General features: G+C 58.5%; 85 protein-coding genes and 1 other RNA gene (2 of these 86 cut by a window edge). 41 read left to right on the top strand and 45 right to left on the bottom strand.

Going from position 1 to position 115,343, the window contains the following annotated elements; genetic code table 11:
• A protein-coding gene (locus tag ETAA8_RS31835; RefSeq protein ID WP_145098690.1) for a hypothetical protein crosses the window boundary here: on the top strand, positions 1 to 196 show its end. Its footprint begins 200 nt before the window's first position; the window shows 196 of its 396 coding nt (coding positions 201-396); its start codon lies beyond the left edge, outside the window; the stop codon is at positions 194 to 196.
• Positions 197 to 287: 91 nt separating this feature from the next.
• Here the strand turns inward: ETAA8_RS31835 and ychF are convergent, their stop codons facing one another.
• On the bottom strand, positions 288 to 1,376 hold the full coding sequence (gene ychF, locus ETAA8_RS31840) for a redox-regulated ATPase YchF (RefSeq protein ID WP_145098692.1): 1,089 nt from the start codon (positions 1,374 to 1,376) through the stop codon (positions 288 to 290).
• Positions 1,377 to 1,674: 298 nt separating this feature from the next.
• Between ychF and ETAA8_RS31845 the strand changes: the two genes are divergently transcribed.
• The 3 genes from ETAA8_RS31845 (at position 1,675) to ETAA8_RS31855 (ending at position 3,964) form a co-directional block, all read left to right on the top strand.
• Positions 1,675 to 2,085: a DUF2721 domain-containing protein gene (locus ETAA8_RS31845; RefSeq protein WP_145098694.1), complete on the top strand. Its 411-nt coding sequence runs from the start codon at positions 1,675 to 1,677 to the stop codon at positions 2,083 to 2,085.
• Positions 2,086 to 2,175: 90 nt separating this feature from the next.
• Complete coding sequence (locus ETAA8_RS31850) at positions 2,176 to 2,919, top strand: hypothetical protein (protein ID WP_145098696.1); 744 nt, start codon at positions 2,176 to 2,178, stop codon at positions 2,917 to 2,919.
• A 199-nt stretch (positions 2,920 to 3,118) separates the two neighbouring features.
• Entirely contained in the window at positions 3,119 to 3,964 is an 846-nt protein-coding gene (locus ETAA8_RS31855; RefSeq protein ID WP_145098698.1) for a hypothetical protein, read from the top strand.
• A 64-nt stretch (positions 3,965 to 4,028) separates the two neighbouring features.
• Here the strand turns inward: ETAA8_RS31855 and rpoN are convergent, their stop codons facing one another.
• From rpoN to ETAA8_RS31880, 5 genes are all read right to left on the bottom strand, one after another.
• The gene (gene rpoN, locus ETAA8_RS31860) at positions 4,029 to 5,516 is read right to left on the bottom strand and encodes an RNA polymerase factor sigma-54 (RefSeq protein ID WP_145098700.1); all 1,488 of its coding nucleotides are present in this window, start codon (positions 5,514 to 5,516) and stop codon (positions 4,029 to 4,031) included.
• A gap of 46 nt (positions 5,517 to 5,562) precedes the next feature.
• The gene (gene recR, locus ETAA8_RS31865) at positions 5,563 to 6,162 is read right to left on the bottom strand and encodes a recombination mediator RecR (protein WP_145098702.1); all 600 of its coding nucleotides are present in this window, start codon (positions 6,160 to 6,162) and stop codon (positions 5,563 to 5,565) included.
• 102 nt (positions 6,163 to 6,264) lie between these two features.
• Entirely contained in the window at positions 6,265 to 8,145 is a 1,881-nt protein-coding gene (gene dnaX / locus ETAA8_RS31870; RefSeq protein WP_145098704.1) for a DNA polymerase III subunit gamma/tau, read from the bottom strand.
• Positions 8,146 to 8,215: 70 nt separating this feature from the next.
• Positions 8,216 to 8,310, bottom strand: an RNA gene (gene ffs, locus ETAA8_RS31875) — signal recognition particle sRNA small type.
• A 90-nt stretch (positions 8,311 to 8,400) separates the two neighbouring features.
• The gene (locus ETAA8_RS31880) at positions 8,401 to 9,522 is read right to left on the bottom strand and encodes an inorganic phosphate transporter (RefSeq protein WP_145098707.1); all 1,122 of its coding nucleotides are present in this window, start codon (positions 9,520 to 9,522) and stop codon (positions 8,401 to 8,403) included.
• A gap of 163 nt (positions 9,523 to 9,685) precedes the next feature.
• Between ETAA8_RS31880 and ETAA8_RS31885 the strand changes: the two genes are divergently transcribed.
• Positions 9,686 to 10,501, top strand: a complete 816-nt coding sequence (locus ETAA8_RS31885; protein ID WP_145098710.1) for a TrmH family RNA methyltransferase — start codon at positions 9,686 to 9,688, stop codon at positions 10,499 to 10,501.
• A 6-nt stretch (positions 10,502 to 10,507) separates the two neighbouring features.
• Here ETAA8_RS31885 and ETAA8_RS31890 read toward each other — a convergent pair whose 3' ends face one another.
• Entirely contained in the window at positions 10,508 to 11,524 is a 1,017-nt protein-coding gene (locus tag ETAA8_RS31890) for a dipeptide epimerase (protein ID WP_145098713.1), read from the bottom strand.
• 48 nt (positions 11,525 to 11,572) lie between these two features.
• Positions 11,573 to 12,307 (bottom strand): Uma2 family endonuclease, encoded by a 735-nt coding sequence (locus tag ETAA8_RS31895; RefSeq protein ID WP_202921394.1) that lies wholly within the window; start codon positions 12,305 to 12,307, stop codon positions 11,573 to 11,575.
• A 173-nt stretch (positions 12,308 to 12,480) separates the two neighbouring features.
• Between ETAA8_RS31895 and ETAA8_RS31900 the strand changes: the two genes are divergently transcribed.
• Genes ETAA8_RS31900 through ETAA8_RS31915 form a run of 4 tightly spaced genes read left to right on the top strand, consistent with a single transcriptional unit; the run spans position 12,481 to position 17,849 of the window.
• Positions 12,481 to 14,307, top strand: coding sequence for a hypothetical protein (locus ETAA8_RS31900; protein WP_145098716.1), 1,827 nt, complete (start codon positions 12,481 to 12,483; stop codon positions 14,305 to 14,307).
• 54 nt (positions 14,308 to 14,361) lie between these two features.
• Positions 14,362 to 15,150 (top strand): creatininase family protein, encoded by a 789-nt coding sequence (locus ETAA8_RS31905; protein WP_145098719.1) that lies wholly within the window; start codon positions 14,362 to 14,364, stop codon positions 15,148 to 15,150.
• Between the two features lie 9 nt (positions 15,151 to 15,159).
• Entirely contained in the window at positions 15,160 to 16,578 is a 1,419-nt protein-coding gene (locus tag ETAA8_RS31910; RefSeq protein WP_145098722.1) for a hypothetical protein, read from the top strand.
• A complete protein-coding gene (locus ETAA8_RS31915; RefSeq protein WP_145098725.1) occupies positions 16,575 to 17,849 on the top strand; it encodes a class I SAM-dependent rRNA methyltransferase in 1,275 nt (424 codons plus the stop codon). The genes ETAA8_RS31910 and ETAA8_RS31915 overlap by 4 nt, the downstream gene beginning before the upstream one ends.
• A 21-nt stretch (positions 17,850 to 17,870) precedes the next feature.
• Here the strand turns inward: ETAA8_RS31915 and ETAA8_RS31920 are convergent, their stop codons facing one another.
• Positions 17,871 to 18,449 (bottom strand): NADPH-dependent FMN reductase, encoded by a 579-nt coding sequence (locus tag ETAA8_RS31920; RefSeq protein ID WP_145098728.1) that lies wholly within the window; start codon positions 18,447 to 18,449, stop codon positions 17,871 to 17,873.
• Positions 18,450 to 18,683: 234 nt separating this feature from the next.
• On the opposite strand from ETAA8_RS31920, the gene ETAA8_RS31925 reads away from it, so the two are divergent.
• Positions 18,684 to 19,223 carry a signal peptidase II gene (locus ETAA8_RS31925; RefSeq protein WP_145098730.1) on the top strand — a complete coding sequence of 180 codons (540 nt, stop codon included), beginning with the start codon at positions 18,684 to 18,686 and terminating at the stop codon, positions 19,221 to 19,223.
• Here the strand turns inward: ETAA8_RS31925 and ETAA8_RS31930 are convergent.
• On the bottom strand, positions 19,213 to 20,631 hold the full coding sequence (locus ETAA8_RS31930) for a DUF1501 domain-containing protein (RefSeq protein WP_145098733.1): 1,419 nt from the start codon (positions 20,629 to 20,631) through the stop codon (positions 19,213 to 19,215). The genes ETAA8_RS31925 and ETAA8_RS31930 overlap by 11 nt on opposite strands.
• A 150-nt stretch (positions 20,632 to 20,781) precedes the next feature.
• A complete protein-coding gene (locus ETAA8_RS31935) occupies positions 20,782 to 22,959 on the bottom strand; it encodes a DUF1549 and DUF1553 domain-containing protein (RefSeq protein WP_202921395.1) in 2,178 nt (725 codons plus the stop codon).
• Between the two features lie 565 nt (positions 22,960 to 23,524).
• On the opposite strand from ETAA8_RS31935, the gene ETAA8_RS31940 reads away from it, so the two are divergent.
• Positions 23,525 to 24,424, top strand: coding sequence for an alpha/beta hydrolase (locus ETAA8_RS31940; RefSeq protein WP_145098739.1), 900 nt, complete (start codon positions 23,525 to 23,527; stop codon positions 24,422 to 24,424).
• Between the two features lie 33 nt (positions 24,425 to 24,457).
• Positions 24,458 to 24,805, top strand: coding sequence for a DUF6572 domain-containing protein (locus ETAA8_RS31945; RefSeq protein WP_145098742.1), 348 nt, complete (start codon positions 24,458 to 24,460; stop codon positions 24,803 to 24,805).
• 83 nt (positions 24,806 to 24,888) lie between these two features.
• Here the strand turns inward: ETAA8_RS31945 and ETAA8_RS31950 are convergent, their stop codons facing one another.
• A complete protein-coding gene (locus tag ETAA8_RS31950; protein WP_238397628.1) occupies positions 24,889 to 27,402 on the bottom strand; it encodes a hybrid sensor histidine kinase/response regulator in 2,514 nt (837 codons plus the stop codon).
• A 289-nt stretch (positions 27,403 to 27,691) separates the two neighbouring features.
• Here ETAA8_RS31950 and ETAA8_RS31955 point away from each other — a divergent pair, with 289 nt between their 5' ends.
• On the top strand, positions 27,692 to 28,723 hold the full coding sequence (locus ETAA8_RS31955; protein ID WP_145098748.1) for an alpha/beta fold hydrolase: 1,032 nt from the start codon (positions 27,692 to 27,694) through the stop codon (positions 28,721 to 28,723).
• 1,151 nt (positions 28,724 to 29,874) lie between these two features.
• Positions 29,875 to 31,356 (top strand): hypothetical protein, encoded by a 1,482-nt coding sequence (locus ETAA8_RS31960; protein WP_145098750.1) that lies wholly within the window; start codon positions 29,875 to 29,877, stop codon positions 31,354 to 31,356.
• Between the two features lie 16 nt (positions 31,357 to 31,372).
• Here the strand turns inward: ETAA8_RS31960 and ETAA8_RS31965 are convergent, their stop codons facing one another.
• The 4 genes from ETAA8_RS31965 to ETAA8_RS31980 all read right to left on the bottom strand — a co-directional run bounded on the left by ETAA8_RS31965 (position 31,373) and on the right by ETAA8_RS31980 (position 35,443).
• The gene (locus tag ETAA8_RS31965; protein ID WP_145098753.1) at positions 31,373 to 32,797 is read right to left on the bottom strand and encodes an ABC transporter substrate-binding protein; all 1,425 of its coding nucleotides are present in this window, start codon (positions 32,795 to 32,797) and stop codon (positions 31,373 to 31,375) included.
• A gap of 56 nt (positions 32,798 to 32,853) precedes the next feature.
• Positions 32,854 to 33,108, bottom strand: a complete 255-nt coding sequence (locus ETAA8_RS31970; protein ID WP_145098756.1) for a hypothetical protein — start codon at positions 33,106 to 33,108, stop codon at positions 32,854 to 32,856.
• A 62-nt stretch (positions 33,109 to 33,170) separates the two neighbouring features.
• On the bottom strand, positions 33,171 to 33,818 hold the full coding sequence (locus ETAA8_RS31975; protein WP_145098758.1) for a hypothetical protein: 648 nt from the start codon (positions 33,816 to 33,818) through the stop codon (positions 33,171 to 33,173).
• Between the two features lie 5 nt (positions 33,819 to 33,823).
• Positions 33,824 to 35,443 carry an acyl-CoA carboxylase subunit beta gene (locus ETAA8_RS31980; RefSeq protein ID WP_145098761.1) on the bottom strand — a complete coding sequence of 540 codons (1,620 nt, stop codon included), beginning with the start codon at positions 35,441 to 35,443 and terminating at the stop codon, positions 33,824 to 33,826.
• 332 nt (positions 35,444 to 35,775) lie between these two features.
• Here ETAA8_RS31980 and ETAA8_RS31985 point away from each other — a divergent pair, with 332 nt between their 5' ends.
• Positions 35,776 to 36,888 carry a hypothetical protein gene (locus ETAA8_RS31985; RefSeq protein ID WP_145098764.1) on the top strand — a complete coding sequence of 371 codons (1,113 nt, stop codon included), beginning with the start codon at positions 35,776 to 35,778 and terminating at the stop codon, positions 36,886 to 36,888.
• A 320-nt stretch (positions 36,889 to 37,208) separates the two neighbouring features.
• A complete protein-coding gene (locus ETAA8_RS31990) occupies positions 37,209 to 37,934 on the top strand; it encodes a hypothetical protein (protein ID WP_145098767.1) in 726 nt (241 codons plus the stop codon).
• A 71-nt stretch (positions 37,935 to 38,005) separates the two neighbouring features.
• Here the strand turns inward: ETAA8_RS31990 and ETAA8_RS31995 are convergent, their stop codons facing one another.
• A complete protein-coding gene (locus ETAA8_RS31995) occupies positions 38,006 to 38,437 on the bottom strand; it encodes a bis(5'-nucleosyl)-tetraphosphatase (protein WP_145098769.1) in 432 nt (143 codons plus the stop codon).
• A gap of 47 nt (positions 38,438 to 38,484) precedes the next feature.
• The gene (gene bioD, locus ETAA8_RS32000) at positions 38,485 to 39,264 is read right to left on the bottom strand and encodes a dethiobiotin synthase (protein ID WP_145098772.1); all 780 of its coding nucleotides are present in this window, start codon (positions 39,262 to 39,264) and stop codon (positions 38,485 to 38,487) included.
• 225 nt (positions 39,265 to 39,489) lie between these two features.
• Between bioD and ETAA8_RS32005 the strand changes: the two genes are divergently transcribed.
• The 4 genes from ETAA8_RS32005 (at position 39,490) to ETAA8_RS32020 (ending at position 42,830) form a co-directional block, all read left to right on the top strand.
• A complete protein-coding gene (locus ETAA8_RS32005) occupies positions 39,490 to 39,894 on the top strand; it encodes a hypothetical protein (RefSeq protein WP_145098775.1) in 405 nt (134 codons plus the stop codon).
• A 104-nt stretch (positions 39,895 to 39,998) separates the two neighbouring features.
• On the top strand, positions 39,999 to 41,222 hold the full coding sequence (locus ETAA8_RS32010; protein WP_202921396.1) for a prepilin peptidase: 1,224 nt from the start codon (positions 39,999 to 40,001) through the stop codon (positions 41,220 to 41,222).
• Positions 41,219 to 42,067, top strand: coding sequence for an LOG family protein (locus ETAA8_RS32015; RefSeq protein ID WP_145098778.1), 849 nt, complete (start codon positions 41,219 to 41,221; stop codon positions 42,065 to 42,067). Before ETAA8_RS32010 ends, ETAA8_RS32015 begins: the two co-directional genes overlap by 4 nt.
• A 43-nt stretch (positions 42,068 to 42,110) precedes the next feature.
• Complete coding sequence (locus ETAA8_RS32020) at positions 42,111 to 42,830, top strand: hypothetical protein (protein WP_145098781.1); 720 nt, start codon at positions 42,111 to 42,113, stop codon at positions 42,828 to 42,830.
• Positions 42,831 to 42,836: 6 nt separating this feature from the next.
• Here ETAA8_RS32020 and ETAA8_RS32025 read toward each other — a convergent pair whose 3' ends face one another.
• Both ETAA8_RS32025 and ETAA8_RS32030 read right to left on the bottom strand, forming a co-directional pair.
• Positions 42,837 to 43,211, bottom strand: a complete 375-nt coding sequence (locus ETAA8_RS32025; protein WP_202921397.1) for a c-type cytochrome domain-containing protein — start codon at positions 43,209 to 43,211, stop codon at positions 42,837 to 42,839.
• Positions 43,212 to 43,310: 99 nt separating this feature from the next.
• Positions 43,311 to 45,173, bottom strand: a complete 1,863-nt coding sequence (locus ETAA8_RS32030) for a sensor histidine kinase (RefSeq protein WP_145098788.1) — start codon at positions 45,171 to 45,173, stop codon at positions 43,311 to 43,313.
• Between the two features lie 932 nt (positions 45,174 to 46,105).
• On the opposite strand from ETAA8_RS32030, the gene ETAA8_RS32035 reads away from it, so the two are divergent.
• The gene (locus ETAA8_RS32035) at positions 46,106 to 46,489 is read left to right on the top strand and encodes a hypothetical protein (protein ID WP_145098791.1); all 384 of its coding nucleotides are present in this window, start codon (positions 46,106 to 46,108) and stop codon (positions 46,487 to 46,489) included.
• A gap of 77 nt (positions 46,490 to 46,566) precedes the next feature.
• Here ETAA8_RS32035 and ETAA8_RS32040 read toward each other — a convergent pair whose 3' ends face one another.
• The 4 genes from ETAA8_RS32040 to ETAA8_RS32055 form a co-directional block, all read right to left on the bottom strand.
• Positions 46,567 to 46,884: a hypothetical protein gene (locus ETAA8_RS32040; protein ID WP_145098794.1), complete on the bottom strand. Its 318-nt coding sequence runs from the start codon at positions 46,882 to 46,884 to the stop codon at positions 46,567 to 46,569.
• On the bottom strand, positions 46,884 to 47,885 hold the full coding sequence (locus ETAA8_RS35700; RefSeq protein ID WP_145098796.1) for a DnaJ C-terminal domain-containing protein: 1,002 nt from the start codon (positions 47,883 to 47,885) through the stop codon (positions 46,884 to 46,886). Before ETAA8_RS35700 ends, ETAA8_RS32040 begins: the two co-directional genes overlap by 1 nt.
• 80 nt (positions 47,886 to 47,965) lie before the next feature.
• Positions 47,966 to 48,640 (bottom strand): FHA domain-containing protein, encoded by a 675-nt coding sequence (locus ETAA8_RS32050; protein WP_145098799.1) that lies wholly within the window; start codon positions 48,638 to 48,640, stop codon positions 47,966 to 47,968.
• Positions 48,641 to 48,766: 126 nt separating this feature from the next.
• Positions 48,767 to 51,118: a fused MFS/spermidine synthase gene (locus tag ETAA8_RS32055; RefSeq protein ID WP_145098802.1), complete on the bottom strand. Its 2,352-nt coding sequence runs from the start codon at positions 51,116 to 51,118 to the stop codon at positions 48,767 to 48,769.
• Positions 51,119 to 51,417: 299 nt separating this feature from the next.
• On the opposite strand from ETAA8_RS32055, the gene ETAA8_RS32060 reads away from it, so the two are divergent.
• From ETAA8_RS32060 to ilvD, 5 genes are all read left to right on the top strand, one after another.
• A complete protein-coding gene (locus tag ETAA8_RS32060) occupies positions 51,418 to 53,370 on the top strand; it encodes an exo-alpha-sialidase (RefSeq protein ID WP_202921398.1) in 1,953 nt (650 codons plus the stop codon).
• Positions 53,357 to 54,784 (top strand): outer membrane protein assembly factor BamB family protein, encoded by a 1,428-nt coding sequence (locus tag ETAA8_RS32065; protein WP_145098808.1) that lies wholly within the window; start codon positions 53,357 to 53,359, stop codon positions 54,782 to 54,784. The genes ETAA8_RS32060 and ETAA8_RS32065 overlap by 14 nt, the downstream gene beginning before the upstream one ends.
• Positions 54,785 to 54,787: 3 nt before the next feature.
• Positions 54,788 to 56,608: a hypothetical protein gene (locus ETAA8_RS32070; RefSeq protein ID WP_145098811.1), complete on the top strand. Its 1,821-nt coding sequence runs from the start codon at positions 54,788 to 54,790 to the stop codon at positions 56,606 to 56,608.
• 36 nt (positions 56,609 to 56,644) lie between these two features.
• Positions 56,645 to 58,732, top strand: coding sequence for a transglutaminase domain-containing protein (locus ETAA8_RS32075; RefSeq protein ID WP_145098814.1), 2,088 nt, complete (start codon positions 56,645 to 56,647; stop codon positions 58,730 to 58,732).
• Positions 58,733 to 58,974: 242 nt separating this feature from the next.
• Entirely contained in the window at positions 58,975 to 60,657 is a 1,683-nt protein-coding gene (gene ilvD / locus ETAA8_RS32080) for a dihydroxy-acid dehydratase (protein WP_145098817.1), read from the top strand.
• A gap of 90 nt (positions 60,658 to 60,747) precedes the next feature.
• Here ilvD and ETAA8_RS32085 read toward each other — a convergent pair whose 3' ends face one another.
• From ETAA8_RS32085 to ETAA8_RS32095, 3 genes are all read right to left on the bottom strand, one after another.
• Positions 60,748 to 61,755, bottom strand: a complete 1,008-nt coding sequence (locus tag ETAA8_RS32085) for a WD40 repeat domain-containing protein (protein ID WP_202921399.1) — start codon at positions 61,753 to 61,755, stop codon at positions 60,748 to 60,750.
• A gap of 146 nt (positions 61,756 to 61,901) precedes the next feature.
• Positions 61,902 to 63,386 (bottom strand): shikimate dehydrogenase, encoded by a 1,485-nt coding sequence (gene aroE, locus ETAA8_RS32090; RefSeq protein WP_145098823.1) that lies wholly within the window; start codon positions 63,384 to 63,386, stop codon positions 61,902 to 61,904.
• 100 nt (positions 63,387 to 63,486) lie between these two features.
• Positions 63,487 to 64,566: a class I SAM-dependent methyltransferase gene (locus ETAA8_RS32095; protein ID WP_145098826.1), complete on the bottom strand. Its 1,080-nt coding sequence runs from the start codon at positions 64,564 to 64,566 to the stop codon at positions 63,487 to 63,489.
• A 548-nt stretch (positions 64,567 to 65,114) separates the two neighbouring features.
• Between ETAA8_RS32095 and ETAA8_RS32100 the strand changes: the two genes are divergently transcribed.
• Positions 65,115 to 66,836: an Hsp70 family protein gene (locus ETAA8_RS32100; RefSeq protein WP_145098829.1), complete on the top strand. Its 1,722-nt coding sequence runs from the start codon at positions 65,115 to 65,117 to the stop codon at positions 66,834 to 66,836.
• A 112-nt stretch (positions 66,837 to 66,948) separates the two neighbouring features.
• Positions 66,949 to 68,538 carry a sulfatase-like hydrolase/transferase gene (locus tag ETAA8_RS32105; RefSeq protein WP_145098832.1) on the top strand — a complete coding sequence of 530 codons (1,590 nt, stop codon included), beginning with the start codon at positions 66,949 to 66,951 and terminating at the stop codon, positions 68,536 to 68,538.
• 7 nt (positions 68,539 to 68,545) lie between these two features.
• On the opposite strand, the gene ETAA8_RS32110 is transcribed toward ETAA8_RS32105, so the two are convergent.
• A complete protein-coding gene (locus ETAA8_RS32110; RefSeq protein ID WP_145098835.1) occupies positions 68,546 to 68,992 on the bottom strand; it encodes a response regulator in 447 nt (148 codons plus the stop codon).
• Between the two features lie 204 nt (positions 68,993 to 69,196).
• Here ETAA8_RS32110 and ETAA8_RS32115 point away from each other — a divergent pair, with 204 nt between their 5' ends.
• Together ETAA8_RS32115 and ETAA8_RS32120 are read left to right on the top strand one after the other, a co-directional pair.
• Complete coding sequence (locus tag ETAA8_RS32115) at positions 69,197 to 69,583, top strand: hypothetical protein (RefSeq protein WP_145098838.1); 387 nt, start codon at positions 69,197 to 69,199, stop codon at positions 69,581 to 69,583.
• The gene (locus ETAA8_RS32120; protein ID WP_145098840.1) at positions 69,580 to 70,020 is read left to right on the top strand and encodes a hypothetical protein; all 441 of its coding nucleotides are present in this window, start codon (positions 69,580 to 69,582) and stop codon (positions 70,018 to 70,020) included. The genes ETAA8_RS32115 and ETAA8_RS32120 overlap by 4 nt, the downstream gene beginning before the upstream one ends.
• Positions 70,021 to 70,043: 23 nt before the next feature.
• Here the strand turns inward: ETAA8_RS32120 and ETAA8_RS32125 are convergent, their stop codons facing one another.
• Together ETAA8_RS32125 and ETAA8_RS32130 are read right to left on the bottom strand one after the other, a co-directional pair.
• Positions 70,044 to 70,859, bottom strand: a complete 816-nt coding sequence (locus ETAA8_RS32125; protein ID WP_145098843.1) for a fumarylacetoacetate hydrolase family protein — start codon at positions 70,857 to 70,859, stop codon at positions 70,044 to 70,046.
• 186 nt (positions 70,860 to 71,045) lie between these two features.
• Complete coding sequence (locus ETAA8_RS32130) at positions 71,046 to 71,546, bottom strand: DUF2721 domain-containing protein (RefSeq protein ID WP_145098846.1); 501 nt, start codon at positions 71,544 to 71,546, stop codon at positions 71,046 to 71,048.
• Positions 71,547 to 71,664: 118 nt separating this feature from the next.
• On the opposite strand from ETAA8_RS32130, the gene ETAA8_RS32135 reads away from it, so the two are divergent.
• Complete coding sequence (locus ETAA8_RS32135) at positions 71,665 to 72,978, top strand: DUF1501 domain-containing protein (RefSeq protein ID WP_145098849.1); 1,314 nt, start codon at positions 71,665 to 71,667, stop codon at positions 72,976 to 72,978.
• 17 nt (positions 72,979 to 72,995) lie between these two features.
• On the opposite strand, the gene ETAA8_RS32140 is transcribed toward ETAA8_RS32135, so the two are convergent.
• Positions 72,996 to 76,412, bottom strand: coding sequence for a hypothetical protein (locus tag ETAA8_RS32140; RefSeq protein WP_145098852.1), 3,417 nt, complete (start codon positions 76,410 to 76,412; stop codon positions 72,996 to 72,998).
• 206 nt (positions 76,413 to 76,618) lie between these two features.
• Positions 76,619 to 78,715 (bottom strand): hypothetical protein, encoded by a 2,097-nt coding sequence (locus ETAA8_RS32145; protein WP_145098855.1) that lies wholly within the window; start codon positions 78,713 to 78,715, stop codon positions 76,619 to 76,621.
• Positions 78,716 to 78,882: 167 nt separating this feature from the next.
• On the opposite strand from ETAA8_RS32145, the gene ETAA8_RS32150 reads away from it, so the two are divergent.
• Both ETAA8_RS32150 and ETAA8_RS32155 read left to right on the top strand, forming a co-directional pair.
• Positions 78,883 to 79,941, top strand: a complete 1,059-nt coding sequence (locus ETAA8_RS32150; RefSeq protein WP_145098858.1) for a methyltransferase — start codon at positions 78,883 to 78,885, stop codon at positions 79,939 to 79,941.
• Positions 79,942 to 80,313: 372 nt separating this feature from the next.
• Positions 80,314 to 80,736 (top strand): hypothetical protein, encoded by a 423-nt coding sequence (locus tag ETAA8_RS32155; RefSeq protein WP_145098861.1) that lies wholly within the window; start codon positions 80,314 to 80,316, stop codon positions 80,734 to 80,736.
• A gap of 1 nt (position 80,737) precedes the next feature.
• Here ETAA8_RS32155 and ETAA8_RS32160 read toward each other — a convergent pair whose 3' ends face one another.
• Positions 80,738 to 81,013: a hypothetical protein gene (locus ETAA8_RS32160; RefSeq protein WP_145098864.1), complete on the bottom strand. Its 276-nt coding sequence runs from the start codon at positions 81,011 to 81,013 to the stop codon at positions 80,738 to 80,740.
• A gap of 339 nt (positions 81,014 to 81,352) precedes the next feature.
• Between ETAA8_RS32160 and ETAA8_RS32165 the strand changes: the two genes are divergently transcribed.
• From ETAA8_RS32165 to ETAA8_RS32175, 3 genes are all read left to right on the top strand, one after another.
• Positions 81,353 to 82,813 carry a sigma-54-dependent transcriptional regulator gene (locus ETAA8_RS32165; protein ID WP_145098868.1) on the top strand — a complete coding sequence of 487 codons (1,461 nt, stop codon included), beginning with the start codon at positions 81,353 to 81,355 and terminating at the stop codon, positions 82,811 to 82,813.
• Positions 82,814 to 82,949: 136 nt separating this feature from the next.
• The gene (gene mutL / locus ETAA8_RS32170) at positions 82,950 to 84,947 is read left to right on the top strand and encodes a DNA mismatch repair endonuclease MutL (protein ID WP_145098871.1); all 1,998 of its coding nucleotides are present in this window, start codon (positions 82,950 to 82,952) and stop codon (positions 84,945 to 84,947) included.
• 150 nt (positions 84,948 to 85,097) lie between these two features.
• A complete protein-coding gene (locus ETAA8_RS32175; protein ID WP_145098874.1) occupies positions 85,098 to 85,514 on the top strand; it encodes a hypothetical protein in 417 nt (138 codons plus the stop codon).
• A gap of 14 nt (positions 85,515 to 85,528) precedes the next feature.
• On the opposite strand, the gene ETAA8_RS32180 is transcribed toward ETAA8_RS32175, so the two are convergent.
• Both ETAA8_RS32180 and ETAA8_RS32185 read right to left on the bottom strand, forming a co-directional pair.
• Positions 85,529 to 87,982: a DUF1549 domain-containing protein gene (locus tag ETAA8_RS32180; RefSeq protein WP_202921400.1), complete on the bottom strand. Its 2,454-nt coding sequence runs from the start codon at positions 87,980 to 87,982 to the stop codon at positions 85,529 to 85,531.
• A 138-nt stretch (positions 87,983 to 88,120) separates the two neighbouring features.
• Positions 88,121 to 90,517 (bottom strand): hypothetical protein, encoded by a 2,397-nt coding sequence (locus ETAA8_RS32185; RefSeq protein WP_145098879.1) that lies wholly within the window; start codon positions 90,515 to 90,517, stop codon positions 88,121 to 88,123.
• Between the two features lie 203 nt (positions 90,518 to 90,720).
• Between ETAA8_RS32185 and ETAA8_RS32190 the strand changes: the two genes are divergently transcribed.
• Together ETAA8_RS32190 and ETAA8_RS32195 are read left to right on the top strand one after the other, a co-directional pair.
• Complete coding sequence (locus ETAA8_RS32190) at positions 90,721 to 92,115, top strand: DUF1501 domain-containing protein (RefSeq protein WP_145098882.1); 1,395 nt, start codon at positions 90,721 to 90,723, stop codon at positions 92,113 to 92,115.
• Positions 92,116 to 92,229: 114 nt separating this feature from the next.
• Complete coding sequence (locus ETAA8_RS32195; RefSeq protein ID WP_145098885.1) at positions 92,230 to 94,464, top strand: alpha/beta fold hydrolase; 2,235 nt, start codon at positions 92,230 to 92,232, stop codon at positions 94,462 to 94,464.
• Positions 94,465 to 94,474: 10 nt separating this feature from the next.
• On the opposite strand, the gene ETAA8_RS32200 is transcribed toward ETAA8_RS32195, so the two are convergent.
• From ETAA8_RS32200 to ETAA8_RS32210, 3 genes are all read right to left on the bottom strand, one after another.
• Positions 94,475 to 95,125 (bottom strand): NAD(P)H-dependent oxidoreductase, encoded by a 651-nt coding sequence (locus ETAA8_RS32200; protein ID WP_145098888.1) that lies wholly within the window; start codon positions 95,123 to 95,125, stop codon positions 94,475 to 94,477.
• Positions 95,126 to 95,222: 97 nt separating this feature from the next.
• The gene (locus tag ETAA8_RS32205) at positions 95,223 to 95,921 is read right to left on the bottom strand and encodes an LON peptidase substrate-binding domain-containing protein (protein ID WP_145098892.1); all 699 of its coding nucleotides are present in this window, start codon (positions 95,919 to 95,921) and stop codon (positions 95,223 to 95,225) included.
• A 194-nt stretch (positions 95,922 to 96,115) separates the two neighbouring features.
• Positions 96,116 to 96,694, bottom strand: coding sequence for a Maf family protein (locus ETAA8_RS32210; protein WP_238397629.1), 579 nt, complete (start codon positions 96,692 to 96,694; stop codon positions 96,116 to 96,118).
• A 91-nt stretch (positions 96,695 to 96,785) separates the two neighbouring features.
• Here ETAA8_RS32210 and ETAA8_RS32215 point away from each other — a divergent pair, with 91 nt between their 5' ends.
• Complete coding sequence (locus ETAA8_RS32215) at positions 96,786 to 97,478, top strand: RluA family pseudouridine synthase (protein WP_145098898.1); 693 nt, start codon at positions 96,786 to 96,788, stop codon at positions 97,476 to 97,478.
• A gap of 5 nt (positions 97,479 to 97,483) precedes the next feature.
• Here ETAA8_RS32215 and ETAA8_RS32220 read toward each other — a convergent pair whose 3' ends face one another.
• The 7 genes from ETAA8_RS32220 to ETAA8_RS32260 all read right to left on the bottom strand — a co-directional run bounded on the left by ETAA8_RS32220 (position 97,484) and on the right by ETAA8_RS32260 (position 104,796).
• Entirely contained in the window at positions 97,484 to 98,434 is a 951-nt protein-coding gene (locus tag ETAA8_RS32220) for an amidohydrolase family protein (RefSeq protein ID WP_202921401.1), read from the bottom strand.
• Between the two features lie 3 nt (positions 98,435 to 98,437).
• Positions 98,438 to 99,244: a 3-keto-disaccharide hydrolase gene (locus tag ETAA8_RS32225; protein ID WP_145098902.1), complete on the bottom strand. Its 807-nt coding sequence runs from the start codon at positions 99,242 to 99,244 to the stop codon at positions 98,438 to 98,440.
• Between the two features lie 103 nt (positions 99,245 to 99,347).
• On the bottom strand, positions 99,348 to 100,598 hold the full coding sequence (locus ETAA8_RS32230) for a cysteine desulfurase-like protein (RefSeq protein ID WP_145098905.1): 1,251 nt from the start codon (positions 100,596 to 100,598) through the stop codon (positions 99,348 to 99,350).
• 1,761 nt (positions 100,599 to 102,359) lie between these two features.
• Positions 102,360 to 102,965, bottom strand: a complete 606-nt coding sequence (locus tag ETAA8_RS32245) for a methylated-DNA--[protein]-cysteine S-methyltransferase (protein ID WP_202921403.1) — start codon at positions 102,963 to 102,965, stop codon at positions 102,360 to 102,362.
• 73 nt (positions 102,966 to 103,038) lie between these two features.
• A complete protein-coding gene (locus tag ETAA8_RS32250) occupies positions 103,039 to 103,455 on the bottom strand; it encodes a hypothetical protein (protein ID WP_145098910.1) in 417 nt (138 codons plus the stop codon).
• Positions 103,452 to 104,204 (bottom strand): hypothetical protein, encoded by a 753-nt coding sequence (locus ETAA8_RS32255; protein ID WP_145098913.1) that lies wholly within the window; start codon positions 104,202 to 104,204, stop codon positions 103,452 to 103,454. Before ETAA8_RS32255 ends, ETAA8_RS32250 begins: the two co-directional genes overlap by 4 nt.
• Before the next feature lie 43 nt (positions 104,205 to 104,247).
• Positions 104,248 to 104,796: an SMI1/KNR4 family protein gene (locus tag ETAA8_RS32260; RefSeq protein WP_145098916.1), complete on the bottom strand. Its 549-nt coding sequence runs from the start codon at positions 104,794 to 104,796 to the stop codon at positions 104,248 to 104,250.
• A gap of 570 nt (positions 104,797 to 105,366) precedes the next feature.
• On the opposite strand from ETAA8_RS32260, the gene ETAA8_RS32265 reads away from it, so the two are divergent.
• Positions 105,367 to 108,987 (top strand): hypothetical protein, encoded by a 3,621-nt coding sequence (locus tag ETAA8_RS32265; protein WP_145098919.1) that lies wholly within the window; start codon positions 105,367 to 105,369, stop codon positions 108,985 to 108,987.
• Positions 108,980 to 115,343: the 5' portion of a hypothetical protein gene (locus ETAA8_RS32270; RefSeq protein WP_145098922.1), read on the top strand. Its footprint extends 1,847 nt past the window's final position; 6,364 of the gene's 8,211 nt are visible here — the first part of the coding sequence; it begins with the start codon at positions 108,980 to 108,982; the stop codon falls past the right edge of the window. The genes ETAA8_RS32265 and ETAA8_RS32270 overlap by 8 nt, the downstream gene beginning before the upstream one ends.

Here is a 115,343-nt window from a genome sequence, read left to right on the forward strand (position 1 = left end):
CATTCAAGGTGGTAAGTACGACACAAACCGTGACGGGGGCGGGACCGTCGGTGGCATGCATCGCATCAAGATTGTCGCACCCGACTTCGAATACGAATCAAGCGGAGATATCGATCTGCCCAAATCCGATGGCACGCAGAACTTTGAACTCAAAGCGATTGACGTTCGCCGCATCGTACCTGGCCCACCTGCTTAGTAAGTGGTCCGGGGTCGGGAGTCTTTGGCGAAGAGGGATTCAGCTAACTGGAGTGACTCCCTTCGCCAAAAACTCCCGACCCCTGCAAACATCAATTAAACAGGAAGTGGCAGATATCGCCGTCCTGCATGATGTAATTCTTACCCTCCACGCGCAGACGGCCCGCTGCGCGTAGTTCTTTTTCGCTGCCGTACTTTTCCAGGTCTTCCAGCGAGTAGACTTCGACGCGAATGAAGCCTTTTTCGAAATCGCTGTGAATGACCCCCGCAGCTTGCGGAGCGGTGGCACCGACGGGAATCGTCCAAGCGCGAACTTCTTTCTCGCCGGCAGTGAAGTAACTCTGCAGCCCGAGCGTGCGATAAGCTTCGCGCGCGAGGGCCGCGAGAGCGGGCTCTTTCAGCCCGACGCCCGCGAGCATTTCGCTCCGGTCGGGCTCTTCGAGTTCGGCAATTTCGGACTCGAGCTTGGCACAGACGGGCACGATGCCGGCCGAAATCTTGGTCGCAAACTCGCGGACTCGTTGTACCATTGGGCCCTGGCCGAGCAGGTCCGACTCGTCGACGTTGGCGACGAACAAAATCGGCTTGGCAGTCATCAGCCCAAAACTTTGAATCGCTTCGGCCTCGGGGGCCGCTAGTTTCAAACTGCGCAGCGGTAGCTCCTTCGTCAAATGAGCCAGGCAAGCTTCGATGGCCGCGACGCGCAGCTTGGCTTCTTTATCGCCGGTGCGCCCCGCCTTCTGCGCCTTTGGCAGCGCGATTTCCAATGCCTGAATATCAGCGAGCATCAACTCCATCTCGATCGTCTCGATATCGGAGAGGGGATCGACGTTGCCGGTCACGTGAATCACATCCGGATCGTTGAAGCAGCGGACAACCTGCAGAATCGCATCGACCTGGCGAATGTGGCTGAGGAACTTGTTCCCCAGGCCTTGCCCCTCGCTGGCACCTTTCACAATGCCAGCGATATCGACCAGCTTGAGAATGGCGGGGATGACTTTTTGCGGTGGAATGAACTTGGTGATTCGCCCGAGCCGATCGTCGGGCACGCTGACGATCCCCTCGTTGGGTTCGATTGTGCAAAACGGATAATTGGCCGCCTGCGCACCCTGCGTGCTGGTGAGGGCATTAAACAACGTGCTCTTGCCCACATTCGGCAGGCCAACAATCCCAGCTTCCATCGCAAGTACCTTCTATGAGCGACTCTTCGGGCGCGTGCAGTCAATAAGCATCTCAGTTTCCCGGGTCAGGCCAAAATCGGCAAGGGTAGTGAGCCGCTGCCATCAGAAACGTGTGATACCGGGAAAGTGAAGTAGTAGGCCTGGGGTCGGGAGTCTTTGGCGAGTTCGTCCTAACGACTTCGAAGCGTCCGGTTTCGCCAAAGACTCCCGACCCCGGCAAATTCAGACTCTTGCCCGAAACTCGCCGCTGGCACACACTTCAGGCATTCCCGATTCGCCCCAGCCTGCGGGCCCGTTGATGGACCTGACCACGCCCGCCGTACTGTTCCCGGCCATCAGCCTGCTATTGCTTGCCTATACGAACCGCTTTTTGGCCTTGGCCGCCCTGATTCGCAGCTTGCACGACCGCCATTCTGCCGAACCCAACGAACTGATCGTCGCCCAGATCGGTAACCTCCGCTATCGCGTGCAATTGATTCGCAACATGCAGGCCTGCGGGGTGCTGAGTTTACTCCTCTGCACCATTTGCATCTTCCTGCTGTTCATCAGCCAGGTGCTCATTGCCAAGATTACCTTCGGCGTCAGCCTGCTGCTGATGGTCGCCTCGCTGGGACTGTCACTGCGCGAGATCCAGGTTTCGGTGCAGGCCCTTAACTTGCAACTGCGCGACCTGGAAAAATGGGAAGCAGGCAACTCATCAACTCGCTAGTCGCCAAGTATTCCCAGGCAGGGGTATAATCGCCCGTTCTCGCGCGGCCGTGCTGGTCGTGGAGAATTCGCCATTACTCGGGAGTCTGCCATGAAGAGTTATTGGATGTCGTGTTGCCTGTCTTGCGCTTGCGTTGCTACTGCCTTGCTGGTTGGGTGCGAAGCCAAGGTTGCGGAAATGGAAAAGGCGGCAGAACAAGCGACCGCCGAGATGGAAAAGGCTGCTGCCGATGCTACGGCCGAAAAGGTTGGCGAATTAGAAAAGGCCGCAGAACAAGCGCCAGCCAAGATGGAAAAAGCTGCTGCCGATGCGAAAGCGGAAGTAGAAAAAGCCGGCGAACAGGCCAAGACTCAAGTCGAGACTGCAGGCGAGACTGCCAAGACTCAGGTGGAAGGTATCGGCGAGCAAGCGAAGGCCGCCGTTGAAGCTGCGGCCGAAGGGGCCGCCAGCTTGAAGATTGGCGAACTCGACCTGGGCAAGAATTTTCAAAGTGCCATCGACGCGCTGAAGGGAACCCTCGACGGCGTGACTAACGTGGAATCGGCCCAGGCCGCCCTCCCCAAGTTGGAAGAAGCCAATCTCAAGCTCGATAGCGTGCTGGTATTCGTCGATCAAATTCCCGAAGCTGCCCGGCCGGCCCTCGCCAAGCTGATTAAGAACAGCCAGGCTGGCATCACTCAGTCGATCGAAAAAGTAGTCGCCATCGAAGGTGTCGGCGCGGTGCTGAAACCCGTGCTCGATCAACTGGTCGCCAAGCTCGAAAAGGGTAGCGCAGCCCTGTCTGCCCCTGTTCCTACGCCCACGCCAGCACCAACTGTCGAGCCAGCGAAGTAGCTTGCTGTTCAATGCAAGTCAGAAATCAACCTGGAAATCGGCCCGGAATCGCCCCAGCCACGCCACGCAGCCCCGCTGAAGACGCCAGCTGCTCTTGACCTGAATGGCAGCTTCGCTATTCTCCGCGGCACTTGTCGTGATCCGGGCGTTGGCTTTCGCTGCGCCCGGCTGTTTTTGCCCCGTTACCTGGGCAAGCCAAATGCTTCGTCGGGCCGCCATGCTGTTGTGCCTCACGCTGCTGGTCGGGTGCCAAAACGCACCTGGGCAGTTCAGTCTGTACGCGCCGTTTGGGCCCGCCGTGGTGCCACAACCGGCTCTCTCCCGCGCGAATTCAACTCCCTACTACACGCCCCCTAGCACCCCGTTTGGCGCTGGCTCTACGCCCGCAACCGCTTCCGGGCCCAACGACAATAAACTCTCGCATTACGATCCCCATACGGGCATCCTGGTCCCTGGCAACTTCACACCCCCGGCGATTGCCGCCCGGTCGAGCGACGCCTGGAGCGACAGCACTTCACTGGCTGGTTCGCCACCTCGATTGCGCTCCAGCAACGAAGAAGCAATTCGAGTGGTCGATGCCGATACTTCGCCCCGCGGTTTGACCAGCGCGATTAGCTCTGGCTTTACAGAGGCGACGAACGGCCGCTCTTCAAGCGTGAAGTTTCAGGCCTCACCCCCGAGTGGCGTCGTCCGCACCGGCTCGGCCTTATTGCCGCCGCCGGAGAACCCCATTTCGATTGCTGCTGTGCCAAAGCCAGCTGCGACAACCACGACCGCGCCGACTGTGATTCCCACCACGCGTAGCCCGGCGAGTACGAACCCCATCTTCAGCACGCCAGTACCCGGCTTCCTCGCGCCGCCCCCTTCCGCGCTACCAGCCACGGGTCAGCCAGCGCAGCCCACGATCATTCCCGCTAAGCCCGCCGATGGGCGCAAGCTTTCGCTGTGGGATGATCCTGGTGATGGCTCGCGCGTGATGCCTGCGGCCCATGTCGAGAACGCTGAACCGGCTTCCGCAGCGGCCGGCAGTTGGCGTGCAAGGTAGTCCACACTGCTGAGTCTGTGCGGGAATGTCAATGAGAGACATTCCCGAAGCGCTTAGCGCTGGATTACGTCTTGCTCCAGTCGCGGCGTTGGCGACTGCTAGGAATCGACATCTTTTGGCGATACTTCGTGACGGTGCGGCGGGCCACTTCGAGCCCTTGCTTCTTTAGCTCGTTGACGATTTCGTCATCGCTGAGCGGGCTGGACTTATCTTCCTTGTCGATGATTTCCTGCAGACGAATGCGAATGATGTCCCAGGCGACGTCTTCGCCCCCATCGGTGTGCGTACCACCGACAAAGAACCGCCGCAGCGGGTAAATGCCGCGGGGTGTTTGAATGTATTTGTCGTCCACAGCCCGGCTGACCGTCGTCACGTGTACGCCAACCTTATCGGCAATCTGCTGCATCTTGAGCGGATGAATGTGCTCGGGCCCATCTTCGAGAAACGCCGTTTGGTGTTCGACGATGGCCTGCGCGACTTTCGTCAGCGTGTTGCGCCGCTGCTCGATCGATTCGATGAGCCACTGCGCGGCTTGCACCTTGCGCTTGATGTATTCGCGCTCTTCGGGAGTCGCCTCACCGCTGGCTAGTCGCTCGCGATAGTGCTTGCTGATGAACAACTGCGGAGTCCGGCTCTCTTCGACAATGACTTGCCACTTGCCACCTTCGCCCCGCTGTACCTCCACATCCGGCTCAACTGCCGGCGTATGGACTTCGGAGAACTGGGCGGCCGGCTTGGGGTTGAGCTTGCGCAGTTCTTCCCAGGCTTCTTTGATGCGGTCGATGCTGTAGCCAGTCGCTTTGGTGATCTGCGGCAGGCGATTATCTCGCAGGTCTTCCAAGTGATTGCTGATCAGTGTTTTTTGTTCGTCGTACAGATCCACTTCGGGCTTCAATTGCAGTAGCAAGCACTCGCGCAAGTCGCGGGCACCAACGCCGGGCGGATCGAGCGATTGAACCAGTGTCAGTGCTTGCTCGGCCAGTTGCAGATCGTCGGGTGAGGCATCGGCGGGAAGCAAATCTCGCAGGCTGCTGCGCAGATAGCCGCCATCTTTGGCATCGAGGGCAGAGATAATCCGCTCGGCCATCGCCATGGTCTTGGCGTCGATATCGAGCTCGCCCAGTTGATGCATCAAATAGTCTTGCAGCGATTCGGGCCGCTCGGCGACGTTCGAAATGGTGTCGTGGGCGCGGTCGGAGTCTTCGTCCATCCGATTCGCGCTGCGGCGAGTTGTTTCGTCGAAATAATCGGGCACATCGCGATCGAGTTGCAGCAAACGCTCGAAGTCGTCGGCATTGTTATGGGCTTCGTCGACGACCAGTGGCTTGTCTTCAATGCTCCGTTCGTTCGGCCCATCCAGGTCGGATTGTTCTTCCGGCAAAGTGGGGTCGCGTTCTTGCAGTTCAAGCAGTGGGTTTTCGCCCAGTTCCTGCTCGATCCGTTCTTGGAGCGCTTGCAGCGGCAACTGCAGAATCTCCATCGACTGGATCATCCGCGGCGCGAGAATCTGCTTTTGCAGCTGCCGAGCTTCTAGGCCAAATGAAAGTCGCATGATTGTTGGGTTTGCCTAACGGTTTGAACTCAATCTCGTCATCGAACTACAGACGCTGTCGGCCCGCGAGGGCATCGGCCAGAATCTCTTTGTTCGTGTATTCCAAAATGCTGCCCGTCGTAATACCCCGGGCCAGGCGGGTCATGCTCACCGGAAACTCGGCAAGCAAGTTCGAAATGTGCAAGGCCGTGCCGTCACCTTCCACGGTCGGGTTGGTCGCCATCACAATCTCTTGGAACTCACCCTGTCGCACGCGCTGCACCAATTGCTGCAGCGTGAGTTGATCGGGTCCGATGCCATCGAGCGGAGCGATCCGCCCAAGCAGCACGTGATAGAGGCCGCGAAAGACGCCGGCCTGCTCGAGCGCCATCAGGTCGCGCGGTTGTTCGACCACGCACAATTGAGTGCGATCGCGCCGCGGGTCCGCACAAATGCTGCACAACTCGGCTTCGGCCAGGTTGAAGCAACTGGAACAATAGTGGACGTTCTCGCGCACGTTGCGAATGGCGTCGGCCAGCCCCAGGGCTTCGGTCTTGGGAACTCGCAGAATGTGATACGCCAAGCGTTCAGCCGATTTGCGGCCGATGCCGGGGAGTTTCGCAAACTCCTCGATCACTTTGCTGACGGAATCCGAGACTTGAGCCATACGGGCAGTAACGCGCAATCAGGATGCTGAAGGTGGTAAGTGAACTCTCGTGGAGAAGACTGACATACTGCCGCTGTCAGGCTTCCCTCAGGTTGAGAGTTGCTATTCAGCGGTGGGAGCAACGACGACGTCGGTGGCTCCCTCGGTGGCGTCATCGGCCGAGACCGGCGGATCGATCACATTGACGATCTCAGCCTCGAACGAGACGATGGCCTGCTGCACGAGCAAGTTCCGTTCCACTTCTCGAATTCGCTGCCGGCGGCGAATGGCCGTCTGCGGCGGACGAGGAGCAGCCACAACGGTTTGCGGCTCATCAGGCAGGAGTTGGAACTCCACGCGGATCGGGCGGCCCATGAGTTCGGTAAGTCCTTGCTCAAGCCGCTGGCGACGCTCGGGGCGTTCGCAGGTCTCCTTGGCATGAGTATACGCTTTTCTAAAGCGGGCTACCAGCTGATTTGGCCCAGAAGTTGCAACCGACTCCGCCCGCGAGGCGTAATCAGACGTCATATCTTGAATCTGGCTAAGGACTTGTCGCCAAGCAGAAAGTGCCATTTGGTCATCCCAAGGAACCTCGTCCTGGGGTGCTGCGGGCTCATCATTTAGGGGCTCAGCGACGTCGGTCGTTTTTTTTTGATCGACGGCGGGCTGCGGAGGCGGAACTGGCGGCTGAGGAGCCGGAGTAGGCCGAGCTTGGTTCATTGGCGGTCCGCTTGGCTGCGAATCGCGCGCCACAGGAGCTAAACTTTGTGCCGGCCGAGCTACGGCCGGGGCCGTCGGCAGCGAAATTGGGCCACCACTTTGGAGCTGGGCAATTAAGGCCGGCAGCGACTGCAACTGCTGGAGATTGGCAATTCTTACCAAAGCCAATTCGACCAGCGTCCGCGTCTGCGTGCTCTGCTTCATGCGGACGAGGGCCTGATCCAAGACCTGTGCTGCGGCGAGCACGGTTTCCAGCCCCAATTGATCGCCCAATTGCCGCAGCTCGTCAGCATCCGTCGCTTCCGTCGACAGCAGCAAATCGGTGGAGCAGCCCAAATGCACGGCCATCGCGTCGCGCAAGTAGCCGAGCAACTGCTCCGCGAGTTGCCCCGCGTCGACACCTTGCCGCAGCGCTTCATCCAACAGGCCGAGTGCAGTGGCCGCATCATGATCGGCCAAAGCGCGACTAATTGCTGCTAGTCGACCGGACTGCGCCGTTCCGAGCAGGCGATGCACATCGGCTGCGAGCAACTGTTTGCCACTGAACGAGAGCAGTTGTTCGAGCAGCGACTGGCTATCGCGCATCGAACCATTCGCGCGGCGAGCCAGAATCTGGAGCGCTTGCGGCTCGACGGTCACCCCTTCCAGATTGCAAATATGCTGCAGCCGATCGACGATCGCCTGCGCTTGCAACGGCGCAAAATCAAACCGCTGACAACGCGACAAAACAGTGATGGGGATCTTGTCTGCTTCGGTCGTGCAGAAGATAAACTTCACGTGCTCGGGCGGCTCTTCCAACGTTTTCAGCAGGGCATTGAAGGCCTGCGTCGTGAGCATGTGGACTTCGTCGATGATGTAAATCTTGTATCGCGCCCGGCTAGGACGGACGTTCACGTTCGATCGGAGCTGACGGATTTCGTCGATACCGCGATTGCTCGCGCCGTCGATTTCGAGCACGTCGACATCGCTGCCCGCGGCAATTCCCTGGCAGATATCGCACTCGCCGCAAGGCTCCGTCGTGGGCCCGCGCACACAGTTCAGCGCCTTCGCAAAGATGCGCGCCGTGCTCGTCTTGCCCACTCCGCGAGCGCCGGTGAACAGGTAGGCATGCCCGACTCGATTCGTGTGGATGGCCGTGCCGAGCGCCTGCGAAACCTGGGGCTGACCGACCAGTTGTTGAAAGTCTTGCGGGCGATAACGGCGGGCCACGACAACATAATTGCCGGTGGTCATCGCTTCGGGTGCTGAATCATCCGCGGGATGATTGCCGGTAAGAAGGGCCATGAGTAGGGCGCAGGCGATTCGAAAAACCTGCCTCCGCCAGCGTTACGTGACCAGAGAATGCGGGCCGCTGCCAAAAAGAGGCCCCCGCACAAGAGTACATCGCTTATGGCTGCTCCGATTAAGGCCTGACCAGGTTCACGTTTCCCCCTCGCGAGGGCCACTTTCGAGCAGTGGCCGCGGTCGATTGCTCGACAGTTACGTTGTAGGTGATTCCCCGCCAGTCGTCAAACCGGGGAAGCTGGCCCGAATGGCAGCCTAGGCGAACGTTGTCAGCAGCCAGTAGGAACTGCCACCGATCAGGGCCGCGCAGGGGAGCGTGAGAACCCACGAGAGGAGAATGCCGGAGACAACCTTGTAGTCAGCTTGGCCGGTCGTCACGCCGATGCCGAACAGGGCACCGACGGAAACATGGGTCGTCGAAACAGGCAGGCCAAACAGGCTGGCGCAGATCACGAGCATCCCCGTTGCCAGGTTCGCCGAAAATCCCTGACCATGATTCATGGCGGTAATCTTGTGGCTCATTGTTTCGGCGATTCGCGCGGAGTGTATCAGCCCGCCGATAGCCATCGCGACTGCGACGACGATCATGCTGGTGTGACCGCCTAGGAAAGAAACGATCGCCAGCAGGGCTGCGATCTTCGGCGTGTCGTTCAATCCGCGGGCGAAGCTCACGACACCCGCACTGATAAAGTGAGCGGTGTCCATCAACTGCTGGCAATTCACCCCGCTGAAGGTGCCGGCATAGCGCTCGATGCAAACTCCCTGTTCTGCGACGGTGACGGTCAGCGAGCCCGCGGCCGGAGTTGACGTCATGCCGTCCGTAGCGGGCTGAATCACGTGCAATTCATTTCCCACGCAAACGCAGGTTTGCTTCGAGATTCGCAGTCCCAAGCGAGCCCAATGAAAGACGGCGTAGAGCAGGCCGCCCAGCACGCACGCCATGAGCGGACTGAGCAGCAGTGGCAACATGAAGGCGGTTCCCAGTACGCCTAGCTGCACCTGACTGCCAGCTGCGACTAGTCCGCTGCCAACCATCGCACCCGTCAGACCGTGGGTGGTGGAAATTGGAAAGCCAAACCGCGTCGCCAGAATCACGGTGCAGCCGGCGCCCAGTGCCACCGAGAGGAGGAAATACTCGGAGCCGACAAGTTCGTCCGGCACCAGTCCTTTGCCTTTGAACTTGCTCAGCAGGGCGCTCGCGAGAAAGATCGAGCAGAGCGAGCCAGCTGCGGTGGTGATCGTCGCCCAAGTGAGTGCCGTGCGATAGCTGGTCGTGCGGCTGCCGTAAAGCGATGCAACCCCTTTGAAGTTGTCGTTTGCGCCGTTCGAGTACGCCAGGAAGGCGACGGCAGCGATCAGCAGTAAGGTAATGAACATGGCAACGGGCCGGGCGAGAGGAATTCGAGGGCAGGAGAATAGTGTAAATCACTCGTTTGGCAATTGCGACCGCTTGCGAAGAAACTCGTTGTTGGGAACCATTAGAGCTTCTCCCGGTTTTTGCCCGTGCGAATTCTATACGACACTTCACTGAAAGCCCGTCATGCTCCCGCCGATCACCAGCTTGCAGAATCCGCGTGTGAAGCAAGCAGTACGGTTGCGCGATCGCTCGGGGCGCGACGATCAAGGACTGATCATCATCGACGGCCCGCGCGAGATCGAACGAGCTCTCGCCGCAGGTGTGCGACTGCGAGAACTATTCATCCAGGCCGACATACTGCCTCCCGATGTGGAGCAACAGTTGGCCCATCAGGCGCGGGCCTGCGATGCCGACGTGCTCGATGTGACCTCGGCCGTCATGGAAAAGATTTCGTTCGGCGATCGCAAGGCGGGCGTTGTCGCGACCGCAGAGCCGCCGACACCGACGATGGCCGACTTGCAAGCCAAGTTAGCCAAACTGAAGAAGCCGCCACTGATCCTGGTCCTCGAAGCGGTCGAAAAGCCCGGCAATCTTGGGGCGGTTCTGCGCACCGCCGATGCTGCCGGCATCAACGGGCTGATTGTTTGCGATGGCCGGACGGATTTGTATAACCCGAACGCGATTCGCGCAAGCCTGGGAGCGATCTTCACCGTGCCCCTCGCGACTGCCAGCGCGCCCGAGACGATTGCCTTTCTGCAGCAGCAGAAAATGTCGATCTTCACAGCGCGCGTCGACGGGGCGGTGAACTACACGGCCGTCGACTATCGACCGGCCTCAGCCATCGTCCTCGGCAGCGAAATGGCCGGCCTGACATCTGCCTGGCAAGCCACGAACATGCAGGCCATTCGCCTTCCCATGTTGGGCCAGGTCGATAGCCTCAACGTTTCCGTTACCGCCGCAATTGTCTGTTACGAAGCACTGCGGCAACGCAGTGCGTAACATTTCCTAAGACAGCAGTTGCACACCATTGCCTGGCACATTGGGATAGTGGCAGATGCCCCGTTCGACGCGCACGCCCGTGGCAATATCGCGCGCTAGGAGCACGGCCCCATCCATATCGACATAATCGAGCAGCGGCAGCAATTGGGCGATGGCAGAAATGCCGACCGTCGATTCGGTCATGCAACCCACCATCACCTTCAAGCCCAGCTCACGGGCTTTGGCGATCATTCTGCGCGCGGGAGTCAGCCCGCCGCACTTCACAAGTTTGATGTTGATGCCGTGAAACAACCCGGAGCACCGGGGCACATCACTTTCGACGATGCAACTTTCGTCAGCCATGATCGGCAAGGCGACGCTCGCTCGAACTCGGCGGATTTCTTCCCACTGATTTGCTGGCAGCGGCTGCTCGATGAATTCCACACCGAGTTCCCTTAGCTGCGGCGCATATTTCAGCGTTTGGTCAGCTGACCAGCCGCAATTGGCATCGACGCGGAACGCGGCGCTCGTGTGTGCCCGCAACTCGCGGACAATTTCCAAATCGCGATCGGTGCCGAGTTTGATTTTGTAAATCGGCCAGTCGGGAAACTCCGCCATCTTTTCCAGCATCTTTGGAATCGTATCGATGCCGATGGTGTAGTTCGAAGCGGGAATCTTCTCGGTCGTTAGTCCCCACAGTTCATACACAGGCTTGTTCAGGCGCTTGCCCCACAAATCGTGTGCTGCCTGATCGAGCGCGCAAAGGGCGAAAGGATCATCGGCCAGATGCGGCTGCATTTGCGCCCAGAACTCTTCCGGTGTTTGCCACTTCGCAGTTTCAATCTCCTGCCGCAGCAATTCGAGTCGTTGCGACATACTCTCGACAGTGAAGCCGTAGTAGCGATTCGACGTCGCTTCGCCGAAGCCGCTCACGCCATCGTCTTGCAACTCGACGATGAGAGTCGGCTGCGTGTCGATCGACTCGCGCGAAATGGTGAAGGTGTGACGAAGCGGCAGTTCGTAGGCATGAAGCTTGAGTTTCATAGCCAGCGATTATCGCCGCTTGGGCGCTCGGCTAACAGAGCGCGACGACTACAACTTCTTCTCTCGCAAAAGCTGTTCTCGGAAGGCTGCATGCTCGGCAGTCGCCAGCCCCAGTTGCAGCGTCGCATGAACTCCCTGTGGGTTACCTGCTACCATCGCAGTCACGTTCAACCACAGCCCGGGAAACCGCCGGCTCTTGAGAATTCCATCTTCGGCAACTAGCGGAATGTAGCGCCCGTCTTGCAACACGAACCAGTCGATAAGTCGTTCTTCGGTTCGCCAGACAATGTACTCGGGCACGCCGCTCGTTTGATACAGCTTTAGTTTGAGATGCAGATCGATACTAGCGCTCGAAGCAGCAATCTCGGCGATCAGATCGGGCGGCCCTTCCAAGTAGCCAGCGGAGTTCTCTCTCGCCCCGCTCCCCAGTTCAGGCGGCAGCAGCAAATAAGCATCGGGCTGCGGGACGGTAAACTCGTCGAGCCCCACGCTGCCGTTGTCGCCAAGGCCGATGCCAGGCGTTGCGAGTCGATAACTCCATAGCCAGCCCATGATGTCGCCATGCGGGGCGGAATGCTGACTATGGCGTACTGCGGCAGGCATATACACAATTCCTTCCAGCAATTCCGCCCGCTTGAGATTGGGACTGGCCTCCCAACGAAACAGGAATTCCTCGCGCGTCAAATGGTCGCCATTCTGGAGCGACAATTTCGGGTGCGGCACGGTGGGCAATGCTAAGGCCTGCATTGCAGGCAAGGATTTCGGTGAATTGGCTGTCGACACGGGCTGGTCTCCTTGCGACGATCGTTCCATTCAGTATAGAAGCAACGACTTGCTCAAACCATTCGCAGTGAGGCGATTCCAAGTGGTCTCTTTGGGCAGGGCCGATGGTACACTGGATGTGCTGGTGGGGGCCTCCACTTTCTTAGACGTGACCTGTGCTTTTTCAGCTCCGATTGACGCTTCTTTTCTTGCTGGCTGCCTGCTGCTGCGCGGGTAGGGTTTTCGCAGCCACTCCTGCTGAGTCACTGGAATCGCTCGATCGCCACTTTGCCCAGCAGTTGGCCGTGCTGGCCGAGAAGTGCGATTCGCTCAAGGTGCCGGAGCAGGCTGCCATTACGCGTGAGTGGCAAGTGCCGCGAACTGCGGGCCGACAAACACTGTTCGTACCGACGGTGGCCGATCTGCACCAACCGGCGAAGGCCGCGCCCGATCTCGTCAGCAAGTGGTACGGCAAGTTTCGCGAACTCCGCGCGGAGCAGGCCACCAGTCTGTTTGCGATTGCTGGCGAGTTTCTCAAGGCTGGCGACGCTGCCCGCTGTTATCAATTGCTGCACGAAGTGCTGCGTGAGAATCCAGATCACGAAACAGCGCGCCGAGCGCTCGGCTACGCGCGTGCGAAGGACAAAAAAGATTGGTCGCCGTACGTTCCCGCGCCGCAATCGACCGCCGCGCGAACCGATCATCCCAAGACGGGCTGGCAGGCGGGTAAATACTGGCGGATCGAAACGCCCCATTGGCGCGTCGTCACGAATCACTCAGCCACTGAAGGAATTGCCCTCGCCAAAAAGCTGGAGGATTTTCACCTCCTCTGGCGGCAGATGTTTTTCGACTACTGGTGCACTGCTGCCGATTTGCAAGCGGCGCTCGCTACCGGCGCGCGGCTCCCCGAACCCAAGCAGCCGATGAACGTCTACTTGTTTCGCAGACGCGAGGAGTACGTCACGTTTCTCCAACCGGGTCGGCCCAACATCGGCATTACTCAAGGACTTTACGCCGACGATCAACAGACCGCCGTCTTCTATGCAGGAGACGATACGATTCATGCCACCTGGTATCACGAGGCGGCCCATCAGTTGTTTCAGCAATGGCACGATAGTCCCGCAGGAGTTGGCGAGAAGCACAACTTCTGGATCGTCGAAGGTGCAGCGCTGTACGTCGAGTCCCTGGCCAATCAGGGTTCTTATTGGACTGTCGGCGGCTGGCAAGCAGATCGAGTTCAGTTCGCGCGGTATCGGGCGCTGGCCAACGATTTCAACTTGCCGCTGCAACAACTGGTGGCCCTCAACCGCGGGCAAGTGCAAGCCAACCCAGAGATTCGTCAGCTGTACGCTCAGTTTGCAGCTGTGTCGCATTTTCTGTTCGATCACCAGGATCCCGCGTTTCGTCAGGCCGGTTGCGCGCTGCTGCGCGAAGTCTATCGTCACGAAGACAAGCTCACTTCGCTGGCTGCCCTGACGGGAACCAGCTTGAGCGAACTCGATCAGGCCTATTTGAAATCGCTGCAAGTCACCGACGAAGATCTGCTGCACACGCCGGGTCTCGCGCGCTTGCGCAATCTTTCGCTCGGTCGCACGCAGGTAACCGATCGTGGTCTCGCCGCACTGGCGGAATGTCGCGAACTCCGCTGGCTCGATCTCACTCAGTTGCCGATTACCGACAACGGCTTTAGCGAACTAAAACAAGCGACCAAACTCGAGCAACTCTTTCTAGAAGGAACCAAAATCAGCGCTGCGTCGTTGCCCGGCATTTCACAGCTAAGCATGATCGAAGAGCTCGATCTTTCGAATTTGACGCTCAGCGACGACTCCCTGGCCCCCCTCGGCAAACTCCGCAAACTGAAGGTTTTGTATCTCACTGGCACCCCGATTGGCGATCCCGCGATCGCGCATCTCAAAACCCTCAGCGGACTCGAAACGCTCGATGTTTCCCGCACCAAACTCACTCCAGCGGGCTTTAATCGACTGCAGGCGACACTTCCCAAAACGGCCGTCACGCAGTAAGACAGGTCTAGTAAATCTTCAACTTGAAAACTACCTCTCAAATCCTTCCTTGCCATGCGCCCCTACATCCTCGCCGAAGCCAATTACGCCTATACAAAGGCCAATCCGTATGACGTGGCCGTGTTGCCGCTCGGCGCGACCGAACCGCACAATCTGCACCTCCCTTACGGCACCGACCTGTTCGAAGGAACGATCGTGGGCGAGCACATCTGTGCAGCCGCTCATGCCAAGGGTGCGAAGGTCGTCCTGCTGCCGACCATTCCCTTCGGCACGGAAACGAACATGCACGCCCTGCCGCTGGCGATCAACGTCAATCCGTCGACGCTGTTCCAGTTCGTCACCGATGTCGTCCACTCCTGCATTCGGAGCGGCGTGCGCAAGATCGTGCTGCTGAACAGCCACGGCGGCAACGAGATGAAACCCCTCCTGCGCGAGCTATGCGACAAAGTCGACGGCCACGTCTTCCTGTGCAACTGGTACCACGCACTGGGCGAAGACTACAACCGCCTGTTCGAGCATCGCGAAGACCACGCCGGCGAAATGGAAACTTCCTTCGGGCTGGCCTACTTCCCCACGCTCGTCGCCAAGAATGCCGACGGCACCCTCGCCGCCGACGATGGCAAAATCCAGCGATCGCGGTTTGACGCAATCAACAAAGGCTGGGTCAGCATCACGCGCCCCTGGCACTTGCTCACCAGCAACACGGGCTCGGGCTTTCCTCATGCAGCAACTGCCGAGAAAGGCCAGCAGATGATGCGTTTGCTGGAAGAACGGCTTGGCACGTTCCTCGCAGAATTGGCAGCGGCGAAATTGGACGACAACTTTCCTTTCGCCAGCAAGTAGTGCGCGCTAATGGAAGATGACAAACTAAGTGCAAGCACGACGGGACTCAGTTGGGCAACCAGGCTCACGCTCGGCTGCCTGCTGACTCCGGTGATACTTGGACTGCTAGTAATCATTGGCGGCGTGGTCTGGTATCGATCTTTCGTGGCCGAAGGTCAACGCGCCGTACAGGCAGAAGTCGCGAAAATCCGGGCGTCGGGAAGCCCTTTGACTTCGGTGGAATTGAATGCCTCCTATCAGCCGCATCCAGACCGTGAGGATGTCACCACTGAATTGCTCGCGGCCATCGCCAGCTTGGAACGGCCCGAGATCAAAGCTCAAGCCAAGGTGCTCCCGATTCTCGACAATGGCCCAGAGCCTCCAACACCTGGTCAAAGTTGGGCGCAGCTAGCCGAGGTCGAAGCCTATCTAACGGCAGCTGCCGATGTCGGTAAATTCTTTGAGAGCCTGCCGGCAAGAAATCCCACGGCCCGCTTTCCGGTAGATCTAACGGCCGCGATTGCTGCTAGGTTGGATCACGTCAGTACGATTCGTTCAGCAGCTAGGTTGAACTCACTGCAGTTTCACGCGGATTTGCACCGCACTAATTTTGATCAGGCAGCAGAACGACCTCTTCAGAGTTTTGCCCTGGCCCAATGCCTGGAGGCCGAGCCCACGACCCTATCGCAGTTGATTCGAATTGCAATCATTGGGATGGCGGTCAAAGACACCGAGGAATTACTCCGTCATACGTCGCCAACAGACGACCAATTACTCTCTCTGCAATTGGCTGCCCGCAAGGTTGATATGCTGTCAGGTCTGAAAACCGCGATCGAAGGGGAGCGGGCTTTCGGTTACACCGTTTCAGTCTGTCCGCTTTCGATGCTCAAGGGGGGCAAGTTTACTGCCGACGAGATCAACGAGTTTGCCAAAAGTATGCCGAATCGTCCTGCCGATGTAGCTCTGATTTTGAGTTGGTATCGACGATACCTCGAAGGTGCCAACGATTCCGTTCCGGCAGGGATGAAGGTAGCAGATGAAATCGAACTGGAAGTGAAGGAGTTGGAAAAGTCTCCACTAAAGATTATGTACGTTCAGTCTCTGTTGCTTCTACCGGCTCTGAAGGCTGCTTTCATCGCCGTTGCCCGCACCGAAGCTCAATGCAAATCTCTCGATGCAACCCTGGCTGCCCATCGCTATCGCCAGGCTAACGGCAACTGGCCAACGAAATTGGAAGAGCTTGTACCGAAATATCTTTCTGCGATTCCACTCGATCCGTTCAACGGGCAACCGCTGCTCGTTTCTCAATCCAATTCGGAATTCAAAGTCTACAGCGTCGGTGAAAACCAGATCGACGACGGTGGCAAATGGTCGAAGACCGATCGCTCCGATTACGGCTTTATTGCCACTTGGCACAACCAGGCATCTGAAAACAAAGAACCACAATGAATTCCGCCGAACGTGCTTCCCCGCTGCTGGCTCCGCGTCCCTTGTGGCCAGAACAGCCTGACCGAATTCCGACCATTGAAGTGAAGTCCGCTGGGCAGCATCCGCTGTTGTTTCGGAAACGGATCGAGTACGTCGGCCGCGAAGTGAAGCCTGGCGACTACGTCCGCGTGATCGACTCTGATCGCCGCGTGGTGGGTTATGGCCTTTACAATCCCAAGGCTGAGCTGGCCGTGCGCATGCTCACGTGGGGAGACAAAATTCCCGATAAATCCTTCTGGCAAGAAAAACTAGCGCGGGCCGTGCAATTGCGGCGCGATGTCTTGAAGCTGGATGAAGTGACCGACAGTTACCGCGTGATTCATGCCGAAGGTGACGGCCTGCCGGGGCTCGTCGTCGATAAACTCGGCGATGTCCTCTCGGCCGAAGTCTTTAGTCCGGGCATGTATCAGCGGGCTGAGGCAATTCTCAACTTGCTTGAACCGTTTTGCGGCACGAAGCATCGCTTGATTCGCTGCGGGCCGGCGACCATGCCCCAAGAGGGTTTCGAAGGCCCCGATATCAAGTCCGACGGAACTCCGCCCCGCGTGACGATTCAAGAATTCGGCACTCGCTTTCGGGTCGACTTTGGCGAGGGGCACAAGACCGGCTTCTTCTGCGACCAGCGCGACAACCGTCGTCAGCTTGCCGCCTATTGCAAGGATCGCACGGTCCTCGATGTCTGTTGCTATACCGGCGGCTTCGCCATTCAGGCTAAGAAGCTCGGTGGCGCGTCTGAAGTGACCGGCGTCGACCTGGACGAGCATCCCCTGGCGCTGGCCAAGGAAAATGCCAACCTCAATAACGTCCGCTGCAAATTTGTGCAGGCCGATGCGTTCATCTACATGCGCGATCTGCTCGCAGCCGGCAAGAAGTTCGATGTGGTCGTGCTCGATCCTCCCAAGCTGATTCGTACCCGTCTCGAATACGAAGAGGGCCGCCGCAAGCACCTGGATATGAATCGCCTTGCGATGCAACTGGTCGCTCCCGGCGGCCTGATGCTCACCTGCACCTGCGCGGGACTTCTTCCCGCCGACGACTTCATGACGCTGGTTTGCCTTGCCTCGCGTCAGGCGGGGCCGCAAGTCGAAGCAGCCACTGCCGAGCGTGGCGCGAGGAACAGCCCGCGCCCAATGCAGATTCTCAGCAAGTGCGGCGCTTCGCCCGATCATCCAGTCGCCAGCAACTGCCCTGAAGGAGAGTATCTCAACGGTGTCTGGATGCGCATGCTGTAAGGCAGGGTCCGCACGGCGTCCCTACGAGGACAGTTTCTTGAGTAACTCTGCCAGTTGTGCCCCCACTTGCTTCACGCTGGCCGCTTGCCTGGCGTCTTTCAGCGAACCATCGTCGGCAAAGGCGTCCATGGCTTTGCTAACGGCAACTTGCGTGGGAATCACCAGCACGTTGATGTTGCCGAGCAGCGACCGCAAGTGTACGAGCCCACGCAGGCCGCCGAGCGCACCGGGCGACGCGCTCACGAGGGCTGCGGCCTTGCCTTGAAAGGCAACGAGTCCAGTTTCGCCCGGCGAGCTTCGCGAAACCCAGTCGAGCGTGTTCTTGAGCAGTGGCGTGAACGAACTGTTGTATTCGGGCGAGGCAATCAACAGCCCCTGATGAGCCACGAACAGCTCTTTTAACTTGAGCGCTGCTGCTGGCAAGCCTTGCTCGGCTTCTAAGTCTTGATTGAATAGCGGCAACTCATAGTCGCTCAGTTCCACCACCGTCACTTCGGCCCCCGCTTCGCGCGCACCTGCGACTGCAGTGGTCAGCAATTTGCGGTTGAACGAATCTCGCCGCGTACTGCCAGCAAACGCCAAAATCTTCGGACTAACCATGTTTGCAGTTCCTTCTCGATTCGCAAGAAATGATATCCACCTCAACTGAGCCGCCGCCATGCTCCAGCAAGCGTCATCGTAGCATCACCGGCCACACCTCACGCTCGGAGGAACGACACCCGCGACCCCAAAATGCCATTCCGCAATCCTGCCCGCTCGTGATAATCTGACGCTGCGAACACTCGTGCCAGCAAGCCCAAGAGGTGGCTTGCCGATCGACAGAAGGACTCTCGCATGCATCAGCGCTCCACGAACCGGCTTCGTTGGCTACTTGCCTTGCTGATTCTCGCCTCGTGCATTGGCTGCGATCAGGCCACCAAGTTTGTCGCAACGAAAGCCTTGCAGCCGCAGGCTCGACATTCGTTCTGTGCCGACACGGTGCGATTCGAATACTCGCTCAACCCGGGCGGCTTCCTCAGCTTGGGTGCCGATTTGCCCGGTGAAGTGCGGCAAGGTCTCTTTCTCTGTTGCAATTCGCTGCTGACTCTGGCGCTCTGCACCTATCTGTGGCGCAACCACCAGATCTCGCTCACCTTCTTCGCCTCGCTGGTGCTCGTTGTCGCTGGCGGCTTGGGGAACATGATCGACCGCGCCTGCAACAACGGGCTAGTGACCGACTTTCTCAACATCGGCATCGGCCCGGTTCGGACCGGCATTTTCAATGTGGCCGATATCGCCATCACCGGCGGCGCGCTGGCAGCCATTGTCCTCTCGTGGCGCGATGCGAGACCTTCGCTCCACCACAGCCCGAACAACAACACGTCTACGCGATGATGTCTTTGAGCACGTGTCCGCCGATGAAAGTAGCGCGTTCATCGCGGCCGTCGTGCAGAAAGGTGAGGGCCTCTTCGTTCGCACCAAGCAAGTGCAAGATCGTGGCGTGCAGGTCACGGACGTGAGCGTGGCCGCTGGTGGCCCACAGGCCGATTTCATCGGTGCCGCCAAAGCGGAATCCGGGCTTCACGCCGCCGCCAGCCATGAAGCAAGTAAAGCCATAAGGATTGTGGTCGCGGCCGTTGCCACTTTCGCTCATGGGAGTGCGGCCGAATTCACCACCCCACACGACCAGCGTACTATCGAGCAGTCCGCGGCGCTTGAGATCGGCCAGCAGCGCGGCGATGGGCTGATCGGTTTCGGCACAGTTGGCTTCGTGATTCGAATCGAGATTCGCGTGGGCATCCCACTGGGTGCCGGAGCCCATGTAAAGCTGCACGAAGCGAACGCCCCGTTCGACCAACCGACGGGCGAGGAGGCAATTGCGGGCATTGCGCTGCGTGGTCTCATTGCCAAAGCCATACATCGCCAGGGTCTCGGCCGACTCGCGCGAGAAGTCGGCCACTTCGGGCGCGCTCGACTGCATGCGAAAGGCCAACTCGTACGAAGCAATGTGGGCGTCGAGTCGATCTTCGCCCGTTCGCTTCTGGGCAAACCGTCGGCTCAGGCCATTGATGAAGTCGATCTTCCCCCGCTGCTGCGGGTCGCTCACGCCAGGTGGCGGCTCAGCATAAAGGATTGGCGTTTTGCCGGTGGCCAGCCGGGTTCCTTGATAGGTGGCGGGCATGAAACCGGAGTTCCAGTTCTGATTGCCGCCAGGAGGATCGGTGGAGTAGTCGGTAAGAACGACGAAGCCGGGAAGATCGGCATTCTCGCTGCCGAGACCATACATGGCCCAGGCTCCGAGCGATGGTCGCCCCGCAATCTGGCTGCAGGTGTTCATCTGGCACACGGCATTCACGTGCGTCAGCCCTTCCGACTGGCAGCCTTGCAGCAGGCACAGTTCGTCGGCATGTTGGGCGATAGCCGGATAGAGATCGCTCACCCAGAGACCGCAATCGCCATGTTGTTTGAATTTGCGCGTCGAGGCGAGCAGCGGTGTATTCGCGGTGACGCCCATTGCCGTTTGCGGCTTTTTGAACGACGCGGGCAATGGCTTGCCGGCGTACTTCGTCAGTGCGGGCTTGGGGTCGAACAGGTCGATGTGACTAGGGCCGCCATCCATGAACAGCCAGATCACGCTTTTGGCTTGGGGGGCGTGATGAGGCTTTTTCGCAGCCTGCGAATGGATCACCTTGCTACCTGCTGCTACGGCCTGATCGGCCAGCAGGCTTGCCAGCGCGAGCGCGCCGAGACCACCGCCGGCCTGGCGGAGAAAATCACGACGGTTGGTGCTGAAGGTATTCATGAAAATGGTCAACGATGTTTTGATCTGAAGTAGCCCGACGCGTCAGCGAGGGAGCTATGTGATGTGACGTTCCGCTGCCATGAATCGTCGTTTTTGGAATCCCCTCGCTGACGCGTCGGGCTAAATTAGGAATTGAATGGCGATCAGTCACTAATCGACGTAGACGAACTCGGCGGAGTTCATCAGGGCCTGGCAAAAATCGACAAGGGCGGCTGCCTGGGCGGGTTGAAAACCGGCGGGCAGCGGATCGGGAAGCGAATCGGCATGCGGGCTGCCTGCCTGAGCAATCCGCTGACTTTGCGTGCGAAGGAACGTTAGCGCCGCTTGCAGTTCGTCCGGTTCGGGCGAGCGGTTGAAGGCGCGGTCATAAGCTTGCTGCACGAGTTCTGTTGGCAGGCCCTTCGTTTCGACGATCAAATCGCCCGCCATGCGCCGCGACGTGGTGCGGAGGAACTCGCCATTCAACAACAGTAGCGCCTGCGGCGCGCCGATGGTGGCGGGGCGCGCGGCGCACGTGGCAACCCGATTGGGATGATCGAAGGCCGTGAACAGGGGATACTGCAGGTTGCGTTTGACGAACAAATAAACGCTGCGCCGCACGTGTGCTTGCCTCTCCGGTGTGGGTTGCCAGGCGTAGCGATCTTCGTGCAAAGCGACTGGCAATACGGGCAGCACACTCGGGCCGAACATTTGCGTATTCAACTCTTCCGCGGCGATGAGGGCGGCGTCGCGGAGCGATTCAGCATCGCGGCGGCGAAGCGGCGCATGCCAGAGAAGTTCGTTCTCGGGATCGACATCTTCGGCCCGCTCGTGCAGCCGATTCTGATCGCTGATCGATGTCTGGCGATAGACGGCCGAACTGACGATCTCGCGATGGACTTCTTTCAGCCGCCAGCCTTCGCTGACCAATTCCACGGCCAGAAAATCGAGCAGCGAAGGATTTTGAGCTTCGTCACCCATGACACCGAAGTTGTTCGGCGTGCCGACAATCCCGCGGCCAAAATAATGTTGCCACAGGCGATTCACCATCACCCGCGCAGTGAGCGGATGCGTGGGCTGCGTAAGCCAACGAGCCAGCGCGGCGCGGCGACCGGTGCTGTGAGGATGTTCGGCCAGCGGAGTAATTCGTGGCTCCTCCTTGGAAAGAACGGCAAGGTAACCGGGCTGAACTTCCTCGCCGGGCTTTTGATAGTCGCCACCTTCCAGGCAATGCGTGGCCGGCGCTCGGGGGCCAATATCTGCAGCTGTCATGGCCGTGGGCAACGGCTGCGGGCGGACCTTGTCGAACTCGGCCAGCTTCTTGGCTAGTTCGTCGTACTGAGCACGCTTATCGTCGGGCAAGCGGCGGAACATGCGCACATAACTGCGTTGTAGTTGCTTACCGGCGAGCATTGCCAGTTGCGCGGCCCGCGGATCACGCCGCTCGGGGTCTTGCTTCAGCGCTGCTTGCGTTTCCTCGTCGAAGCCGGGGACCAACTCAGAAAACACGACTGGGCGAAGCGGATCGACCATCGCATCCATCGAACGGCGAACCGCTTCGGTCGCTGCTTCCCACTTTTCGAGTTGCTCTTCGTACTGCCGGTCTTGCTCGGTGCCGTCAGGCACAAGCGTCGTCTCGTGTTGCTTCAGCGGCGCAAAGAACGCCTGCAGCTGAAAATACTCACGCTGCGAAATGGGATCGAACTTGTGATCGTGGCACCGCGCGCAGCCGAACGTGAGCCCCAGAAAGCTCTGACCCACGACATCGGTAATATCGTCGAGCATTTCCTGGCGGATCTGCCGGTAGTCGCTGCCGTTGATCTCTTCGGGCGAAAGCCGCAAAAAGCCGGTGGCGATTTGAGCCTCGGGATTGCCGGGCTCAAGTTCGTCGCCGGCAATTTGCTGGCGGAGGAATTCGTCGTAAGGCAAATCGCTGTTGAACGAGCGGATGACGTAGTCACGATAGCGAAAGGCATCGCGCCGCGTCCGGTCGAGCTTGAAGCCGTCCGTCTCGGCATAGCGCACCACATCGAGCCAATGCTGGGCCCAACGCGCGCCAAACTCCGGGCTGTTGAGGAGCCGGTCGATCAGCTGTTCGTAAGCGTCCGGCGCGCTATCGGCGAGAAACTCGTCGCACTGCTCGGGAGTGGGCAGTAGTCCAGTCAGATCGAAGGTGGCGCGGCGAATGAGGGTCAGCCGATCTGCTTCGGGCGCGAGGTCGATTCCTTGCTTTAATTGTTCGGCCAGCACATAGCCATCGATGCCGGTGTCAGCTTCGGCATGCGAGAAGGCAGCTGGCCGCGCCGGCGATTGCAGCGGAGTGAAGGGCCAATCCCGAGCGGTGACCATACCGACCGCGCAGCAGCCGATCAGCCCAACCAGGGCGCACGACAACATCAGCCGGACTAGCCGACTGGAGAGAGAACTTGTTGACATGGCTAGGAGAGGAAAGGATCGCTAGCACTTCCCTGGCGGGTATGCCGAGCTAACGACCAGGTCCAGTTGCGTTCAAAATCAAGCGCGCACCCGTAACGCCCGTTGCGAGCAACGCTTGATCAATCCGACCAAAACCCAGCGAACACGATTTCCGTTGCATCGCGGCGCGCCAAACAATCGCAGGGATTGACCGGGAGGGACTAACCACAAGCGGGAGGTCTGGGTGGGATTCAGGCAGTGGGGAACTCGGCCCGAATTGGGAATTCGGGCCGGCAGGACTGCAACGGATTAGCCTACTGGGGGCCGGGGTGGTGTCAAGCAGATTTCGCCTGATTAACGCATTTGCAATGTGACTGCAGTTCTCCGCAACGGTTTCCTGGCCTGCGATTGACCAATTTCAGGTGTCCCGCTATCGTTCGCCCGGTTTTGGCCGGACTGCCGGCCAACAGCCTGCCCCGATTTCTTGGGAGAGAATTGCATGCCCATCGCCGGTCGACTTGCGCTCCTCGCAGGCGTTGCGCTCGCGCTGATCTCGGTCGCGGGGTGTGCTCCGCTGGGGCGACTATCTCCCACGCACTATTGGGAGCGGACGTCGCTCTTTCAACCGAACAAGTACCCGGCCGGCGAATGGAACCAGACCACGGTGCTGGTGGAAGATGCCTACTTTGGTGCCGCCGATGGAACCAAGTTGCATGGCTGGTACGTGCGCAACCCTCAGCCCAAGGCACATGCGCTGGTAATGCATGGCAATGCGGGTAACGTCACGCTGATGGCCGAGACCATCCGGACGCTCAATCATCGGCATCAACTTTCGGTGCTGGCTCTCGACTATCGAGGCTATGGCCGCAGCGAAGGAACGCCCAGTGAAGCCGGGATTTTGCAAGACGCGCGGGCTGCCCGCCGCTGGCTCGCGAAGAAAGAAGGAATCGCCGAGCAGGACGTGCTGTTAATGGGGCAGTCGCTCGGTGGCGGAGTCGCCGTCGACCTGGCTGCGAGCGACGGCGCACGCGGGCTGGTCTTGGCTGGCACGTTCACTTCCATTCCGGATGTCGCGCAGCATCACGTCAGCTGGCTGCCGATGAAGCGGCTCCTCACGACCAAAATGGATTCCATTTCCAAAATCAAAAACTACCGCGGCCCGCTGCTCCTCGCGCACGGCGATGCCGACGAAGTGATTCCGTATCAACAGGGGCTCGATCTGTTCAACGCCGCAGCCAGCACCGACAAACGGATGATCACCAACTTCGGCGGCAAGCATAACGATCCGCTCCCCGATGAATATCGTCAGGCGCTCGATCAATTCATCGCTAAACTGCCGCCGCTCAGTACGCAGCAAACGGCAGTCGCCACCGGCGAAGAGATCGTCACGGAGAGGTAGTCCAAGTCCACTCGACTGAGTTAGAATTCTCCGATGGCCACCGACGAACAACCAAACGAACCACCCATTCAAGACCTCGACAACATCGATATTATCGGCGTGCGCAAAGACGGCGGCGTCGATCTGGCAATCGTTGCTTCGTCCTACATGGACGGCTCCGCCGAACATCAACAGCTGCTGCTCGACAAACTGCAGAGTTATCTCGCGCAGCTGAACTCCGACGAGTTTCAAGAAGAGTTCGAGCGCCCGGCCCCCGAGAAAACCCGGATCATCGTCAGCTTTGTCGTCGAGCCCGATCCAATCATGATTGCCCTGCTCGATCGGGCCGTCGCCTGGGTCGAAGATAACAACGCCCGTCTGGTTTACGAGATTAAAAAGTAGAGCGTCCCTCGTCCCTCGTCCCTCGTCCCTCGTCTCCCGTCTCCCGTCTCCCGTCTCCCGTCTCCCGTCTCTCGTCCCTCGCCTCACACCGGCAGTGCAGCCAGTAGATCGCGAAGAGCGTCGAAACTAGCGGGTTTCACCAGGTGATAGTCGAAGCCAGCTTCGCGGGCTTGCAGCTTGTCGCTGTCCTGGCCATAGCCGGTGAGGGCGACGAGGACGACATGGCAAGCCTTGGGATGCTTGCGCAACTTGGCGGCCAATTCGTACCCATCCATCTCGGGCATGCCGATATCCGAGATGATCACGTCGAACGGTTCACGCTCGACGTGCAGCAGCGCTTCTTTCCCGCTGCTGGCCGTGCGCACATGCTGCCCCATCGTTTCGAGCAGGCGACCCATCGTATAGACGGCAGCGCGGGTGTCGTCGATGACCAGAATCCGCCGCCGTGGCAGCGCTTCGCGCAGTTCGTTGCTCACCACCGACGGTGAATGAATGACCGGCAACGACCGCAGCGCGAGCGGCAAACGCACCAGGAACTCGCTCCCTTGCCCCACGCCGGCGCTCGTCGCTTCGATGGTGCCGCCGTGCATTTGCACCAGGCTCTTCGCCAGCGTGAGTCCGATCCCCAGCCCGCCTTGCGCACGACGCGTGGTTCGATCGACCTGCGAGAACATATCGAAGATTTTCGGCAACATCTCGGCCGAAATGCCCAGCCCCGCATCGCGCACCGAGATAATCGCAGAATCCCCTTCGCGCCGCGCGGCAAGCCAGATCTGGCCACCTTCTTCGGTGTATTTGGCGGCGTTGTTGAGCAGATTGGTAATGACCTGCGACAGCCGCACGGCATCCCCTTCTACACACAGCGGATAGCCAGGCAAATCGATATGCAACTGATGGCGAGCCGCTTCGATCAGCGGGCGACTTGCTTCGACGGCGCTCCCCAGTGCGGTGAGTAGTTCGACCGGTTCTTTGCGGAGGACGATCTTGCCGCGCGTGATTCGTGAGACTTCGAGCAAGTCGTCGACTAGGCGGACCATGTGCTGCACCTGGCGCTCCATGATCTCGCGCACGTGATGCGCTGCCGGGCTCAGTTCCTCGCACAAGCGCAGAGTATGCAGCGAATTGCTGAGTGGCGCGAGAGGATTCCGCAGTTCGTGCGCGAGCATTGCCAGGAACTCGTCCTTGCGGCGATCGGCCTCGCGCAGTTGGGCATAAAGCTGAGCATTTTCGATGTAATCGACCGCCTGGCGCGTACACAGGTCGACGAGATGCATCTCGCGCGGCGTGGGCACATGGGGAGCGACGAAGTGGATTGATAAGACGCCAATGAACTTGCCACCACGCGTCAAGAGCGGAGTACTATGCACGCCGCGAAAGCCCGCCTCGCGCGCCAGGTGACGATGTTCGTCGAACAGCGGCGAGTCTTCCATGTCCTCGACAATCACACGCTCGCGCGTCCGCAGGCATTCACCACACGCACCGCTGCCCGGCGCAATCAGGTCAAACGAACGAATGAATTCTTCCGGGAAGCCGAGGCTTGCGCCAACGCGCAGGCAATTGGTTTCTTCATCGAACAGCCATACCACACCCCGGTCGGTCCCTTCGAACAAGATGGCTGTCTGCAACATCGCCAGCAGCGTGGGGCGCATCTCCAAAGTGCTGGAAAGATTCACACTCATGTCGTGCAGGCGACCGAGATCCGTCAGCTGGGCAGCCAACTCGTCCTTGATGAGGGCCATCGTCTTCGAGGCTTCGAGCCGTTCGGTAATATCGATGGCCATCCCCGCGACCCAGGCAGGCTTGCCATCGACGCCGGGAATCACGAACTTGCTGACGAGCGAATGATGCAAGCCGTCGGACTGCTGCAACGTCTCGATGGTTTCCAATCGCGTGGTGGCCGTAAGCGCCTGGCGGTCGTTCTCGCGAAACATGGCCGCCGTGGCCGGAGGAAAGAGTTCGTCGTCGGTGCGGCCGATAATCTCTTCGCGCGAGTGCTGAAAAGCTTGCGCGGCAGCATCGTTGACGAAGGCATATCGCCCCTTGGTGTCTTTAATCCAAGCGAGCCCGGGCAAGTGCTGCATGAATCGTGTGAAGCGCTGTTCGTGCTCGAGCCACGGTTCATCGTTCCACGGTTCGCCCGTGCGCGGCACCGCGCCCAAATCGGTCAGCGTGCAGAGGACACCGGTGATCAATTCCGCCGCGCCGGCGCGGGCACTTCCGTTCTGGCTGCCAGCAATCGGGCCACTATTTCCCCGCAGGGGATTCGCCTGGGCGAGAACTTCGCGGCAGGAGCCATCGCGCAAACTGAGGGTGACGAGTTGCCCTCGGCAAGCTTCCCCAAAGAAGACCGCGCGAGCTGCCCAACATTCGGTGCTGGGCATTGGAAAGCCGGTAGCCGAAAGGACTTGGCAAGGGCCGGTCCAGAAGTTGGTCGCTTCGTCGACCGGATCTTGTTGCCAAAGCTGCTCGGCCAGCTGATTCCAGGCGACGATCCGCCCATCGCGATCGCAGACATAGGCCGCACTCGGCAAGGCTTCGAGTAACGGGTGCCACACAGCGTCAGAGGCGGGGCTCTGCGCAGCAGGCATTGCGAGCATACCGGCCGATTCCTGTCCCATGAATCTTCCCGGGGTTCATCACTGGCCAGCGAAGAGATAAGCCGCCGTCCACGTCCCCTCAACTTAGCAAACGAAGGTTCCGCTAGGGAACCCGCTAAAGGAAGATCGGCACGAAAATGTCACGATTCTCGATGCATGCAGATATCAGCATCGGTGACCGTTTTGAGCACTCATCGCACCATCCGGGGGGAGTGAACGCCGCGCGTGGGACTTGGTAAGTTGAGGTGGTCGTCTCTTCTTGATTCATTCCGCTGGAAGGTTCCTCTCCATGAAGTCTCTCGCTATTGCCGCGTTAGCCTTGGTGCTTGGCTCGGCGTCGTTGCTACTCGCCGAAGATCAACGCTATGACCTGAAGGAGCGCGCAAGCACGATCGACGCGCGGGTCAAGGAGCATCCGGAGATTAACTTCGTCTTCACGAAAGAAGGGAAGCCGGCCGATCTGCAGCATGCCTGCGTCGATACCCGCGCGAAGTCGCAAGGCAAACTGGTGATCTGGTTGATGGGGCACAGCCAGCCGCTGGCCGAGCGCGTTTCAAGCTATGGCCTGCATTACATTCAGGTCCATTACGCGAATGGCTGGTTCGGCAAATTGAACAAAGAGCCCGCACCCGCCGATGAGCAGCACTTGGGTAAGATTCGCCTGGAAGCCGCCACCGGCGAGGACGTCAGCGAGCATATCGACATTCCCAAGCCCGATAGCATTGCCGAGCGTTCGCTGCAGTTTGTGAAGCACCTGGCGAAGGTCAATCCGCCAGGAAATTGGGAGCGCTTCCTAGCCGCCGATGGCCAGAGCCTGAAGTGGGACGACGTGATTCTGGCCGGCATCTCGCACGGCAGCACCACGGCTGCCCGCTTTGCCAAACAGCAAAAAGTGGCTCGCGTGGTGATGCTCTCGGGCCCGCGCGATCAATACGAAAACTGGCAGGCATTGCCTTCCGCCACGCCCAAGAACCGCTATTTCGGCTTCACCCATGTGCTCGACGGGGGCTGGACCGGCGACCACTACTGCCGCTCGTGGGAACTCCTCGGGCTGAACGAATTTGGCCCGCTCGTCGACGTCGATGCCGTAAAGCCGCCGTACGGCAACTCCCGCAGCCTGATCACCAACGCCGATGTGAAAAAAGATGCCGGCCGCGCTCACAACGCCAGCTTGCCCGGCGGCGCTGCCGCCAAAGGTGCCGACGGCAAGCTCATCCACGAAGAAGTCTGGCGCTACCTCTTCACTCATCCCGTCGACCAGGTCGGCGATGCCGTCCCCCCTTCGCCCGACTGCCGGAAAGATTTGCGCAAGAAGGGGTGAGCGGTTCTTCGAGCCTTCACGCTAATACGACCTGGGTCGTATTGGTTTTCGGGCGAGTTCGGGCAGCCTGTTGGCTATTAGTGGTTGGCCCGAAACACCAAACCTGAAGCGTGATTGCGGGATTCGCACGTTTGGGGTCAGGAGAATTTTCGGGGCGTCGCTGAGCGGCTGAAGACAGGGTCAACTCCCCCGAAAAACCTCCCGACCCCGGGGCAGATGGATTGCTAACGCGAATGACAACGAAACTCTTCGATTCGTGACCAACCTAGTCCTGGGCAAAGTGTCTAATGTCGGGGTGTGTTCCTTGGCAATTCGGTAGACTGTGTTGAATATGTGGCAAGTTATGTGCCACCTATCTGGCAATCGTTGTTTCACAACTCGTGAGTTGTTGGCAGGTTGTTTAAGGGGGATTACGGAGACGTTAGTTGGCGGGAGTCGCGGCGCAGTTAATGGCGAGGACTTGATCTGAACAGAGCAAATACCTGCGCAGTGGCTGATTCAAAAGTGAATTTATTCTGGAAACTCAATTTGGAAGGTTTCCAGAAAAAACGACGCTAAGTCGTTGGCCGGCAACAGGCTTTCGAATTCGCGAAACTTGGAATAATGGAAATTTCTGGCGGGGTCGCGCCGAGCCTGAGGCGCGATCGTAAGCAGGTCGATTCCCTTGGCCAGGCACGGCCAGCCAGAGATTAAGGGGGCAATCGCTTCCCTCGGAATAATCGGTAGATTCAGGCGGCTGGCCGTTGGTAGGGCAAAAGCAAATGAACCACCGCCGCGGGGGCGGTGGCGTTTGGGGAGGGATTTTGTTCTCCCACTCTCCCCCTCGCCTTGTCTCCCCCTCTTCCGCCCGCTGCGCCCGCAAATTTTACCTGGGCGGAATTGCGGCGCGCGGGGTGTGACCTACGTTTGCACGAACCGTAGTTATCGGCGGACTGCCAGGTGGTGAAGTGGCGGTAGTCGCTGGTTTCAATCGTTAAGTCCAGCAATGATTCGCTGGATGGAATAATTGATACGGCAAGAACATTTACGCAAACGCTCAAGAAAATTAAAGAAACGATTGACGAACTGTCGGGAATTCGGTCTAAAGAATTCTCGCCAGTGCGCCGCACGGTTCCCAGACAAAACCGTGAACGCCCGGGAGATTGCCCCCTATGACCAGCCGAAACCTGTACAACCCGCTTTGCTCGCTCATGGCCGGCATCATTTGCCTGGTGACGGTGGGGAGCGACGTCGCTGTCGCCCAAAATGTGATTCGGGGCACAGTTCCCGGCTGGCCCGGTAATACCGCTTATTACGCGCCGCAGAACGTGTATCAATTCGCGCCGGCGGCTCCGGTCGTGCAAGCTCAGTACGCTCCGCAGGCGGGTCAGCCCACTCGCGCTTACTATGCTCCGGCGTCTGCTTCGCGCATTGCCTACGCAGTTCCGGCCGTCGGCTCGTACCAGATTTCGTATGCCGGGGCCGCTCAGCCCGGCGTCTCGACCACTGCTTTCTACGGCGGCTACTCGGCTCCGGTTCAGCGAGTCGCTTACATGGCTCCGCAGGTTTATTACCGCCCGGTGCCCGTCCAAGTGCCGGTGACTTACTATCGCCCCGTGACGGTTTATCAGCCCGGCATGGCGGCACCGACCACGTGCCAATTTGCTACTAGTTGCACCACTACCACCTGCGGCACGAGCAGAAGCAGTTGCTGGCGTCCGTTTGCCTGGCTGTGGGGCGGCTCGAACAACAGTTGCTGCAAACCACAACAGACGTGCAATTCTAGTGGCTGTGCTTCGCAAGGCTGCGGAGCTGCTCCTTATTACACCGTGCCGCCGACAATTCCGATGGTGCCAGTGAATCCAGCTCCCGCGCCCGGTGGCTTCGGTTTGCCCAGCGGAGTTTCGCCCGGCACGATCATCACTTCGCCCCCCACACGTTCGCCAGGCACGATCATCAACTCCGGTCCAGCTGCCAATACACAGCCGCGGTTGGCACCCGGTACGGTCATCACGCCTGCCCCGAGCAACCCGAACTTCAACTCGGGTACGCCAGCTCCGTTCAATTCGGGATCGGGAAATTTCGGTGCCCCGGTGAATCCTCCTGCTCCCGTGGATCCAGGCTTTAATGATCGATTTCGTCCGACGCTGAGCGACCCTTATTCGCAACCAGCGCCGCTGCAATCGGCACCGAATAGCGTGACACCGCCCGTCATGATGACGCCCCCCGCCAGTTCGAGTCCGTCGATCATCGGCAGTGGCTATCGGAACGAAGCTCCCGCCACATTCAACGACCGCACCACGCTCACCCAGCCCGAGAATCACCGCATTGGCGAACCGGGTTTGACGCCGAGCAACACTCCGAGCCTGATTACTCCGCCCCCGAGCGTGCAACCATTGGCCGACCCACATGCCGACGAACGTCTGCAGCCGAATCGTGCTCCGCAGTTGATCACTCCTGGCGATCGGACTGCAAAGGCTGACGGCCGCTGGGCAGTGGTGCCTGCGGTGTGGCCAATGAATGCGAATCGCCTGCAGCCGGTTCGCTCGACGACTATCGAACCGACGCACCTGCAACCAGTGACTGCCACGACCGAAACACTCGTGCCTGTCAGCTCGCAGGTTGACGATGGTGGTTGGAAGTCGGCCCGGTAAGTTTGATGAGTCGGTCTTAGTCAATCAGACCAAGACTGCGACGAAGTGCCCGTTGTTGTGAATCAGCACCGCGAGTGGCCGTAATTTTCTGCCACTCGTCCCCAGCCGTGGTGAGCGCGTCAGTCGGTGAAGTCTCTTTCATCACCGCGGCCAACACAGCACGATCGAGCGCGGCCAGATATTCTTTTCGCCCGGGAATTCGGGGCGAAATCAAGCGCCGAGGCTGCGACTGTTCGGCCAAAAGGAGTTCGCCATATTGCGGCAAGAGCGCCACGGGCTGAGGTGGTTGCCAAGGGCCGGCATCACGAAAATGAGAAGTGCGGAAGGGAGTTGTCTCGGCACTATGCGCGGCAATCCGCCCGCTCATTCTTGGGCCGCTGAGCCAAAGCAGGAACTGGGTCGCTGCCCGCGGTTGTGGACTGGCGCGCGTGACCGAAGCGAGTTTGCCACTGCTACCCAAGACTGGCACGTGCAGCGACTCGCCATCGCGCAGTGACTCCCAGGCTTGAGACTCGGGGTTGAACATCTCGCGCGAGCCGGGCAAGAGTGCAAGGCCAATCTGCTCGGGCTTGAGCATGGAAGGAGGAGCCTCGGTGAGCAGCATGGGCCAGGTGATGGCGAGCGCACATTCGCCGGCTTGGAACTTGGCGTAGCAGTCGGCAGGGGTCAGCAGTGTGTCGCCTGCCTTGCTGTGCGCGGCGACCAGTTGTTCGCAAGCGCGAACCCAGGGCGGACCAGTGATGAGCGGGTCGCAGTTTTCTAAGGTGAAGAGGGGCGAGAGTTGATCGCGATGCACGGCTGCCGAGGCAGCGCGAGCCAGTAGTAACTCCGCGGCCCAACCCGCGGCCAGAGGCTCGGCGGTGGCTTGCCAGTTGTCATCTGCGGTGGTGACCTCGGCGGGCTTCGCTTGGAACTTGTCGACGAGCGCTTGATACTCTTCCCAGGTTTGCGGAGGCTCGAGCTTGTGCTGGGCCAGCAGATCGGCCCGATAGAAGAGAACCAGTTGAGGTGAGCCGAGGGGGACGGCGACGGTGCGGCGGCCCCAGGTGGTAAGCTGCGAACGAAGGAGGGGATCGATATCGTCGCGGGCGAATTCGGGCGTGCTGAGTTGCTGCTCATCGAGCGGCAAGATCAAGTCGCTGGCCGCGAACTGCCCGACGAGCCCAGGTGGATAGATCACCACATCGGCGGGCAACTGCTGAGCGGTGGCTGCTTGTTCGGCGGTGACGGAGGCCACCTCGAGTTGATTCTCGGTATGGGCCAGCCATTCGCGCTGCATGGTGGCGGCGAGTGGGGCATCGTCCACGACGATGACTCGCAGGGGCACTTGGGCGGTGCTATTGGGGGGCTGTACCGGGTCCGGTTTGCGGCAGCCCCAGATCGCTAAGAGCGAAAGCAAACCACAGGCTGCGAGCCGATAATGGTGAACGACGTTTTGCATGCTGCAACTACGCTAGGAGTGCCAGCATGGTTCGCGCGGCGGCAACGGCCCCGCGACTAATAACTGCTCCACTGGCGATACAGCCCATAGTAGCCGGATTGACGCTCTGCCTGGGGGCGGGGGGCGGCTCCAAACCAGCCGTAGGCATAGCCTTGCGGATGGAGGGGCTGCACGGCACCGGAGGGATGATGCCGGCCGATGGTCCAATAGCTGGGATGTCCCGCGTTGGCCACGTCGGCCACGAACAGGCCGAAGCTAAGACAGCACATGATGAATAGCAGGCGGTGCCAGCGGGCAATTGGTCGCTTCATTTTCAGTCCCCCTCGTTGGCTCATCGGCTGACGGCTTGTCGGGGAATGAGAAAAACAACGATTCAACTCGGCGGTAGCAAGTCGGGCAGGCGCTCGCGGACCTGACGGCGGGCACTAGGAAGGAGCGACAGGAAGGAATCGGGGAGTGCGGGCAAGGTGGCGCGACGCATAACCTGATTCAGGCGATGGAGAAGCCGGTCGTCGTGTTTGTAGTCGGCGAGGAAGTGCTCGGCCTGAAAGCGCGGCAGGAACTTGGTCAGCAAGTCGGATTGCTTTGTCGCCAGGCTGTTGATGTGCAGCGAGACCAGTTCGCAATCGATCTGCTGAATCGCTGCGTAATAGCTGGGGAGCAACTGCGGGTCGTCTTCGTCGAGACAGGAGTCAATCAGCAGTTCGACCAGGATGTGGCCGACAAAGCTGGGACGAAAGCCATCGTCCGGTTCAAGCAGGTCACGAATCTGCAGGGTGAACTGCAGGCTCAGTTCGACAAAGGCCCGCTGTTGATGGAACCAATCGTCGTCGGCATGGTGCTGCATCACCCCGCGGGCAAACGACGACCGAATGGGATCGGCCGAATCAATATGATGGACCACCGTCTTCGACCGGAGCCGCATGCGCCGGTCGATGACGCTTAGCCAATCGGGCGCAGCAGTTCCTGCGAGGTAGTACGGGTCGTGAATGAAGAGCCGGCCGTGGGCGAGATAGTTCATCGTACTTAAACTTGGAAAACGCCCAGGCGGTAGGGTTCGTCGCTGGCATGGCGGGTAACGACTTCGAGCGACTGAATAAGGACGTCGCGAGTTTCGCTCGGCTTGATGATGGCATCGACCCACAACCGGGCAGCGGCGTAGTGGACGTCCATTTGCCGCTCATAGTCGCCGGCAACCTTCGCGCGGAGCTGATCGAGTTCCTCACCGTCCGTCGCATGCCCTTGTTTCTTCAAGCTGGCGATCATGACATCGAGGAGTGTGTTCGTGGCCTGCGCGGCACCCATCACGGCGCAGCGAGAATTTGGCCAGGCAAAAATGAAGCGTGGATCGAAGGCTTTGCCACAGAGTGCATAGTTGCCGGCGCCAAACGAACCGCCGGTAATCAGAGTTAACTTGGGCGAACGGCTATTGCTGACGGCCGAGACCAGCTTGGCACCAGCCTTGATGATTCCTTCGCGCTCGCTGTCGCGGCCGACCATAAAGCCGTTGACGTCCTGCAGGAAGAGGAGCGGAATAAAGTCCTGATTGCAGTTCATTACAAAGCGGGCCGCTTTCTCGGCCGAGTCGACGTAGACGACGCCGCCGAACTGAAATTCGCCGCGAGCCGTTTTAATGCGATGGAGTTGATTCGCGACGATCCCCACGGGAAAGCCACCGATGCGGGCGGTGCCGCAGACGAGCGTTTGACCGTAGTCGGCTTTGTATTCGTCAAAGCTATCAGCATCGACCAGGGCTGCGAGCAGATCGCGCACGTCAGATTGGGCGCGATTCTCGCCAGCAGCAAAGGCGCTGAGTGTTTCCGCGGGCTGGGCTGGCTCTTGGCTTGGCTTGCGACCGAACGGCGGAGCAGGAATCGCCGGGTCGGCGGGCAACAAACCAACCAAGTCGCGCAGGCGCTGCAAGCAGGTGGGCTCGTCCTTCTCGCGATAGTCGATCGTGCCGCTGACTGCGGCATGCATTAGCGCGCCGCCTAGTTCTTCGCTGTTGACATCCTGCCCAATGGCAGATTTCACCAGCGCTGGCCCAGCCAGATAGAGCCCGGAGCCTTCGGTCATGAGTAACTTGTCGCAGAGGACGGGAAGGTACCCGCCCCCCGCGACGCAGTTGCCGAGGATGGCTGCGTACTGCGGAATGCCCGCGGCCGAGATCACCGCGTTGTTGCGAAAGATGCGACCGAAGTCGTCTTCATCGGGAAAGACATCTTCTTGCAGGGGCAGAAACACACCGGCGGAATCGACGAGGTAAATCAGAGGCAGGCGATTGAGAAAGGCAATCTTCTGCGCGCGGAGCACCTTCTTGGCTGTCATGGGAAAGAACGCGCCAGCTTTGACCGTGGCGTCGTTGGCAATGATCATGTGCCGCCGCCCGTTCACCTGGCCAATTCCGCACACCACGCCAGCGGCGGGCGCACCTCCCCAGTCGGCGTACATCTCGAAGGCGGCCCAGAGTCCAATCTCAAGCCACGGAGAAGCCTGGTCGAGCAGCTGAGCGATTCGCTCGCGGGCAGTCCCGCGGTTCTTGCTGTGTTGTCGCTCGATCGCTGCGGACCCTCCACCTTCTCGCAGGCGCGTCTCTTGCGCTTCCAGATGCTGTGGATCTGACGAGGCTGCGTTAGCAAGTGACATTCGATACCCAATCTATTTGCGGGGTGCTTTGCGGGCCCTTGTTTTTAGCAGCTGAGTTGGCCGCTTGGGCAGCTAGTTCGTCACGATGCTCGTTTGCCGGCCAGGCGTTCGCGTCCCCAGCAAGGCAAGAGCGAGTTTCAGCGGGCAAAATTGCCCCGCAGCTTACCAACATAGTTTAGCGGGATTTCGTACGAACGGCCCTAAGAGTAGTGCGCTGCAACGATTAACTGAATTGTGGCATCGAGCTTCGCCGGATTGCGGCATAGAGCTTGCATTACTTTGATTTAAGAAGATTTCAATAAATCTGCCGAACAATTTCACGGGGAATAGTCATGAAGTGTTGCTGGAAGTTCGCGGTTGCCATGTTGCTCGGAGTAGCCTCGCTATCTCCGATTTACGCCCAAGGGAATGCCCAAGGTAACAATGGCGGCCAAGGTAACAATGGCGGGCAAAATGTTGGTCAAGGCCAAGCCAACGTCGCGGCCCAAGGAGCTAACCGACAGCCTGCAAACACGGCTGGCCGGCGGCCCGACGTCGCGGCCCAAGGTCCAAACGCCCAGCCCGCTAATACCGCTGGGCGGCGGTTTGATGTCGAACCGCAAAATCCGCAGCCTGGCGACCAACAACAAGGTGTGTTGCAAGCACAGGGCGTGAACCGACAAGTCGGCCAGGGGCAGAATAACCAGAATGGCAACAATCAGGCCCAGGGTGTCAATCGTCAAGTCGGCCAAGATAGCGCTCAGCAACTGAATGGCAATCGGAATGGCAACAACCAAAACACCAGTGGCATGCTTGACCAACCGCTTGGGTCGGATCAGGTCTTCGACTCGGGCGGCGGTTATACTCCTGCTAACCTGTCTGGGTTCAGCAATGCCTCCAGCATCGACGAAAGCATTGCCAATGGCAGTGCGCGAATCTTGCAGGGGGCCGGCGAGTACAACCGTAATTCGGCCGACGCTGTGAAAGCCCTGCAACAAGCCCGCACGCTGGCAATTCATAATGAACGACTTGCACTGAAGACCTACTACGAGCTGAAGGAATTGAATGGGGGCAATCGGTCCGACACGCTAACTATTCCGAAGGAAAAGCTCGATCAATGGAATCGCGAAGATCAGCCGAACCGTTTGACGCAGCGGGAATACAACTCCGATGCTGGGACCTTGAAATGGCCAGCCATTCTGCGGGCCGAAATCTTCGACGCTCAGCGTCTGGCACTCGAGAACATGTTTGCTCGCCGCACCGCCAGCGAGTTCGGCGTGAGTTCTAACTTCTACCGCGAAGTAAATCACAACACCGTCCTCATCCAGGACCAGTTGAAGGCCTACTTGCGGAGTGAAGAGAAGTGGTTCACCGACCAGGAATACATCGCCGCCCAGAACTTTCTTAGCAGTCTTAGTCACGAAGCACGGTTAGCTCCGGATTTAGACGGACTGGCTGATAAATAGCCAACCCGACAATTCATCACAGCACCCGCTGGATGGGTGCGGCTCGCCTGGAAGGTTGGCCGCACCCTGTTTTGCTTTCTTGCAGGTGGTTCAGCTCGGCTCAAAATGAGATGAGTGACACCGGAATGAGACAGGTAGGAGCGTTGTGAGCTGATTCTAGATTTGCCCAAAAGATGCGGAACTTCCGCACTCAATGACACTTATGGCATTCCACTCCCGTCGCCACACGAGTTTGGCACGGTGATTGCAATTGATCTCTACCAGAGAAAGTCAAACTTACAACGAATGGACTCGAATTCGTTTACACGGGGAACATAGCCATGACTCGGTTCTGGAAATTTGCGTCAGCTGTTGTGTTGGGTCTTGTTTCCGTCTCGGCTGCCAGCGCTCAAACATATGGACCGATGGCCGGCGGATACAGCACGGGAACCTTTTTTGGCGGTGCTCCCATGCTCGCCAATCACCACTCGTCGACCATCGACGAAGGTTACATGACAGGTTACTCGCGCGTGCTGCAAGGGGCGGGAATTTACAACGCTTTGTCGGCCGAAGCATACAACCGCATGCAAGACGGTTATGCCAAGGAACTCGACAACAAGCAGCGATATGTGAAGACATACTTCGAAACGAAGCGGCTCAACGCCAGCTATCGGGCGGAGACGATGCCGGCTCCTTTGTCGAAAGAAAAGCTCGATCAATGGAACCTGCAGGATCAGCCCGAGCGTCTCAGCCGTCGGGAATACAACTCGGATACGGGTTCGGTGCAATGGCCGGCCGTGTTGCAAGCTCAGGTCTTCGATGGTAACCGCCTGTTGCTTGAGGACCTGTTTGCTCGCCGGACAGCCAATGAATTTGGTGTGAACAGCCCGTTCTATCGCCAGGTGAATGCCAGCACTGCTCAGATCAAAGATCAGCTGAAGAATTACCTTCGCAGCGAAGACCGGTTCTTCAGCCATCAAGAATATGTGGCCGCTCAGAACTTTTTGAACAGCCTGACGCAAGAAGCCCGTCTGGCTCCCGATCTTGATGGGCTGGCCGCGAACTAACGGTCGCCTTTAATCATACGGGTGGATACCCGCTGGGAGGGCACGGTAAGCCTGGAAGGTTTGCCGTGCCCTCATTTTTTTTCTTGACCGAGGAACTCTTCGACTGCGGTTAAGAGTTGATCGATCGTCTGATGCTGGATGTGGTGCGGCGGATTCCACTTCACCCATTCGTAGTCTGGGTGCTCGGTGGTCTTGATTTTCACCGGCTTGAGTAGCTTGGCCAGGTAAATGACGACGGTCTTGTGGCAGCGTTCGCGAAAGCGCTTGGAGTTCACTTCGTACTGCGTGATCCAGCGAAAGCCATCGATCAGCTGAATCTCTTTGGCCTTGATGCCCGTTTCTTCGCGCAGCTCGCGCAGGGCGCATTCTTCGTCGGTCTCGCCTTCGTCCAGGTGCCCCTTGGGCAAATCCCAGCGGTGAGCATGCTTCATTAATAGAAACGAGAGCTCGGGCTCATCTCGCATCACCAATACGCCGCAAGCGCGAATCTCTTTGAGCTTCATCGTTCCTTCGAATTTTGCCTGATGGCGTCTTGGCTAATTAGTTTGGGCTATTTGAATTGAGAAGATTCAAGGCGCGCGGGCTGAGCGAGGCGCATCCAGTCGATGACGCGGTCGAACGTGGGCTCGGCATAGCCGATTTGCAACACCGGCGGCACGCAGCGAAGTTCAAGTTCGCAGCGATTGAAACGGATGCTGGGGTCCCCCGCGCCGGGTGGAAGGACATCGTTAAGGACAATACCCGCCACGGGCAAGCCACTGCCGAAGGCTTGAGCCGCGATCAGGGTTTGCAGCGTGTGATTGATGGTCCCAATACGATTGGCAGCCACGACGACGAGCGGAAAGCCGAAATCGCGCGCCAGGTCGGCGACGTAGTCCTGTTCGCCCACCGGAGACATCAGCCCACCGGCACCTTCGACCACGACGACGTCGCTGCGCTTCAGCCAATATTGCAGACCGCGGCGCAAACGGGCGGAGTCAATTTCTTTGCGTTCTTCTTTGGCAGCCAGATGCGGGGCCAGCGGTGCGGCAAATCGCTGCGGGCAGACGGCGGATAATTTGCCCGGCCGCCCGGCAGCTTCCCACAGAGCAACGGCATCGTCCGAGACGAGATTTTTGCCCGACCGGCGGCAGCCACTGGCGGCCGGTTTATAAACGCCAACTCGCCAGCCCGTTTCGGCCAGAGCCTGGGCGATCTTGGCGGCCACGTAGGTTTTGCCCACGCCCGTATCGGTTCCCGCAATGAACAACCCGCGGCAGCGCGCGGCTTGACCGTGTGCCGCTTGAACCGCAGCTGGCTTGCGAACCGCGATGGTTGCACTCCGTCTCATCGTTGCGTCTCGCCCACAGTGTCCTGGTCGCTCGTCCCTCTGGCCGAAGTCGACTCTCCTGTCACCGTAGCAACTCTTGGCTGCGTGCAACAGCGGGTACGGAAAAGTGCCGACTGCGGGGGTCTTGACTCGCCGGGAGTTGTTTCTGCCCAGGGCGGTAATTAGTGTGAATTGAAGCAGAATTCGTTTCTCGTTTCGCACCTTGCTTGTCAGCTGAGCCGCACCATGATTCGCACTTTCACTTTTGTGTTCACCGTTCTCGCCCTGGCGACTCTCAGCAGTGGCGTTGCCCAGGCCCAGTACCCCTACGCCGGCGATGTGGCCACCTGGAACGGCTGGGGCGGTTATGGTTACGGCGGTGGCTGGGGCTATCTCGGCACTCGCGTGGGCTTTGCGCCGCAGCCGCCCTACTTCGCCATCCATCCTCCGGTGTATTACAGTTCGCAAATCATTCGCCGCCCTTACGGCACCAGCCCGTTTGCCTGGCCGGCTACTTACAATCCTTCGTTTGGCACCGCACCGGTTGCCAGCCAGGAAGTCGCTAAGTCAGATCCAGTGTTCGTGATTAACCCCTATGTGCAACAAGGCGAACCCGACAACGGTGGTGGTCAGCTGCCACCGCCGAAGTAACTTGACGCGATTGGGCGCTCGCCTTTGCTACTGACCAGCAACCTGCGACAATCCGCTCGTTGTGGGACGAGTTGCCGTTGCTCCTTTGGTCTGCCGTTGATTGCATGGATGTTTCGCTGCTGTTCTCGCCGCTGGCCCAGGCCACGCGGCGAATTGTGATTGAAGAACCACCTATCTCGCCCGAGACAATGTGGTGGATCGGGGCAGCGCTCTTCGGCCTCTGGATGTTTTCGGTTGGCGCTTCGGTCGGCAGCTTTCTGAACGTGGTGGTCTATCGCGTTCCGGCGAAACTGAACCTCGTCTCTCCCGGCTCGCGCTGCCCCCGTTGTTTGTCGCCCATTCGGCTGCGGCATAACATTCCAATCCTTGGCTGGCTGATGCTGCGGGGCCGTTGTGCCGATTGCCATCTGCCGATTGCCGCCCGCTATCCGTTTGTCGAAACCTGGCTGGCGCTCGTGTTCTTAGTCGTCGGCTGCGTAGAACTGCTTGGCAACGGAATGAACCTGCCCCTACCCTCGGTGGGCTCATCGCGACCGCCATTAACCCTGCAGGACACGCGATCCTTGGCGGTGGCCACATTGATGCACCTGTCGCTCCTCACCACGCTCGTGGGCGCCGCGCTCATCGACTATGACGGCCACCGAATCCCGCGCCGACTGTTCGTGCCGATCCTTCTTTACGCAATAATAGCTGCTCTCCTGTGGCCTGCGATTCACCCGATCGCAGCGGTCGACTCTCGGCTCTGGTTGCCGCCGCGCGATCCCAATTGGCGCTGGTTGGCGGGCCTGGTCGATGTCTCCATAGGTGCACTCGCGGGATTGATAACCAGCGGTTTGATTTACGCGGCCACTCCCTTTCGTCCGCTACTCGTGCAGCGTTACGCCGGCCCGGTGATGCTGATGTGGGTTATGGTCGGCGTAACCTTTGGTTGGCAATTTATTCCGCTGGCACTGGCAGGCTGGTCGATCACGTTGCTATTCAATGGTCAGCGCTCGGATGGGACCACGCGTTGGCTTCCGCCTGCCGGATCGCTCTTCGCGGTCTTGCTGGCTGCCCTACTTAGCTGGCGATGGTGGCATCCCTATTTACGCACGACGCCACCCGCCGCGGCCACCTCCATGATGTTGATGGGCATGCTTGTCCTGTTCAGCGGCATCGTACTCGCGATGGCGGCACGCTTGATACCCGCTGACTACCGTGGCCCCGAGCCACCGCGCTTGCCGCCTCCTGAACCTGAGCTAACACCTGCCGAGCAAACGCCAGCAGAACTTACTGCGCCCTCTGGCGACGAAACTCCTCTCCCCTCCGAGCCCCCGGAATCGCCATGACCGAATTGCCCCTCGATGCCATCCTGAGCAGTCCCAGTTATCGCCTGGCCAACGAAGATTTGGAGTTTCTCGAACGGCCCGAACTCCGGCCCGTCCGCATGCAGCTTGAACTCCTCAAGCCCGAGATGCTGCTCGGCGAGAACCACATCGACTCGACGGTGGTTGTCTTCGGCGGGACCGCCATCGTCGAACAGCATGAGGCCGACCGTCGCCTGCTGGAAGCTGAGAACGCGCTGAAAGAATCGCCGCACGACGCGCAGCGGCAGCGCGACGTGGTGCGGGCGAAAAGCGTTGTGGCGAAGGCGCGTTACTACGAACTAGCACGCGAGTTCGCCAGCCTGGTTTCGTCGACTTGTCAGCTGGGGGGTCGCTGCGACTATGTCGTCGTCACCGGTGGCGGGCCCGGCATCATGGAAGCTGCCAATCGAGGTGCGCACGATGTGGGCTGCAAGAGCGTGGGCCTCAACATCACGTTGCCGCAAGAGCAAGATCCCAATCCGTACATCACTCCCGAACTCTGTTTTCAGTTTCGCTATTTCGCGCTGCGAAAAATGCACTTTCTCATGCGGGCCAAAGCGCTCGTCGTGTTCCCTGGCGGCTTCGGCACGCTCGACGAAATGCTGGAAGTCCTCACGCTCAAGCAAACGGGCCGCATGCAGGATATTCCGGTTATTCTGTTTGGCCGCCAGTTCTGGGACCAGGTCATCAATTTTCAATTCCTGGCCGATGAAGGCGTGATTGCCGACCATCACCTCAAACTGATTCAATATGCAGAAACCCCGGCCGAAGCCTGGGAACTGATCATGCGGTTTCATCGGCTGCGAGAAGAAAGCCACATGGATTGACCCAGCGATAAGATTACTTCAGCGGCAGCGAATACCTAACACCATGAAACTCACCTGCCCCGACTGTCATCAGCACATCTCCGCGGCCGACGTGAATCTGAAGCTCGGCATCGGCAAGTGCCTCGCCTGCGATGCCGTCTTCAGTGTGCTCGACCAGGTCGGTAGCCCGCTGCAGATGTCGCGGCGCAACATGCCCGTCGCCCCGCCCAAGCATTATGTCGTCGATGACTTTGGTCCCGATCTGGCCATTCGTTGGCGCTGGTACACGCATGCCATTTGGATCCTCGTCTTCTTCGCCATCTTTTGGGATGGCTTTCTCCTCGTTTGGTATTCTATGGCCTTCGGCCATATGGCGGGTGCCAATCGGTGGGAATGGGGCAACTTGATTTTCTTGTTGTTCCCGCTGCTGCATGTGGCCGTGGGCGTGGGAATCACTTACGCCTGCCTCTGCTGCTTCGTCAATCGCACCGAGATCAAACTGGCCGGCGGCGAGTTGGCCGTCTGGCATGGTCCGCTCCCTTCGTTCGGCAAGCGCCGCGTCCCAACGATGGATGTTCGGCAACTCTTCTGCACCGAGCGCTTCCAGCGGAGCAAGCATGGCGGCTCGTATGTCTATACCCTCAGCGTGCTGCTACAGAACGGCGAACGGCTCGTGTTGATCGACAACATTCGCGAACCGCAAGAGACGCTCTATCTCGAACGTGCGTTGGAAGAACGCTTGAAGCTGGTCGACGAACGAGTCCCCGGCGATTGGATCGGCTAACGCCGTTTACTTGGCATCTTTCAGGACACGCACCCACTGTTCGACGGCCCGAATGTCTTCGTCGCTCAATTTGCCCGCGGGGGGCATTTGATAGTCGGCCTCCTCGTAACGAATGGCCCGCAGCAGAAAGCTGTTCTCCAGATCGCCCGGCACAATCGCCGGCCCATTCGGTCCACCCTTCAGCATCTCCTCGAGCGTATCGAGCTTAAGGCCCCCCTTCACTTCTTCGGCCTTTGCCGAATGACAGTCGTAGCACTTCCGCTCCAGCAGCGGGCGAATCTTCTTCGCGTACAACTGGCCCGCCTCATCGCCGCGCACATGGGCACCCATTGCCACCACGGCAAGTAAGGCGATCAACGCACGGGAAACAATTCGCGACATGGGGCCACTTGGAGAGCAAAGCAACAACAGGAGACCAACGGACTTAGCCATTAGAACCAGCACCCAGGACAATTGCAAAACCGCGAAGCTCTGCGCCGTCTACTTACTAATCACGACCGTATCGGTCGAAAGCTGTTCAGCATCGCCACGGCGGGGGCGGGTGATTTCGTCGAGGCGGGCGTTCAACTTCGACGCATGCTGAGGCTGTTCGGCGCGCATCCACGGAATGAGGACGCGGAAGGTGCTTCCCTTGCCGAGTTCGCTTTCGACGTGGACTTCGCCGCCGAGCAATTTGCACAACTCTTTGACGATCGAGAGCCCCAGCCCGGTGCCGCTGTACTCGCGCGTGAGAATGTCGCGGCCGAGAACAGCAGTCCCTTGGCGGAACTTCTCGAAGATGATTTCGCGATCCGATTCGGCAATCCCCACGCCAGTATCTTCGACAGACAGTTCGATGAAGCCGCGCGAGTTCCCTTTCGCGCCGACGGTAATGCGCCCCCCTTCGGGCGTGAACTTGATCGCGTTCGAGAGAAGGTTCGTGAGAATCTGCTGCACTTTGGCCTGATCCTGAAACAGCGTCGGCAGGTCGGGCTCGATTTCGATGGCGAGGTCGATGTTTTTGTCTTCGGCCAGCGGGCGAACGATATCGCACTGCGAGTGAATGATCGCGTCGATGCGGAATTCGCTCAGTCGCAGGTCCATCCGCCCCGCTTCGAGCTTCGACAGATCGAGAATGTCGTTGATCATTTCGAGCAGGTCGCGCCCGGATTTCTGAATGTTGTTCGCGTAACGCTTCTGCTTGTCGGAGAGGGAATCGATGCCGCCGAGGACTTCCGAAAAACCGATGATGCTGTTGAGCGGCGTGCGGAGTTCGTGGCTCATGTTGGCCAGAAATTCACCTTTCAGCCGGTTCATTTCGTGCAGTTGCATGTTGAGCTGGGCCAATTCGTCGACCTTGCCGTCCAGGTCTTTATTGGCGGTTTGCAATTGCCCCTGCGCTTCGATCAAGTGGCGCAACATCTTGTTGAACGACGCGGCCAGCTCTTCGAACTCGTCGTTGGTATTGATCTCGGCCCGTTGATCGAGATCGCCACGGGTCACCGAATCGCTCACTTCGCGCAAGTGGGCCAGCGGCTTTAGGACGACGTAGCGCACGACCATCCAGAGGGCGACCATCGAGAGGAACACGGTCAGAATACCGACGGTGAGGAGGACCGCGCGAATCCAGTTCACTGCGGAGCGCGTCTTGCCATAAGGAAGATCGACGCGAGTCACGAGAAACGGCAGTTGGCTGGTGCCGGTGGCGGCAGCATCGCTGGCCGAGATCGAGAACTTGCCGTAACTCCCCTCGTGACACGAGAGACATAATTGCCGGTCCCAATAGACGGGCTGGTAGTAGTAATATTTGTCGGCCTCGTGATCGATGCGGCGGGCAAAGACTGATTCAAACCGTTCATGCGCCAGGTTGCGCTGTTCGTCGTCGCCGGCATTCGGTGCGGGCTGGCTGGCCACCACTTGCTCGAAGTCGGCCTGCAACTGCCGGAGCAATTGCACTTCGTCCGCATTCTCGGGGGCCCACAGACGTTGTTGCTCGGCAGCGTTCTTGCCGCTCGGGCGCAAATTAAAGCCGCTATCGTTCAGGCGCTTCACCAGGTCGCGATCGGTCGAAATGGTCCGCGCGTTATAACCTTCGGGGAGAAGGCGCTTGCTGAACTCAGCGCGAAACGGCTTGCGATCGACGTCGGTTTCCCAGACTTCCCAGTGTTTATCGAAAATGTGATAGCGGACCCACTCGCGGCCGTTGCGGTGAATGTTGCGCATCACCAGGTCTTCGCCGATCCAGTCGACGAGCCAGAAAGCGATGAGCACGAGCCCGAATAGACAGACCCCGAACAGCCAGCGCAGCTTGCGCCCCAAATGCGTTTCGCCCAGCACGCGTTTCAGGGACTTGTAACCGCCCATACCTGCCGACTTTGTTGGGGACGAGATTGCTTAAACTAGACGAGAGCCCGCTATGCCCGATTTACTTAGCCCGACGTGATTTACTTAGCCCGACGCGTCAGCGAGGGAGAACTGTAAAATCACGTTCCGTTCAGTTCTCTCTCGCTGACCCGTCGGGCTATGTGGGATTGGCTGCGGGTGAAGGGAGTAAACGAGTCTCCCTATTTTACGCAGCCCGCGCGATTCGCAGCCAGGGCAATCGGGGCGGGGAAGCGGAGGATGCAGCGAGCCAACAGAAAAACAGTTGACTGTTATTTAACAATTACATACAATATAGAGCGAGTTCATTGACAACCTGGTGGCCGGTTCGCGTGGGCAGCACGCTACGTTTACAGCGGTGATTCTGCTGACCGCACGCAAAGGGGGGTGTTGAAAAACCCGGTGATTTTTCAACAGATTGGCTGATCTCAAAGATGCAAGATTGGGACGCAAGTGGTTGGCTGCGAAATACTTCCACGCATATCGCCAAGAGTGGACGAGTTGCAAAACTTTGGGATTAAATCAACAAATAGGGTGCTAATCGGGAGAACGCCCTGAGTTGCTGCCAGTGGCGCACTTCTGGAGGAGTGGGAACGCTGGCAAAAGTTGTAGGCAGAATCGAGTCGAGAACTCTACTCTCACTAGTGACGTATTCTTCCCAGTGAGGTGAATGCTTGCAGTTACGAGCCGAGATTGCCGACCTTGTATGGCACGGAAATTACGGCTTGACTGCGACTTTCGAACCGCGGGCACCGAGCACCCTCAAAGTTCACTCGACTTGACATTGCCTATCTTGCCGAGTTAACTACGTGTGCTGCCCCCTGGTTCCTACCTTCACAAATTTCGCTGCGAATGGTCGTAGCGGTTGGCTTTGTGCCTGCTGTGGCAGTTCCAAAATTCTGCGGAGAAAACGGATGAAGAAAGTTTGTCTGACGCTGCTCCTCGGCGCGTTTGTAGTCTCGCTGACCGCTGGCTCGGCTTTGGCCCTGCCTCCGTTCGCGAAGGAATGGACTGCAAAGTACGTCGAAGGCAACGAGAACAAGGCTTTTGTCGAAGCGGCTGGCACTGCCAAGTGCAATGTCTGCCACGAAGGCACAAGCAAGAAGATGAAGAACGAGTACGGCAAGGCTGTCGGCAAGTTCTTGACCAAGGCCGACTTCGAAGCTGTGAAGGCCGATGCCGCTGCTGCCAAGAAGTACATTGTCGACGGTTTGACCAAGGCCGAAGCTGAAAAGTCTTCGGGCGGCATGACCTTCGGCGAATTGATCAAGGCAGGCAAGCTCCCCGGCGGAGCCTAGTCCAGAGTTGGACCAGGTCACGCATTGAGCTGATGCTAGTGAACGATCGCCAGGGCTGAGGCACTAACCGGTGTTTTTCAGCCCTGCTCGTTTCTTGGTTTGCTGTTGCCCGATTCGTCAACTTGCGTGCTCTTCGCGCGAGTCCATTCTTCGTCGCTGGGTAGTTTGCTTGGTCCCAGCTTCTTCGGTCCGCCCATGTACCGCCGGGTCATACGAGCCCCGAGCCAGGCGAGCGTCATCAGCAGAAAGCCCAACAGGATGAGCGCGGCCAGGGCAGCCAAGACTCGGGCCCGCGTGGCGCCATCGAGCCGCATGAGCAGGGGCTGCGGTTGTTGGACTTGCTCCTGAGCGAGCAACCAGAACCCCACAGCGGCAGCGGCTAGCGGCGGCAACATCAAAACCGCAGCTCGGCGCGAGGAGCTTCGTCCAGTTCGTCCGACAATTGCTTCACCAACTCGGCAGCCTTGGTGCTCAGCTTCTTCGGCACGGTAATCATCATCTCGGCGTACAGGTCGCCTTGCTTGCCGTCCTTGGTATGCACCCCTTGTCCCTTGGCGCGAATTCGCTTGCCGCTCGAAGTGCCCGGCGGCACAGTGAGGGTGAGGGTGCCGTGCGGCGAAGGAACTTCGATCTTTCCACCCAGGCAAGCTTCGGCCACGGTGATGGGAACCCTGACGGTCAGGTCGAGACCCTGGCGCGAGAAGGCTTCGTGTTCTTTGGTGCGGACGGTGATTAGCAGGTCGCCAGCGGTGCCGCCCGATTGCGAAGGTTCGCCCAGGCCGCGAAGGCGAATGGTTTTGCCCGATTCGATCCCCTGCGGAATGCTGACGTCGACCGTGTCGATCTTGCCCGACGGGCGTTGCAGGCGAAGGCTCATCTTGCCGCCGAGAACAGCGGTCTGAAACGGGATGTCGAGTTCGTGACGGACGTCGTCGCCCGGGAGCTGTTGTTGCTTGCGCGACTTACGTTTCGGCGGGCCACCTTCAAAGCCACCACCCCCAAAGCCGCCGCCGAACTGTCGCATCAATTCTTCGAGCGAAATGCCCCCGGCACCGCCGAAAGGATTGCCGCCCCCACCAGCTCCACCGCCGCCGAACATCTGATCGAAACCCGGGGGAACTTGTCCGCCGCCGAATGGATTTCCACCACCGCCACCGGGCGGCGCACCACCCATCTGCTCGTAGGCGGAGCCGAACTGGTCGTACATCTGCCGCTTCTTCTCGTCGCTCAGCGTTTCGTAAGCGGTCTGCACTTCCTGAAACTTTTGCTTGGCCGTTTTATCGTCGGGGTTCAGGTCAGGATGATACTTGCGCGCGAGCTTGCGATAAGCCTTCTGAATCTCTTCGTTGCTCGCCCCTCGGGCGACACCCAGCGTCTCGTAATAATCTTTGCTCATGGGACAATTTTACGATGCCAGTTGCCGAGCGGACAGGGACGGTTCGCAGAAGATGCCGGCGGTACACCCGACGTACTTATTTAATCGCGCGGGTTGCCGATGCGGCGCAGGTATTCCGACAAGCGACCTTGTAGGTCGATCAGTCCTTGCCATTGGCGGAGGTCGAGCGAGATCTTGCTCGACTTGTTGTCGACCGTAGCGGACTGAATGAGGTTGCGCAGGCGGACGTACAGGAACTCCAGCATCTCGGCTAGCTGGGCCGCTTGTCCGGGCGTCAGACGGTCGGGCAGTTCGGGGGGCTCAAGCGCGTGTAGCGTGGCCTGCATATCGCACTCTTCGTTCCAGTTAAGTTCGAAGTCGAGCGACGAGAAGTTCGCGGCCTTTTGCACTTGCTCTTGATCGGCGGCGCTGGCGGCTTCGCCGTTATCGTCACGCAGGCGAGCCAAACGACCGGCGATCTGCTCGCGCGAGCCAAATAGGAGCACACTGCGACCCACGGCGATCATGTCGCCGAACTTCAGAATTCGGAGCTGGATGTCTTCGCCGTTGACCTTGGTACCGTTGGTACTATCGAGATCGGTAAGAACGAGCCGACTGTTGTCTTCCTGAATCTTGATGTGATACCGGCTGACGCGTTCGTCGTTCAGTTGGATCGTATTCCCCTCTTCACGACCAATGGTGATGGGGGGACCGACGTTTTGATAGATGCGCCCGCGGTCAGCGCCGTCAAGAACTCGGATGGTAATGCCGGACATCGCGTGCGTGCCAACGTACCCGAATCGGGCAGTGAGAGAAGTTCTGTTCCTATGTCGCTTATAGCATCCCGATAAAAGCGGGGTCAAGCGCCCGCCCCTCGCGACACCCCGCAAAAACGTGGTGGTTTACCGCTCGACGGGCGTGGGAGGGGTCGCAGCCGCCGGGGTCTCTGCCTCCTTCGGCTTAGGCTGAAATCGCTCTCGGAGCGAGCGAACCCAGTCGGATTTCAGGATCGGCAGCAGGCTGCTGTGGGTATCGGTCCAGAGGACTTCGTCCTCGCGGGCAATCGCCAACGGCGTCGAAAGATTGGCCACCAGGTCGGCATTCACAAACTGTTCGTTTTGGGTGAGGAGGATCCAGTCGCTGCCGGTGAAAGCGTCGGGCTCGTAAGGACTTTCGTCGGCCGAGACTTGGATCGCGAGCAGGTCATTGCGACGGGCCAGCGCAGCGACCACCGGAGCCAGGTCCAAGTGCTTGTTGCTGATATGCACGGCCAGCACGCCCATGATTTTGCCGTCGGCATCTTTGCGGAGGTGCCGCTTGTAGAGCTCGAGCGACTCGACGGTGAGGAGGTGCGCTGGAATCGCATCGCCACTGAAGGCGTCGAGGATTATTACGTCGTACTTCTGATCTGCTTCTTTTTCCATCCGGATGCGGGCATCGCCGAGAATCACCTCGGTCTTCGCTCCCCGTTCTTCAGCATCGCGACGGAAGGTAAAGAACCGGTCGGAAATGACGATCACCTTGGGATCGATTTCGTAAAAGCGATAAACGTCGCCCTGCTGGGCATGGGCTGCCATGGTGCCAGAACCGAGCCCCACCACGGCCACTCGCATCCCTTGTCCCGCCGTACGCGGGTATTGCAACACGGCGACGCCGGCCCCACTCTCGTTCACGTAGTAGGTAGTGGCTTCCAACCGGCGGATGGGATCGATGAATTGATAGCCGTGCAAAATGCCGCCATGCACGAGTCTGTGGGCAACGGTTTCGTCGTCGACTTCGTGTTTTTTTACTGTCAGTGTGCCGTAGAAGTTACGCATCACCGCTTCGGTCTCCGGCGACAGTGGCTCATAGGTGCTGGTGATGACAAACAACACACCCCCCATGATCATCACTGCGGCAATCCACTGCAGCCATTGCCGCCGTTCGAGCCACGACTCGCGGCCGTCGTTGACTAGGGCGATCCAGGCGACGACATATCCCAGCACAATGCCCAGCGATAATTCAAACTGCATTTTGAAGATGAACGGACAGATCAGTGCGACGAACAGACCACCGAGCGCACCACCGGCGGAGATCATTAAATAGTAGAGCGTTAGGTGCTGAGGCTGCGGCTTCTGCTTCACCAGTTCGCCGTGGCAAAGCATGCAGATGATGAACAGCAGCACGACATATACCAGGGCTTGAAAGGCGAGGTTCGATTCGAACTCGCTGGCCCAACTGTTCGATTGCAGCGTCGCCTGATGGAGCGCGTGCAGTGGCAAGTGCTTGATCGTTTGGAACAGCGATTCGGCTTTGCCCGGGTGCGGCCAATTCCCCCACTCGTCACCTTTCACCAGCACGCAGAGGACGAGAATTCCGATCACACCCAGCGGGCCCCAGAAGCGGCGCTGATACCAGAATTCGCTATCGAAGCAGAGGATGAAGGAGATTAAGTACAAGCTGAGCGGAACGATCCACATGAACGGGACGACCGCGATGTCCTGGCACAAGTGATTGGTCGTTGCCAGCAGCAGCATCGAGGCGAGCGCGGGGAGCGATATCCAGATGAGTAAGCTGCTGGTGGCTGGGGGGGCATCTCCCTTTCCATCTGCTGATTCGGCAGCATTTGCCGGTGAATCGGCCGTTGATGTGCTTTCTGGTTCCGGCGGCAATCGATTGATCATCCAGGCCAGCGAGCCAGCCAGCAAGGCGAAGCCGATGAACGCACCGGACCACATCAGCCCTTGATGATTGACCGCGAAGATCGGCTCGAAAACAACCGGGTAAGTCAGTAGGGCCAGGAGCGAACCGATATTTGAGAGTGCATACAGGCGGTAGGGCGAAGCTCCCGGATATGCGCGGCTGAACCAGGCTTGCACCAGCGGCCCGCTCGATGAGAGCAGGAAGTACGGCAGGCCCACCTTCACCAGCAGCAGCACCAGAATTCGCAGGGCCGGCAGCGAGCCGTCGTTAGGCTTCCAGAACTCTGTTGGCGTGATCGGTAGCGTCAATACCGACAGGACCAACAGCACGCCGTGGACGATTCCCTGCCGTCCCGGCGACACATAACGAATCAGGGCGTGAGCGTAGGCATATCCGCCGAGCAGTACGAGTTGGAAGAAAAGTACGCACGTCGTCCAGACAGCTGGGCTGCCACCGAACCACGGCAGAATCGTCTTGCTGATGACGGGTTGAACCTGAAACAGCAGAAACGCGCTCACCAGAATCGTCACTGCCGCCCACCAGCCAATTGCAGGGTTGCGGGCGGTAGTCATTGGGCGAATCCTTGGCGGGTCAGCGGGGGCGCATGTCAGAGCCATCAGCCTATCGGATATTCCCGGGGGCAGACCACTGGCTCGATCCAAATCATTCAGGCTAGATAGCAAACGTCCAGCAACCCTGGGCAAGAATAGGGCGAGAAAGCTGGCCGAGTTGCCACCGGTGCCCGAAGATGCGTGCCATGACGGTTGTGGCGGCAGAATGCTTCGTGCTCTTTTCGGCGCAAGTAGTGATTTTGCCCGCGCGAGCCAGTACACTGCCCGCTACCACGACTTTCCCGCCCAGGATCCCCGCCATGCGCAAGCTGATTGTTTTGTCTTGGAGTTTGCTGATTCTTTCGGCCGCAGCAGTCGCTCAAGAGACCGATCGCAACAGCCCGGTGCCACTCCCTGCTGACGTGCAGGAGAAGTGCCTACGCGTGCTACGGGCTGGCCTTGCCAGTGATGAATTTTGGCCGGCCATGCATTCCGCCGAGGCACTCACACTGGCCGGCAAAGGCGAGGAAGTTCGCGCCGCTCTCAAGCCTCGATTGCCCAAAGAAGAGGATGATCAAAAACGCTGCGGACTGGCCCGCGAAATTGCCCGTACCGGCGATCGCAGCACTCTCGGTGCTATGTGGAAGATCCTGGCCGACGAAAAATCGAACGGTCGCGTTCATGCCGCCGAAAGTTTGTACAAAGTCGCTGAACTGGGCGACGGGAAGGTGATGCGCAGCGCCTTCGCAAACAGTGATAATCCCAAACTGCAAATGATGGCCGCCGCTGCCTTGGCTCGCGGAGGTAGCCCTGCTGCCTATCAACTGCTCCGCGAACGGCTGCACGATCCCGATCGGGATATCCGCAAGATCTGTGGCTGGGTCTTGGGCCTGCTCGGCGACCAGCGCGACATTGCTCCGCTGCAGAAAGTGCTCGCGGCCGAAACCGATCCGCTGGCAAAAGCCTATTTCGTCAATGGACTCGCCTGCTTGCGCGACCCCGGCGGCCGTGCGGCAATCATCAAAAATCTCTCCGACAACGATCCCGCGATTCGAACCTACTCGGCCGACTTCGCCGGCTATGCCCGCGCTGTCGAAGCCCAGCCCCGTTTGATTGAAATGCTCGACGACACGACCCTCGATGTGCGCGTTCGTGCAGCCCAGTCGCTCATTGCGTTTTCGTTGCCGCCAGCTGCTTTGAAAGTGCCGATCGCGGTCGTTTCGGACGACATCAAGGTTGATGTCTATCAAGCGACGAAAGGCAAGCCGCGCTATAGCGAAGGCTCGATCATTCCGCTGCAGGACGATTCACTGCTTTACGCAACGACCGAATTCGTCGGCGGCGGAGCCGATCACACCTCGGCGACCATCGTGGGCCGGGTATCGAACGATGGCGGTCGCACCTGGGGCGAACAACGGACCCTGCAAGAGAACATCGGCAAGCAAAACGTGATGTCCGTCACGCTCCGTCGCTTGCCAGGCGAAGATCACCAACCCAGCGACCTGCTCGGCATGTTTGTGCTGGTGAAAAACAGTTCTGCGGACTTGTTTCCGATCCTGCGTATTTCGAACAACGACGGAAGTACGTTTGGGGAACCGATCCGCGTTACCTCGGAACAGCAGCCCGGCTATCACGTTATGAATAACGACCGGGTCACGATTACTTCCAAAGGACGCATGATTTGTCCCATCGCCACAACGGAAGATGTCTTCAAGAAAAGTGGGAGCCATTTCACCTGCTTCTGTCAACTCTCTGACGACGGCGGCAAGACGTGGCGACCGAGCGCGGATCGTGTCGATCAGCCCAAACGGGGCGCGATGGAACCCGAGGTGGTCGAACTTGCCGACGGCAAACTGCTGATGATTGTTCGCACTCAACTCGGCTACATCGGCACCAGCACTTCCACCGACGGTGGCGACCATTGGTCGGAACCCGCGAAGTTGTCGGTCCCCGCTCCCGAAGCTCCCGCGACCATTCGCACCATTCCCTCGACGGGAGATTTACTGCTGGTGTGGAATAACAACTTCGTCGCCGGTCAAGGTCACGGCGGCAAGCGCACGCCGCTATCGACGGCCATTTCGAGCGATGGTGGCAAGACCTGGACGAACACGCGCAATCTCGAATCCGATTCCGACCAGGGATTTGCCTATACTAGCGTGCTGTTTCACAAAGATCGCGTGCTGCTCAGTTATTATGTCGGCAAGATTGGCGCGGGGCCCCTGTCCTCACGCTTTCGTTCGTTGCCAGTGAGGTGGTTGTATGAGAAGCCTTAGTTTGTTGCTCGTTTCTCTGCTCTGCGCGACGGTCGCGACTGCCGAAGATTGGCCGCAGTTTCGCGGCGTCAACAGCAGCGGAGTATCAACGGCCGCTAAGCCGCTGCCGACGACGTTCTCGACAACCGAGAACCAACTTTGGTCCGCCAAGCTGGGTGATGGCATCGGGTCGCCAATCATCGTCGACGGCAAGTTGTACGTCACCGGCATGACTGGCGACCAAAAGCTCGGTGTCTTCTCGCTCGATGCCGTCACTGGCAAAGAGTTGTGGAAGCGCGAGTTCGACACTGGTAAGTTGCCGCGAATCACGCCGCCGAACAGCCACGCTTCGTCAACGCCAGCCTGCGATGGCAAACGAGTCTACGTTCACTTCAGCACGCTGGGCCTCTTCGCCCTCGATGCGGCGACCGGGGCCGATATCTGGAAGTATCCATTGCCCCTCCCGGCTTATCTCATGGACTGGGGTTCAGGAGCTTCGCCGATCGTTTATCAAGATTTGGTCATCTTCAATCAGGACGACGATCTTGCCTCCGCCCTCTTTGCCATCGACGCCAGCACCGGCAAGCTTCGCTGGAAAACCGACCGTTCCGAGATGCTGGCTGGCTATGCGGTCCCGGTAATCTGCCAGGCTGGTGGACGGGCCGATCTGGTTGTGGCTGGCAGCGGCAAATTGAAGGGATACGATCCGGCGACCGGCAAAGAGTTGTGGACCTGCAATACGCTGCTGCGGACGATCATGACGTCGCCCGTCGTACGCAATGACAAAATCTATATCGCCGTGCAAAGCTACGGCGACGAAACCCGCACGCTGAAGTACGCCCTGCTCGAATGGCTCGATACGAATCAAGACGGCCAGCTGGCCCGCAATGAAGTGCCGAAGGAGTTCCAAGAACGCTTCGACAAATCGGATAAGGATAAGAGCGGCCACCTCAACGGCGGTGAGCTCGATACCGCGTTTCAATCGGCCGAAAATCAGTCCGGTGGTGGCAACACCATTCAAGCGGTTCGTGGTGGCGGCACCGGCGACGTGACCGAAACGCACGTCGTCTTCAATTTGCACAACCGCTCCCCCTCGAATCTCTGTTCGCCCCTGGTCGTCGGCGAGCAGATTCTCGTCGTCAAGAAAGGTGGCCTCACCAGCTCGTTCGATGCGGAGACCGGCACCACGCATTGGGAACTGTCGCGCATTCGCAACATTGGCGACTATTACGGCTCGCCTGTCGCCGGCGACGGCAAAATCTATGTTCCCGGCGAGAACGGCTTTATTGTCGTCCTCGAACAAGGACCCAAGCTCAAGATTCTGAGCAAGAACGATATTGGCGAATCATGCCTCGCCACTCCTGCCATCGCCGATGGCCGGCTCTACATTCGCGGCCGCAATTCGCTCTTTTGTTTTGCTGCGGAAGGGAAGTAATCGATGCGCACGTTCCGGCACCTGCTACTGATTGGACTTGCCCTTTGCTTTGCTAGTTTTGCGGCAGCTGAGCAGAAAATCGAAGTCATCGTCGGCGAGTTGGCTCCTCCCTTGGAGCAGCAAGCAGCGGAGGAAGTTGCGGCTGGCCTCCGCCGAATCTACCAAGCTGACGTATCTGTTCTGCCCAAGCCAACCGGCAAATTACCGGTCATATTTGTCGGCAGCCCGGCTACGAATAAGTCACTCGAGTTCTTCGTCAAGAGTTGGCCCAAGCTGAACGCGCAAGGTCACCTTGTCAAAAGCACAACCTTTCGCGAACAGCCAGCCTTGGTGATCGGCGGCGACAACCCGCGAACAACTTACTGGGCAGCTGCCGAATATCTGCATGCGCTGGGGGTGCGCTCGCTGCTTTACGGCGATCTCGACCCCATCGCCCCGCCCGAGTTCAGTCTGGCTGGCTTCGATCTCAAACTGGAGCCGCCGCAGTCCTCCTGTCGCGGCTGGCAGCTGGGCGGCAATTCGCCATTCAGTTCCCTCAGCTGGGGAAAAAGCGACCTGCAACAGCTGATTGGTCAACTCGCGAAGTTGAAGTTCAACAAGATCATTTTTGACGTTCATCCGAATCAGCCGTTTGTTTCGGTGGACGTTGATGGTGTCCATCAGACCAAGGCTCAACTATGGGACGCTCCGCCACTGTCCGTAAGTGGCGACACGGCGGGCCGGGCAGCGTTTAAGGGAGCGAAGACTTTCGAGAATCCGGATTTTACCGGGAAAGAAAAGTACGAAGATCAATTGGCCGCCGGTAAAGCGCTGCTGCAAACCGTGATTGAGACAGCTCATCTGTATGGAATGACGGTTGGCTTGCGGAGCGATCGGGCACCAGCCCCCGCAGAATTCGCGCAGGCCTATCAGACCGCTTATCCTCAGCTCGACCAGATTTATCAAGGAATCGACAACCGGTTTTTCCCGAGAATGCGCGGCCCGAACATACAGCAGTCGGAGCAGGAAGCGCTGCGCGACTTGGGCGGCAGCATCCGCCAGCTCACGGACGACGCCAATAAAATTACGGTGGTAGCAAGCGACAAAGGGGCAACCTTCCTTCGGCTGAATGGTGATCCAGGCGGAATCCTCCCGCAGTTTTCCCCTGCCAGTTTGGCCGGTGCCTTGCAGAACCTTCCGCACTTGCGCACGGTGGGATTCATCGCCGAAAGCCCGGCCGTTGGCGACTTGGACTTTGCCGCGTATTTTCTCTCGCGCCAGGCCAGCAACGAAAATTTGACTTTGGCGGAAGCTTGCGAACAGTTGCTGACACCCGTCTGCGGCGAGGAAGTTCACACGCGGGTCACGACGGCGATGCAACTCGTGGAGCTTGCCGCCCTGAGCATCGATTTGAATGATCCTCAGTTCGCGATCGTCGAGCCCCAAATGATGCTGAAGCAGTACCAGTCAGCTGAGCCCGCCCCAGCCTGGTGGGGCAAAGTTCGCGAGTCCTATCTGAATGCCATGAACGAAATGTATCGGGCGAATACACGGGCCCGCGAAGGGAGCCGTTCATACACGCTGCATCTGGCGCGGCGTTATGAGTTCGGTTTCGAATACATGAACTGCGTGCAAGCGGTTCGTGCAGCGGGGCTGGCGAAGAAAAAGGGTGACAAGGAGATGCAAATCGCCGAACTCGAAAAGGCGATCGACTCGATTAACGGTGCCTGCAACGCGCTGGCGGCCGTCGCCCGCAACAATAGCGACCGCGGTACCATCGCGGTACTTAATGCCTACGTCTATCGCCCGCTGGTGAAAGAACTCGAAGCCGCGGATGCAGAGTAGTTATTTGATATTCCTCCCTCGCCTGAAGCCAAGATCATGAAGCTCTCTGCTGCGGTCGTTCTGACTCTCGTCTCACTAGCTTGCACGACCAACGTCCGCGCAGATGAAATCACTCTCACTGCCAAAGAAATGTTCAGCCGAGCAACTCCTCTCAATCTGAGGCTCTCAGCGGATGGCGAAGCGATTGGGCGGCTAACTGGTGAGTTGATCGAAACTGATGGAAATGCAGCCGGATATTCGTACAAACCCAACGAAGAAGTGCTGGCCGATGGAATCGTGATTGAAAAGGAATTGCGTGTCCGACTGACAATTCACAACAAGGCATTAGTCCAAGTTGCACCAACGGATGTTCGGCCATCTCGCGCGTATCTCCTTGTCGGGCATACGGGCAAATCTATGTCAGCAGAGATCAACGGTCAACAAGTTCCCTTGGGCGAACCTGCCAAGGCTGGTAACTACTGGAAGCGGTTCGAAGTGCCAGTCTCTGCCTTGAAAGACGGACTCAATAGCATCAAGCTGCGTGGAGACGGCAAGATCTGGATTGCCCGTAATGACGATCACGCTGCCGACGACGTATGGAAGCAGTTTGTTGAGCCGTCCAGCTTTAAGTTCAGCAGCGGCGGATCGCCAAGATCAACCAAGCTGGGAAAGAACAACGACATCGAGGGCGAATACTACGTTCGCCTTTACCTCGAAGGGACCGCGCATGTTTCGTCGGGACTTTTCCTGCTGCCGATGCTGGACGCAGCCAACTTGGCCGGGAAGCCGACGGCATCTCCGAATGCAAAGGTGAAGAGCATCCGTATCAAAGTTACAGGCGATTGGGGCGGCCTCGGATCGCCAGCAATCATCCTCAGGGCACCGCCGCAGACAGGACATAGTAAGGAGTTCGAGTTTCGAGCAGACGAGTCCGAAATGAATCTTTTGGCAACATCAAGTAAGCCGTTACCGCAGTACTTTCGAATCCAGTTGCAAATGCCGTCTGCCGATGCGACTCATCATCCTCAACTCAAGTCCATCACCATCGCGACCGAAATCGAAGCCGCAGGCAACTGGAGCGATAAGCTGACGCTCGCCGCGGCCCATAATCCTGAGTTGCCCGAGTCATTGCTGCCAGTGGCGCCGCATGAGTTTCAATTCGAACGCCTCGATCATCCCCGCCTTCAGCAGTTGCGAAAGGAATACCAACTCGACGAAGTCGTGAAGGGCTGCACGACCGATTTGCAGCGGATGGAAAAGCTGGCGGCGTGGAGTTCGCAGCTATGGGCGAAGGGGCACTTGAGCGAGATTTATCCCAAGTGGGACGCGCTGGAGATTTTGAAGAATCACAGCGATGGCACGCCAATCGGCGGGTTTTGTCAGCAGTACAACATCGTGTTTTTGCAGGCCTGCGAAAGCTTGGGAATGGTCGGCCGCTGCGTATCGATCGGGGCCGGCGATCACGGGCTGAAGATTCGTAGCGGGCACGAGGTCGTTGAAATCTGGTCAAACGAGTTGAGTAAGTGGATTTATGTCGATGGTCAGGCTGCGTGGTACCTGGTCGACAAAGAAACTCGCGAGCCTCTCGATCTGCTCGAACTACGTGCTCGGCAGGTCGCCCATTTTCAAGAGAAGCCTTATCGAGCAGCCGAGGTCGTCGTTCTGGCCAAGAGCCCGTACGAGTGGAAGGGCTTTGGCGAGTTCCCCGCGTTCACCGAACTTCGCATGATTCCGCACACGCAGTTCCTCGATGGCAAGTTGCCCATGCCGCTCAACCAAGGCATGCGAGGCTGGTTCTGGACGGGACATCGCGTGTGGACCGACGACCTGTATCCTGCCTCGGTCCTCTATTCCCATCGCATCACGAGTCCCCGCGATTGGAACTTCCCCATCAATCAAACGCACCTCTGGCTAGAGCAGAAAGAGAAGCCCGGCGAAGTGGATGTGCGGCTGACGCACAATATGCCCAGCTTTGAACACTTCGTGGTGCAGATCGATGGCGAGGCTGAGCGGTCGCTAAAGGGCAACGACCTGACCTGGTCGCTCAAGCCCGGCGAGAATCGCGTACAGGTGCGGGCCGTGAATAAGCTCGGCATCGCTGGCCCGCCCAGTTGGATCAAGGTGGCGTTTAAACCTGGAAGTTAGTTTTTTGTTGGCTGTGGGAGAGGTATTTGCCAAGCGGCCGCGCGAACCAAAGCTGATTGCTCCTTGTCACCCTTGTTTGCAGGTCGCCTGGCACCAGCCACAACCTGCCCTGGAAACATCGGCGCGGTCGGTCTACCATCAGAGGCTTCCCAAAATCGGGGAAATCTCCGGTCGCTGACGCTTCCGGCTCAGAATACGCTTTTCGATTCAAATACCTACCCCCTAATCCGCACCAGCCAGTCATGAGCAGCCCGCTTAACAAGATCAGCAGTCGCATCACGCAGCCCAAGAGCCAGGGAGCGTCGCAAGCGATGCTCTACGGCACCGGCATGACCCCCGAGGATATGAACAAGGCTCAGGTCGGCATCGGGGCGGTCTGGTACGAAGGGAATACCTGCAACATGCACCTGCACGAACTGGGCGGGCAGGTGAAGAAGGGTGTGCAAGCGGTCGGGCTGGTCGGCATGCAGTTCAACACCATCGGTGTCAGCGACGGCATCTCGATGGGGACCGAAGGGATGAGCTATTCGCTGCAGTCACGCGACCTCATCGCCGACAGCATGGAAACAATCATGGGCGCGCAGTGGTACGACGCACTGATCGCCATTCCGGGTTGCGATAAGAACATGCCGGGCTGCCTCATGGCGATGGGTCGGCTGAATCGCCCGTCGCTCATGGTCTATGGTGGCACCATTCGCGCGGGTTGCACTCCCCGCCATCCCAAGCTCGACGTGGTCTCGGCCTTCCAAGCGTATGGTGAATACATCAGCGGTCGCATCACCGAGGAAGAGCGGGCCGATATCATCCGCTGCAGCATTCCCGGCGCCGGCGCTTGCGGCGGTATGTACACGGCGAACACCATGTCGAGCGCTATCGAAGCCCTCGGCATGTCTCTGCCTTACAGCTCTTCAATCCCCGCTGTTGATCCGCTCAAAGCGGCCGAATGCCAGGCTGCAGGCAAAGCCATTTTGAAGCTGCTGGAAATGGATTTGAAGCCGCGCGACATCATGACCCGTGCTGCCTTCGAAAATGCCATGGTCGTTATCATGGCCACCGGTGGTTCCACGAATGCCGTGCTCCACCTGATTGCGATGGCCCGCGCGGTCGACGTGCCACTGACGATTGACGACTTCCAAACGGTCAGCGATCGCATTCCGTTCATCGCCGACCTGAAGCCCAGCGGTAAGTACGTAATGGAAGACCTGCATCACGTCGGCGGTACCCCCGGCCTGATGAAGTACCTGCTCGGCAAAGGCCTGCTCAACGGCGATTGCATGACGGTGACCGGCAAGACCATCGCCGAGAACCTAAAAGACCTGCCTGGCCTGGCCGAAGGTCAGCGCGTAATCGTGCAGGTCGAAACGCCGATCAAGGCGAGTGGCCACATTCAGATTCTTCGCGGCAATCTGGCCCCCGAAGGTTCCGTCGCCAAGATCACCGGCAAAGAAGGGATGGTCTTCACCGGACCAGCGCTCGTCTATGACAGTGAAGAAGACATGCTGCACGGGCTGGAGAAAAAAGAGATCACTGGTGGCGAAGTGATCGTCATTCGTTACGAAGGTCCGCAAGGTGGACCGGGCATGCCCGAAATGCTCACACCTACCAGTGCCATCATGGGCGCGGGGCTCGGCGACAAGGTGGCGCTGATGACCGACGGCCGCTTCTCGGGCGGTTCGCACGGCTTCATCATCGGCCACGTCACGCCTGAAGCTCAGCTGGGCGGACCCATCGCGCTCATCAAGAGTGGCGACATTGTCACGATCGATGCCAACAAGAAGCGGATCGACGTAGCCATCAGCGACGCCGAGATGACCGCTCGCAAAAAGGCCTGGAAAGCTCCGCCCTTCAAGGCCACCCGCGGCACGCTCTACAAGTACATCAAGAACGTGAAGACCGCCAGCGAAGGCTGCGTGACGGACGAGTAGGGGAAATGCAGAATCGAGAATGCAGAGCGCAGAATGAAAACAAAGCGCTTATGCATTTGTCCTGTATTCATTCTGCATTCTGCCTTGGAATCACTTCTTCGTTTCGGCGGCCGCTGGAGCCGGAAACACTTCCGAGCGATCAGCTGTTTTGAAAAGCCGCAGTTCGCTGTGGCCGCCGACGGCGAGCAGGGTGCCGTCAGGTGAGAAGGCGACGGCCCAGGCGGTGCTCTTGCCGGGGATTGAGTGGGCTTCTTTCTTTTCTTTCAGATCCCAGAGTTTGCAGCTCTTGTCGTGGCTGCAACTGGCAAGGGTGTTGCCGTCGGGCGAGAACGCGAGCGAAGTAATCCAGTCCTTGTGACCCTCGAGCGCAAATTGCTCTTTCCCTTCCTTGTCGCGAATCTTGATCTTGCGATCGGCACCCGCCGTCGCCAGTTGGTTCCCATCAGCTGACCAGGCGAGGGCCCAGACGGCGTCGTCGTGGCCATCTAGCTTGGCTTTTTCTTTTCCTTCGGCCGCATCCCAAAGCTTTGTGGCTTTGTCGGTCGATGCGCTGGCAAGTGTACCGTCGGGGGCGAAGGCCAGGGCATAGACGGCCTGCTCGTGGGCCTTGAACGATTTCACTTCCTTCGCGCCGTCGACTTCCCAAAGGACAACGGTCCCATCTTCGCCACCGGTGGCAAAGCGCTTTTCATCTTTGGTTAGTGCGATTGCACGGACCCAGCCTTTATGCTTATCGAGTGTGGTCTTCGGCTTTTTGGCGTCGACATCCCAGACGATTACCTTGCCGTCGTAGCCGGTCGTAATCAGCGTTTTGCCATCGTTCGACGCAGCCACAGCCCAGACGTTGGTGGGATGTCCTTCCAGCGAAGAGACCGACGCGCCGCTCGTCGCATCCCAGATTTTCACATCGCCTGGGCGATACTGCAGACTCTCGCCGCCGACGGTGACCAGCTGCTTACCACCATTGATGAACGATAGCGAAGTAATCCAGCGGGAATTTTTGCCAATGCTCGCGGGCTCTTGAGCAGGCGCAGTTGGAATCAAGAGGCTGCCGATTACGGTTACCAAGAGAGTAGTCAAAACCAGGTTGCGCGTCATGACGTGCTCCACAGAAGATTTACGGGGAAGTCGCTCGTAGCTGCAGCAGCATGATAACCGGAAACCGGATGACATTGCAGATTGGGGATTGCTGATTGCGAATTGAAATCGGCAACTCTATCAGCAATTAGCAATTCCCAGATGCCTTATGTCTTCGCCGCACTGATCGCACGGCGAACAACCTGCCGCATGAGTTCGAGCGGCGCTTTTTGGCCGGTGAAGAGTTGGAATTGCAGGGCGGCCTGACCGACGAACATCTCGATGCCGGTGATGGTGTGGGAGCCTGTTTCGCGGGCTTGCTTGATGAGCAGCGTTTGTTCGGGATTGTAGACGGTGTCGAAGATCGTCATGTCGTGCAGCAAATGACGATGGTCGTAAGGGGTTTCGTCGACCGATGGATGCATGCCGACAGGAGTGCCGTTGACGATCAGGATTGGGCGCACAGTATGCCGCGCATTCCACGACACTGCCCGCGCGCCGAACATCGTGGCCAGCTCTTCTGCTTTGGAATCGGTACGGGAAGCAATCACCACATCGGCTCCGCGCCGCCGCAGGCCATACACGAGTGCTCGTGAGACGCCGCCGGCACCCAGCACGAGGACTGTCTTGCCATCGAGCGCGCGATTATTTTCATCGCTTCCCAAGGCCTGGTCGATGCCCGCCATCGCAGCCTGGTAGTCGGTGTTGAAACCCTTCATGCCGTCGGGCTTAAAGACGACGGTGTTGCAGGCACCGATGCGCTGCGTGGCTTCATCGCACTTGCTGATGTGCTTGATGATTTCTTCTTTGTGCGGAATCGTAACGCTCAGCCCCTTCACGCCCAGTTCGGGGCAATCAGCCAGGAACGAGCCCAGCTGATCGCTCGAAACGCGAAAGGGGAGATAGACTTTGTTCATCTTCGCCTGGGCGAAGCCGGCGTTATGAATCAGCGGGCTCAGGCTCTGGGCAACCGGATCGGCAACGACGCCGTAGAATTCGGTTTCGGCATTGATCTGGTCGTAGTGATAGACCTCTTTCATTTGCTGAAAGCTCAGCTGGCCAGGAGCGAGTGCCCGCTCGGCCTGAAAGGTCGCATAGGTGAACGGCGCGCCAAATCGCTTGGCAAGTACGCGCGAGGGCGTACCGACTTCGCCCATGCCAATGGCGACAGTGGGAACTTTGCTATCGCGACAAAGCCGCAGCAGCCGCAGGTTATCGTGCGGGTGATTCACCATGGTGGCGATCTTCACCACATCGGGATCGTGCTTGGCCAGTCGCGCGTGCAGCCCCTCGAGATCTTCCGGGGTCTCTTGAAAATCGTGATAGCTGATGATCCGCTTGGTCTTGCCGAAGCGGGGAATCTTGGCGGCGACATCTTCTTCCAGGTCGACATAATCGCAGCCGGCGACGATGGCTTGCCGCAGTAGCAATTGCCGTTGCTCTTCGCTGCGCGCCCATTTACCACCGTCGCGTTCGCGGCGACACGTGATGACCACCGGGCAGGGTCGCTCGGGAAGTAGCCGATTCAGGTTCACGGCGCTCTGCACATAGTCGAGCCGCAGCTCGACCAGCTGGGCCCCCTGTTCAGCCAAGTGCTTGTGCTCGGCAATCAAATAGCGATGGCGACCGCGACCGATACTAACGCAAATCATGTGCTGGAATCACAACTGACGAGACGAGAGAAGAGACAATCCACCCGGTGTAAGTGTAGCATGCGAAATATCTTTCATCAGGGCGGGAAAAATCGCGAAATCAGCGCTCGGCGAAGTACCAAAAGTTCATCGGGTCGTGCGCCAAGGTTTCGACCCGCACCCGGCCGAGTCCCGCTTCGCCCAGCATTTGCAGGGCAAGTTCTTTACCCCACATGGCCCCCAGTCCGGGCCCATTCATCGCCAGCGAAACCGACATGCAGTGCATGCACGAGATGGTGTAGAGAAACGGGCCGACCGGATGACTGCAATCGGTGTGAACGTGCCCAGTGCCAGAAATATCCTGCATGAGGAACAGCCCTTCTGGCCGCAACGCCCGGGCGATGTTGCCGAGCACGGCCGCGGGACGAGCCTGGTCGTGAATGGCATCGAAGGCGGTGACCAAGTCGAATTGCTCTACAGCAGTCATCGCAGCAGCGTCTTGCACGCGGAAAGTGATGTTCGTCAGTCCACGCCGCCTGGCTTCGGCACGGGCGGTGGAGATTGCTTCTTCGGAGAAATCTTCGCCCACAAACCGACTGTGAGGAAACTTCTCGGCCAGGTGCATCATCGCCCGCCCACTGCCGCAGCCGATATCGAGCACGTCGATTCCCATGGTCAAACGCTCACTAAGGCCCGGTGCCAGGGGCAGAATTTGCTCGACCAGACCAGAGACCACACTCTGCTGACTCTCTTCAGCCATCACCTGGTGAAAGCGCGGATAAGAAGAGTAGGGAACCCCTTGGCCATGCTGGAAGGCCGCGACAATCTCGTCTTCGACGATTCCCAAAATCGCCACGAACTGCGTCGAGACGGCCAGGTTATTCGGGCTCGCCGCCCGAGTGAGCCAGGCTGCATGTTCGGCAGGGAGCCGATGCGTCTTATCCTGTTCGCGATACTCCACGATTCCGCCGGTGACCATTGCCCCCAGCCATTCTCGCACATATCGCTCATTCAGCCCGGCGGCCTCCGCCAACTGATGGCTGGTGACCCACTCCAGCCCTGCGAGAGTATCGAATAACTTCGTCCGATGCCCGATCGAGATCATCAGCGCAAGCCCCGCGTGATTGATCACCTCCAGCATCTTCCCCGCAAACACATCCGCTTTGTTCTGATCTAACTGCTGACCAATCGACGTACACATGTCTTGCCTGCACCTTGTTCTGTTCCGGCGATGGGCGCACAACTAGCGCCGCAAAGGTAGCTAAGCGCAGTTGGTGGTGAAATGTTACAAGCAGCGGAGCGTGTCTGACTCAATTCTGTCGATTTCTTCCGCCACCTGGAACAGTGCCCGACGGAGTCGAACAGGCGAGATCTCGTCGCCCAAATTCATCCTATCTGTTCAACCTTCACCCTCATTGTTGAACACCAATCGCTCGGAAACCCGAGAGTTACGCAGGTCACTGTTCAACTATTGACCCGATAGTTGAACACCCCCCGCTTTAGTGGCTTGCGCGTCAAACTAACATTCCGAGATCGTTTGTTTTCGATGCTGATACCAGTCCACTACCAGAATGCGGCGGTCGTTGTTCAATTTGCCCGTAGTTGATAGATTAGACTTGCTAGGATGTTCGTTTGTTTAGGTACCTGCAGCAGAAGGTTCCGGCGGTCAGCATCCGCTGATCGGGTTAGGCCGGTTCGTGGTGGCGGCCGCGAAGACGACGCCCAGTGCCGCGGAATCCAGAGGATCTAATGAGTCGCCCGAAGAAAAAGCACCCCGCCGTCGGCATCGACCTGGGGACGACGTTCTCTGTGATTTCGATGCTCGATGACCTGGGCCGTCCCACCACGCTCAGCAATAGCGAAGGGGACAAGATCACGCCCAGCGTGGTGTTCTTCGAAGGCGAGAACATCGTCGTGGGCAAAGAGGCCGCCAAGGCTTTGGCCACCGATGCCGAACTGGTGGCCGAATGTGCCAAGCGCGACCTGGGAAATCGCTTCTATCACAGGCTGATCGCCGGCCGGCATTATCCGCCCGAGGCGATGCAAGCGTGGGTGCTCAACAAGCTGCGGCTCGATGCCGTTCAGCAGATTGGCAACTTCAGCAAGGCCGTCGTCACCGTCCCGGCTTACTTCGACGAAGTCCGCCGCAAGGCCACGCAAGATGCGGGCTATATCGCCGGCCTCGAAGTGATCGACATCATTAACGAGCCAACCGCAGCCGCCGTGGCGTTTGGTTTTCAACAAGGGTTCATGAATCCCGATCGACCCGACCAGGAACGGAAGAAGATTCTGGTCTATGACCTGGGTGGCGGTACGTTCGACGTGACGGTAATGGAAATTGGTGGGCGCGAGTTCAATGCACTGGCCACCGACGGCGACGTACAACTCGGTGGTAAAGACTGGGATCAGCGAATTGTCGACTTCGTGGCCGAAGAGTTCATTCGCAAGTTCGGCATCGACCCGCGCGAAGATCCTAACGTGCTCGGTCGACTGGGGCGCGATTGCGAAGATGCGAAGCGAACCCTCTCGGCACGACAGAAGGCGAACATCGCTTGCGACTTCCAAGGCAAAGCCATGCGGCTGGAATTGACGCGGCAGACCTTTCAAGAGATTACGCAAGACTTGCTCGACAGGACCGCGTTCACGACGCGCCAAACGTTGCAAGCCGCGGGCCTGGGCTGGGAAGACATCGACCGCGTGTTGCTCGTCGGCGGCAGCAGCCGCATGCCCGCCGTCGTGCAAAAACTGAAGGAACTGAGTGGCAAAGAGCCCGACTGCAGCGTGTCGCCCGATGAGGCGATTGCTCACGGCGCTGCCCTGCACGCCGGCATCTTACTGGCCTATCACGATGGCAAGTCGCCTTCGTTCCATATTCGCAACGTCAACTCGCACAGCTTGGGTGTGGTGGCCATGGATGCCAAAACCAAGCGACCGCGGAATGCCATTCTCATTCCCCGCAACACGCCGCTGCCAGTGGTGGCCCGCCGCATCTTTAAGACGCAACGGGCCGCACAGAAGTCGATCCTGGTGCAAATAGTCGAAGGGGAAAGCCTGTCGCCCGACGACTGCTCACCGCTGGGCAAATGCTCGGTGCGTGACCTGCCCGTGAACCTTCCTGCGCAGACACCGATTGAAGTCCGCTTTCGCTACGAAGAAAACGGTCGTTTGACCGTGCTCGTCGGCGTCGAAGGAACCGGCAATAAACTGCGGCACGACCTGACTCGCGAAAACACGCTCACGCAGGAACAGCTCGATAGCTGGCGGAAGTATGTGTCTAGTCTCGATCCGGCTGCTGAGCCCGAGCCGGCGAATCTCTCGGGTGAAGCACTGCAAGTACAGCCGCAGGCCAAGCAGATCGCCGAGACGATCGATCTCAGCGAAGCTGACGAGAAAGTGACCGACAAGACCAGTTCCGCCGAGCGTCAGCCCGATGACAACTCGGCCTCTGGAATTCGCAAACGCTGGTCTTAGTAGGGCACTTCGGCCCGATGTGCCCAGAAGTGTGGATGCGACCTACTTCGCAGCACTTGATTGCATCTCGGCGCGCGATCGCTAAGCTACAGCAAACCCTGGGAGCCTGGCGATGAATGGTTACGCGCGTTTCGTCCCTTGTCTTTGCTTCTCGATCTTCTGCGGCGTCGCGCTGATTGGCACGAATCTGCTGCGCGCCGCAGAGCCCCCAGAAGAACCCATTGGCAAGCGGCGGCCGCCGAATATCCTGCTGATCTATACCGACGATCAATCGTACAAAACGGTGGGCTGCTACCCCGAGTCGTTCTCGTGGGTGCGCACTCCGCACATCGATAAGCTGGCCGCGAGCGGCATTCGCTTTTCGGGTTGTTACATCGGCTCGTGGTGCATGCCTTCGCGCGCGACCATGCTGACTGGTCGCCTGCCGCACGGCATCGAATCGATGCGAATGGAAGGGGCTTATCCCGGCGCGACTTACGATCCGCAGCAGACGCCCTTCTGGCCCAAGGTGTTTCGCGAGCGCGGCTATCAGACGGCCCAGATTGGCAAATGGCACACGGGCGTCGATGCGGGCTTTGGTCGCGACTGGGACTATCAGATTGTTTGGAACCGGCCAAAGTACACGGAGAATGCCGGTAACTACTACGAAGATCAGACGTTGGAGTTCAATGGCGAGAAGCGCCAGACCGCTGGATACTCGACCGACAATTACACGAAGTGGGCCTGCGACTACATTCGGGGCGACATTCGCGCGGCAGACAAGCCGTGGTACCTGTGGCTCTGCTATGGCGGCGTGCATGGGCCGTCGCATCCAGCCAAACGACACAAAGGTCAATACAAAGCAGCGGAAGTAAAGCAGCCCGCCGATATCTTCCCGCCAAGGCCGGGCAAGCCCGCCTATTTGGAGAAGACACAAGCTTGGGCCAAGGGACCGAACGGCCAGGCCGTGATGGGCAAGAGCGGTGAGAAGTTCGGCGACGAGAGCAAAAAGAACGCCAAGACGCACGCCGCCTGGGTGCAGCAAGTGAACGAGTGTGTGCTGTCGCTCGACGAAGGGGTCGGACAGGTGATCGACGCGCTGCGCGAATCGGGGCAACTCGAGAATACACTCGTCGTCTTCACCGCCGACCAAGGTTTCTCGATGGGCGAGCATGGCTTTCGTACCAAGCTGGCGCCTTACGACGCCAACTATCGTTCGCCACTCATCATCAGCCAGCCGGGCACAATTCCCGCGGGCAAGTCTTGCGAGCAACCGATCGGTGGACAGGACTTAGTCGTGACGTTTTTTCAACAGGCAGGAATGCAACTGCCGTGGAAGATGCATGGCCGCGACCTCTCGCCGCTGTTGAAGGATCCGCAGACCAAAGAGTGGAATCATCCGGTCCTGTACGAACACATGGGACACGACTTCGGCAGCGATACGACGAAAGTCCTCTCGACCGGTGGCGATGCCACGCACAGCAACGTGCCTTGGTACGTTGCCCTGCGCAGCGGCAAGTTGAAGTACGTCCGCACGCTGAAAGCGGGCGAGACCGAAGAGTTGTACGATCTGGCCACTGATCCGGAAGAACTGACGAACGTCATTGGCAGCGACAAGTATCAAACGCAGTTGAGCGAACTGCGCACACTAATGACGGCCGAGCTCAAGCGAACCGAAGCAGGGTTCATCGAGCACATGCCCAAGACGGCCAGCGGAAAGTAAGCAGCAATTACTTTCCCTGCTGACGGTTTTCCATTTCGTCGATGTAGCGGCGGAGGCGTTCCAGCTCATCGACGACGTCTTTGTGCTTGAGCATGAACTCGACACGTTTAAGAAGCTCAGTCTTATTGACCGGCTTCGAAACGAAGTCGTCGGTGCCCGCCTTCACTGCCCGCTCGATATCGCCGGCCTCGTTTAGGGCCGTGACCATCAGGATCATGATCTTCTTGGTCGCGCTATCGGCCCGCAGCTTGGCACAGACTTCAAACCCGTTGAGCTTGGGCATCATCACGTCGAGCAGGATCAAGTCGGGATTGAACGACTTGACCTTGGCGAGAGTGTCTTGGCCATCGACGGCGATTTCGGTATCGCAGTCGTAGGTGGCCAGATAGGCTTCCAGGAGTTCGCGGTTGGCCTGATTGTCGTCGGCAATCAGGATTCGACTTTTAGCTGGCATGACACCGCTGATCTATGGGGACTGTGAGACTTCGGGGAGTGACTTCGAGGACCGGTACTTCGCTGGGCAAGCCATCATTCTAGTGCGTGGCTTGCTGGGCGAAAACGGCCCCCAGCCCGCTCGATCGACATTGATGCCCCGGCGGAGGGTGACGCAAGATAGGTTGGTCGACCGATTCGACGCGTAGTTTAGCGAGACCAAGAGATGATTCAGCCAAGTCCAATCGAAACTACTCTGGCAAGTTCCGAACAATTGCGATTCCGCGTGCAACGACTGGAAGAGGAAGTTTCCGAGTTGAAAGAAAGAGGCAGCGGGCGAAATGAGTACATTTATCGCCTTGCCGACATCTTCACAATTGTCCAAGCGACCGAACTGGTTCGGAAGTTCACTGAGGAACTAATTCCAGGGAAAGTGACTGTCGATATCTACACTTTTCCCGACTACGGCGATCAACGAATCCAAATCCAAGTGGATGTCAGTGGCACTGTCGACGAAATCGTAAACTATAGCGAACTTTGGCAGCGAGGGATTACTAAAATCGTCCCCGAGCACTCTCTTTTCTTCGTGCTCATGATTAATCCAGACGAATGAACCCGCGCGACTTTTTAAGCTTAGCTGGCCGCCTGGCAACGGACACCGTCGAGGCCTCGCAGCGCACGGCAATCAGCCGAGCCAATTATGCGGCCTTTCATCAATCGAGAACCCTCGTTGAAGCATGTGGATTCAAGTTTGCAAACTCAGGCGAATGCCACACGAAACTTCCGTATTGCCTACAAGCATCCAACGACACTGAACAGATCGTAGTCGCGCAAAAACTGGATAGCCTGCGACGTGCCCGCAACGACGCAGACTACAACCTGACGACGGCAAGGTTTCTCCCGCCCGCGTCCGTCACTCGTTTTGTGCAGACGGCTCATGAAATCTCCGTTGCAGTGCAAGCTGCCCAATCTCGCCTTCTGACCTTCCGCCCGCTGGTTCGCCAATACGCGGCCAGCGTGCTGAAGAAAGTGCTGGAAGGGGATGAGTGAAAATACTGGCAACTGCCGCTGAGCTAAACCGCTTCGTCAACGACGGGGTTCGTCAGCTGGCCGATTTTCTCGATCTCGACCGTGATACTATCGCCATGTTTGAGGAAGACCTTGGGATCGCGAGCCACGCCGACACCGTGGGGAGTGCCAGTCATGATGACGGTGCCAGGCAATAGCGTGGTGCTGCCGCTGAGGAACTCGATGAGTGTCGGCACATCGAAAATCATGTCGTTGGTGCTCCAGTCCTGCATCGTCTCGCCATTGAGGATGGTCTTGATGTTAAGTGCGTTCGGATTGGGGATTTCGTCCTTCAGCACCAGCACCGGCCCGAGGGGGGCGAAGGTATCGAAGGTTTTGCCGCGGCACCATTGCGAGCCGCCGAAGTCTTTTTGCCAATCGCGGGCACTCACGTCGTTGCCGCAGGTATAGCCAAGCACATAGTCGAGTGCGTTGGCCTTTGCGACGTTCTTGCACTGCTTGCCAATGATCACGGCCAGTTCGCATTCGTAATCGACCTGCGTGCTCAGCAGTTTTTTGGGCAGGACGATTGGATCGCCCGGGTTTTGCACCGCACCCGGCGACTTCATAAAGAGCACCGGGAACTTCGGAATTGGTGCCTTCCCCTCTTCGGCATGCTTGCGGTAGTTGAGGCCGATGCAGAGGATGGCTCGCGGATCGACCGGAGCCAGCAGCTTGGCAACGTCGGCAACCTTATCCGTCACGCGATACTCGCCGTAAATATCTCCCTCAATCAGCAAGTCCTTCGTGCTACCCCCGGCCGTTTGGCGGGAAGCATAGTGAACAGCACCTTGCGAGTCGGCGAAGCGAATAATTTTCATGTTGGTAGAGTTGGGAGAAAGGATTTGGCAGAGTGATATTCCGACTTTACTTAGCCCGACGCGTCGGCGAGGGAGAAGCGTGAACCAATATCGACTGGCGCTTCTCGCTCGCTGACGCGTCGGGTTACGCGCAGCAGAAGGATGCGAAAACGGATTGTACTAAAGTCGCGCTGCGTTCACAGGCTGTTACAACCGCGACTTCCGCTTGGCCAACAGTTGCTTGATGAAGCGCATTTCGACCTGCGTGCTGAGGACGGCGAGCGTCGCTTCGCGCAGCAGTTGCAACACGCTAAAGAGAAACGCGATTGCGCCCGTGAAACCTGTGAGTAGCGGGATCCAACCCGCATCGCCGCGAAACAGAATCAACACGCCAATCAGCAGGCTAGTCATCACCAGCAGCGACATCGAGGTATAGAGCCCCGCGAGCGCCGACCGGAGCAGATACATCCGCTGCGAAAGATAGTCGAGCTGCTCCAAAATGAAGTCGTGCTGGGCCTTTTCGGCCGGGGTTTCTTCCTGGCCCGTTAACTTGTCGAGCCGCTGGGCATCTTGCAGCAGCCCGCGCGTCCGGTCGACCACTCGCCCCAGTCGATTGGAGGTCGACAGCACCACCGAACCGGCCGCTGCCATCAGCACCGCAGGACTGATCATCGCAGCGAGGATTTCGATAGCGTTGATATTGGGCAAGGGGCACTTGGCGGCAAAAACGGGGGGCGAAATTCGCGAACAGATGTTATCATGAAGGCTGGCCGCCTGATCGAAAAGGCGGCTTCGCCAGCCAACTACCTCGTCCAGGTTCTCTCCGATGCCCGTAAATCTCAATCGTCGTCAAGCCTTGGCCGCTGGTGCCCTCACCGCGGGCGCGTTGGCTGCTTCGTCGTTCGGTTCGTCACGACCGCTCTTTGCCAACGAAGGGGCCGCGATCAAGTTGCCCAAGGGCAAGGCCGAGCATTGCATCTTTCTGTGGCTTGGTGGCGGCGCGGGACAAATCGATACCTGGGATCCGAAAGCGCAGGGCGACCCCACGGCCAAGAAGGCCGGCAGCATGTACAAGGCCATCGATACTGCTGTGGCCGGCACGCAGGTGTGCGAATTTCTGTCACGCTCTGCGACCGTGCTCGACCGGATGAACATCGTCCGTTCGGTGCATCACGAAGTGATCGACGAACATGCTGCCGCGACCAATCGCGTGCACACGGGCCGCCCAACCGCGGGGACGGTCGTCTATCCGTCGATTGGCTCCATCGTCGCGCACGAGCGCGGTGCCGCTGGCGAAGGTGTGCCCGCGTATGTGCTGATCGGCTATCCGAACGTCACCCGCGGCCCAGGCTTCTTGGGAGCGAAGCACAGCTATATCTATTTGACCGATACCAAGAGCGGACCCGTCGGCCTGTCTCGTCCGCCAGAGATTACTTCCGAGCGACAAGCCCGACGCGAGAAGCTGCTGGCCGAAGTTCGGCAGCATTACTCGGCGGCTAAGACCGACGAAACAATCAAAAACTACGATGCCACCATCGAGGAAATGCTCAAGCTGGCGGGACCGAATTTCGGCAAGGTGTTCGCACTGGAAAACGAGGCCGATACGCTGCGAAATCGCTACGGCGGCGAGTTCGGTCAACGCTGCTTGCTCGCGCGACGCCTCTGTCAGTCGGGCGTGCGGTTCGTCGAAGTTTCTCACAATCTCAACTTTCTCAACGGCACCGGGTGGGACGTTCATAACGACGGCATGCTCAAGCAGCATGACCTGATTACCGAACTCGATCACGCCTTGGCGACTCTCGTCGAAGATCTCGAACAGCAGAAGATGCTCGACAAGACGCTGATCGTCGTAGCCACCGAATTTGGTCGTCCGGCCGGCTTCGATGGAGGCGGTGGTCGCGGCCATCACAGCAAGAGCTACAGCATGGTTCTCGCTGGCGGTGGTTTGAAAAACGGCCTCACCATCGGCAGCACCGACGAACTGGCAATGAAGATTGTCGATCGTCCGGTTTCGATTCCCGATTTTCACGCGACGATCTGCTGGTCGCTGGGGATCGATCCGCACAAAGAACTCTATGCGGGCGACCGTCCCGTGCCTATCACCGATGGCGGCCATCCCATCGCGGAATTGTTTGCCTAGAGTCTGCTCAAGAGTCGCTATTTGCTCGCTTCTTCAGCGGGCACAGCTTCCGCGGCCGCAGGTGCCGGCTTGACGCTCTCTGGTTTCGGCTTGGGATTGTACTTCGCTTCAGGCCGGCGTTCGTGCGGCTCCAGCACGCTGGCGAAGGAGCCGGTGTAATTCGCGCCGGAACTACTTTGCCCCGCGAATTCGTTCCCCGTCTCGGCAATCACAATGCGATCGCGGTTAGCCGATGTCGGGCGAACGATGTTCAGCAGCAAGGCATTGTTTTCAGTGGTCCACTTCGAGGGACCAACGACTTCGTTCAGTTGGCCGTTCGACCACAGGCGGAAAACGCCATTTTCGGCAGCCGCAGCAGCCCGATCGCGCATGATGCGTTCGACCACATCGGGTGGCAAGTTCGGGGGCAGCGGACCCATCGGGCCGGCGAAGCCAGGACGGGGCAACTCGCGACTGATCAGCCGGGCAATCATCAGCGGGACGAGCGTTTTTTGCTTGAGGACCAGCACACTGTTCGCAGTATCTTGCTGCTCGTGGTTGACGTAATAGTCGATGGCCCGGTCGAACGATTGCTCGGCCTGCAAGCGCGCTCGATTGACTGCGGCAAGATAGTCAGCTGTGGCGGGACGCATGGGCAATGACCATGGAACCAGCCCTTCTTTTTCGAAGCGGGCGTTTTCCTCTTCCAAAACCGCGACCACGGCGAGCCGCTCTTCGGCTTTGCCGATTCGTTTGCGATTCGAAGACATGGCCGATTCAAACCGGTCGATCAACGTCTTGCGGGCCTTGGTGAGGGCATCGTTGTACAAATCGCAATTGCGCTTTAAGGCAAACTGCTGCTGAGTGTCGAGTTCGACTTCGTCAATCGGCTTGGCCCAGCCTCCCTTGGCCACTTCGATGTACGTCACATAGGGGCTTTGCGAATACTCGACTCGATTGTCGTGCACGCGCAGACGGAAGCCCCCTGTTGTCCGCTCAAACTCCATAATGTCGCCACCCTGACTCAGCGGAGTCAGCGTGAAGTAGTCGCCGGTGGGTGCGAGTTCCTTCCACACTCCGTCTGCACTCAATTCGAAGAACCCACTCGCATGACGCCACAGGCGCTTGCCGGCCGGCGCAGTTGCAGTTGGTGGATTGCTCGTTGGGGTTGTGACAAGCGGATTCGTGAGGCCAGTGCCTGGCGGTGTTGTGGACGGATTGCTCGGCGTGGGCATTGGATCGGTGGCAGAGGCCATCACGTCGGGCGAGGAAGGAAACTGCACGACGAGCCTCGGTGTCAACGAGCGAGCCGACTTGGGTACGTCCCAATACCCCTCGTGATACGCGTACTGATAGTCGGCGATGTTCGCCGGGTTGCGAATCGAGATCTGCAGCCACGACAGGGCGAGGCGCACGAGATTGCCCGATTCCACTGGCATTAGTTCAACGATGGTCGACGTACGCCGACGTTCGGTATAGGCCACTGTGCCGCGCATCGGATGGGTTTCGATCCACCGACCATCGGCCTGGCGCTCGAAACTGCCACCATTTCCGCGAAACAACTTACGCGGGTCCGACTCAAAACTGTTCGACCGCATCGAATCGTGCAGGCCAATCGAACGAAACAGTTCGTCCTGCGCCCTGACCAGTTGCGCTTTGCGATCGTCACGATTGAATGTGCGCACGACTTCCAAGCCCAACCCCTCGACCAATTGGCAGGCGGGCAGTTGCTCGGCGTTGCCGCGCTGATAACTGAACTGCAACACTCGGCAGACAGCTGCCAGGTAGCAGAGCCGGTCATGTGCTTCGGGAACGTCCTGCATTTCGGCTGCCAGCAGGCAAACCGTCTCCAGGTAATCGTTCAGCGTGGTGACGAACAGTTCGGGACCACCGGGGCCGATGCTGGCTCGCGACGGAATGCCCATGCTGCACAGCAACTTGCCAGAAAGAGTTTGATGAACTCCCTTGGCAAAGTACGTACGGTCGATCGGCTCCAGCTGGCTGGCGAGCATTTCGCGCCGAAACTTCGCCAGTTGAGAGTCTTCGCTGGGAATGGCACCCGCTGGACTCGCTCCGGCGCGAACCTGTCGCAGTGCCACTTCCAGGTCGCGGGCCTGCTGGCGATGGACATCGCGGAGCATCACTTTTTGCAAATGCTGGGCGATATCGGCGGCATAGCCCAGCCCTTCGCGCATGGCTGCTGAGGCGACCTGCTTCGTGGTATTGTCGGGCAGGGGCGGCGCAGGTGGCACGAAAGGTGAGGACGCCGTGGCTTGCACCGTAGCCACCAGGGGAGCGCCAGTTGCAGACGCAGCAGTCGTTGATTCCGACGGGGTTATGGTGTCAGTCGTTGCCGGCGCGGTAGTCGAGGGAACACTCGGGTCGACTGCCGCTGGAGTGGTTTCGGTACCGGCGGTATCGGTGCCAGTGATCTTAGCGGGTGTTGTCGCGGAAGTGGTGGACGAAGTGACTGCGGATGTGCCGCTATCCGTTGCGTTGGTCGTGCTCTTCACCACCTTGGTGGTTGGTCGCACTTTGGTGGTTTGCACAACTTCTACTGGTGGCGATTGGCCAATCAGGCCGTAGATCAGGTCCATTCGGCCGATCATGGCCAGGCCAGCGAGAGCGATGCCGATACCCGCTGCTCCGCCGACTACGACTTTCACCATCTCAACAACGACGTTTCGCTCTTTCGCCCGCCCGCGGCCGCTGGAGTGCGACGAACCGGTCAGCACGGGAGTGGGATTCGTCGGCTCTGCGGGAGCCACTGGCGCGGAGACTGGCACCGGACGCAGCGGCTGCGGAGCCATTTGCTGCGGAGCCAGCTGCTGCATTGGTTGCGGCTGTTGATAGCCGTGCGAATAACCGGGCTGTTGCTGGTATTGAGGCTGCTGTTGTGGATGCAACTGTTGCGGATGTGGTTGTGAATAAGCACCGGGCTGCGAATAGCCGGGCTGCGGAGGTGGACCCTGCTGGTAGCCCGGGTTTTGGTAGTGCTGATTCTGATAAAGCGCTGGCTGCTGATATTGGGGCTGCTGGTACTGCGGCTGTTGAGCCTGTTGATAGCCGGGCGCAGGTGCCGGCGCCAGGGGAGCCGCTTGTGGCAGCGGTTTGGCAATCGGCTGGCGGGCAGCTTGCAGTTTGGCGCGCAGTTGATCGTCGTACTTCGCCTTGCCAGGCGGATCGAGCAAGCAACCTGCCGCAGCGGCCACTTGTTGCAACAACTGTTGCGAGAGCGCGACGTGCTTGCCGGTTTGCTTGGTCTTCAAATAACCAATTTGTCGATCCGCACCCTCTTGAATCACCTGCAAATCGGATTCAAACAGGCTGATCCCCAGCAGACGATAGTGGTTAGGGGGTTGTTCCGCCTTGGGAATGCTCAGCCAGACCCGGTAAGGATCAAACACCTCTTTTTCAGAGGTGCTGTTGTCGGCAGGGTTTCCAGCAGAACTCACAACGTCATTCCTAGGCGATCAGGCGGGACCAACGGGAGCAGGTACCCTCTAAATATAGTTCACACAAACACTTAGCGCTGAATTGCCCGCCATTTTGTCAACTGCGCAGGGACTAGCGCTCGGCCCTAAATCCCTTACTTTAGAACCCTTAAGACACCGAAAGGTTCCCTCGGGTACGAAGTTTTCTTTTCTCCTTGATTGGCTGACTAGCGACCGGAGCTCGGCGGTGCCCAGCGGGCTGTCCCGTCGCGACTCGAAAACGCAGAAGCAGCTCCCGGGGGACTGCGTTCTACAGTCTCAAATCGTTGCAGCCACAATCTTGTGCGAGTGTCGGCATTTTCCTGGAGCAGATCGATGTAGGCACCTTTGCGCAAGATTTCGTGATGCGTCACCACCCCTTGGGGATTTCTCTCGAGCCAGGTGCCGTCCGCCTGTTTTTCGAACAAGCGGGAAGTTGACCGGCTGAGCATCGTGACCTGTTGCCGGCGGTCTAAACTGACCTGGGGTGAATCGGAAGAGAAGCAGCCGATGGCTTCGTAGATCTGGTCGTTTTTTTTCAGCAATTCGTGATAGATCTCGGTGCTCACAGCAGAGCTTCTTAGCATGTGGACCATTCTTCCCGCCGACTCGTCGGCGGCGGCTAACTGATTAATCCGTTGCTGGCGATACTTCATCTCAATCAATCGCAGGTAAGCAGCAGCCAAATACAATTGATCGTGACCACGCGGATTCTCAATCTTTATCTTGCTCGCCGCGACGCAATAATCCTGCACCAATTGATCGAGGGCCGGTAGTGTCTGATCGCGTCCAGCGGAAGTGAATACGGCCAAATCGCTGGGATACATCATGCTCACAGCATTCGGGAAGAAGCCGTTATTCAGTGTGTTGATGATGTCTACATCAATGCCTGGGATATGGGCGGCATCGAAGTGGATCAGTTGCTTCTGCATATTTTCCATCAATTTGGACTCTTCGGCGGCGCTGGTGGGCCATTTGAAGCGCGGGTGTTGGCCAGCGAGTGCTGTGCGAAACTCGGCCGTGAGCTTGCCTGCAAACTGAATGGAACTAGGACTGGCGAACGTATCTCTCAAGAATTCAACCAGGTTGACCGTATACTCCAGCGACTCTCTCTTGCGATCGAGGGAGGGCGCTTCCTTACCGAGAAAATTCGCAGGCAGCGGCGGCGGCAAGCGCACGCCCTCTGGCAGCGGCGTAACATCGGCCGGCGTAACATCGGCTGGTGAAACAGCCGGTTTCACTTCCGGTGTGATCGGCGGTGGAGTGGGCATCGGAACCGGATTGGTTGCTACTTGCTCCGGCGGGGGCGTGGGGTTCGGCATGGGCGGCACTGGCAGGGCCGGCTTGATTTCGGGGGCGGGGGGAAGTGGGTCGAGCTTGGGCGGCACGACTGGCGGAGGAGTTGGTTTGGGGCTTTCCGTCTCGACCTTTGTTTCCGCGACGATTGGTTCCTTGGTCGCCGATGAACCGAGAAAACTGCGCGCTGTGATTAGCATTAATCCCAGCACGAGCACCAACCCGGCAACACCACCAACAATCAACATTGTTAGTTGCATTGGGTCACTGGGTAGCGATTTCAGCAGCTTGTTGAAATCGAAACCCGGTTTCGCCGCTGGCCGGGCCGCTGAATTAGTGGCTGTTCGCACCGGTTGAACCGGGGCCGTGCGAATCTGCAAAGGGGCTGGCTGAAAATTCGTTGGCTGCTGCGGCGTCTGATGCAACGGCCCGAACTGCGGCGTTGTTTGATGTGCTGGGGAGTGCAGCGGCTGGACCGGTGATTGCAGCGGAACCTGCTGGGGATAGGGCTGCCCACCGTAGGCCTGTGGATTGCCCTGCGGTTGCCCTGAGTAGTAGCCCGGCTGTTGACCGGGCTGGGGCTGGTACTGCTGCGGCACTGGCTGCGGTGGCTGAGCTGGCACATAGGGCCGCGCCTGAGGCAAACGTGGTTGGGCCGGCGGAGCCGGTTGCACGCTGGCTGCAGCCGCTTGGGGAGTCAGTTTGCCCCGGAGTTGATCGTCATACTTCGACTTCTGCTGACTGTTCAGCAAACAGCCAGCTGCGGTCGCGACCTCTTGCAGCAACTTTTGCGAGAGCGCAACATGCTTGCCGGTCTGCTTCGTTTTGAGGTGCGAAACCTGCCGATCAGCCGCTTCCTGAATCACCTGCAGGTCGGTCTCGAACACTTCGAGCCCCAAAATGCGGTAATGATTGGGCGGCTGCTGCGCTTTGGGAATACCCAACCAAACTCGGTAGGGATCAAACTCGGCTTCGATCGGCTCGCTCACAAAACACGCCTCAATATCATCGCAGGTAAACTCACTGGTTTAGTTTCCTGCCCCCAAGGCATAGCAGGGGTCGCTCCAAGGGCTGGGAACTCCAGCTTATTGCATTGAACCGCATTTTCCAAGCGATTCAGCACCGCACAAAAATTTCTAAAAAATCCTTATCGCCAATGTTTACTACAGCTAGCGAACTCCGCCCACCAAATCTCGATCCCACTCCCTTGTTTGAGCTGTTTCGCGGCTCTTACGCCACCGAACTCCTCACGGCAGCCGTCGCCCATTTTCAACTTTTCGAATTGCTAGGCAACGCGAGCCTGACGGCATCCGCCTTGCAACAGCGATTGCAACTCGAGCGGCGGCCGTTCCTGGTCCTCACCACTGCCTTGCGAGCGATGCAGTTATTAGAGGTGAACGAAGGGCAATATCAATTGACGCAGCTCGCCCGCGAGCACTTGCTGCGCGGTGGGGCGCATTACGTGGGGGACTACATTGGGCTGGCGGCGGCAAGTCCCGGAGTAAACGAAATGGTCGCGCGGCTGCGCACCAATCGCCCAGCGAATGCAGCTGCCGATGACGGCGGCGCTGCGTTCATTTATCGCGAGGGACTGGAATCGGCGATGGAGCGTGAAGCTTCCGCCCGCCATCTCACGCTGGCGCTCGCCGGCCGCGCTCACAATGTCGCCCCCCACCTGGCCCGTGTGTTGGACCTGTCGAAAGCGCGGTGCGTGCTTGATGTGGGTGGCGGCACTGGCCTTTATAGCATTGCTCTCTTACAGCAAAATCCGCACTTGCAAGCCATCGTCTTCGACCGGCCTGAAGTGCTGAAGATCGCAGCCGAATTCGCTACCCAATATGGCGTCATCGATCGACTCACTTGCACGCCCGGCGATATGTTCGCCGACGAACTTCCTGCCAGTGCCGATGTGATTCTCCTCTCCAACATTCTGCACGATTGGGACGAACCGCAATGTGCTCAACTCGTCGAGCGCTGCGCGAGTGTACTGCCTGCCGGTGGCCAACTGCTGATTCACGATGTCTTTTTGAACGATGATCTGGCCGGGCCGCTCCCCATCGCCCTTTATTCGGCTGCGCTGTTCACACTGACCGAAGGGCGAGCCTATAGTGCTGACGAATATTGTCAGTGGCTCAAAGCAGCTGGTCTCCACCCTGCAGCCGTGCAGCACACCCTCATTCACTGTGGTGTCATCGTCGGGTCGAAACTGGCCTGATTCGAGAATTTTGCCTTTACAAGTAATTCAAACTCGATCGACCCTTCAATAGCAGCTACTCTCCTGCTTTTCTCGAAGACGATCATTTGTTGCTGCGCACGCAGAACTCGCGGAATTGTATTGATGGTCGCAACTCGTGCTGGTAACTTTGCCAGCACACTTCTAATTTACTTTTTGGTCACGGTATCTAAAGGTGCCAGGCAGAGATCGATTGACCCCCTGGAGAGCGCAGTCGGCTTTATGGCTTGCGCACAGCGTGCCGCCTCTACCGCTTTCAGAATCGTCGTGATGCTGATTGTGGTTACCGTCATTTCTTTCATTACTAACTTCCCTCTGCGAAAGATTCAGGCCTCAACCAGAACGGAGAGTTTTATGTCCGCTCCCTTTCGAGTGAACAACCCTGGCGCTCAATTGGCCGCGCTTGCGGAGCCCAATCCCGACGAACAGTTTCGCTTGTACTTGGAGCGACTGATGAAAATGATGCCCGGCGATGCCGTGGGCATGTACCTGGTGGGGAGTGGCTTTATTCCCACCGACGAAAAAGTTTGGATTGTTATATGGGCGATCATTGGGCTGATTGCCGTGATCGTGCTCCGGATTTACGGGACGCGCAATCCAGCTGAAGGCCAGGGAGTTCAGTGGGCGACCGTCGTGATTAGTAGCATCGCCTTCGTCATTTGGGTTTACACACTCGGCGGCCCCTTCGTCGTCTTCGGTATCCATAAGCCGTTCATCGGGTCGCTCATGGTGCTCGCCTGGACGTTCTTCGTGCCAATTTTTTACAAAGGGGATTAGCCTAATCTTGGCGTGACTGTTGGCTTGACAACTGCTTCAAGGCCTGCTCGACATCCGCTCCTGATGGCTTGTTGCCGAGCAGTCGCTCCTGGTTGACCCCACTCCCCAACAGCAGTTTGCACATCACCAGTTGCACCGCTTCGACCTCGGCGATGGTCCAAGTGCGATCATGGAACAGCTTTTCCATGAATTGAGACCAACCGCGATACCAATTCTGCGACGCATAGCAGTGATCTAAGCACTGCAACACCGCCGACTTAATTCGCTCGACAGACATGAAATCACCCAGTTCTTAAACCCGCTGGGTGCTTGGGAGCCGTCCCCACGCCCTGCGGTGCATTTGTCGTGCCCCGGTGGCCTCGATGCCACTGGATCTTTCCAGCGATTGCTTTGCTCGCAGACCGCAAAAGGGGGGTGTCCAACTATCGGGTTCATAGTTGGACAGTAGGTAGCGCAACTCTCGGGTTTCCGGCAGATTGGTGTCCAAAAATCGAGGATATTGTTGGACGTTTAGGATTGGAAAATTGTCCGTCCGCTAGGGTTCACTGTTCGCTGCCAGCTACTCGCGAGGAAGAGCCTTTTTCGGTATTATCGACTGCTCTGTTAGGAAGATCGCATGAAGGACGAACGCGCTAACGACAAGCACGCCGAAGCTGGCAATCAGCCTGGGCCCCCGCTGCGCATTTTGGTCGTCGACAACGATCAGGCGCTGGCCTACGCCATGGAAGAAAGCCTGGCCAAAATCGGCCATCCGGTGACGGTTGCCACCTCCGGCGGCGAAGGTGCCCGCAAGATCGAAACGGACCAGTTCGATATCATCATTACCGACCTGGTCATGAATGACGTCGACGGGATGGAGATTCTCAACCGGGCCAAGCAACTGCTCCCCGACAGCCAGGTGATTATGGTCACCGGTCACGCCACGATCAGCAAAGCGGTCGAGGCGATGCAGCAGGGAGCGTTTAACTTCCTGGAGAAGCCGATCACTCCCAACCGCCTGCGGGCTGTGGTCGAAAAAGCGGTCGAGAACGTCCGCCTCAAGCAACAGAATCAAGAGTTGCAGGGCCGGCTCGATGAAAAGTTCGGCTTCGAGGGAATCATCTACGCCAGCGATAAGATGAAACAGGTCATCGATCGGCTGAAGCGGATCGCACCGACCGATGCCAGCGTCTTGATCACCGGCGAAAGCGGGACCGGCAAAGAAGTGATTGCCCAAGCCATTCATCAAAACAGTCCTCGCAAGGGAAAACGGATCGTGGCGCTCAACTGCGCCGCCGTGGCTGAGAATCTGGTCGAGAGCGAACTGTTTGGACACGTGAAAGGTGCTTACACCGACGCTGTCGCTGACCGGATGGGCGCGTTCGAATATGCCAACGGCGGTACGCTGTTTCTCGACGAAATCGGCGATATGCCCCTGCCGACGCAAATCAAACTGCTGCGCGTGCTGGAAGATAGTCAGATCACGCGGGTCGGCGACAATAAGACGACGCGGGTGAACGTGCGGATGGTTTCGGCCACGCATAAGAACCTGGACGAAGCGATCAAAACCGGCGCGTTCCGCAGCGACCTCTATTTCCGGCTGAAGGTCGTTACCATTCATTTACCCCCGCTCCGAGACCGTCGCGAAGACATCGTCCCCCTCACCGATCACTTTCGCCGCACGCTGGCCCGTCGCCATCACAAAACAGTGAAGGGAGTTTCGCCCGCGGTCGCCAAAAAGCTCTATACATACGATTGGCCGGGAAATGTTCGTCAATTGCGGAACGCCATTGATGCGATGGTCGTCCTCGATAACGACGGCCTGCTCGACCTCGACGATTTGCCGCCAGAGCTGATGGACGCCGACGACGCGCCGAACAGTTCGGGCGCGCTCTCGGGACCGATGGAACTGATCGGCAAGACGATGGACGACATCGAGCGCTGGGCCATCGAACAAACGCTGCAAGTGACCGGCGGCAATCGTGAAGAGGCCGCCCGTGTACTCGGGATTGGCGCTCGGACGCTCTATCGCAAGTTGGAGAAGTACCAGTCGGGCAACGATGAGGACGGGAAAGTGGAGTTGGCTTCGGAGGAGTGAGATCGGGAAGGGGCTGGGAACTAGGGGCTGGGGACTAGGGTAGGATGCAAGTTCGCTGAATCTCTCCTTCTCGCCTGAGTACAGGAGTGAAGGAATTAAGGGATTCAGGAGTCGCGAAACAGGATTCAGGAAGAAGATGGCAACGCACGAAGCAAATCACTTGGAGCCGGGGTATCGATCTCTGGCTTCCGACTTCCGACCTCCGACTTCTGCCGCGCCGGTCATTCGTCAATTACCGCAGAGCGTGGTGAACAAGATTGCCGCGGGTGAGGTAATCGAGCGCCCCGCGAGTGTCGTCAAGGAACTGCTCGAGAATGCACTCGATGCCGGCAGTACGCGGATTGATGTGTCGCTCGGGCAAGGTGGTCTCGATCTGATTCGCGTCACGGACAATGGCTGCGGGTTGTCGCCCGAGCAGATGCCGCTGGCTCTCGCCAGCCATGCGACCAGCAAGATTCACGATGCCGACGATCTGTTTCACGTCGCCACGTTCGGCTTTCGCGGCGAAGCACTCGCTTCAATCGCCGAAGTGAGCCACCTCCGCCTTCGCAGTCGGCCGCACGAGAGCGAACAAGCGTGCGAGTTGGAAGTCATTGGCGGCAAGAGTTCGCCGATTACTCCCTGCGGTGCAGCGCCGGGAACCATGCTGGAAATCCGGAACTTGTTTTTCAATACGCCGGTCCGTCGCAAGTTCATGCGGGCCTCGCAAACCGAAATCGGCCACTGCAGCGAAGCCTTCACACGGATCGCGCTTGCCCACGAACGGGTGCATTTCACGCTCCGCCATAACGAGAAGACCATCTTCGATTTGCCCCCGGTGGCCGATTGGCGGGAACGCATCGCCGCGCTTTGCGGTCGCGATCTTGAGCGGTCCTTGATTCCGATTGCCAGTGGCGATGGCGATGTACACCTGCAGGGCTATGTTTGCGACCCGCAGCAGAGCCGCTCCAACAACCGGATGCAGTATTTGTTTCTCAACGGCCGGCACATTCGCGACCGTTCGCTGCAGCATGCCCTGGGTGAGGCCTATCGCGGCCTGCTGTTGCACGGCCGCTTTCCGATCGGTTTTCTCCGGCTGCAGATGCCAGCCGAAGCGGTCGACGTGAACGTCCACCCGACGAAACTCGAAGTGCGGTTTCAAGACAGCGGACGGATCTATTCGCTGGTCTTAGGAACCATTCGCAAAAAGTTCCTGGCCACCGACCTGACCGCGAAAGTGCGGATGAATGGGGGCGACAACGATGCCGAGACGGCAGCTCTCGACCCAGCTGCCCTCGAACAGCATCGCCGCGATCTGGTCGATTGGGCCACCGGTGCACTCGCCGCCAGCAGTGCCGAAATGGGTGCGCAGGCCAGCTTGAATGTGGCCACCGCCGGAACCGCGGTACTCGACGAAGATGCCCAGGGTTCACTCGATCTGCAATTCGAGCGGGCCAGCGGCGAAGCGCTGCAACTTAACACGCTTGACCGGAGTTGGCCCGCGGCGGGGCGCGCGCCATCACCGCTGGCCGCGCAAATCGGCGCGCTGGCGCACCCACCGGCTCGCCCCACTCTGCCATCGATTTCACACCTGGGCTTTCAGATTCACAATCGCTATCTCGTAACTCAAACCGACGAGGGGATGGTCGTCATCGATCAGCACGCTCTACACGAGCGAATTCTGTACGAACAGGTCCGCGCGAAGGTGATGAGCGGCAAGATGGAAACGCAGCGATTGCTTGTTCCGGAGCCCGTGACCTTACCGCCGAACGAAGTGGCTGCTGCCCTCGAAAACAAGGCACTGCTGGCACAGCTGGGGATGGAAGTCGAGCCGTTTGGTGGCGACACGGTGCTGCTGAGCAGCTATCCCGCCATGCTGGCGAACCTCGGCCCCGCGGAAATGCTGCGGCAGGTGGTCGACCAGATTGTGGCAGGGGGCAAGAGCCCGGACCGGCGCGACCTGCTCAACGATTTGCTCAACATGATCGCTTGCAAAGCAGCCATCAAAGCGGGTGATCGACTGGCACCGGAAGAAATCACCGCCCTGCTCGAACAGCGGGAACACTATCAGGACGCCCACCATTGCCCTCATGGTCGTCCGACGGCTCTGGTCTTCACACGCGAAGAGCTCGACCGGCGGTTTAAGCGGACCTAAGTGTCCAGCGATATCGCTCCAGGCACACCAATTGCCTCTAGAGATTTACCGAGCAGTCGCCGTACTCTGCGAGCAACCCTCGCAGAGCGTGGCGGCTGTTCCTATACTTAAAGTACGTGGAGCCACTGCCGGAAATAGAGGAGCCTGTCGATGAAAACGATCTTCCTTAGTGCTGCGTTGCTATTGGGTGCCTGCGTCTCGAATGCCAGTGCCCAATATGTGGTTGGCCCGGTCACTTCGTACTACGCACCCGCCGCTGCGCCGGTTTACGCACCCGCTTACTATCCGCGGCGTGCGGCTTATTATGCACCCGTGGGGGTCGCACCGGTGGGAGTTGCCCAGTCGGCCTATTACGCTCCGGCGGCAACGTATTCGAGCTACTACGCCCCCGGTGCTGCAGCCCCGGTCTACTCCAGCTACTACGCACCGGCCTACGCTGCTCCAGCTTATGCAGCGCCGGTGGTGGTTGGTCGGCCCGTTGTGTACGGCCGCAGCATCTACGGTACCCGCCAGCTCTATGTCCCTGGCCGACCAGTCGCAAACACCTGGCGCGCGATTACACCGTAACTTGCTTCCGTAGTCTAATGCCGTAGCAGAAACTCGCTGCCATTGAGCAGCGCGTGCTGAATGTCTTGCAGGGCGCCCGCCATTGCTTTGGGCTCATCGCCGCCCGCCTCTTTGATATAGTTTTCTGCGATCGCGTGTTCACGCTCACTCGGTCGCCGGCTCAGGGTGGCGAGATAAATCTGCTCGACAATCTCACGGGCTGGCTGTTTGGCAGCCAAGGCTTTCGCCACGCGAGCTTCGGGCGCACCCAATCGCTTGATTAGATTTGGGTTGTTCAGCAGATGAATTGCGGCAGCGAGATCCGTTTCTTCTTCGCGAGCGCAGTCGCAGGCTGCATCGCGAATGGGTCGTGAAGTTGCCATCAGAAAATGATTCTCAACCGCTCCTTCGGCCAGTTCACCGGCCCGCGTGCCGAGGGGATAGCCCGGATAGGTATCGGGCACACCGATGGCCGAGCTAATCGCGTCGAGCAATTGCTCCGAGGTGATCGTCCGCACGTGGGCCTGCGTGAAGTAGCGAGCTGCGGCCGCAGCCTGCTCCGACTGTTTCGGCCCATCGGCTTGCAGATGGTAAGTGCGCGAGCGAAGAATCAGTTTCAGCACGGGCTTGATCTTGAACTCGCTGCGAACCAATTCGGCCGCCAGTGCGTCGAGAAGTTCCGGATGCGAGGGCGGATTGGTATCGCGGAAATCATCGACCGGTTCGACAATACCTCGGCCCAGCAGGTGGTACCACAGGCGATTCACGGTCGAGCGAGCGAAGTAGCGATTGCCCGGCGCAGTGAGCCAATCGGCCAAGGGTTGGCGGCGATCATCTTCGGGAGCCACTTTGTCGGGCGTGTATCCGAACGCCACCGGGTCGAGGTTCTTCTTGGTGAGCGGATGCTGAACTTCTCCTTGTCGCTGGAGATAGACGACTTCGTCGTCGAGCCCGAACTGCTTTCCCTTCAGTTTGACTCGCGAAAAGAACGCCGCGAGGCCATAGTAATCGGTTTGAGTGAGCGCTTCGAACGGATGGTTGTGGCACTTGGCACAACCAATGCGTATGCCAAGGAACAACTGGCCAAAGCCCTCAGCTGCTTCATCGGGCGTGCGAGCCACGCGATAGAAACTGGCGGCCGGATTCTCGAACGTGTTGCCCCGCGCAGTGAGAATTTCTTTCGCCAAATCGGTCATGGGGCGGTCAGCGGCAAAATGATCGACCAGGTATCGATGCAGGCCGTGCACACCGCGGAGAGAGATCGTCGTCCGATTGCCGCGCATCACATCGGCCCACTTCAGTGCCCAATAGGTAGCAAATTCATCCCGCTCCAGCAATTCATCAATCAGCTTGTCTCGCTTGTCGGGGGCCGGTGAATCCAGAAATCGCTTTGCTTCTTCCGGAGTGGGCAGAATGCCGAGCACGTCGAGATAAACTCGCCGCACGAAGGCTTCGTCAGTGCAGAGTCCCGCGGGCTGAAGTTGCAAGGCACGCTGCTTCGCGAAAATGTGTTCATCGACGATGTTCGCTGGCGCGGGCCCGCGAAACTGATACTGCGAGTCGTGTTCGACGTAGGTCAGTTGCACGCTGCGAACTTGCTCCAGGTAGCGGACCAAAACGCTGGCTTCGGCGGTGGCAGCGAACTCCACGAGGCCATCGTTTGATACGGATACGGCTGGATCGTGTGGAACTGTGAAGACGGCTTGCCCCGTGACATCGACGACGCTGCCATCTGCGAACCGGGCCAGGGCAATGAGTTGTTGCTGCGGACTGCTCGGATCGAGCACACGCGACGGCGGCAGCACTTCGAGGCTTAGCAACTTCCGGGGCTGCGTCGAATCGGGACAACCAGCGGCGATCCAATCGCGCAGCACATGATAGGCCACGTCGGTCGGCTGAAATCGCACCCCTCCCTGATGCGGCATGCGCCCCGAGCCCTTGCGCAGGATCAGACTTTGCTCCGGTTCGAGCGGATTAGTGCGGCGAAACGACGCTTCGCGCGTGAGCGTGAGCAGGTCGCCGGCCGGATCAAAGCCGCGCAGGCTGAGGCGGAAACCGCCTTTGCCCTGTGGAGAACCATGGCAGGCACCTTGGCTGCAGCCCGCCCGGCTAAGCGCGGCCATGACGTCGGTGCGGTAATCGATGGGAACAGGCAGGGTAAAATTGCTGACCGTTACATTCGCCGTCACTTTGCCCGCCACCGTCGTCGCTGTGATGACGGCCGTGCCGTCCCCCTTGGGATGCACGATTCCTGCCGCGGTCACTTCCGCAACTTTCAAGTCCGACGATTCATACTTGGCACTACGCGTGGCATCAGCCAATCGCGCAACACCGGGCGCGCTCTGCGTGCTAACTACCAATTGCTGCTGAGCGCGCGGACCAACCAGCGTGAAGTCGACAGGAACGATCGTCACCCTTGCGGGTTCAGCAGCGAACGTCGCACTGGCAGCGTGCAGCAAAGCGGTGACTAGCAGAAAGAAACTACGCATAGGGATCATCTCAATTGGCAACGTTGCAGGGGTCGGGAGTCTTTGGCGAACTAGGATTTTCCACGTAGCTGATTCGCTCTTCGCCAAAGACTCCCAGCCCCGGGCGCGTCAACAGGCTGAAGTTACTTCGTTGGATACTTATTTAGGCTTCTTTTCCGGTGGCGGAACCTTCACTTCCAGATCGAACTCTTTGGGCTTGGGCTCTTCCTGAAAAGTGCCGACTTGTCCCGTGGCGACAAAGCGGAAGCGAAAACGGCCGGGACGAAGGTCTTCCGGAACATTGACCTCGAACTCGGCAGAGTTATTCTCGGCAGCAATCACCAATTCCTCAGGTAATTGAATGCCCGAGAGTCGCTGGGGCTCGATCGTGACCGGGCCTTGGAACGTCGGTTGTCGCTGCACCGCCAGCCTGACGGTGAACTTGCTTCCTGGAGGTAACGTGGTTGGTGGTGGCGGATCGAGCGTGACTTCGAAGCCCGGCTTCACTGCGAGTTGAAAACTCCGATGCAGCCTGATCGTCCGGTCGCCATGCTTGGTCGTAGCATTGAGATCGATTCGCTCGGTAAGTTCATTCGCCAGACTGCGCGAAACGAAGAGAGCGGGCACGGAGAGTTGTTCGGCTGTCGCTTGCGGAATGCGGGCGAAAACTTGCTTCCGCCCTTGGCGCTCTTCACCCACTTGTCCGCCGGTGACGGTAAAGGAGATGGGTGCGGCAAAGTTATCGCTCCGCGTCGTGATGATCGTCGTCGTCGCCTGCAGATACCGCGGCAGCGTGAGTTGCGGTTCGGCCAGTTCGACGGTGAAGGGAACCGGCGGCGTGATTTGCAGGGCAATACTGCGGGTGACGCTGGCCGGCAGATAGCGCTGGTTCTCGCGCAGGGCGTGCTTGATCAGGTCTGGGTTCACCAGTTGGTGATCGACGAGAGGCTTCACTTCCATGTAGGCCACAACTTCGTTGTCACCGGTCATGGGACTGCTGACCGTTGTCTTCGCGACCACGTGCAAGGTGTGCAGGCCCAGTGGAGCATCGCCGCGGGCGATCAGCCGGCAATCGGCGGTGTTCGCTCCTTCGGGAATCGTGCTGGGCTCCAGCGTGACCCCCGCAGGCGCACCAACGAGCGAGAGTTCGACTGGTCCTGGGCAGTCGGTGCGAACCACGTTGAACGGCAGCCGTTGATAAGACTGCTGGGGAACAGTGATCGCCGAGATTTCCGACGTCAGTTGAAGTTTGGGTCGCTGGGGGGCAACTTCAATGCGGTAAGCGTGGGCTGGGCTGCCGCTGCCACTCAGGTCTCGCACTTGCAGCATAAAGAGCCCATCGTCGTTGGCACTAAAATTGAAAGACGCTTCTTCGAGTGCTCCGCCGGGCAACGTCACGTCATCCATGCGTTGCACTTCGCGGCCGGTTCGATCGATCAGCAACAACTCCAGGTCAGCAGCCGACTGCAATGGCATGGTCTCAGCGCGAAAGGTCAACTTTTGCCCCTTCGTCAGATAGAGCGAGAAGCAGTCGACATCGCCGCGCTGACTGAGCACTCCTTGGGCGCTCGCCGGCACTGCAGTGATGTGCGTGGGGGAATCTCGCGTATCGTTGGGCTCGCTTTCGATCGCGGCCGGGATGGTCGAACATAGCAGCGGGAGCCAAGTGGCCGTTTGATCGGGCTTACTTTTCAGTGTGACGAAAGTCCCCGCCGCTGGCTGGTCGGCTGGAAGTTGAACTTCGAACTGGCTGCCGGGCAGTTCGGGCAGTTCGAGTTTGGTCAGTATGCCGGGAAGCAATGTTGATGGCAGCGAAACTCGCCCGGCCGGGAAATTGCCGATCCGCAGCCAATAGCGCCAGTGAGGCGAGCCAAGATAACGGCTGTCGCGCACTTCCAGCGTATAGCGGCCCGCGGTCGCGAACGTGTGAGAAAACTGACAGTCGTAAAACAGGCCCGGGGAATTATCCCGCTGCAGCACGCGTTTGCCGTCAGCATTCACCAGCGTCAGCAGCGGATCGGCATCGGTGCCAAGACGACTGCCGAGGATATCGAACGACAGCGTCTGTCCCGCGACAACTTCCAGCGGAATACGATCTACTTCAGCAGCGACGAGATCTCCTTCAATGGCCGCGGGGAATTTTTTAAGTGGACTATCGCCGAGGCGAGTCGGGGTTAGTTCGTCGATCACGAACAGGTGCAGATTACTCAGGCCATCTTCGGTCGCGAGCCTGAGTCCATACAAACCGAGTGGGCAATCGGGCGAAATGACAACTTCGACGACTGTCTTGTCAGACGAGCTTTCCAGCGGCTTGATTTGAAAGAACTTCGCGGGGAGCGACATCCACAACTGCTGGGCCCGGTCCAATTCGCTGCCGACGAGGGTGAGCCGGTTCGTGCCGCCCCGAGTCAGGGCCGGCGGTTCCAAATGCTCGATGAACGGCTCAGCTTGGGAACTGCCAACTCTTAGAAACACAGTTCCCAGGAACCAGATCAGGCCAAGAAACAGGCTCGGGACGAGGCGAGTCGGCGACGGCTGCGGCTTGCGAGGCAGCATCGATTGCACCAGGAGGGAAAGGTTGTGAGGCGGGACGAAGTTTCCGGCTTCCTTGCAGATAAATCTTGCGGGTTGCCGATAGTTTCGTTACCGTCAATATATCAAGCGGTGGTAATAGATGTCACGTTGAATCTTGCTACCGTTTGTATCCCGCCCCATTGCCCGCCCACCTGCCCAGTTTTCCGACCCCAAGGACTCTCCTTATGCTTCGCCTGATCGGCCCTGCTGCGTACGCCGGAGAACACCCTAGTCGGCGCGAAATGCTCCGCATCGGCGGCATGCTTGCGGGCGGCATTGGCCTGCCGCAATTGCTAGGCGGCCAACCGTCGGCACGAGCCGCTGGCCAGCCCAAGTCGTTTGGTGCCGCCAAACGCTGCATCATGCTCTATCTGTCGGGTGGCCCGCCGCAGCACGACATGTTCGACCCAAAGCCCGATGCTCCCTCGGACATTCGAGGCGAGTTCAGCACGATCCAGTCGTCGAATGGCGGCTATCGCATTGGCGAGCATCTTCCCCTCACTTCGAAGTGGATGCACGAAGTGGCGCTTGTTCGCTCGATGCATCACACTCACAGCGATCATGCCCGTGGTTCGTATTGGATGTTCACGGGTTATCCGTTTTTAGGTGGCGTTCCCGAAGCAGACAACATGACCCGGCAAGACATGCCGCACCTGGGCTCGTGTATTGCCAAGATTGCACCGAACAAGTCGCTCCTCCCGTTCGCCCTGGTTCCACATCGGATGGATGTCGCCGGCGGCCGGCGCGTTGGCCAATTCGCGGGCATGCTCGGCTCCAAGTACGATCCGCTGCTCCCCGGCGGCGATCCCAATGCCGACGATTACAAGCTGGAGCAAATTCCACTCGCGCCCAACTTGCCCGCCGAGGTCGCCCGTCGCCGGCTGAAGCTCGTCGATCAGCTTGATACTCAACTGGAATCTCTCCACAACAGCGCACAGGCTCATGCTTTGCGAGCCAATCAGGCTCGCGCGCTGGATGTCGTGAGTTCGGACGCGGTACGCAAAGCTGTCGACCTCTCTTCTGCCGACGCTGCGGACCGCGAGCGTTACGGTCGCAATCTGTTTGGCCAGTCGGTGTTTCTCGGCCGCCGCCTGCTGCAGGCTGGCACTCGCCTGGTGCAATGCAACTGGCAACGGACGCAGGGTTCGAATGGCTTTGCCTGGGACACGCACTGGAACAACTTCTCCGCGCTGAAAGAAGAGTTGATTCCACCGTTCGATCTTGCGTTCCATGCGCTGATGACCGACCTGAAGAAGACGGGCGAACTCGACGAAACGCTGGTGATTGTCGCTGGCGAATTCGGCCGCTCGCCCAAGGTTACGCTGAAGAATGCCGGCCGCGAACATTGGCCTGACGTCTACACGGTGCTGTTCGCAGGCGCCGGCATCAAGCCCGGCATGGTCTACGGCAAGAGCGACAAGATTGGTGCCTACCCCGCTGAGTCTCCCACGACTCCCGCCGACTTCGTGGCCACCATTTATCACCTGCTCGGCATCGACCCGCACCGCGAAGAACACGACCAGGTCGGCCGCCCCTTCGCGCTCTCCAAGGGAGACGCGATCACGGGGATTATGGTCTAATTTGCCCATCCAGGTAGCCCGACGCGTCAGCGAGGGTGATGTGCAATTTTGGACTTCGTCGAGCAATTTCTCAGCTGACACCGCGGGCCCTTCTCTCGATTAGAGGAAGAGTTCATGACGTCTTCGTATTTCGCTCGGCTCGTTCTTAGTGCCTTGTTTGCGGTGGTCTCAGCACCGTTTCTCTCAGCCGCCGAACCCGGTTGGAAGCTCCACGCGATCGACGCGAAGGCCGAGTATCCGGCGTGTGCGGCCTTCGATGTGAATGGGGACGGGAAGATCGATCTGATTAACGGTGGATACTGGTTCGAAGCACCGACGTGGAAGAAGCACTTCTTGCGCGAGGTGGAAGTCATCCGCGGCCGTTTTGATGACTACTCGAACTTACCGCTTGATGTGAACGGCGATGGCTGGACCGACATAATCAGCGTGAACTACCGCAGCAAGAGCCTGTTCTGGGTCGAACATCCGGGCGAAGTGATTAAGACGAAGCCCGCAACATCCTGGACCAAGCGGCAGATCGATACTCCGGGGCCGATGGAAACCGGCAGGCTGGCTGATCTCGATGGGGACGGCGATCCGGACATTGTCCCCAACTGCATCGGCTTCGCTTGCTGGTATGAATTCGACGGCGGCAAGTTCCTGAAGCATGACTTGCCCATTGAATTGGCCGGTCATGGTATCGGCGTCGGAGATATCAACGGCGACAAGCGGCTCGATCTGGTCGGCCCCAATGGCTGGCTAGAAGCGCCCGCTGATCGCGTGAAAGATCGCTGGCTCTGGCATCCGGAGTTCACACTCACGCGCGATGCGAGCATTCCCGTCTTGGTTCACGACGTTGACGCCGATGGCGACGCTGACCTGATTTGGGCCCGCGGTCATCGCTTTGGTTTGTATTGGCACGAACAGCAGCTGATCGATGGCAAACGCGAATGGCAGAAGCATGCGATCGATACCGAGCATTCGCAGTTCCACAGTTTGCTGCTGGCCGACCTGGATGGTGACAAGCAAACCGAACTGATCGCCGGCAAACGCTACTTGGGGCACGAAGGGAAAGACCCCGGAGAATACGATGCGCGGGGGATTTACTCTTATCGGTTTCTGCCGAAGACACGTTCGTGGCAGCGAACAGTTATTCATGACGGAGATGACGTCGCCTTTGGACTCGATCCCAAGATTGTCGACATCGATGGCGATGGTGATTTGGATATCGTGACCGGTGATCGGAGTGGTTTTTATCTGTTGGAGAATTTGCCCGGCGAAGAAGCCTTGTTCAGTGTCGAGTTGTCCTCGCCCGAGTTCAATCATCAACAGCCACTTCAATGGAAAGACACGACGGGCCAATCTCAAGTTATCAAGACTCCGCAGGAATGGGCATCGCGGAAAGCTGAGATTCAAACCGGCATGGAAAAGGCGATGGGCCCCTTACCGACACCTGATCGCCGTATTCCCCTCGACGTAAAAATCATCAGTATGGAGGTGACGCCCGATTACACTCGCGTGAAACTGACTTACGCGTCTGAACCGGGCGACCGCACGCCGGCGTATCTGTTGGTGCCCAAAAGTGTAAAACTGAACGCCAATTCCCTTCACGGCAGCTTGGTCGATGGCCAAGGAAAGCCTCTGCCAGCGATGCTCTGCCTGCATCCCACCAACAAAGATGGCAAGCTGCAGACGGTTGGTTTCGTCGGGTTACCGACACGTCATTACGGTCATCAACTGGCCCAGCATGGCTTTGTCTGCGTGGTACCGGACTATCCCAGCTTTGGGGATTACGTGGATTACGATTTTCACCAGAAGCAGCCAGGGAGCGACAAGCCGCTCTATGTCAGCGGCACAATGAAGGCGATCTGGACGAACATCCGCGCGGTCGACTTGCTGGAGTCACTCGGCTATGTAGACGGCGAGCGAATCGGCGCAATCGGTCATTCATTGGGCGGGCATAACGCACTGTACACGGCGGTCTTCGAACCACGACTCAGAGCCGTCGTGACCAGTTGTGGATTTACGGGCTTTCACGACTACTACGGTGGCAAACTCGCGGGCTGGACGAGCGATCGCTACATGCCGCGAATTCGCGACGCATACGAAAACAATCCCGACAAAATGCCCTTCGACTTTCACGAGGTGCTAGCCGCGATCGCACCGCGGTCGGTCTTCGTCGCCGCCCCGCTGCACGATGCCAACTTCGACAATGCCGGGGTCCGCAAAGTGATGACGTCAGCTGGCCGTGTGTACGAATTGCTCGGCGCTAATTCCAAGCTGCAAGCCATCTATCCCGACTGCGCTCACGACTTTCCAGATGATGTGCGCAAGCAGGTGTACGACTGGCTCACCAAGGAACTGAAATAGACAGAGCGCTCTACAATTCCACAATCACGTCGGTCGCGGCAAAACGCACCTTGGGCGTGGCGGCATACTTGTCTTCGGCATGTCGATACCCGGCCACACAGGCCACTACGGTCTTGTAGCCGTGCTCGGCAATCCCGAGCAACTCGTCGTACCTGGCCGGCTGAATCCCTTCCATGGGGCACGCATCAATTCCCATTACTGCGGCGGTCGTCATGAAACTGCCAAGAGCAATGTAAGCCTGATTCGATGCCCAGTGATTGATATCGAAGCCCGCGGGAGGCGGCACCAGTGCGCCGATCATCGTTTTGCGAAAGCCCGCCAATTTCTCGACCGGCACGCCGCGAACTTCACTGATCCGCGCGAGATAGCGATCTATATCGCCAGCGTGCAGATCCTTCCGCGCGGTAAACACCACCACGTGCGAGCCGTCGACAATCTGCGACTGATTCCACGAAAGCGGCAGCAACTGGGCTTTAAGTTCAGGATTCGTCACCACCCAGAATTTCCAGGGCTGCAGGCCAAACGAAGAAGGTGTCAGCACCAGCGACTCGGCAAGGACTTGCCAATCTTCGGCACTGATCTTGCGATTTGGATCGAACTTCTTCGTCGCATAGCGCCACTTCAATTGTTCGAGCACCACTTCGCGAGAAACAGGCTGCATACTTCACCCTGACAGTCACTGGCTTCACAGAAATTACACCAACATTGCCGTTGATTGTAACGAAGCGGACCCGTGAAAGGGGCTAAGAAGGCCGGTCTTAATTTAAGCTGAACGGCGGCAAGAAGGGTGGGCCCACCAGGGGCGAAGCAAGTTGAATCGCCTTCAACTTCTCAATCAGCACCCTTGCGCGACGGTCGACATTCCAATCCGCAAGCAACTGTTGCTTGACCGCCAGCGAGAGGCTGAGTCCGAAGGCAAAGACATCGGTCATCAGCCCTAAAGAACCGGGACTAGCCAGCAGTTCATCGAATTGTTCGTTGAGCACATCCCGGTTCGGCAATAAATCGCGCGTCAAGTCGATCAGCGCTTGCTGCATTTGGTGCCTGCGGGCAGAACCAGACGACGGATAAAAGTCGTCGAGCAAATCGACCTCGGCTTGCCGGAAAGCGCGCGTCGCAGGCAGTTCGCGGCGAATGGCCGCCCGGCGCATACCTTGCAACAGCAGATTAATCCGACCGTCGGGCAAGCGATGATGCGAGATAATGCGTCCGAGGCAAGCTACTGGCGCGACGGGAGGCCGACCATCGTAGGATCGTTCCCAGCCTGGCTGCAGCCAGACGGGAGCCAGCAGTTGATCCCCGGCGAGCGACTCTTCGACCATCTCGACATAGCGAGGTTCGAAGATATGCAGCGACTGCACGGTATGCGGAAACAGAACGAGATTGGGGAGCGGGAATAAACGCACGCGACCAGAAAAGCTCTGGAGAAACGGCGTGCTAGAATCGATCTCCGCCATGATTGGCTTACCCGCTGTGGCAATCCGCTGCCATCTGAATATTTCTGACGGCGACTACACTCCATCCCGTTGCAGCAAATCTTCACTACAACTTCATCAAGACGTGGGGCATTCTAGTGGGGCGGTAAACAATCTGCCATACATCGAATCATAAATTTTCGTGTTTTTCCCGCACCGAGAGATTATCAGTCTTCTCAAAACGAAGTCTCTGGAATATCAGCCAGCATTTTCGCCAGTAATGCGAGGGGGAGACCCACCACATTCGATTCACTTCCCTCGACGATGTGCACCCAGTCGAGCCCGTCCTGATAGCCGAAGGCCCCAGCTTTTCCTTCCCAGGCGTCGGTCGCCAAATAAGCCTCTAAGTCGGCGGCGGAAATGGGATCCATCACCAGTCGAGTAACATCGACCTGCACGTGGTGCTCGGTTCCCGGGCGAGGCCAGACGCAAAGGCCGCTGTACACGCGGTGCTCGCGGCCGGACATCAATTGCAGCATTTCTCGGGCATGATCGCGATTTTTTGGCTTGCCGAGAATATGTCCGCAACACTCGGCGACTGTGTCGCAGGCTACAATCAAACCTTGCTGCGTGCGGATGGCGACGTCCAGGCCCTTCTGATAGGCCAGGCGGGCGACCATTTCCGGCGGCGTTTCACGACTGCAAATGCCGCACTCGGCGGAGTCGTGCGGGGCGATAACCTCAAACGCGTAACCGGCTTGCGTCAGCAGGTCACGGCGCCGTGGCGAGGTACTGGCGAGGATGAGCTTAGGCATAGCAAGTTGGATTATATGAGGATTTGTATCATCACGGCCGAGACTTAATTTCCAGCGTGTTTCAATTTCTTTACTGTTTCAATTCTTAAACATGCCATCGGGACCTGCACTACCAAAACTCGTCGTCCTGTACGAAGACAACCATCTACTGGTAGTCAACAAACGGGCTGGCATCGCGACGATGGGAGTCACCGAAGACGAACCCAGCGTCGCGCGGCAGGCCAAGGCCTACCTCAAGCAGAAGTATAACAAGCCGGGAAATGTCTATCTGGGCGTGGTCAGCCGGATCGATGCTACCGTTAGCGGGGTGCTCGTCTTCGCCCGCACCAGCAAGGCCGCAGCGCGGTTGTCGGAGCAATTCCGCGAACGCGAAACGAGCAAGCTCTATTGGGCAATTGTCGAGCGAACTCCACGGGGCAAGTCCGGTCAGCTAATTCACTGGGTCGCCAAGGACGAGCGCCAGCAGAAAATGGTCATCGCCGCCCCCCAGTCCCCCGGAGCGCAGGAAGCCAAAATGAACTTTCGCATGCTGGCAAAGCTACCTGCGGGAGAGCTACTGGAAATTGAGTTGCTCACCGGTCGCAAGCATCAGATTCGTTTGCAGCTGTCCGCGGTTGGTGCCCCCATTCTCGGCGATCGAAAATACGGCAGTGGTCAGCCCTTCGCCGATGGCATCGCCCTGCATGCTCGGGAACTGACGATCGCCCATCCTGTCACTAAGCAACCGCTGAAGTTCGTGGCTCCCCTTCCCGCAGCCTGGCAGCCATACGGCGTGACCGAATAATTGACTTACGAAAAATAGATCCGTTCGGCCGTCTTGCGGAAAAGGTGCTCTTTGTCCCCCGCCGATAGCCCCGCACGATCGCGCAGCAGTGCAATCGAAGCTCCGTAGGTGTGTCCCTTCACCACCTGGTATGGCGCATCGCTGGCCCACATACAGCGGTCGGGGCCAAAGGCCGTTAGGACCTGACGAATCATCGGCAGCAAGTCTTCGTATGGCTCCTGCTTCTTACCGAGCGCGTAGTAAGCCGAAAGCTTCACGTTCACTCGTTTATGTTTGGCGAGTGCGAGCAGGTTCTTCAAATCGGCCGAGCGGATTTCACCATCGACGCCAATCCGCGCAAAGTGATCGATGACCACAGTCGTGTCCGGATGTTTCGCGCATATGGCATCTACACCGGGCAAGTCTTCGGGATTAATCAAGCAGCACATGGCCTGACCGGTTTCGGCTCCGGTACGCCACATCGCCGCCATGCCATCGCCACTGAGCCATTTCTCTTTGCGAAGCCACGACGTAATCCGAAAGCCGCGCACGCGCTTCTCCAGCAATGGGCGCATCTGCTGTGCGGGATTGGCCTGCGTATCGTCCAGCATGCCGGTCACGGCAAATGTGCCGGGCATACGCGCGGCACAATCAATCAAGTAGCTATTGTCCCAGCTGTGATAGGTGTGATGCTGAATCAACACCACGCGGCCAACCCGTTCAGGGTGAGCCAGCTTGAGAAGTTCTTCGGGCGTGAAGCTCGGCGGATCGAGATCAGCCTTCGTTTTGCCACCTGCCAGCGGCCACTTGTCGGTATCGGGGGACCAGACGTGCGAGTGAGCATCAATCAGCGGATGCTCACTGAACTTCTCATCAGCGATAGCACTCACCGGCAACGAACCGAGCATCGCGGCGCCTCCCGCTGCGGCCAAGGTACCAACGGCTTCGCGACGCGAAATTCGGGCAGGAGTGAACATGTTCTATTCCGTCTTTAGTAGTTTGAGTTCGACTTTGCGGAACTCAATCGGGTGACTTTCCGATTGCAGCGAAATGCTGCCGCCGCTCAGTTGCTTGGTCCCTGCCTTCTCAGCGAGCATTTTCGCATGGGCGTCGCGCTCGTCGAGTTGCGGCTCGGTGTAGCTGAGCACCGTCTTATCATTGATCTTGTGCAGAATCGCTTTATTCCCCAACACTCTGATTTCGACCGTCACCCACTGATCACCGTGAAACGTCTCGGAGGTCGAGTTCGTGCAGTGCCGCGTTACAAGTTCCCCCTTCATCACTACGTTCGTTCCAGGCGTACAAAGGTTGGCGTTGGTCCGCGGATCTTTGCCGTTGCCGCCGAGCAATTGCACTTCGATCGACGCGGGAAAATCCTGATCCTTGCTCATGGTCTCCGGCATTTCGCCGTGAATCATCGCGCCGCTGTTCCGCACCGCCCACCCCGGTCCGCCGGCACATTGCTGGCCGACAAAACGATACTCCAGCCGCAACACATAGTTCGAAAACGGCGTTTTGTAAAACAAGTGACCGAACGTCTCGTTGAACTTGTCGTACTTGTCGTAGCTTACTTTCAGCAGGCCGTCTTCCACGCGAAACGTATCGTTCCAGTTCTCGCCCAATTCGTGGTAACGAATCTTCGGCGTCCACCCTTCCAGGTTCTTGCCGTTGAACAGCTGAATCCATTCGCCCGTCTCTTCGATCTTCTTTTCCTGCGCTAGTGCAGTGAACGTGCAGGCACACAACAGCAGAGCAACCAAGCTGAACAACGAACGCCGTACCAACATGCTTCACCTATCGCGAAAAACTAATTCAGGGGGAGAGACTTTGTCGCCAGCACTTCACCATAACTTGCCTCAGTAAGTTCCGTCTACTGCCGACCGCCCGCGCTCAAACCTCTTCCAGTGCCCGCAGCAGCCGGTCGACTTCGCCAGTCGTGTTGTAATGGACGAGCCCGATGCGGAGCATCCCTGCAGGTTCGCGGCCGAGCGTTTCGCTCAACTGCAGTGCGTAATAGTTGCCGTGCCACGAGAAGATACCGTAGCGACCCAACCGCTCGGCCAACTCCGCCGAGTTGTAGCGATCGTGCGTGATCGATACCGTCGCGACGCGCTTGTCGAATTGAGTCGGGTTGGTGATCCCCCAGACCTTGATCTCGCTGATCTGCGACAGCCCGTGCATTAACCGCTCGCACATCTTTCGTTCGTATTCTTCAATGGCTTCATAGGCTTCGCGCAAGGCCGCGCGGCGATCGAGCGTATCGCTGCCGGCCACCATGTGCCCCAGATCGGCCAGATAATCGATGCACCCAAGCACCCCCGCGAGCGATTCATGGCTCTGCGTCCCGGTCATCCATTTGCCGGGCAGCGTGTCGGGCGCGGGACGAACTTTATAAGCAGTCAGCTTCTGGAGCAATTCGCGCTTACCCCACATCAGTCCCGTGTGCGGACCAAAAAACTTGTAGGCGGAACAAGCGAGAAAATCACCCCCCAGCGCTTGCACGTCGATCAGCCGATGCGGCGCATAATGGACCGCATCGAGAAACACCAGCGCTCCAGCTTGATGAGCCCACGAGGAAATGTCCCGCACCGGGTTCACGCCACCGGTCGCGTTGCTGGCACACCCGACGGCAACGAGCTTCGTGCGCGAGTTAATCGTTTGGCGAAACTGTTCCAGGTCGAGCGTACAGTCGTCGTGCTTCAGCCCGATGTAGTGAACCGTCGCGCCGGCGTCTTTGGCCGCCAGCACCCACGGAGTGACGTTGGCATCGTGATCCAAACGCGTGACGATAATCTCGTCGCCGGGCTTCCACGTTTTCGCTAACGCCCGCGAGAGCGCGAACGTCAGCGAGGTCATGTTCTGACCAAAGTAGATCGTTTCGGGATCGTCGGCACCGAGAAAATCAGCAGCCGCCCGCTGGACTTCGTCGAGCAGGCGGTCACTATCGCGGGCCGTGGCAAACAGCCCGCCATGATTGGCGTTGTTGTGGGCCAGGTAATTGCCGATGGCATCGATCACGCGCTGCGGCACCTGCGTCCCCGCTGGGCCATCCAGAAACATTGCGGGCAAATCGCCCACCCGCCGCGAAAGGGCCGGAAACTGCCGCCGACAATGTTCTACGACTTCTGGATTGAATTTCATGGCTGCTCTCGCGGGGGGCCGTATTCGGTGGGAAGGTCCAGCGTCGCATATCGCGGCATCGTCGCCAACAATTTACCGGCAGATCGTCCGGCACGCGACGCGTTTTGAGCAACCAACCCGCTTGTCCCCGTTGCCAGCCACGACACTCGCCAGCGGTGGCACCATCGCAGCCACCGGTTTATCAACACCCCCCTTTTGCGTGCATCGCAGTTAAGCCATTTCGTGGCAACGAATTGCGTCTAACTTTGCGAACCTGAATTCATCCTATTTGTTGATAAACCTCCGCGGTGCGTTTCCCGGCGACTAGTGAATTCCCCAGACGGCCAAGAAACAGTTCCTAGCGACGGCGCGCACAATTCCCGCCGCGCACCCAAGACAGTCAAGACAGTCAAGACAGTCAAGACAGTCAAGACAGTCAAGACAGTCAAGACAGTCAAGACAGTCAAGACAGTCAAGACAGTCAAGACAGTCAAGACAGTCAAAGACAGTCAAGACAGTCAAGACAGTCAAGACAGTCAAGACAGTCAAGACAGTCAAGACAGTCAAGACAGTCAAGACAGTCAAGACAGTCAAGACAGTCAAGACAGTCAAGACAGTCAAGACAGTCAAGACAGTCAAGACAGTCAAGACAGTCAAGACAGTCAAGACAGTCAAGACAGTCAAGACAGTCAAGACAGTCAAGACAGTCAAGACAGTCAAGACAGTCAAGACAGTCAAGACAGTCAAGACAGTCAAGACAGTCAAGACAGTCAAGACAGTCAAGACAGTCAAGACAGTCAAGACAGTCAAGACAGTCCAAGACAGTCAAGACAGTCAAGACAGTCAAGACAGTCAAGACAGTCAAGACAGTCAAGACAGTCAAGACAGTCAAGACAGTCAAGACAGTCAAGACAGTCAAGACAGTCAAGACAGTCAAGACAGTCAAGACAGTCAAGACAGTCAAGACAGTCAAGACAGTCAAGACAGTCAAGACAGTCAAGACAGTCAAGACAGTCAAGACAGTCAAGACAGTCAAGACAGTCAAGACAGTCAAGACAGTCAAGACAGTCAAGACAGTCAAGACAGTCAAGACAGTCAAGACAGTCAAGACAGTCAAGACAGTCAAGACAGTCAAGACAGTCAAGACAGTCAAGACAGTCAAGACAGTCAAGACAGTCAAGACAGTCGACCAAGACAGTCAAGACAGTCAAGACAGTCAAGACAGTCAAGACAGTCAAGACAGTCAAGACAGTCAAGACAGTCAAGACAGTCAAGACAGTCAAGACAGTCAAGACAGTCAAGACAGTCAAGACAGTCAAGACAGTCAAGACAGTCAAGACAGTCAAGACAGTCAAGACAGTCAAGACAGTCAAGACAGTCAAGACAGTCAAGACAGTCAAGACAGTCAAGACAGTCAAGACAGTCAAGACAGTCAAGACAGTCAAGACAGTCAAGACAGTCAAGACAGTCAAGACAGTCAAGACAGTCAAGACAGTCAAGACAGTCAAGACAGTCAAGACAGTCAAGACAGTCAAGACAGTCAAGACAGTCAAGACAGTCAAGACAGTCAAGACAGTCAAGACAGTCAAGACAGTCAAGACAGTCAAGACAGTCAAGACAGTCAAGACAGTCAAGACAGTCAAGACAGTCAAGACAGTCAAGACAGTCAAGACAGTCAAGACAGTCAAGACAGTCAAGATAATTATGAACACTTACTGACTACTTGTCAAGTAAGTGCTGTGGAAATTTTGGCGTGCTGTTTTGGAACGTGCTGCCAACTTGCTACTTACCCTTCGTCCTCAATTGCACGCCTTCCAGCGCCAGCAGCTTTTGTTTCACATCAATTCCTTGCGGGCAAGAGAAGCCGCCGAGATTGCCGCCCGAAGCGACGACGCGATGGCAGGGAATAATGAGTGGGAAGCGATTGGTCCGCATCACGCTGCCGACTGCGCGGGCGGCACCCGGGGCACCCACGGCCGCGGCTAATTCACCATAGCTGCGAACCTGACCGCGTGGAATCTGGCGACATGCCTCTTGCACTTTCTGTTGAAACGCCGTGCGCGACGGCCACTGCAGCGGCACTTTGCCCCAGTCGACTTGCTTGCCTTGCGAGAAGCGCTGAATCTGCCCGCTCAGTTGTTTGATCCATTTGGGTGCTTCGTCCGCCTCGACGGGCTCCGTCGTGCCGCGCTGGGCTGCTGCTGCCGGCGACGCATGCCCAAACGAGATCAGTGTGAGCGCGTCCCCTTGCCAACTGACCAGAATCCAACCCAGTTCCGTCGAAAACACAGTGCAGCGTTCCGGCTCAACCGCGGGCTGTGCATTCCGCTTGATCTGCCTGGCATTCTGCTTGCTGCCTCTCGCCGGACGAGACTTCAACAACGTCATCGGAACCTCTCCTCGTGCCTCGAACGAACTTCGCTCACCAGCATTCAGCATAGCGAATCATTGGTCGGCTGCCTTACTCCGCCCGTCTCCGCTGCGAGCGATTCTCAAACTCCGTCCAGTAGGCAGCGGCTACGGCAAACAGGTCGTCGATCGTAATTGCGCGGCCGCTATCGAGCGCCAGCGAAAAACCTGATGCCTGCACTTGCAACGTACCGCCGTTGCAGACAACGGTCGTCGGTTCGTCGGCACTCAGAATCTCGGGCTCAGCGGCCGCTATAGCAACCAGGTCGGTGAGGACTTCGTTGGTTTCCCACACCAGATAACTCAGCGCTGTGCAGCCGTGCAGTGTTAGCAGAATGCACTCGCCCGGGTCAGGAAATCGCTTGCGCAGGTAGCCAATGGCGACAGCAAATCGAACGTCCCCAGGAATACTCCCCGTCAGGCTGACGATGGGACCATCGTGAAGGACGTTCCAGATGTCTGCATTCATGACTGTCTCTCAGGACGATTGGCAGACCACCAAGCCAGCAACTTCGGATTGATTTGTCGCCAGAACAGGCCATGGTACGAAGGCCTGCTCATTGCCCAAGCGATCACACCCGCGGTCACTACCAATGAGATTGCCGCCGTAATAACCCAGGAGGGACGGCCAAAAGTGATGGTGGCGTAGGTAAGCGAAGTAAACACGACTCCCCACATCAGCTCCAAGTTGCGAGCAATGCGAAAGGTGTTGCAGAACAGAAAAAAGTGCGCGACGACGAACGCGATTACAAATCCGATTTGCCAAACAATCGAACCCAGTAATATTGCGCCGAGCAGGCTGATGGCGATGACCAGCCCATCCGTCAGCGAAACCCGAAATCCGGGCCGGAATTGTGGTTCAGGCGTCACTGGCGGTGGCGGTTGAACTATCCCCGCTGGAAAGCAGAACACGCGAACCGCCGCGACTACGCAAGCAATCGAGCCGACGACCCACAGTACAAAGAACGTTTGCCAGTCTGCAACCCACTCGAGCACATCGGGGTCGGTCGACGAAACCGTCTGAAATGCGTTCCACGGGCTAAACAAGATTGCAATTACAACCAGCAGTACGAAAGCAATTCCCACCGCAATCCGTGAGTGCGCGAACCAGCCGGTCACCACCGCAACCGCAGCAATCAACAGGCCGCCATAGGCCAATGCGATCGCAATCAACTCGGCAGCTTCCGCCAACCCGGCCATTCCAAGGGGGAGTGCCATGTCAAGATTCGCCACGAAGGAACTGCATTAAATCACCGTGAACCTAGCTTGGATTTTTCGGTATAAACGGCATTCTTCCCGGACGAATCAGAAAATCGAAATGCTCCACCATTCGATCAGTTCGCGTCAGTAGCGAAAGCAGGAATCTAGTGCAGGGCTGCTCAAACTGAAAATACTCCGGAGTACGATCCAAAGCGTAGACCGTTGGCCATTGATCAGGGTGACCAGTCGTCTGCCAGCACATGTATCCGCCGTTCGTCTGACCACCCCATATTAGGAGACCATTGGGTTCGGGCCAAACGGGATACGGATTGTCTTCCGGATCGGTCCATGGCCATTCGCGAAGGGATTTCAAAAACAGATCCTGCTCGTCGAACCACCAAAGAGCATCCTCGGTAGAGTGCGGATTGAGAATCCAAAACTCTTCACTCCAGGTACCGCTGCCGTAGGTATCGATCAAGAGTTTGAAATCAGTTGGAAGCCTCATTCCAAGTCGTCCCTCGATGACTTCCAACTGATCGTGCGATCCACAGTTAACGGGTACTGCAGGAGGCTTTACCAAGGACAAGAGTTGCTCGTAGGCGTTAGACATATGCTACCGTCTTAGTTTGAAGTGGCGCTCCATCATTCCTCCCTGGCAGGACGTGCAAGTCTGGCTTGCTCACTACCTCGGGCGATGCCCAAGACGTGTTTATTGTCACTCCTTTGATGCTAATACGGCTAGTCTCTGATGATGCTAATACGGCTAGTCCCTGAAATCCGCCCCGCGAAATACTCCTCCCGGTTGTAACGAATCTATCTCTTGAGCGTTCTAACGTCACCTGCTGGTGTGCGGCATTGGAGCTGCGCAAGGGGCGAATGCAATCGCAATTTCGTTACCTTTTACAAAGTCGTTACGACCAATTCGAGCCTCTTAGAACAAATGGGTAACGTAGATCGTCTAACATATCGCCAGTGATGCGCGCGGGCCGGTTATACGGCCAGGCACATCGCGGGCGGTAGCAACGGCCCTTGGCTGGCGTAAGCTTGTCGGTCAGCTGGCAGGGGTCAATCTCGTCGCAAGTCATTCGTTCGCAGTCAGCCAGCAGTCGAATCGCCCGGGTCATCGGCTGCCTCAGCGGGTTCCCGCCGCGTACCGGTTCACCACACAGGAACTGATCTGATGAAGTCCCTCTCTCAACGCTTGTTTAGTGCAGGCTTATGCTGGGCAGCCCTCATCGGCTGCAGTCTGCTAGCCGCCGCCAGCTTTGCCCAAGCACCGATGCCGCCGGCCCCCACGCCCGACGACGTGGCAGCTGCCGAAGGAAAACCGGCCACACCGCTGCGCGAGCAGACGATCTACATTCCTTACGCCAAGTTGCGCAGCCTGTTCGAGAAGGAGGGGCGCGGCGTCTTCTTGCCGTACGACAAGTTCCAGCAACTGTGGAAGGCGGCGCAAGCAGCGGCCAAGAAGATCGACGAGATTAAGCCGCCGGTCGATGCGCTGATTAGCGAAATCGATAGCGTGGCAGTCATCAACGACAAGGCCGACGTGGTCGAGGTCACGGCCAAGCTCAAGCTGGAAGTGTTGCGGCAAGGTTGGAACGAAGTTCCGCTTCGACTCAAAGACGCCGCCATTCGCTCGGCCAAGCTCGGCGATAATCCGGCTCGCTTGCTGCACGATCCGGCCACCGGCTATCGCCTGCTGTTCGAGAAGAAGGGAAAAGATCCGGAGCAACTAACCCTCGAGCTGGTTTATGCCCGGGCCTATACCAAGTCCCCTGGTACTAACAGTGTGCAATTCGATGCTCCACTGGCCCCGGTCAATCGCTGGGAGATTCGAATCGCCCAGCCTGGCGTCAAAGTGAACGTCCATCCCAAGCTCTCCGCCACCGAGACGACGGCCGAAATGGAAGGGGATGCCAAGCCCGAAGACAAAAAAGAGACTCGCGTCGAAGCCTTTGTGGGTGCGGCTGAGCAGGTCCGCATCGATTGGACACCGAAGGCCGAAGGGGCCGCAGGCCTCACGGCGCTGGCCACCGTGCAAGTGCGGCAGGAAGTAACCATCGACGAGCGTGTCGTCCGCACGCGCGCGACGTTGGTCTATGACATCAGCCGCGCCGATCTGAATAAGTTGCAAGTCGCGCTCCCTGCCGATCACGACGTGGTGAACGTGTTCGACGATAACGTGAAAGGCTGGACGCAAAAGAACGACGCGCTGGGGCGGATCATCACGGTCGACTTGTTTCAGCCCGCACGGGGCACGCAGAACCTGGTGATCGAACTCGAAAAGTTCATCGGCGACAAAGAGATGCCCGCCGAAATGGCTCGCCAGCAAGTAAAGGTGCCGGTGATTCGGGCGATTGATGTCGGCCGTCAGCAAGGAGTGCTGGTGGTGCGACTGGCCGATTCACTGCGCAGCGAAGTCGACAGCCGGCTCGATCTATTGCAGATCGACGCAGCCGAGTTGCCGCAGCAATTGGCCGGTCAAACATGGGCTTATGCATTTCGCTATTCGCGGGCTGCCTACGATTTGACGCTGACCGTCGAATCGGTGAAGCCGCAAATCGAAGTCGATCAATTGGCCGAAGTGTTTCTCGAACCGCAACAGACCACACTCACACTCCTCGCCCTTTACAACATTCAGCGGGCCGGCGTCTTTCAACTCGAAGTCGATGTGCCCGAGGGATTCGACGTACGGCAAGTGGTGGGGCGCGACATCGCCGGGGCAGCTGCGGTGCAAGTCGATTCGCACCATCTGGCCGAGCGCGAAGTGAAGGTGATGGAAAACGGCCAGGAAGTGACTCGCAAGAGTAAGTCGCGGTTGAATGTGAACCTCAGCCGCAAGGCACTGGGCAAAGTGGCCCTGCTCGTCGAGTTGCAGAAGCGGTCGGAAGATCCCAACTTGCTGACGCCTACCGGTAAGAAGTCAGCCATTGAAGTGCCCATCGTGCGCGTCAATCCCCAGAGCGTCGCCCGCTCGCAAGGACGATTGCTTGTCTACACGCCCGAGAGCTTGAGCGTACATCCGACCGAGCAGTTAGGACTGCGGCCTGTTTCGCCAGCCGAAGCGGTGCAAGGACTCGAATCGCTCCGCGCGGGACGCTTTCCCCTCGTGCGCGAACTGCTGGCGTTTGCCTTCACGCAGGAACCCGCCAGTTTGAAGGTGGAAGCAGAACGCCGTCGACCTTACATCGAAGTGCAACAAACTCTGATCGCGCGGATTGAGCAGGGAGTCGTGAAATATGAATCGCAGTTTGCCTATGACGTGCGCTATAGCGGCGTGAAGTCACTGCGGCTCGACGTGCCCACGCCCCTGGTGAAAGAGCTGCGCAATCAAACGCCGGCCATTCGCGAACGCGCGTTCGATCCGCAGCCGACCGATGTTTCGCCCGGTTACACGGCGCTGGAACTTTCGGGCGAAGCGGAGCTGCTCGGCGGGGTGCAGGTTAAGTTCACCTGGGAACAAAAGCTGGCCGAATTGGCCGCGGGCAAGGGCGTGAAGATTCGCCTGCCGATCTTGAAGGCCAAGGGAGTCGATCGCTTCTGGGGACAAATTGCTGCGACCCGCGCCGAGACGATCGATATCGGCGTTGATGGCGAAGCGACCGGCCTGCGGCCGATTGATCCGCGTGTTGACCTGAAGGTGAGTGTGCCCGATGCAGCCCGCGCGTTTGAGTTTCACGATGCCGACGCCTGGTCTCTGACCTTGCTCGCCACTCGTTACGAACTCGAAGCTGTGAAAAAGACGAGCGTCGAACTGGGACTCGTGCGCATGGTGGCGACTCGCAGTGGACAAGTGACCGTGCAAGCTCTGTATCGCATGCGTAGCGCCAAGCAGCGGATTCAAGTCAAGCTGCCCGATAACGTGGATTTGAAAACCGCTTTCGACACTCAGCCACTACGGATCAACGGGCAGGCCGCGAATTTGGAAAGTGACACGCAGGGAAACCTCTTCATTCCACTGGTAGGGCACTCGCCCGAAACGCCGGTGGTGGTTGAGTTGCGTTACACATACGACGGCGTCCCGAGCAATTTGCAGGTGCCAACTTTCTTGGATGATGAAACGGCCGTGCAGCAGATCTATCTGGCCGCCTATCTGCCGGAAGAACAACGACTGCTCGGTTTGACTGGTCCCTGGACCGCCGAGAATCGCGCTGCCTGGCCGCCGAAGCAGGTGAACTCGAACGACGAGCACTTGCTGCAGCAGATCCGCGCGAGCGTGGCCGGCTGCGAAACGCTCGGCCGCGATTTCCGCACTGATGGCACACTCTATCTCTTCTCGGCCCTGCGACCGACGAAAGACGACTCGCTCCGTCTCGTCAACATGAACAACACCGGTTTGCAAGTGCTCGTCTTCGCGCTGATCGCGATTGTCGGCATTCTGCTCACCTCGCGGCCTCTGGGAGATCGCCTCTGGTATCTCGCCGCACTCGTGGTCGGAATTGTCCTCATCGCCGTGCTGCTGCCGACATTGGCTCGGTCACTCACCGGTGGACCAACGCTTTACCTGGCGATTGGCCTGGTAATTCTCGTTTGGCTCGTTCGCTTCCTTGTGTGGGCCTTGCCGGGAGTTGTGCAGTGGATCGCCACGCGGCCAGTTCGTACGGCTGCCACTGCTTCCGCAGTTGCGGCCGCTGCTGCGGCTTCGACGACAGCGCCCGCTGCGGGAGGGTCGTCTCCCTTCAGGCCGGGAGGGCCCGGAAGTGGAACGATGATCTCAACACCTGCGGAGCCTCCCACCACGCCCACCGCGACACTGCCCGAGCCACCAACATCGGAAGGGGGTGCTCGTCATGAGTAAGCACTTCTTGCTCTCCACTTTTGCCCTGTTGGTATTTGCCAGTACGGCATTTGCTCAACCCTCGGGCGAGAAACCGATTCGCGAAATCTTCGTCCCGTTCGAAGACTTGCCGGTCATTCTCGAAAATGACAAAGAACGAGTCTTTCTCACTCGCCAGGAATACGAAGACTTGCTCGCCGTGGTGCAAGCCAAGGCTGTCAAGCAAGGGCCCGTGAATATCGTGCAATTGCAGGCTGCGTATTCGGCCAAGATCGACGACGGCCGTGCGCAAATCACCGGCAAGTTGCAGTTCGAAGTTCTGCACGAAGGCTGGCAGATCGTGCCGTTGCAATTGGGTGGCGTCGGCGTGCAAAGTGCCACGCTCGATGGCCAGCCCGCGGCAATCGCGCGCTTGCCGCGAGGTCCGCTGCGCCTGTTTGTTAAGGGACAGGGCAAGCACGAATTGGTTTTGCAACTCACGGCTGCTGTTCCAGCCGCAGCTGCGCTGCAAACATTGCAACTGACTTTGCCCGTATCGCCGGCGGCCACGCTCGAGCTATCCGTGGCCGGTAATGTCGAAATTAAAGGTGGGGCCTCGGTCGTCAGTCGCAAGTACGACGAAGCGGCCAATCGGACCAAGCTCGATTTGCTGCTCAATAGCGGTTCGCTGAACATTGTGATGTCGCTGAACAACAAGCAGGCCCGCGAGCAGCGGCTCGTCGTGGCCCGCACGATTCAAGTCGACGAAATCACCCTGGGTTACGAACGACTGCACGTCAACGTCGCCCATCGCATCTTGCACGATCCGGTCGATCGGTTTCGCTTCGTTGTTCCAGCAGGTTTTGAAGTCACCAGCGTCACTTCGCAGCGCCTCTCGCGCTGGGAAGTGAAGCCTGACGACAAAGGCCGGCAGATTCTCGAAGCGATCCTGAGTGAAGCTACAACCGACGCCACGCTAATCGCCATTTCGGCGAATCGTTCGCCGGAACTGGGCCAGGACTGGCTCGCCAGTTTGCAAAAATGGAAGCTTCCTCGCCTGCAACCGCTCGATGTAGCCGGCGAAGTGGCCGTCGTCGGTCTGCTGGTCGATAACTTGCTCGAACCACAAGAATTGGCAACGAAGCAACTCCTCCCCATCGACGCTGCGATTCTCATTCAGGCGATGCCCGAGAGTATCTTTCGAGCCGAGCCCGGTGCGCCGGTCGTTCGCCACGTGGCCACGTACTATGTCCCGTCGTATATCGATGCCACGCAATACGACCTCAGTGCCAACTTCGTCCGTCCCGAGTCGGGACTCGTCGTTGCTACCAGCTTGCTTCTGTCGCTCAGCGACCAGGGGCATGAACTGCGCGGCGGCTTTGTCATTTCGCCGCAGGCCGAAGATCTGTTTCAAGTCCGTTTGCGGGCTCCCTTGGGCTGGCGCGTGAATGAAGTCCTGGGCGACAACAATCAGCCGCTCAGCCTGGAGCGGTACGAACTGGCCGATGGCAGCACGCGGATGGTCGTCAATCTCGCGCAGCGAATTCCTGCCGGCTCGCGCGGCAAGATCATCGTCCGCGCGTCGAGCAATCCCCCGGGTTGGCTCGCCGATTGGAAAGAACAGACCACGACGTTTCCTGAACTGATCCTGGAAGGCGCCACGCGCGAAACCGGCGCGATCGCGGTGCAAACGGTCGACGATTTGGCTGTTCAACCGCTGGAACTGACGGGCTTAGTCCCCTTGCTCGAAAATGAGAAAGCTGCGCAAGGCCTCGGTGGCGTCATCACCGCTGCGGCCTATCGCTTTGAATCGCGACCATTCGCTGCCAAGTTCCGCGTCGAGCGCAAGCAGCCCTCGGTAGCGGCAGAGGCCTTTTCCTTCCTGCATGTCCTGCCCGATGCGCTCAAGGCGCACTACGAACTGATCTATCAAGTGCGCGAAGCGCGCACGCGTCAACTAGCGTTTTCGCTGCCAGCCAGTACGCCGAAAGAGATCACAATTCTCGGGCTCGATGGCGTCAACGTAAAGGAATATCGGAGTGCCGACGATGGCGACCGCCGTCGCTGGACGGTGCAATTGGCCGAGCGCCAGGCGGGCGAGATTCGCCTCACGATCGACTTCCGCTTGCCGGTCAGCGAGAACCAGCTGAAAGCCTATCCACTGCCGCTGATTGAGGCAGAGGATGTGGAGTTTCAATCGGCCTTTGCCTGGCTCGAAGGTTCGCCCGAACTCGAAGTGCAGGCAACAACCGTCAATCGCACGGTCGATGAAGCGGAACTCTATCAAGCCCGCTATCTGCTGGAACAGTCGGTGGCTACGGCCGACCGCCGCGTGATCGGCGCGTATGGCTACCAAGGTAGCGACGGCCTCATCAAGATCGATGTCGTGCGCCGCGAGCAACACGCCTTGCCGAGCGCCATCGTGCAACTGGCCGAACTGGTGACCCGCGTTTCAGCTAACGGCCTGACGCAATCGGTGGCCCGCTACGACCTGGTGACGAAAGCAACCATGCTCGAAGTCTCGTTGCCCGGCGATGCCGTCCTCTGGACGATGCTCGTCGATGGCCTGCCGACCAAGCCGCAAAAGGAAGGGGCAGCCCTGCTCGTCAGCTTGCCGCCGCGCGAAGACTTGAAAGCGCGGCGCGTACAGATTGTCTATGAAACGAGTGGCCAGCCACTCCAGCTGACATCGACGATCAGCGCGTTCGCGCCGAAGTTACTTCTGCGCGGCACCGGCGATGAAGCGGGTCGCGAAGTTCCGCAGGCCGATCTCAAGTGGGATCTGATTCTCCCCAGTGGTTACCAACTGCGGAGCAGCAGCGGCACTGTGTCGCCCGACAAAAAGCAACGCCCACCGATGGCAGCCCTGCAAGTGGCGGCGGTGCTGTATGAACTGGGTGGAGGTGTGAATAGACGAATTGGACTGGAACGGCAGATCGGCAGCATCGCAATGATGTCCGATGAATCGCGCTCGATGGCAAAACGTGAAGCACCTGCGGGAGGCCTCGTGGAGAATGTTCACGACTCGTTTCGCGAAGATCTTGCCGCTCCCCAAGCTAACCTGGAACGTTACGAGCGGGCCGAAATAGTGCGAGGGCAACCACTTCCCACACCAAAGCCCGGCGAACCAGTTCCAGCGGCCGAAGCTCCCGCTCCACCGCCAACGGCGATGCCCACTGAATCACCACCCCCGGCCACTCCAGCTCTCCCAGCAGCTGATCCTTTCAGCGGGCCGATTGCCATGAATCAAGCTCCGCCAACGGACGGCGCGCAACAAGCCATTATTCTCGACGACGGGCTAGGACAACCACATCAGGCTGCCTTCGCCGCGCTCGAAGGGGTGAGCAGTTTGCCCATCGACTTTGCCCCGCTCCCCGGCGCAGATATCGAAACGTTTCGCAGTTTGGGTGTCGACCCGAAGTTGCAGGTAACGCTGGTCGATAGCACGCGCATCAAGTACGCAGCTGCTGGCGTTGGTCTGCTCGTCTTTCTGATGGGTGTGGCGCTCACGCGCCGGCCAGCCAAACAACAGGCCGGCTATGTGATAATCTTCCTGCTGATCAGTTCCATCCCGGTGCTCCTCACCAGTGCCCTCGATGAACTGGGCCCCGTGTTCGATGCCGCCTTCTTCGGCGCTGCGGCGCTAATTCCTTACTTCCTGCTTGCTTCGATCTGCCTGTCGCTGTGGCGGGCAATCGTCGCCCGTCTGCCAGCTGGCTGCTGCCAGGGCGAAACGACTACCACCAATGTGCCGCTCAACAGCAGCACCGGCACGATCATCGCCCCGCTGTTGCTCGCGGCAGTGCTGCTTGCCAGTGGGAACTCGGCAGTTGCTGCGGAACCCAAGCCAGATCAGGTGAAGGTCGTCGATCTGAAAGATCTGTTGCCGATTCTCGATCCCGGCGGTCCTGTTGCCATTCCAGTCGACGCGGTGATCATCCCTTACGATCCCGATTCGGAAGATGGCCTGGCTCAAGCCAAAAAGGTGTTGATTCCCTACGCGAAGTTCATCGAACTTTGGAATCGGGCGCATCCCGACAAGCCGAAAGATGTGAAACCTGCACCGGTCGATTTCGCCGTGCTCGCAGCCGACTATCAAGCCACGCTCGGCGCAACGGACGAACTACTCGTCACTGGCAAGTTGACGATCGATGTTCTCAGCGACAAAGCGGTCGTCATTCCGCTACCGTTTTCTGGCGGCGTACTGGTGAAGGCCACCATCGATGGCCAACCCGCGCGGCTGCAAGTGGTCCAACCCAAAGAGGCTGCACCCAATCCACCGGCACAGATGCAACAAGCAGCGGCCCTGCCCGTGCCCGAAGCGGGAGCAGTGATGGTGCTGCATACGCAAGGCGCTGGTCGCAAGACGGTCGACGTGGCGTTCCGCCTGGGGCTCACGCGCCGCGGTGGTTGGCGACAAGTGGCCGCTGCGCTCCCCCTCGGTGGCGCGAGCCAACTCGCACTCACCGTGCCGGATGCCGCGACCGAAGTCCGCATTGCGGGGACTGCCGATAAAGGAAGCTTCGATACCAAAGAGGCCAACGAAAAGATCGAAACCACTCTGCTCGGTTCGACCAGCGGGCGACTCGATTTGCAATGGCGGCCCAAAGTGGCCATCGGGCAGATCGATCAAAGTTTGACGTCGAAAGGAACCGGCGTTCTCGATGTGCGCGAAGACGCGCTCCGCCTGACTTGGGTCGCCGAGCTGAGCTTTGGCCGCGGTACGCGCGATCAATTCGAGTTCTCGTTGCCCCTTGGCTACTCGATCGAACAAGTCCTCAGCGAGAACCTCCGCGGTTGGCAAGTGAAGCCCGATGCTGCCCGGCAACTGGTCGAAGTAACGTTGCTGAAGCCCGCCACGGGCAGCGAAAAGTTCACGCTTGTCCTTTCCAAGCGGGGCCGCATTGGCACCGGCGAATTCGCCACCTTCGATGCGCCCGCGGTCTTCGTCAGTGGTGCTGCGCTGCAACAGGGAGAACTGATGGTTCGCCGCAGTCCGCGCTTGGAACTGCGAACCGAAACGGCCAATGGCCTGGTGCGGGCCGATAGCGATGCCAATCTGGCCCGCGCCATGCAAGCGGCCGATAGCGACGACCCGTCGATACTGAATTTGCGTCCCTATCAAACCTATCGCTTCGTCGCGTCGGGCACCGGCGATAAGTTTCAACTTCGATTAAATGCGAGCGAAACGGCGGTTACCACTTCGGCCGAAGTGCGCACAATTCTGCAGGTGGCCGAACGCGAAGCCACTCTCGAAGCCAGCATTCAATTTCGTCCGCAAGGTCAGCCCTTGTATCAGGCCGATGTGCTGCTCCCAGCTGGCTTCGAACTCGATCAACTTCTGCCCGACAACGTTCTGTGGTCGGTCGTTCCCGATGCGGCCAGTGGTCGCAAAAAGTTGAGCATTCATCTGCTCGATGGCCGCGAAGGAGAATTTACACTGACCTTGGTCGGTCGCTTTGCCGCGCGGGCCAAGTGGGACGAAGTGGCCGCGCCGGTCATCAGCGTGCTCGGCGTCGAACGTCAACAGGGCGAAGTCGTCGTCCTCTCCGATCCCGATACCGACGTGCAAGCGACTAACTTGAAAAACTGCGAAGCGGGACTGCTGCAGCAAACGCAGCGCTGGCTCAAGGCCGATCAGCAAAAGCTGGCCCGCGTGGTCCTCAACTATCGAGTTCCCGATTACTCGGCGACGTTCAAACTGACTCGCAAAACGCCGCGCGTCTCGGTACGCACCGTCAGCAATGTAAAAGTCACTCGTCGCGCGATTGAAGAGACCGTGCTGCTTGACTATCAAATTGCCGATGCGGGAATTCACGAGCTTCAGTTCCTGCTCCCCGAGTCGTTCAAGACCGCGCGGATTCGTATTCCGCAGGAAGAGAGTCTGCTGCAGCGGAAGAAGATCGAAGACAACAAGGCCGACAAGCAGATTCCCGCGGGTTGGATCAAGGTAACACTCTCGCTGCAGGATGACGTGACCTATCGCCTGGGCGTCATCATCGAGCACGATCGCCTGCTGACCGACAAGCCGCAGGACGTGGCAATTCCGCAGTCGTTAACTGGGGCAACTTCGCAAAGGCTGATCGTCATCGAAAATGCCGGCCGCGATGAAGTGGTGGAAGTAAAGCGAACCGGCCTCGAACCGATTTCTCGCCAGCAGCAAGCGTGGCAAGATATGATTCGCTTGCTGGGCGAAGGGTGGAGCAGTGGTCAGCACGTGACCCAGGCCTATCTGGGCGTTGGCGATGCACAGCCTCAACTCACTTTCAAGACGCAGCAGAACCAGCAGCTCGAAACGGCCAAAGCTCGCATCGAGTTCGCCCGCACATTGCTCGTAGTCGACGAAGAGGGTGGCTATCGCGCACGAGTCACCTTTCACGTCAGCAACAGCACTGAGC

It is taken from the genome of Anatilimnocola aggregata, from assembly GCF_007747655.1.
Classification (GTDB): Bacteria; Planctomycetota; Planctomycetia; order Pirellulales; family Pirellulaceae; genus Anatilimnocola; species Anatilimnocola aggregata.

Bases quoted from the DNA above. Each gene is read 5' to 3' on its own strand.
- ychF (WP_145098692.1), bottom strand. From the start codon at position 1,376: ATGGAAGCTGGGATTGTTGGCCTGCCGAATGTGGGCAAGAGCACGTTG.
- ETAA8_RS31845 (WP_145098694.1), top strand. From the start codon at position 1,675: ATGGACCTGACCACGCCCGCCGTACTGTTCCCGGCCATCAGCCTGCTA.
- ETAA8_RS31850 (WP_145098696.1), top strand. From the start codon at position 2,176: ATGAAGAGTTATTGGATGTCGTGTTGCCTGTCTTGCGCTTGCGTTGCT.
- ETAA8_RS31855 (WP_145098698.1), top strand. From the start codon at position 3,119: ATGCTTCGTCGGGCCGCCATGCTGTTGTGCCTCACGCTGCTGGTCGGG.
- rpoN (WP_145098700.1), bottom strand. From the start codon at position 5,516: ATGCGACTTTCATTTGGCCTAGAAGCTCGGCAGCTGCAAAAGCAGATT.
- recR (WP_145098702.1), bottom strand. From the start codon at position 6,162: ATGGCTCAAGTCTCGGATTCCGTCAGCAAAGTGATCGAGGAGTTTGCG.
- dnaX (WP_145098704.1), bottom strand. From the start codon at position 8,145: ATGGCCCTTCTTACCGGCAATCATCCCGCGGATGATTCAGCACCCGAA.
- ETAA8_RS31880 (WP_145098707.1), bottom strand. From the start codon at position 9,522: ATGTTCATTACCTTACTGCTGATCGCTGCCGTCGCCTTCCTGGCGTAC.
- ETAA8_RS31885 (WP_145098710.1), top strand. From the start codon at position 9,686: ATGCTCCCGCCGATCACCAGCTTGCAGAATCCGCGTGTGAAGCAAGCA.
- ETAA8_RS31890 (WP_145098713.1), bottom strand. From the start codon at position 11,524: ATGAAACTCAAGCTTCATGCCTACGAACTGCCGCTTCGTCACACCTTC.
- ETAA8_RS31905 (WP_145098719.1), top strand. From the start codon at position 14,362: ATGCGCCCCTACATCCTCGCCGAAGCCAATTACGCCTATACAAAGGCC.
- ETAA8_RS31910 (WP_145098722.1), top strand. From the start codon at position 15,160: ATGGAAGATGACAAACTAAGTGCAAGCACGACGGGACTCAGTTGGGCA.
- ETAA8_RS31915 (WP_145098725.1), top strand. From the start codon at position 16,575: ATGAATTCCGCCGAACGTGCTTCCCCGCTGCTGGCTCCGCGTCCCTTG.
- ETAA8_RS31920 (WP_145098728.1), bottom strand. From the start codon at position 18,449: ATGGTTAGTCCGAAGATTTTGGCGTTTGCTGGCAGTACGCGGCGAGAT.
- ETAA8_RS31925 (WP_145098730.1), top strand. From the start codon at position 18,684: ATGCATCAGCGCTCCACGAACCGGCTTCGTTGGCTACTTGCCTTGCTG.
- ETAA8_RS31930 (WP_145098733.1), bottom strand. From the start codon at position 20,631: ATGAATACCTTCAGCACCAACCGTCGTGATTTTCTCCGCCAGGCCGGC.
- ETAA8_RS31935 (WP_202921395.1), bottom strand. From the start codon at position 22,959: ATGGTCACCGCTCGGGATTGGCCCTTCACTCCGCTGCAATCGCCGGCG.
- ETAA8_RS31940 (WP_145098739.1), top strand. From the start codon at position 23,525: ATGCCCATCGCCGGTCGACTTGCGCTCCTCGCAGGCGTTGCGCTCGCG.
- ETAA8_RS31945 (WP_145098742.1), top strand. From the start codon at position 24,458: ATGGCCACCGACGAACAACCAAACGAACCACCCATTCAAGACCTCGAC.
- ETAA8_RS31950 (WP_238397628.1), bottom strand. From the start codon at position 27,402: ATGCTCGCAATGCCTGCTGCGCAGAGCCCCGCCTCTGACGCTGTGTGG.
- ETAA8_RS31955 (WP_145098748.1), top strand. From the start codon at position 27,692: ATGAAGTCTCTCGCTATTGCCGCGTTAGCCTTGGTGCTTGGCTCGGCG.
- ETAA8_RS31960 (WP_145098750.1), top strand. From the start codon at position 29,875: ATGACCAGCCGAAACCTGTACAACCCGCTTTGCTCGCTCATGGCCGGC.
- ETAA8_RS31965 (WP_145098753.1), bottom strand. From the start codon at position 32,797: ATGCAAAACGTCGTTCACCATTATCGGCTCGCAGCCTGTGGTTTGCTT.
- ETAA8_RS31970 (WP_145098756.1), bottom strand. From the start codon at position 33,108: ATGAAGCGACCAATTGCCCGCTGGCACCGCCTGCTATTCATCATGTGC.
- ETAA8_RS31975 (WP_145098758.1), bottom strand. From the start codon at position 33,818: ATGAACTATCTCGCCCACGGCCGGCTCTTCATTCACGACCCGTACTAC.
- ETAA8_RS31980 (WP_145098761.1), bottom strand. From the start codon at position 35,443: ATGTCACTTGCTAACGCAGCCTCGTCAGATCCACAGCATCTGGAAGCG.
- ETAA8_RS31985 (WP_145098764.1), top strand. From the start codon at position 35,776: ATGAAGTGTTGCTGGAAGTTCGCGGTTGCCATGTTGCTCGGAGTAGCC.
- ETAA8_RS31990 (WP_145098767.1), top strand. From the start codon at position 37,209: ATGACTCGGTTCTGGAAATTTGCGTCAGCTGTTGTGTTGGGTCTTGTT.
- ETAA8_RS31995 (WP_145098769.1), bottom strand. From the start codon at position 38,437: ATGAAGCTCAAAGAGATTCGCGCTTGCGGCGTATTGGTGATGCGAGAT.
- bioD (WP_145098772.1), bottom strand. From the start codon at position 39,264: ATGAGACGGAGTGCAACCATCGCGGTTCGCAAGCCAGCTGCGGTTCAA.
- ETAA8_RS32005 (WP_145098775.1), top strand. From the start codon at position 39,490: ATGATTCGCACTTTCACTTTTGTGTTCACCGTTCTCGCCCTGGCGACT.
- ETAA8_RS32010 (WP_202921396.1), top strand. From the start codon at position 39,999: ATGGATGTTTCGCTGCTGTTCTCGCCGCTGGCCCAGGCCACGCGGCGA.
- ETAA8_RS32015 (WP_145098778.1), top strand. From the start codon at position 41,219: ATGACCGAATTGCCCCTCGATGCCATCCTGAGCAGTCCCAGTTATCGC.
- ETAA8_RS32020 (WP_145098781.1), top strand. From the start codon at position 42,111: ATGAAACTCACCTGCCCCGACTGTCATCAGCACATCTCCGCGGCCGAC.
- ETAA8_RS32025 (WP_202921397.1), bottom strand. From the start codon at position 43,211: ATGTCGCGAATTGTTTCCCGTGCGTTGATCGCCTTACTTGCCGTGGTG.
- ETAA8_RS32030 (WP_145098788.1), bottom strand. From the start codon at position 45,173: ATGGGCGGTTACAAGTCCCTGAAACGCGTGCTGGGCGAAACGCATTTG.
- ETAA8_RS32035 (WP_145098791.1), top strand. From the start codon at position 46,106: ATGAAGAAAGTTTGTCTGACGCTGCTCCTCGGCGCGTTTGTAGTCTCG.
- ETAA8_RS32040 (WP_145098794.1), bottom strand. From the start codon at position 46,884: ATGTTGCCGCCGCTAGCCGCTGCCGCTGTGGGGTTCTGGTTGCTCGCT.
- ETAA8_RS35700 (WP_145098796.1), bottom strand. From the start codon at position 47,885: ATGAGCAAAGATTATTACGAGACGCTGGGTGTCGCCCGAGGGGCGAGC.
- ETAA8_RS32050 (WP_145098799.1), bottom strand. From the start codon at position 48,640: ATGTCCGGCATTACCATCCGAGTTCTTGACGGCGCTGACCGCGGGCGC.
- ETAA8_RS32055 (WP_145098802.1), bottom strand. From the start codon at position 51,118: ATGACTACCGCCCGCAACCCTGCAATTGGCTGGTGGGCGGCAGTGACG.
- ETAA8_RS32060 (WP_202921398.1), top strand. From the start codon at position 51,418: ATGCGCAAGCTGATTGTTTTGTCTTGGAGTTTGCTGATTCTTTCGGCC.
- ETAA8_RS32065 (WP_145098808.1), top strand. From the start codon at position 53,357: ATGAGAAGCCTTAGTTTGTTGCTCGTTTCTCTGCTCTGCGCGACGGTC.
- ETAA8_RS32070 (WP_145098811.1), top strand. From the start codon at position 54,788: ATGCGCACGTTCCGGCACCTGCTACTGATTGGACTTGCCCTTTGCTTT.
- ETAA8_RS32075 (WP_145098814.1), top strand. From the start codon at position 56,645: ATGAAGCTCTCTGCTGCGGTCGTTCTGACTCTCGTCTCACTAGCTTGC.
- ilvD (WP_145098817.1), top strand. From the start codon at position 58,975: ATGAGCAGCCCGCTTAACAAGATCAGCAGTCGCATCACGCAGCCCAAG.
- ETAA8_RS32085 (WP_202921399.1), bottom strand. From the start codon at position 61,755: ATGACGCGCAACCTGGTTTTGACTACTCTCTTGGTAACCGTAATCGGC.
- aroE (WP_145098823.1), bottom strand. From the start codon at position 63,386: ATGATTTGCGTTAGTATCGGTCGCGGTCGCCATCGCTATTTGATTGCC.
- ETAA8_RS32095 (WP_145098826.1), bottom strand. From the start codon at position 64,566: ATGTGTACGTCGATTGGTCAGCAGTTAGATCAGAACAAAGCGGATGTG.
- ETAA8_RS32100 (WP_145098829.1), top strand. From the start codon at position 65,115: ATGAGTCGCCCGAAGAAAAAGCACCCCGCCGTCGGCATCGACCTGGGG.
- ETAA8_RS32105 (WP_145098832.1), top strand. From the start codon at position 66,949: ATGAATGGTTACGCGCGTTTCGTCCCTTGTCTTTGCTTCTCGATCTTC.
- ETAA8_RS32110 (WP_145098835.1), bottom strand. From the start codon at position 68,992: ATGCCAGCTAAAAGTCGAATCCTGATTGCCGACGACAATCAGGCCAAC.
- ETAA8_RS32115 (WP_145098838.1), top strand. From the start codon at position 69,197: ATGATTCAGCCAAGTCCAATCGAAACTACTCTGGCAAGTTCCGAACAA.
- ETAA8_RS32120 (WP_145098840.1), top strand. From the start codon at position 69,580: ATGAACCCGCGCGACTTTTTAAGCTTAGCTGGCCGCCTGGCAACGGAC.
- ETAA8_RS32125 (WP_145098843.1), bottom strand. From the start codon at position 70,859: ATGAAAATTATTCGCTTCGCCGACTCGCAAGGTGCTGTTCACTATGCT.
- ETAA8_RS32135 (WP_145098849.1), top strand. From the start codon at position 71,665: ATGCCCGTAAATCTCAATCGTCGTCAAGCCTTGGCCGCTGGTGCCCTC.
- ETAA8_RS32150 (WP_145098858.1), top strand. From the start codon at position 78,883: ATGTTTACTACAGCTAGCGAACTCCGCCCACCAAATCTCGATCCCACT.
- ETAA8_RS32155 (WP_145098861.1), top strand. From the start codon at position 80,314: ATGTCCGCTCCCTTTCGAGTGAACAACCCTGGCGCTCAATTGGCCGCG.
- ETAA8_RS32160 (WP_145098864.1), bottom strand. From the start codon at position 81,013: ATGTCTGTCGAGCGAATTAAGTCGGCGGTGTTGCAGTGCTTAGATCAC.
- ETAA8_RS32165 (WP_145098868.1), top strand. From the start codon at position 81,353: ATGAAGGACGAACGCGCTAACGACAAGCACGCCGAAGCTGGCAATCAG.
- mutL (WP_145098871.1), top strand. From the start codon at position 82,950: ATGGCAACGCACGAAGCAAATCACTTGGAGCCGGGGTATCGATCTCTG.
- ETAA8_RS32175 (WP_145098874.1), top strand. From the start codon at position 85,098: ATGAAAACGATCTTCCTTAGTGCTGCGTTGCTATTGGGTGCCTGCGTC.
- ETAA8_RS32180 (WP_202921400.1), bottom strand. From the start codon at position 87,982: ATGCGTAGTTTCTTTCTGCTAGTCACCGCTTTGCTGCACGCTGCCAGT.
- ETAA8_RS32185 (WP_145098879.1), bottom strand. From the start codon at position 90,517: ATGCTGCCTCGCAAGCCGCAGCCGTCGCCGACTCGCCTCGTCCCGAGC.
- ETAA8_RS32190 (WP_145098882.1), top strand. From the start codon at position 90,721: ATGCTTCGCCTGATCGGCCCTGCTGCGTACGCCGGAGAACACCCTAGT.
- ETAA8_RS32195 (WP_145098885.1), top strand. From the start codon at position 92,230: ATGACGTCTTCGTATTTCGCTCGGCTCGTTCTTAGTGCCTTGTTTGCG.
- ETAA8_RS32200 (WP_145098888.1), bottom strand. From the start codon at position 95,125: ATGCAGCCTGTTTCTCGCGAAGTGGTGCTCGAACAATTGAAGTGGCGC.
- ETAA8_RS32205 (WP_145098892.1), bottom strand. From the start codon at position 95,921: ATGGCGGAGATCGATTCTAGCACGCCGTTTCTCCAGAGCTTTTCTGGT.
- ETAA8_RS32210 (WP_238397629.1), bottom strand. From the start codon at position 96,694: ATGCCTAAGCTCATCCTCGCCAGTACCTCGCCACGGCGCCGTGACCTG.
- ETAA8_RS32215 (WP_145098898.1), top strand. From the start codon at position 96,786: ATGCCATCGGGACCTGCACTACCAAAACTCGTCGTCCTGTACGAAGAC.
- ETAA8_RS32220 (WP_202921401.1), bottom strand. From the start codon at position 98,434: ATGTTCACTCCTGCCCGAATTTCGCGTCGCGAAGCCGTTGGTACCTTG.
- ETAA8_RS32225 (WP_145098902.1), bottom strand. From the start codon at position 99,244: ATGTTGGTACGGCGTTCGTTGTTCAGCTTGGTTGCTCTGCTGTTGTGT.
- ETAA8_RS32230 (WP_145098905.1), bottom strand. From the start codon at position 100,598: ATGAAATTCAATCCAGAAGTCGTAGAACATTGTCGGCGGCAGTTTCCG.
- ETAA8_RS32245 (WP_202921403.1), bottom strand. From the start codon at position 102,965: ATGACGTTGTTGAAGTCTCGTCCGGCGAGAGGCAGCAAGCAGAATGCC.
- ETAA8_RS32250 (WP_145098910.1), bottom strand. From the start codon at position 103,455: ATGAATGCAGACATCTGGAACGTCCTTCACGATGGTCCCATCGTCAGC.
- ETAA8_RS32255 (WP_145098913.1), bottom strand. From the start codon at position 104,204: ATGGCACTCCCCCTTGGAATGGCCGGGTTGGCGGAAGCTGCCGAGTTG.
- ETAA8_RS32260 (WP_145098916.1), bottom strand. From the start codon at position 104,796: ATGTCTAACGCCTACGAGCAACTCTTGTCCTTGGTAAAGCCTCCTGCA.
- ETAA8_RS32265 (WP_145098919.1), top strand. From the start codon at position 105,367: ATGAAGTCCCTCTCTCAACGCTTGTTTAGTGCAGGCTTATGCTGGGCA.